This window comes from Enterococcus sp. DIV2371 (assembly GCF_050498525.1).
Taxonomy (GTDB): domain Bacteria; phylum Bacillota; class Bacilli; order Lactobacillales; family Enterococcaceae; genus Enterococcus_B; species Enterococcus_B mangumiae.
Window position 1 is genome coordinate 1,167,672 of sequence record NZ_JBIPAJ010000001.1, and the last position, 115,343, is coordinate 1,283,014.

The following is a 115,343-nucleotide window of genomic DNA, read 5'->3' on the forward strand; positions in this document are numbered from 1 at the left end:
TGTTCATCCGTTTTTACTTCTTCACTGACTGGTTGAGAAGCTGTCTCTACTTTATCGACTTCTTTTGATGGTGCTTCTTTTACTGGCGCTTCGTTAGTAACTGGTGTTGCTACGGGTTGAGCAGTTGGTTGATCTTTTTTCATCCGTTGATCATTCCAGTAAGAAACGATCTCAATCAACAAGTTATCACGGAAACGTTCAAAAACCGTTGATTCACCTGAACGAATACGTTTCAAGACAGCTGTAAAATTATCGTCGATCGGGACATTGATACGTGTGTCTTCATTTGCTTGTCCAGCTAAGCCAATTGTTAGGACATGACGGTTTTTGGGATCAAGCATAACTTGCAATGGTAACCCATAACGACGTAAACTTTCTTCTTCCAATGAGCGGAATAATTGTGTGCGAATTCCATCTAAAGAAGGACGGAATTGTTTTAATAATTTCTGTTTTTGTTTTTTCTTCATAAATACTCTCCTTCATTCATACCCTTTCGATTATAAGAAAAAAATGAGCAAATGAAAAGGTTTATCAAGAAAAAACTTTTATTCCTCCTATAGAAAAGAAAAAAGAACTGGGATTTAATGAAAAATACCAGTTCCAAACGGAGCTGTAAAAAGCATGTTGCCTGATTTGACAGCCCGCTAATAGAGTTATTTTTTGGGCAGTAAGACAAAGGTTACTAATTCAGGTGAATAGATGACCTCGTGTCCTTGCCATTGCATCGTCATCAATGAATGATCCAAGCGCTTTTTTATTTCCGCAAGTTTTTCATCTCTTGACCAGTTTCTAGCTGGAAAATGCTGGATTTTTTCTGGTCGGATCAAAAAGATAAAATCTGGATCAAATGTTTGGGTCACAGTTTTTGGTAAACGATTTAAGCGGTCCACGGGGTTCATAAAATATCACTATCCTTTATCTTTAGAATTGTGCAGTATCTGGATCTTTTGCTTTACCAACGACGCCATCTAATTGGTCGATCGTTTTCATTTCTTCTTCTGTCAGTTCAAAATCAAATAATTCAGTATTTTCTTTGATTCTGCTTGGTGTAACAGATTTAGGTAATGGCAAGAAGCCATGTTGTAATGACCAACGCAATGCTACTTGGGCAATGCTCTTGTTGTGAGTTTCAGCGATTTCTTTCATTTCTGGAACATCGAAGATTTTACCCGTTCCAAGAGGGCTGTAAGCTTCAAGAACGATGTCATGTTTTTGCGCATACTCAACAACAGGTGGTTGTAATTCGCCAGGTGCAAGAAAGACTTGATTGACCATCGGCATGATTTTTGCTGTTTTAGCTAATTCATCCATGTGATGAGGTAAGAAGTTGCTGACACCGATTGCTTTGATTTTACCGGCTTCATATAATTCCTCAAACGCACGCCATGTTTCAGCATTGGCTTCTTGCCAATTCTCACGGAATGAGACTGGATTAGGCCAATGGATCAAGAATAGATCCACGTAGTCTGTTTGTAATTTTGTTAAAGAATCTTCAAATGAGGACATCACTAAATCATAGCTGTGGTTTGAATTCCAAAGCTTAGTTGTCAAGAAAATCTCTTCGCGGGGAATGCCACTTTCTTTGATAGCTTGTCCAACACTTTCTTCATTTTTGTATCCTTGAGCGGTATCAATGTGACGATAACCCGCAGCTAAAGCTTCTTTTACTGAGGAAACAGCAACGTCTCCATCAGGGGTTTGCCAAGTACCGAAACCGACAACAGGGATTTCATAGCCGTTTGATAAACGATAAGTAGATGTTAATGAATTCATACTTTCAGCTCCTTTGATTTTAGTACACTTTAAGTGTAGCTTATTTTCAAAAAAAAGAAATGTATTTTGTTTGTTATATAATTTTTTTTTGCTCGAGCTATTTTGTCTCTGGCATTTTTGGTTGAATTTCCGTAAACTAGAGCAGAAAGGAATGAAACGATGGATATCTATTTAAAAAAAGCAATTTTGCATATTATTGATCGAGAAACAGGTTCCCCTGTATTTTCACAACAAGAATTAGATCTTACGAAAGAGTTTGTCCGTGATTTCCTACAAAAGAAAATCCAAAAAATCTCTTCTGCACAAACGAAAACAGGGCAACTAACGGAAGAAAGTCCTTTTTCACAAAACTTGAAACAATGCCAAGAAAATTTTATTGAAGAAAGCGAAAGGTTAGTGCAGCGGTGGTTTGACATCTATGCGGAAAGTGAGGAAGCCCCTAGTGCGGATGTCTTCGTTGTTTTGTATGAAGTGGATACAGTGATGTATTTAGCTTTATTGAAAGTCAATTATCGGGATGCGTATACTCATTTTGTAGAAGCAGATGAAGCAGGCATAGACAATCGTTTGATTTTGAATCGGGCCATTCTTGGGTCGAAATCGCAGAAAGCAGACGAAGCATTGGCAGTCAATTTATCCGATTTGACTTATGAATTGATCGAAAAGCGCTATGAATTTTCTGGTAAAAAAGAATGGTACTTCTCTGGTAAAGTGATCGAGAGCGTGCCAGCGCCTTCTTTAGAAGATAATGTCAAAGTGATCAAAAAAGTCGCAAAGCAACTTGGCAAAAAATTTGAAGCGGAAGAGTTCGATATCATGGCTGACTTAAAAGAGGCGGTGTATGATACGATCGAAGAAAAAGGGCGACTGGATCATGAACTGATTGCAGAAAAAGTCTTCAAAGAAAATATCACCGCTAAGTTGGCATTCCAAGAAGAAGTCCAAGAGCAAGGATTTATCCCAGAAGCACCACCAGTCAGAGAAGTGCAAGAAATTTCAGAGAAAAAATTTGGTAAACAAAAATTCCGTTTATCTAACGGCATTGAATTGATCGTGCCAGTCGATGTTTATCGTAATCCGGATCTGATTGAATTTGTCAATAATCCTGACGGCACGATCTCAGTGATGATCAAAAACGTTGATGAAGTACTGAATCGTTTATAAAGCTAGCTAGCAGTACAGAACAAAGTGGCTAGGTCCAAGAAAAAAGCCAACACCCACGAAATCTTCAGAATTTTGTGGGTGTTGGCTTTTTTTGTAAGTGAGTGATTGGTAGGCCACCATTTTTTGTTTTAGTGGCGAGTTTTCAATCATTGATCTAATTGATCTAAGGCTTTCTCAGGGACGTCAGGCGCTTTTACTTCTTCCCAACTGATCACGCCTTTACGTGGATTGACGAGTAGTTTTAAATAGGCATCCATCTTCAAAGGTCGTTCTCGTGCTTCTCGTAAAGTGATTGCTTTTTCTTCCCCTTGTGCGTTATATGCACTTTGATCATAGACATATACTGATATGTCCATGCCATCATCCGCTGAATCGACTTCTTTTTCTCCGTTTGTTGTGATTTTTGTATAATAGGTTTCGCCACCATAAAAATAATCATAGGCGATAAAGCTTCCTCCTAAGAAAATTCCTAGTACAACGAATACCCCGATTAGTTTTTTCATCATTTTTTCCACCTCAGATACTAGTTATCAGTTTACTTGGTTGCTCTCTTAATTATGAAGCATCTGACAAATGGGTCAAGTCAAATCATGAATTTTTAAGTGTTTCTTGGCTTCTTCTTCCTGTACTGGAAGAAGAGGTGACAAGTTAGCAACCAGCTAGCTAATTGATGTTCAATCTCTTTAGAGCCGTGTTTTGTGAAAAGTAACGGCTTTTATAGACGAATGATAACACAGAATAAAAGAAAAGGACAATAAGCATTGTTTGCTTTTTTAGCACTTATTTTTGGGGTCTGAATCCTTGGATCGCTTTAGTGTTTTCAGGTCTTTGATTGCTCGAGACAACTTGGTTGACTTTGACCAAGTTTGACGTATAATAGGTTTTGTTCATAACTTACAAAAAGTAAGCTCGACTGGCTTTCGAGTTCGATCGGAAAAAGGTTGTGATGGACGATGAGCTGAAATCATTTGAAAAGTTAGCTTAAACTGATTGATTTGGCGTACCTTACTATTGAGGTGAGAATAATGAGTATATATTCAGTCGGTAAATTCTCCAATCAATCTAAGGATATGCTAAAAAATTTTAATATACGGAGAAAAAAAGAGAATATAACCTCCATGCGTTTTTCGCAAGATTTGAAGTGTAATGATTTGAATGGACATAGAGCGAATATTACCCAAGGAAAGAAGGTGATAAGGGCTAAGAAAATTAGGCTACGTCCGACGAAAGATCAAGAACAACAATTGAGGCAATCAGCTGGTACTGCTCGATGGGTGTTTAATTGGGTGTTGAATATGCAAGAAATGAACCATCGATTTGGTGGGAAATTACTTACTAACAATGCCTTACGAAAGCATGTTACTCAAATGAAAAAGCGCTCAAAGTATGCTTGGTTATCCCAAGTATCAAATAATGTGGCGAAACAGGCAGTCAAAGACGCTTGTGATGCCTACCAAAAATGGTTCAATGGTCTTAGTGGAAAAAGTCGTCTAAAAGTCGATAAGCCACGTTTTAAGTCCAGAAAGAAGACAAAACCTGCTTTTTATAATGACAATGTCAAATTGAAAGTAAAAGCGAAATCCGTTCTACTTGAAAAAATTGGTTGGATAAAAACTAGTGAACAATTGCCAATGAAGACGAAATATATCAATCCACGAATCTCTTACGATGGCAAGTATTGGTATCTTTCTGTTGGCATTGAAAAAAAATGTGACAAACAAAAACTAACTAATGAAGTGCTAGGTATTGATTTAGGAATCAAAAACTTAGCTGTTGTCTCAAATGGCAAAATCTACAAAAATATCAACAAGACAAAGAAAATAAGAAAGATTGAGAAGCGTTTACGTCGGTTACAGCGTAAAGTTTCTCGAAAATACGAGATGAATAAGGAGGGAAACCGATTTGTCAAAACATGTAACATCTATAAATTAGAAAAGAACATTCGGCACATACATCGAAAACTAGCAAATCTTCGTCAGAACCATATTCATCAAACAACGACTGAGATCGTGAAAACCAAACCATCGAAAATCGTTGTTGAAACATTGAATGTAAAGGGCATGATGAAGAACAAGCACTTAGCTAAATCAGTGGCACAACAAAAGTTCTATGAGTTCAAACGTCAACTTCAATACAAATGTGAAGAGTACGGCATTGAATTTGTCGAAGCAGATAGATTCTATCCAAGTTCTAAATTGTGTTACGAATGTGGGCATAGGAAAGTGAACTTAAAACTGAAGGATCGTATTTACCATTGCAATAAATGTAGTTATACGGCGGATAGGGATCATAATGCCAGTCTGAATTTAGCGAGTTACAGTGCTTGATCTACGAGCTTCTAATCAAAAGAAAAACGTAGATATATAGGATTCGTTGTATCCGAATTGACGCCTGTGGAGTGTTAGAACAAACGACAGTAGCGAGCAAGTGGCAAAATCGGACACGCAGAAACAGGAAACAAACATTAATCTGACAACTTGAATAGTTGCTTAGAACTATTTATAGATTTTTGGCAACGGTTTGTTAATTATGGCAAAAGAACATTTTGATAGAAGTAAAGCACATGTAAACATCGGGACCATTGGCCACGTCGACCATGGGAAAACCACATTAACTGCTGCAATCACGACAGTATTAGGGAAAAAAGGCTTAGCAAATCCTCAAGATTATGCAAGCATTGATGCAGCTCCGGAAGAACGTGAACGTGGAATCACGATCAATACGGCACACGTTGAATATGAAACGGATAAACGTCACTATGCGCATATCGATGCACCAGGACATGCGGATTATGTGAAGAACATGATCACAGGTGCCGCTCAAATGGACGGTGCGATCTTAGTCGTTTCTGCGACAGACGGACCAATGCCACAAACACGTGAGCATATCCTTTTGTCTCGTCAAGTCGGTGTGAAATATTTGATTGTTTTCTTAAATAAAGTTGATTTGGTCGATGATGAAGAATTGATCGATCTTGTAGAAATGGAAGTCCGTGAACTATTGAGTGAATATGGTTTCCCTGGTGATGATACACCTGTTATCAAAGGCTCTGCATTGAAAGCATTGCAAGGTGATCCAGACGCAGAAGCAGCAATCAATGAGTTGATGGATACAGTCGATGAATATATCCCAACGCCAGAACGTGATACAGATAAACCATTGCTTTTACCAGTGGAAGATGTCTTTTCAATCACTGGCCGAGGCACCGTCGCATCTGGTCGAATCGACCGTGGAGCTGTTCGTGTGGGGGATGAAGTTGAAATCATCGGAATCAAACCTGAAACACAAAAAGCGGTGGTGACAGGAGTAGAAATGTTCCGTAAAACATTGGATTACGGTGAAGCAGGAGACAACGTAGGAATCTTATTACGTGGTATCCAAAGAGAAGATATTGAACGTGGACAAGTTATCGCAAAACCAGGTTCAATCACACCACATACAAAATTCAAAGCGGAAGTATATGTATTGACGAAAGAAGAAGGCGGACGTCATACACCGTTCTTCAATAACTACCGTCCACAATTTTATTTCCGTACAACAGACGTAACAGGTACTATTTTGTTACCAGAAGGAACAGAAATGGTTATGCCTGGAGACAATGTGACGATCGATGTTGAGTTGATCCATCCTGTGGCAATTGAACAAGGAACCACTTTCTCCATTCGTGAAGGTGGACGTACGGTCGGTTCAGGAATGGTAACAGAAATCGAAGCGTAAGTCGTTTTCATAAAAGCAACAATTAAAAAACTTGGACATAGTATTTGCTCGAATAGTATGTCCGGGGGTTGTAACAGAAGTGTTCAGCTCCAATCAATAAGCGAGAGACCTCTAAAATTTTCGGATTTTTGGGGTTTCCCGCTTTATTTTTTTAAAAGCACAAAACGACTCGTATCAGAGCTGTTGCTTTCCATCGATTTTTCTTGTTTTTACGATGTCTATAAATTTGTTATAATAGATTTATCTGTGTTTCTAAAAAATATGACAAAAAGTGAGGGGGAATTCAATGATTTTAGAAAATAAATTAGGCTTGACCAGTCAAGTTGAGTTAGCAAAAGCTGAAGAAAAAATCAGTAAGCAAAAAAATTATATGATTCTGGAAGAATAGATGAAGTAGCGATTGGAACATTCAAAGGGCTATGCGAAATCCATGACTATTTATTTTCTGAAATCTATGATTTTGCTGGGGAAATTCGCTCAGTAAATATTGCCAAGGGAAATTTTCGATTTGCGCCGGTTATGTATTTGGAACATGCTTTAAGACATATCGATGAAATGCCCCAATCTACTTTTTGAAGAAATCATCAAAAAATATGTAGAGATGAACATTGCTCATCCTTTTCGTGAAGGGAACGGTAGAAGTACGAGAATTTGGTTAGCTATCATTTTGAAATCTGAGATACAGAAAGTGGTTGACTGGAATTTGATTGATAAGTCTGATTATTTATCTGCAATGGAACGTAGTCCGATCAATGACTTAGAAATCAGCTATTTGATCTCTAACGCGTTGACGGATAAAATTTCCGATCGTGAACTTTATATGAAAGGCATCGATGTGAGTTATTTTTATGAAGGTTATTCTGAATATACCATTGATGAGCTTTGATTGAAGATGAAACAAAATAATTTTTATGAATAAAAAGATGCCTGATTTTGCTTTAAAACGACAAAATCAGACATCCTTTTTTATTTACGAAACCATTTTTTTACGCCATTCAATGGCTTTGATTTTTGATCAACAGGTGCATTATCAATGATCAATAAGGTGATCATCACATAAGCGATCCAGCTATCTCTTGAATAAAGTGTATAGCGAGATTTCCAGTTGGTCGCATACTTGTCTTTATATTCTCTCAATCCTTGGAATGAATAAAAGTGAGAACCAAATTCATAAACCAAATAAGCGATTCGTTCTTGGATGAAACTTTTTCTTGAAGTTCCAACATTAGAAAGAGGTGCCATCCCTAAATTGAACCATTGGATATTTTCTTCTTTCATATATTCAAAGAGATGGATGAACAAATAGTCCATGCTGCCAGAAGGGGCAGTATCTGGATCGTAGCGCATCAAATCAATGGTTCCTACTTTATCATTCGTATAAGTCGGCATGATCGAAGCAAAAGCGACTAGTTCATCTTGTTCGTTTTTAACGACCGCAATCGGTGCGCGTTGTAGATAGTCTTCTGAAAAGAATCCTAGTGAAAAGCCTTTTTCTTTACGACTACCTAACCAACGGTCGGAGATTCTTTTTAGCTCAGCCATTTGTTGGGAAGAAAATGGGGGTTGTAATACTTCAAACGTAAAGCCTTCTCGTTCGATACGATTTAGGATCGCGCGAGTTCCTTTCATTTTTTTCCCAGAAGTCGTAAAGTCCGCTAACGATACATGTCCTTCTTCGCCCATTTTGATAAAGTCATAGCCAAATTCATGGAGGATCATGACTAGTTCTTGACTCGTTTCATAAAAGACTGGTAAATAACATAAGCGATCTGTTTCTGCAATAAACGCTTCAATTGCTTCAGGGAAATCTTCTTTTTTACCTGAAGGGTCGCCCATCACTACGCATTTATTGTTATAACTAGCAAATTGCAATAAAACTGTGGCTTCGCCATTTTTTTCATAAGTAAACATTCGTTTATCTTTTAAGAAAATCAATTGACTATCCGAATTACCGCCGTAAGTTTCTAAAATAGTTCGTGCAACCTCTTCATCTAATTCCTGTCCGACCTGCGCTTTTTTCCCTTGGAGATAGTGGACGAACAAAATCATGATAAAGGTAACTGCTAAGATTGCTAGGAAACCTGACAACCAGATTTTTTCTGATGGAAACAGAAAAAATGAAATAAATCGATGATTGCGATGAGGGAAAGTCGGCATATTATACACACCGATCACGATATATAAAACGGTCAAGGCACCGACGATCAATCCATCGATCGTCAGCCATTCCCATGAGTAGATGAATTGATCTCTAAATAATTCATTGCGTGAAGCAATCACGATCCCTAACAGCAACAGTAGGAATATGATCCCAGTCGTGCTTAGATCATTCAATCCAACATAGACCAATGAAATAAGGATCAGCAAAATGGTTGGCCAATACACCCGTTTGACTCTGGCAGCGATCCCTCGTCCCATGATGACAAACAAGAAACCTAGCAAAATGCTTGGGAACTGTACGATAAAATGCAACTTTATTGGATTGAGATGATGCAACCAACGAAACTCAGCAAATGCTTGCGGGATCGTTGCTGAAAGAACCAACATGATGCCAGAAAAGTACATCAAGACGACAAGGATCTTTCGAGCAATCTGTGTCGCCAATTGTTTTGGAATACCAGAGTAACGTTGATCGATCGAAACACCGACATTTTTGAAGAAGAAAATCAATCCAATGAAAAATGGAATAAAGTAGTAGAAGATCCGGTAAAGCAAGATCCAGATCACGACGGTTTCTTTTGGAATGCCTAAAGCCGATAAACCAAAGATCATCATTACATCGAAACTACCGATTTCTCCTGGGATCATAGAGATGATCCCGATAACGGAAGCGGCGATGAATAAAGGAATCGTCTGCCATAAATCGATGGGGATCTCCATCAAATAGCCAACGGCAAGAAATGACCCTAAGACACCCGTCCATTCAAGTAAGGACACAAGTAACAATTGATTTTGGATTTTGAATGAAAGGCCGCCAACGTAGCCTTCTTTTTTGAGCGTCGTAAAAAGAAACACGACTGGGAAGTACAATCCGCCGGCAATCAACCAGATCCAATATTGTTTTAGAAATGGCGCGACAGGTGTGAAAAAGACCATGAAAAAAGAAACTAAACTATAAAGGGATAAACCAGCCATCAAAAACAAAAATACTTTAGATAAAGCTTGCATGACTTTTTTACTGTCTTTTCTTTGACCATATAATTCGGAACGTAACCCGATGCTGACGAAGCCGCCAAATCCCGCAATGTTATTGATCGTGTTGATCATCCAGCTTGTTTCAAATAAGTATAATGGCTTTTGCTTTTGATCGAGTAACTTGTTGAAAATCAAATCATAACCAATCATGGGAAGTATCGAAATCAACCCAATCAAAAACATCACGCCGATTTTCCAAAGAGGGATTGTAGAAAAAGTTTGAGCTAACTGGTCAGCAGATAACAATGTGCTGATCGTCATCAATTCGCGAATAATAATAACTAATACGGAAATCAAAAAAATCGTTTTGATAAGTCTCAAGTGGCTTTTGAACCACTCGATGATTTGCTTGAACAAAAAATCACCTACTGTTTTTCAAATTTATTTTGTCAAGAAGTCTAAAACTTCCTGATTGAAGCGTTCTGGATCTTGACGTGCCAATTGGTGTCCTTGTCCTGAAACGAGGACAAATGAAGCATTAGGCATCGTTTTCGCTAGATAAAGCGAGTGTTTCAGTTTGATCACATCTTTTTTTCCGACAATGATCAGTGCGGGGCAAGCGATATTTTCTAAATCCTGTGTCGTGAGCCCAATATCATGAAGTAATAAATCAATGACTAATAAATGCTGACGCAATTTAGGCTGGAACAACGAGCGCAGCCACACAAAGAAGTAGTGAAAAGCACTGAGTAGTCGAGAAGACCAAAGGACCCCATTCAACAGTGTATTCCCGGAATTCAAAATCAAGCGGTGGACTCTATCGGGATAATTACTTGAAAAAACTAAGGCAAGATTGGCGCCATCGCTAAATCCTAAAATATTTGCTTGGGCGATCTGTTCTACTAGCATCACTGTCAATAGATCATCTGCCATCAAACGAAAATTCAACGTTCCCGCTTGATTAGTTGAATGTCCATGGCCACGACTATCTATGAGATAGATCGTAAAATATTGTTCTAGAACAGGGACTTGCTTTGAAAAAAAATCACCACTTCCGTCATTTCCATGAAGTAGAAACAGGGGAAAGCCATTTCCACTTTTCTCATAATAGATGTCAGTTCCATCTGGCATTTTTGCAAATTTCTTTTCTCTTTTCACATTTATCACCTACTATTTTGGATTATAACGCTCTTTATCTAATTTTAGAAATCGAAACACTATAAAACGAACGATCATTTTCGTAAGATGAGAGTGGAAATAAAACATTCATTTTTTATTAAATTAAATAAGAAAAAACAGATAAAAAATAGCCAAGAATGAAAAGAAATAGTAAGATAAAAAAAGATGTCAAATAGCTAGGTGGGTTTGGATGAAGAAAAAAAGAAAATCAATCTTCCGCATGATCGTAGGTCTATTTGTCTTCACGATTTTGGCAACGATTCTTTTTCTGTTAGGTAGAACGTATCAATCGATCAAGCGTGTCGAAAACTATCAGACAGAAATTTCGACAGCGCTAGAAAAGTATCAAATGCAAGAGCACGAGAATCTAGTGAAGGCAATCATACTGACTGAATCAAGAGGAAAGGGCATCGATTTGATGCAAAGTTCAGAGAGTGCCTATGGCCAAATGGGTGCGATCACGACACAAGCGGGAAGTATTGACCAAGGGGTGAAGTACCTCTCAGAGATGATAGCTGAGGCAGAAGCATTAGGTTGCGACCTTCCGACAGCGATCCAAGCGTACAATTTTGGCAAAGATTATATTGCTTATGTCAAAGAAAGAGGCGGAAAGAATACAGTCAGTCTAGCTGAAGAGTATTCAAGAGATGTGCTGAGTCCGCTTTTAGGAAATCATGATAAAAAAACCTATCGCTATTGGCGAATCCAGTCATTACTTTATAATGGCGGATATTTATACCATAATGGTGGTAATATGTTTTATGCAGATGTAGTCAAGATGAATCAAGAGTTGCTTGAATGGTACGAAAAAATCTTTTAGGCTCTTTGATCGAACGGACTGCAAATGAAAGTATGACAAAAAGTGAAATACAATGAATAGAAAGAAGGAGTGCTTGGACGAGTGGAAGAAAATCAGAAAGTAATAGAGAAAAGAGAGAATACATCGAAAGATTGGGGATTAAGATTCTTCAAAGGGATGTTTATCGGTTCAGGGTTTATCCTGCCAGGAGTCAGTGGCGGTGCTTTAGCAGCAGTATTCGGGATGTACGAACGGTTGATTTCTTTCTTGGCGCACATCACGAGAAACTTTAAAGAAAATTTCTTGTTCTTTTTACCAGTTGGTTTAGGCGGTGTCACTGGTGTATTCTTATTGTCTTTTTTAGTTAGTTTTTTACTAGGTGCCTATGAGACAACGATATTGTGGTTTTTTGTCGGTTGTATCGCCGGAACGGTACCAGCATTGTGGAAAGAATCAGGTAAAAAAGGACGAAATAAAACAGATCTACTCATCATGGTCGTGACATTTATTTTAGGCTATCTTTTCTTATTATATGGCGCACGCCTTTTCGATGGTCAAGTAGAACAAAATGTCTATACTTGGTTGATGGCAGGCGGTTTGATTGGTCTAGGAATGATCGTTCCTGGGTTAAGCCCATCGAATTTTTTAGTCTATATGGGGCTGTACAAAGCCATGGCGGATGGATTTAAGGAAGTGCGTCTAGAAGTCATCATTCCTATTGCGATCGGTGGGATCGTGTGTGTCTTAGGTTTATCTAAAGTGATGGACTTTATTTTCTCGAAAGCTTACAGCAAGTTATTCCATTTTATTCTAGGCATTGTTTTTGCATCAACGATCATGATCATCCCAACAAATTACAGTGGACTTGGGATTTTAGGTATCTTAGCTTGTCCTGTACTATTCGTTGCTGGTGCTGCGTTAGGTTGGTGGATGAGCCGTTTAGAAGAGCAGTACAAGTAAGAGCATAAGAAGCGGAAAAAAGGCGTGTATTTCGTCGCTTTTCAGATAGACGATCAATCAGCTGTAAGATCCACGTATGCTATGGTTAATTTTAAGTCATACATCATATTAGATAGAAAGATAGGAAACAGACATACTGTTTTTGATTTTTCTATCTTTTTTTAAAAGTAAAAAAAACAAGTTGTTTTTAATCGTAGAAACAGCTAGACTAATTGGAGTGATTATTTTTGAAAGTTGGCGTGATATGGATATGAAAGAATTAAAGGGACTTACAGAAAATGAAGTAAGTCAAAGACGTGCCTCTGGTCAGCAAAATGATTACCAAGAGGATGCAACGAAAAGTACGAAACAGATTTTCAGCGATAATATTTTAACGTTATTCAATTTTTTGAACTTAGGAATAGGGCTCTGCTTGTTATTAGTTGGCGCTTATTCAAACATGGCTTACTTAGCAATCATTTTTGTAAATATCTCCATGGGGATCTATCAGGAGATCCATGCGAGAAATCTTGTCCGTCGTTTATCGATTGTTTCTCAAGCTGAAGTAACCGTAATACGTGATGGAAAAGAGCAGAAGATCGCAACAAAAGAACTGGTCTTAGGCGATCTTGTAAAAATCGGTGCGGGAGAACAAATCCCGTCAGACTTACAAGTAGTCAGCGGACGAGCAGAAGCGAACGAAGCCTTATTGACTGGTGAATCTGATTTGATCGTCAAAGAGACAGGGGCGGAATTGCTTTCAGGTAGTTTCCTTACCAGCGGGTCTGTTTTTGCGACCGTGATTCGTGTCGGGGCAGATAATTATGCTGTCCGATTGACTAATGAAGCAAAAACCCACAAAGAGATTCGTTCAGAACTTGTGGAATCAATCAGAAAAGTATCGAAATTTACAAGTTTTGTGATCATTCCTTTAGGGATCATCTTATTCTTGGAAGCTTTGTTCATCCGCAATGCGTCGATCCAATTGTCAGTTGTGGCCTCTGCGGCAGCCTTACTGGGAATGTTGCCAAAAGGATTAGTCTTATTGATCAGTATTGCTTTGACGACTGGTGTCACTAAACTAGCGAAGAAGCGGATCTTAGTACAAGATATGTACTCGATCGAAACCTTGGCACACGTAGATACATTATGTCTTGATAAAACAGGGACGATCACTGAAGGGAAAATGAGCATCCAACGAGTAGAACCATTAAATGAAGCTTATGAAAAGATGATCCCTACGATCATGGGTACGTATCTTGCTGAAAGTAGCGATAACAACGTAACGATGCGTGCGTTAAGAGAGTACTTCGAGATTTCTAATCGCTACGATGTCGGCGAAAAATTAGCTTTTTCATCGGACCGCAAATGGGGAGCGATGGAATTTCCTGAACTAGGTGTCATCTATGTCGGTGCCCCTGAACGATTGGTAGCAGAAGATCAATTGCCAGAAAGTTTAGTTGAAGCACAAGCAAATGGATTTCGTGTCTTGATGTTAGGACTGGCGCCGAATCAAACGTTGTCGTCAGCTGAACCTCAAGGAGTCGAACCAATTGCATTATTTGAAATCGATGACCCAATCCGTAAGAACGCACAAGAAACGTTAGCATACTTGCACGAAGAAGGAGTAGACCTGAAAGTAATTTCTGGAGACAATCCTTTTACAGTGTCTAATATTGCTCGCCGTGCTGGTTTGCCGAATTATCAATCTTATGTCGATCTGTCTGATTTGACAGAAGAAGCAGAAGTAAGAAAAGCAGCGCACCAATACACCGTCTTCGGACGAGTAAGTCCGCTACAAAAGAAATTGTTGGTCAACGAGCTGAAAGCAAGTGGACGAACCGTTGCAATGACAGGTGATGGTGTAAATGACGTATTAGCTTTACGTGAAGCTGACTGTAGTATTGCCATGGCAGAAGGAGACGGAGCGACCCGTCAAATCGCCAATCTTGTCTTGCTTGATTCAGATTTCACGACATTACCTGAAGTGTTATTTGAAGGACGTCGTGTCGTGAATAATGTGACGAAAGTTTCGGGGATCTTCTTTATCAAGACGATCTATTCATTTATCTTATCGATTTTATGTGCAGTAACAGCGATCGGATTTCCGTTTATCCCGATCCAGATCACGTTGATCGATCTTGCGATTGAAGGATATCCATCTTTCTTCTTATCGTTTGAAAATGACAAACGAAAAGTCGATTATCGTTATCTGCCTACTGCGTTGGTCAATGCTTTACCGAATGCGTTGCTTGTCGCTTTCAATACCGTGGCGATCTACTTGATTGGACATAGTCAAGGATGGACGTCTGGAGAAACGACCACACTGATGTATTATTTGTTGATTGGAATCAGCTGTCTAGCAGTTATCAAGGCCTGCTTGCCATTCAATCCATTACGGATCTTTTTGGCAGTGACAACAGTGGTCGGTATCTATGTGGCGGCACTACTTTTCCATCATCTATTAGAAGTCAACCTTGGACTAGGAAGCACTTGGCCTTACTTTATTGGCTTCATGATTTTAAATGTCGCGTTACGTTTGGGCTACTGGAAATTAGGCATTCAAAACAGATTATTGAATAAAGTAAATGCGAATAAAGCACCTCAAATCAAAGTAAAAGAAAATGTCATTTAATCCGGTATCTATCACTTGAAAAAGTATAGGATTATGGTACAATGAAACATGTATAATTGTGTCCTTTAAAATCGCACTGATTTTCGTTAGTGCGATTTTTTACCGGTTATTCTCCTGAAATGTCTTGTCAATGAGTATGAGATATCAACTAATGCAGGGGGTGAGAAGATGGCTCAAAGGATCCCTCAAGAGACCATTGAAACGATTCGTAATCAAACGAATATCGTTGAGGTGATTGGGCAATACGTCCAGTTAAAAAAATCTGGGAAAAATTATTTAGGTCTCTGTCCTTTTCACGAAGAACGCACACCGTCGTTTTCGGTTGCAGAAGATAAGCAGATTTTTCATTGCTTTGGCTGTGGAAAAGGCGGTAATGTCTTTACGTTTCTTCAAGAATTGGAAGGTTTGTCGTTTCCTGAAGCAGTGATCAAGGTAGCGGATCTAGAACAGATCCAGCTCGAAGATCAATGGCGTCAACAAACGCTGACTACTCCAACAGATACAGCAACCGGCAAACTGATTGCGGCCCATGAAAAAGCGGTTGAAGTGTATCATCACATGCTGTTACACACTAAAGTAGGTGAGCCAGCCTTAAACTACTTACTCGAACGTGGCTTGACGATCGAATTGATCGAAGAATTCAACATCGGTTTTTCACCAAATGAACGCTCATTTTTACAGCAAGTATTCCAAAATGAAGCGTACTCTGAGGAAGTGCTCAAACAATCCGGTTTGTTTGTTACGCATGATGATGGTCGGATGTCGGATCGTTTTTATCAGCGGATCATGTTTCCGCTTCGTAATGGACAAGGTCGTACGATCGGTTTTTCTGGTCGTTATTTGCCTGGTGAACATGATACGAAAGATCAACCCAAATATTTGAACAGCCCTGAAACGGAACTGTTCAACAAAAGGCAAGTATTGTTCAACTTAGACAAAGCCCGTAGTGAGATCCGCAAGTCGGGTGAGATCATCTTATTCGAAGGCTTCATGGATGTTATCGCTGCTTGGCAAGCGGGTGTGAAGACTGGTTTGGCCTCCATGGGAACAAGTTTAACAACGCAACAGATCCAACAGATGGAAAAATTAACAAAAGAATTAGTGTTTTGTTATGATGGTGACCGTGCCGGCGTCGAAGCAACCAATCGAGGAATCGAATTGCTGCGTCAAAATAGCCGAATGCAACTGTCCGTTGTGGCGATCCCAGAAAAGCTCGATCCGGATGAATATTTGAGAAAGTACGGGGAAGAGGCTTTTCAAGAATTGGTTTTACATGGACGAGAAACCATTTTTGCTTTTAAATCACGTTATTTGAAGCATGAAAAAAACCTAGAAAATGAAAAAGACAAAATCGAATATCTTGAAGCAGTATTAAGTGAGTTGAGTAAGGTTGTTTCGCCGATTGAGCAAGACATGTATTTGACGCAGTTATCAGCAGAATTTCAGCTGAGTCGTGAAACGATGCAAAAACAAATACGGGATCTGCGACGAAAGAATCAGCCAAGTAAGCAAGAGCCATCGCAACCAGCAGCAGAAGCGCCGGTCGTAAAATCTGGTACAGTCAGACAAAAACGACCATTATCGCAGGTTGAAAAGGCAGAACAGATGCTGTTGTATCGAGCGTTCAAAGAACTTGCTGTGCGTAATCTACTCAAGGAACAAGGCGTTCAATTTATTCATGATACTTACGCAGAGATTTATTTTTTATTTGATGCGTACGTATCTCAAAATGGAGAATTCAAACTTGCGGAGTTTTTAGACTTTTTGCAAGATGAAAATTTAAGGCGGATAGTGGTCGAGATCGAATATATGCGAATGGCTGAAGAAAGTACGCCACGTGAGATCCAAGACTTGCTGAGAGTGATCAGTAAATCGGGCTTAGCTGAAGAAATCATAACGAAAAAACAGATGCAGCAAGAAGCACGACGAACAGGGAACAAGCAGTTAGAATTGGAATTGACGATTGAGATCATTAATTTAACGAAACAGTTAAAACAAGCCGAATAGCTACTTAAAGGGGGCCTTCTTTTATGGCAAATGGAACAGATGTTAAAAAATATGAAGCAGCAGTGGCAGCATTCATTAAAGAAAATAAACCAAAAGGGCAAGTGATTTATGATGATTTATCAAATAAACTTGCGACACCATTCACTTTAAATGCAGATGAAATGGATAAGTTGATCCAAAAAGTGGAGGACGCAGGTATCAGCGTCGTTGACGAAAATGGTGAACCATCGATCCATAGTCTGAAAAGTGCAGAGAAAAAAGCAGAACAAGCAAAAACAGAAGACCTTTCTGCACCGACAGGCGTAAAAATCAATGATCCTGTTCGGATGTACCTCAAAGAAATTGGCCGCGTCTCCCTTTTAACTGCAGAAGAAGAAGTAGCATTAGCATTGAAGATCGAAGAAGGTGACCAAGAAGCAAAACAACGCTTGGCTGAAGCTAACCTTCGTTTAGTCGTAAGTATTGCCAAAAGATATGTTGGTCGTGGTATGCAGTTCTTAGATCTGATCCAAGAAGGTAACATGGGATTGATGAAAGCTGTTGAGAAATTTGACTATCGTAAAGGATTCAAATTTTCAACTTACGCTACTTGGTGGATCCGTCAAGCCATCACACGTGCGATCGCTGACCAAGCTCGTACGATCCGTATCCCGGTGCATATGGTCGAAACAATCAATAAATTGATTCGTATCCAACGTCAGTTACTACAAGACTTAGGAAGAGAACCAACGCCAGAAGAGATCGGTGCTGAAATGGACCTTCCTACAGAAAAAGTACGCGAGATCTTAAAAATCGCTCAAGAGCCTGTTTCATTAGAAACGCCGATCGGTGAAGAGGACGACTCACACTTAGGCGATTTTATCGAGGACCAAGAAGCAACTAGTCCTGCGGAACATGCGGCATATGAATTGTTAAAAGAGCAATTAGAAGATGTTTTAGATACTTTGACTGACCGTGAAGAGAATGTCTTACGTTTGCGTTTTGGCTTAGATGACGGCCGTACACGTACCTTGGAAGAAGTGGGTAAAGTCTTTGGGGTAACTCGTGAACGTATCCGACAAATCGAAGCAAAAGCGTTGAGAAAACTTCGCCATCCATCTCGTTCAAAACAATTAAAAGATTTCTTGGAATAAGCAAGAAATGATTTTTTAGCAAAAAGGCAAACTATTTTGCTTGAATGATCGTAAACCCTCAAAGTAGGAGATCTCTCCGGCTGTTGAGGGTTTGTTTTTTATCGAACGATTCAAATGACTTTCAACAAACGTTCGTTTAAACAGGTTAGTTTATTACATCGGTTATTTATTTTTCGTTGAATAACTTATTTGTTTTTTTATAAAATCCTCATGATATCCTATTGGCGTGTGGGTAAGATTATGGTAGATTTAATGGTAGCGAAAACCTAGTAAAGGAGCCGATCGCTAAGTGATTAAGAAATGTCCAAAATGTGGATCAGAAGAAATCAAAGATCAAACGAAATGTCCAAAATGTGACTTTGAACCACAACAAGATGAACTGACACAATTACCTGAATCAGATGATAATCAATCGTCAGATGAAACATCTGAGGAAGTTTATCCAGACAGTATCGTAAATGATCCAATCGAATGGTCAGAACTAAAAGATCTGCCATTGGAGTCTGTCATGGAATTATTTGACTCAACTGACACGAGCAATGAATCTAAGGATGAACCAACAGATAAAAAAGAAACCACCCATCTTGACGAAAAAAAGGCGGATGCAGACAGCGTTGCTACATCTGAGCAAATCGAAAAAGCCCAACAGAAAAAACGGGTGGCTGAACTAAAAGAGGCAGTGAATAATGAAGAAGAAAATTCCATTTTAGCTGCTTATATCAAAGCACACCGAGAAGATACAACAGAAGAACATGCCAAAGAGCTGCTTCGAATGATCGAAACAGCGGCGGCAACGGGTGAGGATTCAGTCGATATTCGTTTGTCGGAAGACACAAGCGACCAAGTTGTTCCTGAAAAATCTCAAGCGGATGCAACAAAAGAGTTACCAGTAGAAGAAACAACCGAAGAAGAACCAACCGAAGAAGAACCAACAGAAGAAACAATCATTGAAGATAAAGCGGTCGAAGATTCTTCAACAAGTACAGTAGAAAAAGTAGACGTAACGACAAACATAGAAGAAAATGATCCAGTTTCTACGGAAGAACCGACAGAAGAGGAAATTTCTAAGGTTGAAAGTACAGAAGCTGAGTTAACCGATGCGCCGCAAACGATAGAATCTCCTGAAACAACTGAGGCGGTGGAGACACCCGCTGAACAGCCAATAGTGGAGAAACAAGAAGCAAGTAGTGCATCGATCAAAAACGAAGAATCACCAAATGATCGAGGACCAAAGAAATCTAAAAAAGGTCTATATCTGACAAGTGCGGCAGTACTTTTGCTTGGTGCAGGTGGTTGGTTCTATTATGATCATCAGCAAAAAGTCCAAGCAGAAATTGCAGCAGAAACACAACGAAAACAAGATAAAATAGCTGATTTACAATCAGACTTATCTGCGTTTTATCTAGATGATGATGAACAGTTTATTCGTACAAGTATGATCAATCAAGACTTGTCAAAATTAAGAGCTTCATTGAATGAAGTCAAAGACGAAAAAGGCTATGAAGAGCTGGAAAATAACTTTGAAGACATCCAATCAAAGATCAAACAGATCCAAACTGTCAACGAATGGTTTACGACACCTGTGATCGAAGATGACCAATTGATTGCAGAACCAAAACTAAAAGCTGATCAAGCAGTCCAAACAATCGATACAGAAGATACAGCTTTTGGACAATTGATCGACAAAGCAGTCGCTGAAGCAACAGACCAATACCAACAACTACAAACAGCTAAAGAAAAGACTGCGGTTGTTTATGCAGATGGAAAAGTCAAAGATTCAGCGACGAAAGAGCAGTACGATTCTGCAAAAGCCGAAGTTGCGAAAGTGAAAAATGCAGAGTTAGTCAAAGAACTTGTGACTCAACTAGATAAAGTCAATGAAACATTAACGAAAAAAGAAGAAGCGAAAAAGGCTGAAGAAGCGAAGAAAGCAGAAGAAGCCAGAAAAGCAGAAGAAGCAAAACAAGCTGAAGCACAAGAACAAGCCGACGCAGCTGCCCAACAGCAAACGGAGTCAACACAAACGACTCCAGCGACAAACGCAGCAAACCGACCAATCATGGAAACAAGGGCTAGTGACGTGGCAGATGCTTCAAATCCGGCTTGGAATTGGGCGCCTGGAGTCAAAGAACAAGTGATCGCAACTAGCATTGCCCGAGGATATATCGTTGAAGGTGGCTATAGATTAGAGAAAGCTCGCATCGAAAACGGCGAAGGCTACTATAACCTTTATGCGACTTCTACTAAATCATCCTTGATGAATGGCATCGGCGAGAGTGCGTTACCATTTTATATCGTTACGATCAATTGTAAAACTGGCTGGTTTGGCGGCAACGGGAGTAATTAGATCAGTGGTCTGATAGCCTCCAAAACGCATGAATGCTTCTGTTACAACATTAAAAATAGGCCGTAGAATCCAAAATATGAGGATATTTCGGATTTTACGGCTTATTCTGACTGAACATTGTCAACGCAACCTTTTATGGAGAATCTCTATCCATTAAGAAGCCGTTATGTTATGATAGCAAAGAAATGTTGGAATACAGAGGCCTTTTAGAAAAGGAGAAGAAAATGAACGAATTATTAGCAAACGTATTTACCGCAATGGTAATTGACGAAAATGAAAAAAACTATTTTGTCCAAAAAAACGGACAAACTTTCCGATTGAGTAAAGAGGAAGGGGAGCATACGATCGGCGAAGCAGTCGAAGGGTTTGGTTATCAAAACCAAAAACAAGAAAATCGTTTTACAACGGTGATTCCTAAAAGTCGTATCGGACATTATGCCTTTGGAACTGTCACTTCTTCAAGAAAAGATTTAGGTGTCTTTGTTGATATTGGTCTACCAGACAAAGATTTTGTTGTTTCTTTAGACGAATTGCCAACAATGACTGAATTGTGGCCGAAAAAAGGCGATCAATTGATGATTGCTTTACGAGTAGATGCAAAAGACCGCATTTGGGGAAGTCTTGCAGAAGAGAGAATCTTCAAATCACTAAGTAAGCATGGATCGGAAGAACTAAAAAACAAAAATATTTCAGGTACGGCTTATCGTTTAAAACTGACTGGTACGTATTTATTGACGGATGATTTTTATATTGGGTTCATTCATCCTTCCGAACGTTTCCGTGAACCACGTTTAGGTGAGAAACTAGAAGGACGTGTCGTTGGTGCTAGACCGGATGGCGTGTTGAATATTTCGTTGAAACCACGTGCACACGAAACGATCTCTGATGATGCACAAATGATCTTGACGATCTTAGAACGTTCAGCAGATCAACAAATTGCCTTTACGGACAAATCAGACCCAGAAGAAATTCTACGTGCGTTTGGTATTAGTAAAGGTGCGTTTAAGCGAGCTTTAGGTAATTTGTTGAAACAAGGATTGATCAAACAAGAAGATGGTGTGACAAAATTAGCAAAAAAATCTAATTGAGAATGACTTGCATGTTTTTCTCGTCTAGCTTATAATAATTTTAATCTAGAACGGTTGAATGGATATCTTAATTATAATCATTATAAATTGTTGGGGTTGAGAAAATGGGCATGAATACAATGTCAGTAATGAAAAAAACAAAGCAACAGCTACATGAATCAGGGTTTAAATTGACCCCACAACGAGAAGCAACTTTGCTTGTCCTCTTAGAGAATGAAAAAGAACATTTGTCAGCAGAAGAAGTTTTCTTTTTAGTTAAAAAGAAAAACTCAGAAATCGGCTTGGCTACGGTTTATCGAACGTTAGAGATTTTGACAGATCTAAAGATCATCGATAAAGTCAGCTTCAATGATGGCGTGGCACGTTATGATCTGCGAAAAGAAGGGGCGAAGCATTTTCATCATCATCTACTATGCTTAGAATGTGGAACGATCGAGGAAGTGGAAGAAGACTTGCTGAGTGAAGTGGAACAAGTCATCGAGCAACGCTATCACTTTTTTGTCAAAGATCATCGTTTGACCTTTCATGGCATTTGCCAAGAATGCTATAATAAGAAAAAAGAAAGAAAGACCGTCTGAATTGATAGACGGCTTTTTCTTTGAAGTGTCTACCAAAAAATAGACTACCGAAACCAAAGGCTATCTGATATGATAAAGAAGCATGAGGTGAGAATGATGGAAGAAGAAATCAATGAATATCTTCGCTATTTAAGTATCGAACGTGGGTTATCGTTCAATACTCGAAAAAGTTACGAACGAGATTTGAATCAATACTTACGCTATTTGAAAGAACACGAAATAACGTCTTGGCAAAAGATTGATCGGTTTATCGTCATTCAGTATTTAGAAACGTTGCACGAAGAAAATAAAGCTTCCGCAACGATTACACGTATGATCACAAGTTTAAGAAAATTCCATCAATTTTTGCGACAAGAACGATATACAGAACAAGATCCAATGCAACACATCGAGACACCAAAGAAAGCACAAAAATTACCAAATACGTTATCTCTAAAAGAAGTCGAGCGCTTGATTGAAACCCCTGATATAACAAAAAGTTTAGGGATCAGAGATCGCGCGATTTTAGAAGTTATGTATGCGACTGGGATGCGTGTCAGTGAACTAGTCGGGCTGAAGTTAGGTGACTTACATTTATCTTTAGGGCTTGTACAGACTTTAGGAAAAGGAGATAAAGAACGGATCATTCCATTAGGTGATTATGCGATCCAATGGTTAGAACGTTATTTAGATGAAGTCCGACCTTTGCTGGTCAAAAACCCATCCGAAATGCATGTCTTTTTGAATCATCACGGCTCGGGCCTCTCTCGGCAAGGAATATGGAAAAATTTAAAACAACTCGTTCGAGAAGCGGGGATTTTCAAAGAAGTTACGCCCCATACGTTAAGACATAGTTTTGCGACCCATTTATTAGAGAACGGGGCAGATTTGCGTACAGTTCAGGAACTTTTAGGCCATGCAGATATTTCAACGACACAAATCTATACACATATCACGAAAAAAAGAATGACAGATGTCTACAAGCAGCATTTCCCAAGGGCATAGTTATAGGATGGTGAGAAAATGTTAACACATTATCGTAAAGAAAACCGTAAAATCGCGATGGGACTATTAAGCTTTCATAAGAAGTTGAATGCAGAATCAAGTTTACTAAAAGAGATCGATACGTATGAATCTGCTGAAGATCATGAACTTTTTTTCTATACACCTGAAGATTCCACCAATATCCAAGGAATCATTGGCGTGCAGTGGAACGAGAAAGACCAGATGACGATTCATGATATTTCACTGAATCCTTCCTATCGTGGCGAAAATATTGGCTTTCAAATGTTGAATGAATTGCAAGAAAAATACCCAGATGTACTGATCCACCCAACCGATATCACGGAAGCTTATTTAAGCAGATGGATCAATGAAGGAAAGAGTGAATGATGTGACAGAAATCAATATAAAGTTAGATGTCTTTGAAGGTCCATTAGATCTACTCCTTCATTTGATCCAAGATATGTCGATCGATATTTACGATATCCCGATCGCTACGATCACGGAGCAATATATGAACTATATCCATACGATGAAAACACTTGAGTTAGCTGTCGCAGGAGAATATCTTGTAATGGCAGCGACGCTGATGGCGATCAAAAGTAAAACCTTATTGCCAATCCAAGAAGCGTTTAATGACGAAGAAGAATTTTGGGAAGAAGATCCTCGTGAGGAATTAGTCAATCAGCTGTTAGAATACCGTAAATTCAAGTATGCAGCAGAGAAACTCACAGAAAAAGCAGAAGAACGTAGTCTGTATTTCACTAAAGAACCTTCTGCCATCGATGAGTTATTAGGGCAAGAAAAACCATTGAAACGCGGACAAGTGAAAAAAATCGATTTATTCCAGGCGATGCAAAAGATTTTAGAACGAAAGAAATTTGCCCAAAAAGAAGAGAAGACGATTGCGCCCGATGATGCGACGATCGAAGAACGAATGACATTCATCCAACAACGGATCATTTCTTTGAAGAGTGGTTGTTCGTTTGAATCGTTTTTTGAAACACCTTCGCGAAATGAAGTCGTTACGACATTTTTGGCCATTCTAGAGTTGATGAAAAACGGACAGATCGTGGCACAGCAAGAAAAAAATTACGAATCAATCATGCTTTATCCAGCAGTAGGAGATACACAACATGACGAAATTAAGTGAACTTGAAGCAATCCTCTTTATAGTAGGAGAAGAAGGAACAACAATCGAAGAATTAAGTGCCTTGTTGGGCCATACACGAGAAGAAACTGCTGCTTTAGTGGCGGAATTAGCAGCTAGTTATGAAGCAAATGACAATACGGCGTTGCATCTTTTTGAAACAGAAAAACAAATCGTGCTAACGACAAAAAAAGAGTTGGCGCCGATCGTCAAAAGATATGCGCAAGGGACATCGAATACTTTATCCCAGGCAGCTGTTGAAACATTAGCAATCATCGCTTATAAACAGCCGATCACGCGAAGCGAGGTCGAGCTGATTCGTGGCGTTCAAGTTTCTGGAGCGATCCAACGCTTGACGGCGCACCAATTGATCGAAGAAAAAGGTCGGGTCGATGGACCTGGTCGACCGATTTTATACGGGACAACGAATCATTTTTTAGATTATTTTGGGCTAAGATCATTAACCGATCTACCTGATATTCAAGATATCGAACGTTCACTGGAAGAAGACGCACCTCTTGATTTATTTTTCGATGGCGTGCATGAAGGAGAAAATGAATGATGGAAAGATTACAAAAAGTAATTGCTCATGCGGGAATCACCTCTCGCCGTAAAGCTGAAGAATATATTTTAGCTGGTCGAGTGAAAGTAAATGGTCAAGTCGTAAAAGAGCTTGGTGTGAAAGTAGGCAAACACGATACAGTGGAAGTAGACCAAGTGCCGATCTATCAAGAAGAATATGGTTATTATTTACTTTATAAACCAAAAGGCGTCATTTCTGCTGTAGCAGACGACAAAGGCCGTAAAGTAGTGACTGATCTTTTACCAATGGTCAAGGAACGCATCTACCCAGTTGGACGACTAGATTATGATACTTCGGGCATTCTTTTACTAACGAATGATGGCGATTTTGCGCAACGATTGACCCATCCAAAACATGAAGTCGATAAAGTATATGTTGCCAAAGTCAAAGGGATCGCCACTAAATCAGCGTTGAACCCTCTGACAAAAGGGATCAAGATCGAAGGCAAGAAAACTGCACCGGCAAAGTATGCCATTTTATCTGTTGATCCGCATACCAATCATAGCATCGTAGAATTAACGATCCATGAAGGTCGGAACCATCAAGTAAAAAATATGCTGCAAGCTGTTGGGTTACCTGTCCAAAAATTAAAACGTGAAAAATACGGTGAATTGACTTTACAAGGCTTGCGTCCTGGTGAGTATCGTGAGCTGAATAAAAAAGAAATCAGTCAGCTATTGAATCAATCAAAGTAACAACTTACTTTTTGTAAGACTAAATCCCTTGCTTTTTTGTTATGAACTAAGTATAATAAAAAAGTAAACAAAAATTAGATATGGTTCGTCTTCAGGGGCAGGGTGAAATTCCCGACCGGTGGTTATAGTCCACGACCTACTTTTGCGAGTAGCTGAATCGGTGAAATTCCGATACCGACAGTAAAGTCTGGATAAAGAAGATAGAGCTTATTTGGCATCCGTGTGTACAAATGACTCTAACTCTATTTTCCCCTGCGAAAATAGAGTTTTTTTGTTTGTGTTTACCTAGCTAAATAGTTCGCTGAAGAGGAATCCCAACAGGAGGATTTCAACATGAAGAACACCCGAGTACAAAAAATGGTTGCAGTCGCATTATTTGCTGCAATCGGATTGGTTTTGCAATTTTTTTCATTTCCAATCATGCCAGCGTTTAATTTCTTGAAAATCGATTTTAGTGATATCCCAGTATTGATCAGTATGTTTTTATTTGGACCATTCGCAGGGATCGTAACAGCATTTTTACGTTCGCTCTTACATTTGATCACAACCGGTTTTAGTCCGACAAATCTAGTCGGCGATGTAGCTAGTTTCTTTTCAACAACAGTTTTCACTTTACCAATCTACTACATTTTCCAAAGAAACAGAATGAAAAAAGGAAAAAATCAAATTTTGGGAGTAATCGCTGGAACACTTTCATTGACTATTTTCATGAGTATTGCGAACTATTTTGTGATTACACCACTTTATTTACTATTTTGGGGGTTGTCAGCAGATCAAATGTTAAATACAACGATGGCTAATTATATTGCAATCGGTATTGTACCATTCAACCTGATAAAAGGCTTCCTAGTAAGTGTTGCATTCCTAGTCTTACACGCAAAATTACTACCTTGGTTAAGTAGAAAACAACACCAACTAGAAAAACGCCAGAGTATGGCAAAATAAAAAGTAAGAAACTGTTTCAAAGGGAGATTTTTACATCTTAGGGTAGAATATACAAGTAAACTTGAAAGTGGCAGCTGCTACTTTCAAGTTTTTTTTGCTAAAAAAGTTATCAAGTTATTTATAAAGAATATAAACAAGTATATTTTGATACAAAAAATAAGATACATAGGAGAATTTATTGTAGTTATCATCTATTTTCTAAAGTTTTTCTTAATATTTTTATATGAAAAAAAATTCAATAACTGACATTGTGTAAGCGTTTTATAAATCGTGTCTGAGTATTTTTTGGGTTTTTGTATAAAAATGTATTTTATACGTTTTTATGTGAAATCCTTCTCTTTTTGTTTGTTAAATGGACAAGATATAACACCGGACGAAAACGCTACAATTAGTACGAGTAAAGCATTTCAACTATTTTAACAAAGGAGGGGCAAAAAACGAGGGTTTTGAATAAAACTTCTCAAATCTACTAGTTATTATTTTTGTTCTTATCATCTTTTTGATAAAATAACGATGTATTACTGATTTTTTGAAACGAGAAAGGAAGAAGAAAATGGAACAAACAACGAAGAAGAAATTTCAAATGCCTTCAGCGTACTCGGTCTTATTCATTATTATCGCCATCATCGCTGTGCTAACATGGTTCATCCCAGCTGGACATTACAGTGTGGATGAAGCAGGAAGAATTATCGCGGGATCTTATGAAAGAGTCCCACAAAATCCACAAGGACTTTGGGATATCTTTATGGCTCCGGTCAACGGAATGTTAGGTGTGCCAGCTGGTGAATTAACAAAAGAAACCCCTGCGGCAATTCCAATTTCATTCTTTATCTTGATTGTCGGTGGCTTCCTAGGAATCATCAATAAAACCGGCGCTTTAGATGCTGGGATCGCAAGTGTTGTCAAACGCTTCAAAGGAAAAGAAAAAATGTTGATCCCTGTTTTGATGCTATTATTCGCTTTAGGTGGATCAACTTATGGAATGGCAGAAGAAACAATTCCATTTTATGCATTATTGATCCCTGTAATGATGGCAGTTGGTTTTGATACTGTTACAGCGGTCGCTATCGTATTAGTTGGTTCTCAAGTCGGCTGTTTGGCATCGACAGTTAACCCATTTGCAACTGGGGTAGCTTCACAAGCAGTTGGTATTTCAATGGGTGAAGGAATCGGTTTACGTTTCTTCATGTTTGTTGTCTTACTAGCAATCTCGATTATTTACGTTTACCGTTATGCTTCGAAAATAGAAAAAGATCCAACCAAATCTTTAGTCTACGACCAACGTAAAGAAGACATGAAACATTTTGATATTGAAGCAATCAACCGTCAAGAAATGATCACGAAGAAACAAAAACATGTAAATGTTTTGTTCTTCCTTACTTTTGGTATCATGATCATTAGTTTGATTCCATGGACAACATTGAACGAAAACTTCACGATTTTTGAATCATTGACAAACTGGATCACTGGTCTGCCAGTAGTTGGTACTGTATTAGGTAAAAACATGTTGCCTTTAGGTGACTGGTACTTCCCTGAAATCACTATGTTATTCTTAGTGATGTCAATCGTTGTAGCGATCACTTACGGTATGAAAGAATCTGATTTTGTTAAAGAATTTTTAGCAGGAGCTTCAGACTTGATCGGTGTAGCGATCGTTGTAGCTGTTGCTCGTGGTATCCAAGTAGTAATGAATAACGGGTTGATCACTGATACGATCCTACATTGGGGAGAACAAGGATTAAGCTCATTGTCATCAAGCGTCTTCTTGATCCTGACATTTATCTTCTACATCCCTATGTCATTCTTGATCCCATCAACTTCAGGCTTAGCAGCTGCGACAATGGGTATCATGGGACCAATGGGAGAATTTGCTGGTGTTGGTAAAGATCTAGTTATCACTGCATATCAATCAGCATCTGGTTTAGTTAACTTGATTACGCCAACTTCTGCTATCGTAATGGGTGCGATCGCGATCGCTCGCTTTGATATCTCAATCTGGTGGAAATTCACTGGAAAACTGATTGCGATTTTATTCGTTGCAATCTGTGTGATCTTGGGCGTAGCAGCAATGTTCTAATCCTAGACAAATAGCAAAGAAAGTTCTATGATAAATAATGAACAATAGTTATGGTTGGATAAAATGATACGAACACTTTATTCGACCTACACGATGTATCACTTATAGGTAAGCGATTGTCGATAGAAATAAGGCCTTTGAAAAAACGAGTGATCCTGTTGATGAAATGGTGACAGAAACGCTCAGCTCTAAGAAATAAGCGACAAAACCCGAAACTAGATTTTTGGGTTTTTGTCGCTTATTTCCGAAGGAGTGAGCTTTTACACATCTAGGTTTTTGGATAACTGATGTCACAATGATTCAAACAAGAGAGTATCGGAACAAAGCAGTATTTTCTAGCGTCATCTTTTTTAAAATAATGAGGAGGCAAAGTTGATGAAACAATTTGTAACAGAACAACATCATGAACAAGCATTAGAATCATTAAGTGAATTGATCAGAATTCCATCTGTATTAGATGAGTCTGATTCTGGAGAAGGACATCCTTTTGGGAAAAAAGTAGTCGAAGCATTAGATAAAGTGTTGGAAATCAGTGAAGGCTTAGGTTTCAAAACATTTAAAGACCCTGAAGGCTACTATGGTTATGCTGAAGTAGGTTCAGGTGATGAATTATTTGGGATCTTATGCCATATGGACGTAGTTCCTGCGGGCGATGAAAAAAACTGGGAATCTAAACCTTTTGATCCAACAATCAAAGAGGGTTGGTTAGTCGGCCGTGGCTCACAAGATGATAAAGGCCCGTCAATTGCTGCAATGTACGCGGTAAAAGCTTTGATGGATGCTGGAGTAGAATTTAATACACGCATTCGGTTTATCTTCGGAACGGATGAAGAAAATCTTTGGCGTTGTTTAGATAAATACAATGAAAAAGAAGAAGGCATCACTCAAGGTTTTGCACCAGACGCAGAATTTCCACTGATCTATGCAGAAAAAGGTTTACTGCAAGCTTACTTGACAGGTCCTGGCACAAACGAATTCAGTGTCAATGTAGGTGGCGCCCTAAACGTAGTGCCTGATTCAGCACCATATTCAGGTGAAAAATTAGCAGAAGTAAAAGAAGCATTGACGAAACATAACTTCGATTTTGAAGATCATGGTGACTCGATAACTGTTTTAGGAAAAAGTATCCACGCAAAAGATGCAGCTGAAGGTGTCAATGCGATTTCTCGTTTAGCGATTGCTTTAAGTGAAGTCTTTGATTTTGCTCCAATCGCGTTTTTAGGCGAAGTAGTTCAAGAAAATGCGACCGGTGAAAATGTGGTTGGCAAGACTGTCGACGAACAATCCGGTGAATTGACAATGAACTTTGCCAGCTTGGAAATCACACCTGAACAAACAAAAATCGGTGTGGACATGCGTATTCCTGTTACTTTCAAGAAAGATGATCTTGTTGAAAAAATGACAGAAAAAATCAAAGCATACGATTTATCTTATGAAGAATTTGACTTCCTAGATTCATTATATGTTCCTTTAGATAGCGAATTGATCCAAAACTTATTAGGAACATACCGCGAAATCACAGGAGATATGACGGAACCATTTGTTTCTGGTGGAGCAACATTTGCACGTACGATGAACCAATGTGTCGCTTTCGGAGCCATGTTCCCTGATACACCAGACTTCATGCACCAAGCGAATGAACGCTGGGAATTGAGCAGCATGTACAAAGCGATGGAAATCTACGCAGAAGCGGTTTATCGCTTGTGTGGGAAGTAAGCCATTCATTAGTTGAGAAACTAAGAATAGTCATAAAAAGCAGCCACCACTATTTTGAGGGAATTTATCAAAATAGGGCTCTTTGTCAATAAGGACTGATGAGTGCAATCAAGTGAAATCCGGAAGAAGAAGTGAACACTTCTTCTCCGGATTTTCTTCGTTATTTGACGTGAATGACTTGATTCGTCAAAAAGATTCGGATGCGCATGTTCTCAAATGATTTAAAGCCATAAGACACTCGTTTGAGTGTTTTGATGTGGGTGTTTTTTGCTTCAATTTTCCCATTAGAGTAAGGATAAATCAAAGAATGACGAATCCCTTCTTCATAGCTCAGAAGATTTTGTAGTTTTAGCCGAAATTCTTTATCTAATGTTTCTGGTAACTGATGCAAGAGAGTGAAAAATGACTCGTGGTCTTTGTCACGAAAGGCATCCGCTAGTTCATGGAACGCTTGATAGGCGACTTTCAAGGCAGTTGAAGCACTTAATAAACGGTCAAGCACCATGGCTTCTGTCAGGTAAGGATACTTTGGGGCACGAAAGCTACGCCAAGTTTTATATTCTGTGTGGTTGATATTCTTCCGATTTTTGGTGAGTAAGCGCCAATGGCTTTTTAATTTCCTTGGCATTGTCCGATTGCCCGAAGCAATCAGGCGTTTCATTTCACGGACACGAAAATCTTGGAACGCTTGATTCATGTGTTTGACCACATGAAAACGATCAATGACCAGTTTGGCATGAGGAAATACTTTTTTTGTTAGTTGAAAATACGCCGCATTCATATCAGTAACTAAATAGTCGACGTCAGATGGATTCACACATGTCTGGAAATAAGTGGTCAACCGAGACAATTTTCGAGTGGGTAAGATATCAACTAATTGCCCGGTTTCCCCATCGGCACAAATAAAACTCATCTTATCTTCTGAGGATACATGGGAACGAAATTCATCGACCATCAATACTTTGGGCAGGTGGCGCTTGGCTTGTTTTGGTAAATAGGTTTTTAACGACTTCAAAATACGCGTCACCGTTGGAATAGACACCTGGCAATGCTTTGCGATAAAAGATAAGGAGACCTTTTCGGTGAGTAAAGCAATGATTTTCATTTTTACATGCTCGGCAATCGAATGATTTGGCCGAACAAAATAGCTTTGGGCTGTCCAATGGGTATGGCAGTTTCTACAGTGATAACGTTGTTTCTTCAGCCGCATGATTAGCGGTAAATGGTTGAATTGATCGAAACGAATGCAGGTCATTTTCTTGCCATTTTTGACAATGACCGTTTTCCCCTTCGAATCTCTCACGGCAGAGCCACAAGTCAAACAAGCAGAAGTAGGAGGAGCTAACACTGCGTCAATAACTAAAGTATTGGTTTGATGGAACGTTTCGTAAGAAACATCTTGGATGGTTAAATATTTATCTGTTAATCGGAGCATTTTTTTGATAGAATTTTCCATAGAGCATATCGTCCTCTCAGTTGTTTATTTTGTGGTGATTTAATCATACTAGAGAACGATATGTTTTTTAATACCCAAAAAGAAAAAGTGGACTGACGAATCAGAATTGATTCATCAGTCCACTTTATTATAGAGCCCAAAATAGTGGTGGCTTTCTTTAAGAACTAAATATCCATAATTAAGTAACAAGAATAATAGCTATTTCTCATACTTAGAAATTTGTTGGAATGTAGATACTATGATAATATGTATCTACATATTAAATGTATTATAAACAGAAAGGAAAAAGTTAATGGACAAAATTCGTAAATATAAAATCAGAAAATCTGGAAATAGTGATGTAACAACAATACCAAATGAAGTAAAAGAGTATATTGGAGTTAAAACTGGAGAGTCTATTAGTTATATATTTGATACAGATGGAGCAGTAAGGATAGTAAAAGCACAAGAGGAAATTGATATTGATACTATTGTTGACTCTGTGATGAATCAATATGATCAAGCATTGAAAGATTTGGTCGACCTATGATATATTTGACTTCAAATCATATCATAAAGATAAATGCTAAAGTAATTTTAGCATATTCTCAAGGTGAGACAATCGGTATAAAAGATGCTACTGCACTAGATATGGCAATAAATCAACCTGCACAGTCAGTTTTTGGTAAAGATTTGTATCCTACGATATTTGATAAAGCATCTATACTTACAATTAATTTAGCTACAAAGCATCCTTTTCATAATGGAAATAAACGTACAGCATTTGTATCGATGATTACTTTTTTTCAAGCAAATGGATATACAACAAATTTTAGCCAGCAAGAGGCAGTTAAATTCATTTTAGATATTACTACTAGTAAAAAAGAATTTGATGAATTAAAACGAACTGTTTCGACTTACCTAATTCAGTCAGGGAAAGTTACTTCAAAGTAGTCCCCACATCGAATTTCTAGTTGATTGATCATTTTCTAGAGTAAATGAGATGCGGTCATGTACAACAGTGAATACATAAATTGAATCTGATATAACAATGTAGGAAAGCCACCACTATTTTGAGGAACTTTATCAAAATAGTGGTGGCTTTCATTTTGCATTGTTGCTCCTAACGATTCGATCCAATAATAACAACTTGCATAAAATCATTTGCATTTTTTTCGTATTTTATTTAGTGTATAGAAGTACCAAATGAAAGATGATGGATGGAAGGTGATTTTTTGAAAATATTCAAACGAGTCCTGCTGGGATTAGTGATCGTGCTTGGATTAGGTGCTGTAGGAGGGTATTTTTATTGGCAGCAAAGTGTCTACGAACCAACTGCTCAAGCAGAGCAATCGTTCAAGCAAGGAGTAGATAAAGAGGATTATTTATTATTCGAATCACAAAAAACGGAGGAACGGCCAGTCGTGATTTTTTATCCTGGAGCGCTCGTTGAACCAGAAAGTTATAGTATATGGGCAGAGCAATTGGCAGAAAATGGCTACACCGTAGCAATTGCTAAAATGCCTTTTGAATTAGCCATTCTAAGTGGAAATAAAGCGGACAAAATCAGAGAGGATTTCAAAGATCGAGATTTTGTGATTGGCGGACATTCGTTAGGTGGCGTAATGGCGAGTCGTTATGCGAATGCAAACTTGGATGATGAGCAACTAAAAGGTGTTTATTTCATGGCAAGTTATCCAGATGAAAAGGGAACGTTGGCCGAAACAGATTTTCCAGTCATCAGTATTACTGGAAGTGAAGATGAAGTAATGAACCGAGAAGCCGCTGAAGAAGCAAAAGCTTACTTGCCTGAACAAACAGAATTTGTTTCGATTGCCGGCGGAAACCATGGTGGTTTTGGTAGTTATGGTCATCAAAAAGGTGATGGCGAAGCAACGATCAGCAATCAAGACCAACAGACAGCAATTGTGACGACCATGATGAATTGGTTGAACCACATTAAGTGAGAACGATCATGTAAAGTAAATGGATCGAACAAAAGCAGTTACTGCAAAAACAAGACGGTATCCCTAAAAATGGAAAAATAATTTTTAGGGATACCGCCTCATTGATCGAGGTTCTATTCTTTTGTCGCCAATTCGGTTATAAGAAAGGGTCACTGATTTGTCACACCCGCTCATTTAGGAGTTAGTTGAACGAAAAGTATCAATGTTCTTTTTCGAGTAAGATTGCTCGAACCGGACATTTTTGATAAGCTTTGGTTACATTGACTTCTTCTAAAGGCTGAACGAATTGTTGATGTGCTTCTGGCTCTTGTGCAAATAAGACGATTCCTTCTTCGTCATAATCGAAGATATCAGGCGCCTCGATTTGACATAGACCACATGCGATACAACGCTCAGGAACTAATTTACATAATAATGACATATTCACCATCCTAACGTAAGGGGATTACTATGACTGAGTTTATTTTATCTTTATTTTCTTCGAGTGACAAGTTACGCGCAAGCTCACTCTATCAATTATTGACTGGTAAGCGTACATCATCAGTATTGCTTTTTGGTTTTTTCAATGGTTTATTGTTTGCACATGGCTGTTTTCCTTCACTCAAACAAACGGTATTTGATGCGCAAATCCAACAAATGATCGATGAAAGACTTTTGTCACGGGAGGGCAATGAATTACAACTGACAGAAAAAGGCAGACTGCGAGGAAGCAGTAAATCATTGACTGGATTACATTATGATAAGTATGGCCGCACCGCTCAGACGAGCTGGCGTTTACTGAAATTTGCTGTACAAGTAGTATCACATTTATCAGCGAATGAAACCACTTATCTACCAGCTGAGACTGGCCCCTTTTATTCCTATCAAGTCAAGAAATGGCTGAAAGAAACAAAATGTTCCAGAACGGAGTTGATCACTCGATTGCCAAGTGAGCTTTCAACTGTTTTTTCACAGATGACCGAGAAACAAGCAAATTTCTTAGCGAATCAATTTTCTGGCAAAAAGCAAACAGGTTTGCTTGCCTACCAATTGACCACATTGGAAGATGCGGTGGAACAGCAAATTTACCAAGATCAGTGTATTCATGGATTACTAGTAATCATCGAACAGCACAAAGATTTCCTGTTATACGATTTGCTTTCAACCTTGCTTTCCCAAAACTATAATCAAAGCATGCTGACAACAAGAGCATTGATTTTAGCGGGTGATCCAGTCGAAGAAGTGATGACGAAACGAGCTTTGAAGAAAGGGACGATCAACGATCACTTGATCGAATGGGCGATCTTTTTTGACGATTTTCCTTTTGAGCGTCTAATTCATTCAGAGACAAGGAAAGCTTTAGCTTCTTTAGATCGCCCCCTTCTCACACTCAAATATAAAGACCTTGATGTTCAAACGGTCGATTATGGAGAGTTTCGTTTAGCACAAATCGAGAGATTCAAAGGAGGAAGTAAATATGGAGTTAGTTGATCCACTAAAACAATACTTTGGTTTTTCCTCTTTTCGTCCAGGACAAGAAGAAATTATTTCGCCTCTTTTGAATCAAAAAGATGTATTAGCGATCCTACCAACTGGAAACGGCAAAAGTCTATGTTATCAATTGACAGGATATTTACAAGAAGGATTGGTATTGATCGTTTCTCCTTTACTTTCTTTAATGGAAGACCAAGTCGGGCAACTGCAAAAGCGAGGAGAAAAAAGAGTAATTGCATATAACAGTTTACTTAGCAAAAGCGAAAAGAAATATGTCTTAGCCCATTTGTTCGAGTATAAATTTGTTTTTGTTAGTCCAGAGATGTTGAATCAATCTGAATTACTTTATGCATTGAAGCAACAAAAAATTGCTTTATATGTCATCGATGAAGCGCATTGTGTCTCACAGTGGGGGATCGATTTTCGTCCTGAATATCAATCGCTCGGACGAATCGGAAAAGAGTTAGGTTCGCCAACGACTTTAGCCTTGACCGCAACAGCGACTCTTCCGGTACAACAAGAGATTGAAAACATTCTCTTCCAAACAAAACCAGTCGTCGTCAAGCATTCAGTCAACCGAGAAAATATCGCTTTATTTGTCAGCCAAACAGAGGAGAAAGAGCAACAATTACGCCAGTTGATGGCACAAGCTGATGGCGCAATGATCATTTATTGTGCGACCAAAAAAGAAGTCGAACGTCTTTATCAATTGTTTCGTAAGGATTATGCAGTAGGCTACTATCATGGAGGCTTAGATGCTTCACAACGCCGGCAACTCCAACAACAATTCAGTAAAAATCAACTGCGATTTCTATTTGCGACGAATGCATTCGGCATGGGGATCGATAAAGCCGATATTCGATATGTAGTCCATTATGATCTGCCAGATAGTTTGGAAAACTACATGCAAGAGATTGGGCGAGCGGGTAGGGATCAACGTCCAAGTAGCGCTGTATTACTATACAAGCCAGGAGATGAAGGGATTCATTACTTTTTCCAACAACTATCCAAAGAACAACGCCAGATTTTTGAAGAACATCTGTTAGCCGGACAGTCAGATGCGACCCATTTCGATGAGATCCAACAAAAATGGCTTACTGTAGTCAATGAAATGCAAAGCCCTGATGTTTGGCTGCGAGAATTAAAAAAACAAGAGAAAGTCAAAATAAAACAGCTGCAAGAGATGCTTGCCTATATTCACGAAACGGGCTGTAGACGAGAACGACTATTGTCCTATTTCGGTGAAACACTCAAAGACAAACCTAAAAACTGTTGTGACCGAGACGGGGCGTTATTCATTCAAAGTGAGACGAGGCAAACTAGTCCAATTGCAGAAGCAGGAGACTGGCAAACAATTTTACTAAATTTATTTTAAAAAAATGTTGCGAAGTATTTTTTTCGTACAATCAAGTTTATCCTATGGTATAATAACTGGGAAAGAATTTAGGAGGTCAATAAGGTGAGTAGAAAAGATAGACATCAATCATCAGAAAATAACGAAACACAAGAACCATGGGAACAACCAATTTATGATACAGAGGATGAAGCATCTTCAAGAAGTACTCAAAGACAGCAAAAGAAAGGGAACACATTATTCTTATCGCTATTTTTGATTTTGCTTGTTTTATGTATTGCGATTCCAGCAGGAGCTTACTTCTGGATCAGAAATGGGTCGAATAACAGTGCGACAGAAGCTTCTTCTACTGAAACGACTTCATCGATCGTAGAAAGTTCAACTGTCGAATCAACGGTGGAATCAACAACAGTTTCAAGTGAACCAACATCAGAAACACAATCTGTAGCTGGAGAAACAACACCAACAAGTGCTGTGACACCAGAAACAACACCAACTTCAACAGTGCCAGAACCAGAACAAACGACACCAACTACTGTTGCACCAGAAGAAACAACACCAACTTCAACACCAGAAGCAGGTACTGGCGTTTCAGGTTCGACAACAGTCGTTCAAGCTGGTGAAGGTCCTAGACAAGTTGCTGAACGTGCCGGCATCACAGTCGATCAATTGTTCCAATTGAATGGAATCGATCCAAACAACTACATGCTATATCCAGGACAAGAACTAAGAGTCCAATAAGCGAAGCAAAAAGATAATACTGAAGAGTTGTTTTTCCTCAGAGTATCTTCATAAAATGTAATTAAATAAGGAGCAGTGGCTTTAGCCACAGCCCCTTTTTTTTGAGAAAAGGGAGTTATGAAAAATGACACGAATTAGTATTGCAATTGATGGACCTGCCTCTTCAGGCAAAAGTACGGTAGCAAAGATCATCGCCAATGAACTAAACTATATCTATACAGATACAGGAGCGATGTATCGTGCAGTTACCTATTTAGCCATCAAACATCAAGTCGCTTTCTCTGATGAAACAGGATTAGTCGATTTGATCAACCAATACCCTATTTCATTTGAACAACAGGCAGATGGTCAACATGTCCTTGTGGCTGGGCAAGATGTGACTTCAGCGATTCGACAACCAGATGTCACACGAGCGGTCTCTGAAGTTGCTGCACATTCAAATGTACGCAAAGCGTTAGTGAGTATCCAACAAAGGATCGGGGAAGATGGCGGCGTGGTCATGGACGGTCGTGATATTGGCACAGCTGTTTTACCAAAAGCAGAAGTGAAGATTTTCTTAGTAGCTAGTGTAACGGAACGAGCACAAAGACGACACAAGGAAAACCTTGAAAAAAACATTCCGACAGACTTAGAAGAGTTGACAAAAGAAATACAAGCACGCGATGAATACGATTCGACGCGAAAAGTGTCACCGCTGAAGCAAGCAGACGATGCAATACGGATCGATACAACAGGTAAATCGATCCCAGAAGTGGTCCAAGAAATCAAAGAAGTCATCAATCAAAAGGGATATTGTCGTGATTAATGGACAAAAACGTGGGAATACGACCATTTTGGAGGAAAACAAACGAAATCGCTTTATTTTTTTTTAATAATCAATTAAACTAAAAGCAGTACCGTAGTAGGTAACGGCAGAATGTTGGTTAGGAGGACAAGTGTTATGACAGAATTTGAACAAAATCAGACAGAAAACAACCAATCAATGGAAGATGCAATGAATAGCGTTCAAGAAGTGAACGTTGGTGATGTCGTCAAAGGAGAAGTTTTAGTCATTGAAGACAAACAAGCCATCGTTGGAATCGAAGGAACGGGTGTTGAAGGTGTAGTTCCTGCAAAAGAATTATCTACTTTACCAGTCGAAGATATCAACGAAGTGGTAAAGGTTGGCGATACGTTAGATCTAGTCGTGATCAGCACGATCGGAAAAGACAAAGAAAACGGAAGTTACCTTTTATCAAAACGACGTTTAGATGCGAAAAAAGTTTGGGAGGATATCGAAAAAGATTTCCAAGCTGGAAATATCATTGAAGCACCAGTGACAAATGTTGTCAAAGGTGGATTAGTGGTCGATGTCGGTGTTCGTGGATTTGTTCCAGCATCAATGGTAGAAGATCACTTCGTCGCTGATTTTTCTGAATACAAAGGAAAAACAATGACGTTCAAAATCGTTGAGATCGAACCATCAGAAAATCGCTTGATCCTTTCACACAAAGCAGTCGTTGAAACGGAAAAAGAAGCACAGAAAAAAGAATTACTATCAACGATCAAAGAAGACGATGTGATCGAAGGACGCGTTGCTCGTATCACAGATTTTGGTGCGTTTGTTGATTTAGGTGGGATCGATGGCTTAGTACACGTTTCTGAGATCTCTCACGGACATGTTGCTAAACCTGGTGACGTTTTAGCTGTAGGCGATGAAGTGAAAGTAAAAGTTCTTTCAATCAATCCTGAGCAAGGACGTATCTCATTATCGATCAAAGACACATTGCCTGGACCTTGGACAGATATCGAAACAAAAGCTCCAGTAGGCGCTGTACTTGATGGAAAAGTCAAACGACTAACAAGCTTTGGTGCGTTTGTTGAAGTGTTCCCAACAGTTGAAGGACTTGTCCACATTTCACAAATCTCTCATAAACATATCGCAACACCACATGAAGTACTTCATGAAGGTGACGATGTTCAAGTGAAAGTTTTAGAAGTCAATCCAGAAGAACATCGAATTGCTTTAAGTATCAAAGCATTAGAAGAAAAACCTACTTCTGAAAAAGAACCGAAAGAAGTTGAATCGTATGAGTTGCCTGAAGAAAATACAGGATTTACGATGGGCGATATCTTAGGTGAAGCATTAAAAGGGGAAGTAGAAGAAACAGCAACGGATGATTCTGAAAAATAAATGAATGATCGTTCCCGAAGCGCGAATTTTCAGCATCAAGGGAAGTTGTACATGTGCGAAACAAGTGGTCTGGGGATTACGCCCCAGACCATTTTCTTTTTGTAATAAACCACGATCCTGAAAAATACTTGAATGTTCACCGATCTAAGCTTGAAAGTTCGTGAAGTATTCGGTACACTAAGTGAGATTGGAAACATGTGAGGAGGAAAAAATATGGCAAATCCAACAATTGCAATCGTTGGTCGCCCAAACGTCGGTAAGTCGACGATTTTTAACCGTATCGCCGGAGAGCGTATTTCGATTGTCGAAGATACTCCAGGAGTTACTCGTGATCGTATTTATGCTAAAGGGGAATGGTTAGGTCGTGATTTCAGTATTATTGATACTGGTGGGATCGACTTAGGCGATGAACCATTTATGGATCAAATCAAACACCAAGCAGAAATCGCGATCGATGAAGCTGATGTGATCGTTTGTGTCGTTAGTGGACGCGAAGGAATCACCGATGCAGATGAAGTCGTAGCAAAAATTTTATACCGCAGCAACAAACCGGTGATCTTAGCCGTTAACAAAGTCGATAATCCTGAAATGAGAAATGACATCTATGAATTTTATGCACTAGGACTAGGAGACCCTTATCCAGTGTCAGGAAGTCATGGATTAGGTATCGGAGATATCTTAGATGAAGCGGTGAAATTCTTCGATGAAGAAGCCGAAGAAGAAGAGGACGATACCATCAAATTCAGTTTGATCGGCCGCCCAAATGTTGGGAAATCTTCCTTGATCAATGCGATCTTAGGTGAAGATCGCGTGATCGTTTCTGATATCGAAGGCACAACGCGTGATGCGATCGATACGCATTTCGTTTCTGAAGATGGACAAAAATTCATGATGATCGATACAGCCGGTATGCGTAAACGTGGGAAAGTCTATGAAACGACGGAGAAATATAGCGTGATGCGTGCCATGCGTGCGATTGACCGCTCAGACATCGTTTTAATGGTCTTGAACGCAGAAGAAGGCATTCGTGAACAAGACAAACGAGTAGCTGGCTACGCGCACGAAGCAGGCCGTGGTGTGATCATCGTGGTCAACAAGTGGGATCTAGTCAAAAAAGAAACCAACACGATGCGTGACTTTGAGCAAGAGATCCGAGAAGAATTTCGTTATTTAGATTATGCACCGATCATATTTGTTTCAGCTGTGACAAAACAACGATTAGAGCGTTTGCCTGAAATGATCGAAGAAGTCAGCATGAATCAAAACTTACGTGTTTCTTCCGCCGTCTTGAATGATGTGATCATGGACGCTGTGGCGATCAATCCAACACCAACGGATAAAGGAAAACGTTTGAAGATTTTCTATGCTACGCAAGTTGCAGTAAAACCACCAACCTTTGTTGTTTTCGTCAATGAAGAAGAATTGATGCATTTTTCATATGAGCGCTTTTTAGAAAATCAAATCAGAAAAGCATTTACATTTGAAGGAACTTCGATCCGAATCATCCCACGCCGAAGAAAATAGGCATTTTACCATAGTGGACCGTTTTTTTCAAAAAAAATAAGCATATTTTTGTATTACGTTTTTATGACTAAAAAAAGCGGTTAAATAATGCCAAAAACCTTGCTATTAAGCGATTCATATGATATCGTGATAACAGAATATTGAAACTTAATCAATATTTCTTTTAAACTTCTGGACCACTCAGAAAGTTTTTAACTAAATGATGTTCCTATCATATCTCTTGTTGGAGGAGGTGAATCTATCCATGGCAAATAAAGCAGAATTAATCGAAAAAGTTGCTTCAGCTACAGATTTAACTAAAAAAGACGCAACTGCAGCAGTAGACGCTGTATTTTCAACTATTCAAGATGCTTTAGCTAACGGCGAAAAAGTTCAATTAATCGGTTTTGGTAACTTTGAAGTACGCGAACGCGCGGCTCGTAAAGGACGTAACCCACAAACTGGTGAAGAAATCGAAATCCCAGCTAGCAAAGTACCTGCATTTAAACCAGGTAAAGCATTAAAAGATGCTGTTAAATAAGACAGTTGAAAAAAAGCGCTTGTGGCTAAGGCTACAGGCGCTTTATTGTTTATATAAAGGGATAAAAGTAGCAAAAAAGTAGCAGCTCAATATTCTGGCACACCTAATGAATGTATGTACATATAAAAAATAAACGGATTTTTACTAGAAGAATATCTAGATTTTCTTATTCTTTTTTTATTTTACTTACTAATGGTAGAATAAAAGAAAAGGGGAGGACAACATGGAGTTATCCTATCACTACCAAGAAGAACATACAACCATTTTTTATGGCGAGACATTCGTCAGCCAGTTGAAAAAAGAAGCGATCGATCAACCGATTTTATTTTTGACGAACCAACGTTACTATGATCTGTATGCTGAAAAAATGACCCAGTCGTTTCCCAACAAGTTAGCGATTGATTGGTATATTTGTGGCAATACGCAGTGTAATCAGTTATCTGAATTGCATAGTCTCTTATCATTTGCGCGACGGTACCCCGAAAATCAAGCACTTTTAGTGATTGGTTTTGGCAATGAAGGAATTATGGACTTGGCTGGCTTTTTTCAAAAACATACCTATCTTCAGTCCATACTTTGGCTGATTCCCGTTTCGATTCGTTCAATGGCGCGGGCATTGAATCCACAACGTGACATTTTACATGGCCCGAACCAATCGGCGCTTCAAACAACGAACCTTCCAGAACGGATCATTTATGATCGAACGATCAGCGAAAAACAAATTGAAGGAAAGCAAATCGACTTTTTGATTTTTATTTGTTGCGGGCTAGTTTGTGATCATCCATTTCTCCAAAATCTTTACAAAAATTATCCGAATCGCGAAAAATTATTCAATCGTCCCTTTGCTGGTATGCTAGAAGAAATCATCTATTTTTATCAAGAAGATGCTGAACAAATCTCAAATTATGGTAAACTATTTGAGCAAGCTTTTTATCTGACTGAAAATGGGCACTTACTTTCAGCGAGTATGAAAAAATTTCTAGGTATCTTGATGCAGCTTGTCTGGAATTCAGAAATCAAGACACTCTCGTTCCAACTGAAGAATTTTTTCATCTGGTTACAGCATCTAGGCTATCCTATCATGTGGCCTGAAGAAATACCTAAAATGGGCTATCTGGAAAATGTGCTGCTTTTAGCAGAAAAGAGCAAAAAAATTCTCGTTTTGGAAAAAATTGGTATAATAGATGGATATCAGTTGCCAAATGAGCAAGAACTATTGAAAACAATGGCATCCTATGAACGGATCGTCCAAGAGATTAGAGGGATTTAGATGATGACAAATAGTGAAAAAATGCTGCAAGCATTAGCAGACGAAAATTTGACACAAGCAAACGAATATTTGGCAAAGGCACTCCAAGAAGATCCAGCAGATGTCTTACATGAATTAGGTGAAGAATTATTAGCGATCGGTTTTTTAGAAGAAGCAAAAGCAATCTTTGAACACTTGCTAACTGTATCACCTGAAAATGATGAATGGAATATTCCGTTGGCTGAGATTGCCATCGAAGACAATGAGATCGATCAAGCATTTGACTATTTAGAAAAAATCCAGCAAGATAGTGAGTACTATCCACAAGCATTATTAGCAATCGCCGACTTGTATCAAGTAATCGGCATTCCTGAAGTAAGTGAAGCAAAATTAAAAGAAGCAGCCAAGTTATTACCAGAAGAACCATTGATCCAATTTGCCTTAGCTGAACTGTATTTTTCAGTTGATCGCTTCAATGAAGCTTCTGCACTTTACGAAATGTTGCTCGCAAATGGCATCGAGGAAATCTCTAACATTTCCATGCAAGAACGCTTAGGGCAATCATTGAGCATGCAAGGGAATTTTGAAGAAGCAATCCCACCGTTAGAAGCTGCGTTAGCCGAAGAACGGACAGATGATCGCTTGTTCCAATTAGCGTTCACGAATCTTCAATTGAATGAGAACGAAAAAGCAATCAACTATTTACAAGAATTACGTGAATTGAATCCACAGTATCAATCTTTGTATCTCTATCTAGGTCAGGCACTTCAAGAAGAAGAAATGATCGAAGAAGCACAACAAGTCTTAGAAGACGGGATCAAAGAAAATCCCTTCCAAGTGGAGCTTTACCACTTAGCTTCTGAAAATGCGTTTCGTTTACACGACACAGAAAAAGCAGAGCAATTATTGCTTGATGCTTTGAATGTTGGTGACAAGCAAGATGAGACATTGCTGACGTTGAGTAATCTTTACTTGGATCAAGAGCGTTATGAAGATGTTGTTCAAACCGTCAAGCAAATGGAAGAAGTAGCCAATCCATATGCAGAATGGAATCTCGCACATGCCTATAATGAACTCGAAGACTTTGCAGTAGCAGCAGTCCATTATGAACAAGCTGCAAATGAATTAGACCATGAACCAGATTTCTTAAAAGAATATGCCTTGTTCTTACGTGAAGAAGGCCAATTAGCGAAAACACGTGAATTACTGGCAAAATATTTAACTTATGAACCAGGTGATATGGAGGTATTGTCCCTATTAGATGATTTAACAGAGAGGTGATGAAAATGTTGATTGATGTCAAAGAAAAGAAGAATTTCTTAACTTGGATGGTTAACCATGTTTCTTTCAGTCGCAGAGAAGTATTTTGGATTTTGAACTATCTGGCAAATCATGAAGCAATCTTACACAATGTACGTTTTGTTGAAGGAGCAAACCTAACAAGACGTGGTTTACAGATCACCGATCTTTCTTATGAAGGAGAGCCGATGAAGTTATTTTTAGACGGAAAAGAGTTTACTGATACCGATCAGATTTTCCATGAGATCCGTCTGAACTGGAAAAACCCGCTCTACGTCGAATGTCTCTTTGAGAATGCGTGGCAAACGAAAGAATATTTAGCAATCATCGAAGATAATCCGTTAGCCTCGTGGGAAGATGCAATCAGCGAAGAATCAACAGAAATAGTCGAGCATTATTTCCAAGAAAAAGAGCAAGAAGCAAAGCTGAACATGCTCTATCAACAAATCGATCAAGCATTAGAAGAAGGCAACAAAGATGCGTTCTTAGAACTATCAGATGAAGTGAATCGAATGATCCTTCAATCTCCTCAGAAGAGTAAGAGTTGAGGGGGAGGAAAGGTCGAGTTACAGGAATGTATAGCTCTGACAAGTAAGTATCAACATAAAAAACTATAGAATCTATAAACCTAGCACACCTTGCATATACTTTGTAGAGGTGTGCTAGGTTTTATCATGTTTTTTAGATCATTTGAAGGCTTTCGGTTGCGAATTTCCTATAGAAGTATATATCATCAAATTTGTGTCAAAATATCTTTGATTGCTTCGCTAAATTCCTGCGGTTGATCGGTATCTACGAAATGACCGGCATTGCTGATCCAGTAAAGATCTTTGACAGGGGCGTTGATCGTATCAAAGTATTTTTTTGCGATAACGCTTGAAGTCCAATCATCTTTTTCGCCAAGAATATAAAATACAGGTACCTGATAAGTTGTCATATGTGTGATGTCATATTGGTACTCAACTTCTGCGATTAGTTTTGAATCATACTTTGCACCTTTAGGAAATTGAAGGAAATCTTTGAAACCTAAGATGGGGCTTTTTTTGAAAATCGCCATGTAGTCGTTGTAGTAATAGCCATACTTCAGTTGAAGTTCGGATAATACATTGACCCCTTTGGTAAATTCTTCTCTGTTGACAGAAGGAAATGATGAGTCCACAGTATTAAGTTTTTTGATATCTTTTTTACTACCATTTTTTAAAACATTACTTTTTAAAGTTGTATAAAAGTGCTGATCTTGTGCGTTTACATCAGCGACTACGCCATAAGCGATAAATGCCAGTACTTCCTCTGGATATTTTTCTAAGAAGCTTGCGCCTAACATGCTTCCAAAAGAGTGTCCGCATAAGATCACTCTGTCAGTTTTATATTTTCGTTTCAAGTGTCGAACGGTTTCTCGTAGGTCTTCGATCATCAATTTCCATGTGTGGTGCTTGAGTTTTGTTTTACTTTTGATTTGTGTCTTTCCAGAACCGCGCTGATCATAATAAACCACATGACAAAAATTAAGATAAGGCTCGAGATAATAGCTAATATAAGAATTTGGGGCACCAGGTCCACCATGTAGCATCAATAAAACATCTTTGCTTCCTTCTTTTGGATAGTGCAACATGTATTGTGAAAGTCCATTGATGTTTATGTACTCTGTTTGAAAGTTTTTGGTTGTCATTGCTTTTCCTCCGTATCGTCTGCATCCTTCTTTCTTTTGTGAAACGTTTTCAATACTCTGTACAAAAGTTGGTTTATTTGATTTCTAACAAAAAAATGTTGAGAAATCATACACTATAAATATCATGATAGCGGAATTAATTTCATCTGACAAATGATTTTAAAAAGTTAGCACTCAGATAAATCCGAGAAACTGGCAAAAAATTATTCAAGTACAGTACCTAGTTTCGAGGTCTTCCAAATAAAAAGACTTTAAAAAGGTTTTTTAAAATAAGTTAGAATGTTATGAATACTGACATAGTTGACTGTGTGAACGAATTCCAGGTTATATTCTTGGTACCTCGCACGTTAAAGATTTTTATGAGAGTTATCAATGTAGTTCATAAAGCTTTCTCTTCGGATAAAAAAATATGAATCAAATTGAAAGTACTATATGGTACGATCCTGTATAAGGAAGTGCTACTGATTAAAAAGTATAGTGATTTTACCTATTCAAACAGAGTAAATGGTGATGCTGATTGATTTTCACGAGAAGAGGAGATACTGCATAACGTAAAAAAAGTGTATGAATTGTTATTTCATGGTGGGAATGTCAGAGTATGTTCTAGAAAGTAACATACTCCACAATTTTTTGTTGATGTTATTTTAAAAAATATAATCGTGGTTTCTCATCTATTTCATTGACGTATGAAATAGATGAGTTCAATTTAGGCTAATTTTTATATAAAATTAATAAGATTAGCATGATAAAGTTTTAGTCTTTCTAGAATGAAATCCCTTTTCCATATTTATAGTGTTAAGTTAAATATAGTAGCATAAATTCTATCCAAGGAGATTTTTACACATGAAAAATCAAAATGTTCTGTTACAGCCCTTTACACCCTCAGATTTACCCCTATTTGAAAGCTGGTTGGAGCAACCGTTTATTTACAAATGGTTTTGTCCTTCTGGAGAAGCGGATAAACAAGATTGGTTAGATGAAATGGCTGATATTTCAGAAAGTGAACAGATCAATCAATTTGTGATTGTTTTGAATGATCAAAAAATCGGATTTGCGCAATGTATCGATATCTCTACAGTTCCAGATTATGTCGAGGAAGTTTATAGTGATCTAACTGGAACGCTCGTAGAAAATCAAGCTTATGAGTTGAGCTATCTCATCGGGGAAGAATCTTTGTTGGGACAAGGTTTAGGAAAAATGATGATCCAACACTTGGTGGAAGAAGTGAAAAAGAGGGGTGGTCGTCTAGTATTAGCTGACCCTGGAGAAGAGAATACTCCTTCCGTCCGAGTTTTGCTGAGCAATGGTTTTGTTAAATTCAAAGATGGCGATTATCGGAAGGATCTATAGAACGTGAGCAAATGCTCCTGTTTCTACCTTCTACTTTCACGTTTAAAACCAAAATCTACTTTTTCAATAGGAGAGAGAAAAAATGAAAATAAAAGAATATACCTCAGACTACCAAGATCAGCTATTTGAGCTATTCAAAACGGAAGGGGAGGAGTGGGGCTATTGGTTGCCAGAAAATCAAGCAAACTATGTGGAGGCTTTGGAGAAATCCGTCACGTATATCGTAGTAGAAAACGATCAAATTATTGGTTTTGTTAGAACACTCAATGATTTTGTGATTTGGATCGTTGATTTACTCGTTCATAAGGAGCATCGAGGGAGAGCTATTGGCAAACAATTGATGACCTACGTCTGTGAACAGTTTCCTAATAAAGAGGTCTATGTTTCGGGAGCGAATGATGCACTTCCTTATTATAAGAAATTAGGCTATGAACCAGAAGGTGTCGTTTATCAGGTCAAAGCGGAGGGAAATAATGGCTAATTCATATGGGAAACTATCCGCAGAGGTATATGAAATCGATAAAGATATTGATCGACCATACAGTGATGTTGATTATTATTATGAACGATTAAAAGATGTCCGAGGAAAAATCTTGGAGCCGGCAGCTGGAAATGGTCGGATTTTGATTCCATTGTTGGAAAAAGGTTTGGACATTGAAGGGTTTGATTTTTCAGAGTACATGTTGGCTTTATTAAAAGAAAACTGTCGCAAAAAAGGACTTGACCCTAAAATCTATCAATTAGATATGACTAATTTCTCACTGGATCAAATCTATGAAGCTGTGATTGTTCCTATTGGTTCTTTTTTGCTGTTGGATGAATTAGAGAAAGCCATGGCTGCATTAACGTGCTTCTACAAACATCTTGAAAATAATGGTAGGCTGATCTTGGATATTTTTCTACCGGAGAGCTTTGAAAAAGGTTTTGTTGGTGAAAGAATCTTTACGAATGCGCAAAATGATCTGATTACGTTAGAAGAAAAATTAGTAAAGGTTGATCCAATCAAACAAGTGATAACTTACCACAATCGTTATGAAAAGTATCAGGAAGACAAGATGACTGAATCAGAGCTTGAGATCTTTCCTTTGAAATGGTATGGGGTAGAAGAGTTTCGCTTGCTTTTGGAGAAAGTCGGTTTCAAAGATATTGTGGTTTCAGCAGACCATCACTTCCGAGAATATCCGCAAAATAATTCTCAGACAATCACGTTTGAAGCTACGAAAATCATAGAATAAGCTTCGCATGAATAACGAAAAAAGCTACTATCTTAATGGTCAAGATAGTAGCTTTTCTGTTTGATATAAAAATATTATTAGTCTCATATGCAACTTTTGATCAGAAAATAAAAGCTATAGGGTTTAATTCATCATTTTTTTAAACCGCTTTGTCTGGGGCTTGAGATACGTAAAACCTTCTCCTTCGACTTCATGAACATTCAAGACCGAAAGAAAGGCATGTTCATCTATTTCATTGATGATACGTTTCACTTCGTTCAATTCTCGTGAACTAACGACCATATAGATCATTTTTTTGTCGATACCTGAAAAACCGCCTTCTCCATGTAAAAATGTGACGCCTCGTTGTAGTCCAGTCATCAACAATGGTGCGATTTCTTCGCTTTTATTTGAGACAACCAAAATCCCTTTTGCAGAATAACCGCCGTCAAGAATCGAGTCGATCACGCGGCTAAAAACGTAGGAAACGATCAAGGTATACATCATGCGTTTCAAGTCGATATAAGTTAATGAAGCAAGTAACACCATGACGTCCAAAGCCAGAAGAGAACGTCCCATGGAGATCCCGTGATTTTTTTCGAGGATGCGAGCGATGATATCACTTCCTCCAGTTGTACCACCCATGCGATAGACGATCCCACTGCCGATACCGGCAATCAGCCCGGCAAGTAAGGAGACGATCAGTAAGTCATGTTCTAAGTTGATTTGTAAAGGAATCCTTTGCCAAATCCATAAAAAGACAGAGAGCGAAACAGTACCTAAGACAGTATAGGCGAGTGCGCGTCTGCCTAAGATTTTTCCGCCTAGTAGAATCAAAGGGATATTGATCACCAAAGTAGAATAAGCCGGGTCGATATGAAAAAGAGCACGTAAAATCAATGTGATACCTGAAACTCCGCCTTCTGCTAGATTATTGGCGATGTTTAAATACACTAGTCCAAAAGCATAAATGCTTGTTCCTAAAATAATAAAAAAAACTTCTTTCATCGTTTTCAATGATGTCATCGAATCCCCACTTTCTACTATTTGATATGATTGATCGTGCAACAAGCGACCTTTGACATGAAACGTTCGATCGGGAAATTGGTCTTTTTTATTTTAAATAGAAAGACTAAGTTCGCTTGGCACTAAGAATTTATTAAGTATACCTAACATAATGTAGCACGTATTCTTTGTTTTCACAATTGCACTTCTTGGGGTTTTGCTGTAAAGTTTTTTAGGAAGAGAGGATTGGAGGATTCTTAATGAATGAAGAGCGTTCACTAAAAAGTATGCAGCAAGAAGTCGATGCATACATCCAGCAATTCAAGGTTGGGTACTTTTCGCCATTGGCTCAGATGGCACGGTTAACTGAAGAAGTAGGAGAGTTGGCACGAGAAGTCAACCACTCATATGGAGAAAAGAGCAAAAAAGCGACAGAGCCTAGTAACTCAGTTGCAGAAGAATTAGGCGATGTTTTATTTGTAACAATGATCATGGCGAATTCATTAGATATTGATTTGACAACAGTATTTGAAAAAAATATGGCGAAGTTCAATCAAAGAGACCACCATCGGTTTGCTCGAAAAGATGACGAACAAACTGAAGATAGAAGGAGTAAAAATGAGACTAAGTGAATTACCGATCGAATACCAAAAAGCGATCCCAGTATTAAAAAAAATAGAAGCTGCTGGATTTGAAGCGTACTTTGTGGGTGGCAGTGTGCGTGATACTTTATTAGGTCAAAAAATCCACGACGTCGATATTGCGACGAGTGCTTTTCCAGAAGAAATCAAGCAACTGTTCCCCAAAACGATCGATATCGGGATCGAACATGGCACGGTCCTTGTCTTGCATGAAGAGGAACAGTATGAGATCACGACGTTTCGTACAGAATCAACGTATCAAGATTATCGACGTCCGGATAGCGTTTCATTTGTTCGTACATTAGAAGAGGATCTGAAACGGCGAGATTTTACGATCAATGCGTTTGCGCTGAAAGAGGATGGGGAGATCATTGATTTATTCGATGGCTTAGCTGATTTGGAAAATCAGGTATTACGAGCTGTTGGCCGACCTTTTGAGCGATTCCACGAAGATGCATTACGCATGATGCGTGGCCTTCGTTTTGTTAGTCAATTAGGATTCAAGTTGGAAGCGGAAACCGCCAAGGCGATTGAAGATAATCATGCCTTGTTGGAAAAAATTTCTGTTGAACGAATGAATGTTGAATTTATCAAAATGCTTTTGGGGAATTTTCGGATGAACGGATTGACAGCTTTTGTTGAAACGAAATGTTACATCTATTGTCCGCAATTGAAGGAAGATGGCGAAGGATTATTACGGTTTGCTGATTTACCGTCTGTGCCATTAAAAAAAGAAAGCCAAGCATGGGCGTTACTGCTTAATCAAATCGGTCGTTCAGAGCAAGAGGTAGCACCGTTCTTGAAAGCATGGAAATGTTCAAACCAAATGATCCGTGAGGTACAGCGTTTGGTCAAGGGATTGACGAAACGATTAGAACGGCCTTTGACGCCTTTAGAGATCTATCATCTTGGCAAAGAAGCATCGCTTGATGTGGAAGAATTGATGATCTACTTTGACCAAACACCGGATACAACAACTGTCATCGATAGCTATGAAGCGCTACCGATCAAGTCACTGAGTGAGTTAGCGATCGATGGAAAAGTCCTATTAGCTGCAAGTGAGAAAAAACCAGGGAAATGGGTCAGTGAGGCTTTAGGACTTGCGGAATCAGCTGTGGTGAATAATCAGGTAAAAAATGAAGAGGCTGATTTACTGGCTTACCTGAAAGAGCAACAAGTCTAGTGATTATTTGTTGAGTAAGAGGGGACATGGAAGTTATCTATAGAAGCATCTTTCTTTTATTCAAGATGTTTCCCATGCCCTCCTTTTCTTTTAGATGAGGATTGTTATCAAAAAAGCATGCAGAAAAGCAAACATGAGAGATGACCACTCTTGTTGTTTTATGCTAAACTAGTAATGGAACAGAATATAATGCGTCAAAAAAGGAGATTTTTTTAATGAGCAAAGAAATGACAGCGCTAAAATTTTATTTCCGTAACGGCGAAACATGGACAATCAATCGTCGTCATATCGGCGACCTTTGGATCAAACAAATCACAACAAGTTTTGGCCGTATCAATGGGAGCGAATTTATCGAGATCCATCCATGTGCAGGCTTTAAAATCGAGATTTTCCATGAAGGCGATTCAGTAGCTACTCATGATATCAATCTAGGTGGTTTGGAAATGGGTATGTTCAATCGCGCATTGAAATATGAAGATATCGAACGTATGGAAATCTTGTATCGCAATGGTACACCTGACCTTGTATACTTCCCTTACTTGGACAAAGGAACAGAGGGATTAGATAACCAATACCAATCAACAAAAATCAGTGAAAAAACTGGTAACCTATATATTGTGATCAACCCGGAACAACGTGTTGACGATGTTTACGGTGAGTATTTCGAATAGGATCGCTCATCAATAAAAATAGCACGTACAAAACTTTTGAATAGGTTTTGTACGTGCTTTTCTTCTATTTTTTTAAAATTACAATTGATATTTTATGGTGATTAGACTAGAATGAGCTTCTGGAATCAAAACCAATAAGTAATCGTAAAGGTAGGAAGTTTTTAGTTGCATTCTAAAAACATTTTGCTATAATTGGTGCAGTTTGAATATAGGAGATCTTGAAAATGAGAGAAAGTTTTGAAGAACAAAAAAAACGGTTGGTAGATCATTATGGTTCTTTTTCAATGGAAGATCGTCGTCAAATCTTGTGTAAATTACGTAAAAGAAATATTTTGATGTATCGTCAATTGGAACGTTTGAAACATGACTTGTTACGCTTGGAGTCTAAACGTGTGCAATGTGAATTAGATGGACGAGTGACTCAAGCTGAAGTTGTAGAAAGTAAAATTTTAAAGAAAAAAGAGCAATATTTGAAAGTTCTTGCACAAAATAAAAAATAAAGGGGATCAAGCATGGAATTTGCAGAGTTAGTGATTGTCTTTGCAGTCACGATCACGCTATCCAATATAGCAAGTCGTATCTTGCCGATGATCCCTGCACCACTGATCCAAATATTTCTTGGCGTGGTCTTAGGATTGACCGAATGGGGTGAATCCATTAATTTTGAACCCGAGTTATTTTTAGTGATGATTATCGCCCCCTTACTTTTTAGAGAAGGAGAAAAAGCAGATATCGCTTCGATCTTGAAAAATTTCGATACGATATTATTTCTAGCTTTTGGTAGCGTGATCTTGACTTTGATTGGCGTTGGAGCAACGTTGTCCTTTCTGTTACCAAGTATTCCTTTAGCCGCTTGTTTTGCTTTTGGTGCGGCGTTAGGTCCGACAGATGCGGTCGCAGTCAGTTCGCTTTCTACGCGCGTGAACATTCCGAAAAAAGCGATGCATATTTTAGAAGGTGAAGGGTTACTGAATGATGCTTCTGGTGTAACAGCCTTCCAATTTGCTTTAGCTGCTTTGATCACGGGATCGTTTTCTGCGGTAAATGCAGGCGTGACATTGATCTTATCAAGTATTGGCGGGGCAGTTGTCGGCTTTTTACTTGTATGGGTGAAAAGAAAGATCATTGGTTTGATCGAGAAGGCTTCTGCACGCGACGTGACTGGTTACTTATTGATTGAATTGTTGTTACCTTTCTTAGCGTATGTTTTAGCCGAAGTCTTTCATGTTTCAGGAATTATTGCAGCAGTGGTTGCAGGGGTATTGCAAGCCTCAGGATTTAAAAAAATATCGGTGTTTGATGCGGAGTTATCAACGTTGTCGAATAGTACCTGGACAACGATCGCCTTCACATTGAATGCGCTGGTATTTATCTTTTTAGGAATCGAACTAACACAAGTCTTTACGCCAGTTTGGGGAGATGGCTTATATCCGAATCACTTGTTGTTGATGATCATCTTATTGATCTCGATCATGTTGTTCGTCATTCGCTTTGTTTCGATCAGTTTGTTTTACATGTTCAAAGGCGGCTTTAAAAGCTTCAAAAAACAATTGAATGAAGTCTTGATTTTAACTTTTGGCGGGGTAAAAGGAACAGTCAGTTTAGCAACTATTTTCATTTTGCCATTCACGATCAATCAAATGGCATTTAATCAACGTTCATTACTCTTGTTTTTAACTGCGGGAGTTATTTTAGTGACATTGATCATTGGAATCATCGTGTTGCCAATGTTGACTGAAACAGAAGAAGCAGCAACGACTGACTTAAAAGCATTGATGATCTTAGAAGAAGTCATTGAAACATTACGTGTCGAAAAAGAAGCGGAAGAACCAGGATCAAAAGAATATTTAGCGATAGAAGCAGTGATCGAGACCTATCAGGAAAGAATCAGTGAACTTTATTTATCTGATTTAAGTGGGGACGAGAAACAAGAAGTACAAGAAATCCAAGCATTGATTTTATCCATTGAACGAGATGGGTTGGATGAACGTTATCGTTCTGGTAAGCTGTCTTCCAATGGTTATCGTTTTTATTCAAGATTTCTTGCAAATTTCGAGCATTCGATCACGAGCCAAATATTGTCGTTCATTGGTTTTTGGTTCATTGTTGTACGCAGATTGATGCGTATCGTTCTTCATCCTAAGATGTTTTGGCAAAGACGTCAAACCGATCGGCAAACGATGATCTCAGAAAAAGATATTCAAGAAATCCGAGAGACGTATCAAAAGAATACACAATTGATCATCGAAAGTTTAGAGAATCTTACGGACGTGTACGATGATACGATGATTGGGTTCTTTATCGAACAAAGAAAAGCTCAAGGCATTCGGATGATGAGTGGCAACTTGATTTCCACTTGGATGATCCAACAAGATCGGTTATTTACGAAAAAACTATTAAGAGGCTATTATTTAGAAAGAAAAGTGATTGATGAATATGAAGTAGCAGAAACGATCACGACTTTTTCTGCGAATGAGTACAGAAGAAATATCAATCTGTTGGAGTCTTATACCATGAATCAGCCAACAGAACGTTTTTCATTCCGATTTGCTTTTCAAGCGAAAGCCAAAAAACTTCAATTAAAACAAGATCAAGAGAGGAAGCTGTGACAAAACACAGCGCCTCTTTTTTTGCTGAAAATGTGACAGAAAAAAGGTTGAACTGGGCGCTTCTGTAATCTAGTTTATTCGGTTTTAAATAGGGAGAGAGGACGAATGTCTCCGACTAAATCAAAAAATAGAATAATCGAAAAAAAAATTATCTTTTATCCAATTGATTTATGTTACAATATCCAAGATAAGGGGGAGTACTGGTGAAAGAGCTAAAAATAACTGACCTCAAAAAAACATATGGAGAAAAAGAGTTATTCAATCAGATTTCCTTTTTGATCCATGAACATGATCGTATTGGTTTGATTGGCACCAACGGAACTGGTAAAACAAGTCTTTTGAATATTATTGCTGGACTTGACAGTGGAGATGGTGATCAACAGACTGTTTTTTATCCAAATGATTACCGTATCGGATATTTGTCGCAAACCGACTCTTTTTCAGAAGATGATACGGTCCTACAAGCTGTTTTTCAGGGCAATAGCCCGTTGATCCAAACCGTTCGACTCTATGAGGAAGCGTTGATTGCATTAGCTGAAAATGGTGATGATGAAGCAGTCCAAAGACGATACGCATTGGCAGAAGAGCGAATGAATAAAGACGATGCTTGGACAACGGATACGAATGCCAAGATCATTTTACAAAAATTAGGGATCAACCAATTAGAAAAGAAGATCGGAGAGCTTTCGGGTGGGCAAAAAAAGCGTGTCAGCTTAGCACAAGTCTTGATCGATGAACCGGATCTTTTGTTACTTGATGAGCCGACGAACCACTTAGATTATGCAGCAATCGAATGGTTGGAATCGTATTTGAAACAATATCGTGGGGCCTTATTGATGGTGACCCATGATCGTTATTTCTTAGATCGTGTGACAAATCGGATCTTTGAACTTGCCTTTGGAAATCTTTATGAATACAAAGGCAATTATGAAGCCTACCTTATAGAAAAAGCCGAGCGAGATCGTGTCGAAGTTGAACAAGAAGAAAAGCGTAAACGGTTATATAAGCAAGAGCTTTCTTGGATGCGTGCGGGTGTACAAGCTCGTGGCACGAAACAGCAAGCACGTATCAATCGCTTTGAAGACTTAAAAGAGAACTTATATCAAGTCAATCATGACACAGATATTGAATTAAATATCGCCACACAGCGTTTAGGGAAAAAAGTGATCGAAATCAAGGATGGTTCCTATTCGATCGAGGGAAAACCATTGCTCCAACACTTAGATTTATTGATCCAATCGCGCGAACGGTTAGGGATCACTGGAGAAAACGGCGCAGGGAAATCGACGCTGTTGAATATCTTAGCAGGAAAATTAGCTTTAGATAGTGGCAGCTATTCGATCGGTGAAACGGTGCGATTAGCCTACTATACGCAAGAAAATGAGAAGATGTCTCCAGATAAACGGATGATTGCTTATTTACAAGAAGCGGCAGAAGAAGTCCAAACAGCTGATGGGACGCAAATTGGTGTCGCTGAACTATTGGAGCGCTTCTTGTTCCCTAGATTCATGCACGGAACATTGATCCGGAAGCTATCAGGTGGAGAAAAACGCCGCTTGTATTTACTCAAATTATTGATCCAGCAACCGAATGTTTTGTTGCTAGATGAACCGACAAATGATTTGGACATTGCCACCTTGACGATTTTGGAAGATTATTTCCGCACGTTCCCAGGGGCAGTCATCACTGTTTCCCATGACCGTTATTTCTTGGATAAGGTAGTTGATAAACTACTAGTCTTTCAAGGGAATGGCAAACAAGAGCTTTACTATGGCGACATGTCGAGCTACTTAGTCAAACGTAAAGAAGACCAACAAGCGCAACCGGAAAAAGTCAAAGTGAAGATCGAAGAAAAAAAATCTGAGCCAAAGAAAAAACTTTCTTATATGGAACAAAAAGAATGGGCAACGATCGAAGATGATATTGCAGAACTAGAAAATCGTTTGGATGAATTACAAGAAGAAATGAACCATCAATGTGATGATTTCACACGTTTGCAAGAGTTACAAAAAGAAGTGACCAAAACTGAGGAAATGCTGGAAGAAAAAATGTCACGTTGGGAATATTTAAGTGAATGGGCAGATAATTAGGAGGGCATAAGATGGAGCAAGCATATCTTGAACTAGGTGAAAAGTTGTTATCTGAAGGACATGTAAAAGGTGATCGTACGGGGACTGGAACATTGAGTTTATTTGGTTATCAAATGCGGTTTGACCTTCAAAAGGGCTTCCCTTTATTAACGACAAAGCGTGTTCCTTTTGGCTTGATCAAAAGTGAACTGTTATGGTTTTTAAAAGGAGATACGAATATCCGCTATCTTTTACAAAATAATAACCATATCTGGGATGAATGGGCATTTGAGCGCTATATCAAAAGCGAGGACTATCAAGGGCCGGACATGACAGATTTTGGTCATCGCAGTTTGTCTGATCCAGAATTCAATAAAGTGTATCAGGAAGAAAGCAAGAAGTTTTGTGAAAAAATCGTCGAAGATGAAGATTTTGCAGCGAAATATGGTGATCTTGGTCATATTTACGGGTATCAATGGCGCCATTGGGAAACGAAAGAAGGCAGTTTCATCGATCAAATCAAAGAAGTGATCGAAGCAATCAAGAAAACACCTGATTCAAGAAGATTGATCGTTTCAGCTTGGAATCCAGAAGATGTGCCAACGATGGCTTTACCGCCTTGTCACACGATGTTCCAGTTTTATGTGAATGACAACAAATTGAGCTGTCAATTGTACCAACGCAGTGGTGATGTATTTTTAGGTGTGCCGTTCAATATTGCTAGCTATGCTTTACTGACACATCTGATTGCGCATGAAACTGGGTTAGAAGTCGGTGAATTTATCCATACTTTAGGCGATGCTCATCTTTATTCAAATCATGTAGAACAAATGAAAGAGCAATTATCTCGAGAAGTTCGTTCGTTTCCGACACTTATATTGAATACAGAAAAGGATTCTGTGTTCGATTTTGAAATGGATGATATCAAAGTTGAAGGATATGAGCCGCATCCTTCAATCAAGGCACCTATCGCGGTCTAAGAAAGGATGAGAAGATGTTCGCTGCAATCTGGGCACAGGATGAAAATGGTCTGATTGGAAAAGAAGACAAACTTCCATGGCATTTGCCGAATGATTTAAAATTTTTTAAGCAAATGACCGAAGCGAATGTATTGATCATGGGACGAAAAACATTTATGGGGATGGGCGGTAGACCATTACCCAATCGTAAAACGATTGTTTTGACTAGGGACCGTGAATTTACAGCTGAGGGCGTACAAGTGATGCATGATGTCAATGAAGTATTAGCGTATGAAAAAGAAGCAGATGGGATTTTATTCGTTGCTGGAGGATCAGCAATCTATGAAGAATTCTTACCATACTGCACGATTTTATATCGGACAGTGATCCATCATTCTTTCGAAGGAGATACGTATTTTCCTGCCGTTGACTGGGAAGCTTGGTCATTGATCAACATCAGTCCGGGAGAAATCGACGAAAAAAATAGTTATGCGCATCAGTTCGAGACGTATAAACGAAAAGAAGAACACGCAGCTGAAGAGATGTAGCATCTCCTCGCATTTATCGATATAAGCGGCAGCAACCGAGAAAGATTTTCATTCATCTAGGTTGCTGCCGCTTTTTTCATTCGACTAAAAAGAAGGTGGATTTTTGGTTTCGCACGGTTATTTCTCACAGCTGCCTACTTCTGTCACAACCTTATCGAATTTGATGAAAAAACAGAAGTTCTTTGGTATACTGGAAGAGGACCTGCCTGAAAAATGCTAGGCACTTTGTGAAAGAAAGAGTGTGAAATAATGACAAACGTAAAAATAGTAACAGATTCTTCTTGTACAATGGAAAAAGCAGTACGAGATCATTTGAACATCCATGTTATGCCATTATCAATAATGATCGATGGTGTTGTATATCCTGATGACGATCAATTAGGCGGAGAGAAATTTATGGAAATGATGGCGAAGTCAAAGGCATTGCCTAAAACAAGCCAACCGCCGATCGGAGAATTTATCTCAACTTATGACGAATTAGGTCAAGACGGGAGTGAAGTGATCTCTATCCATATGACTAAAGGTCTAAGTGGAACGGTTGAAGCAGCAAGACAAGCGAGCAACTTAACAAAAACAAAAGTAACAGTCATCGATAGTGACACGACAGACCAAGGATTATCATTCCAAGTGATCCGCGCGGCTGAAATGGCAAAAGAAGGAAAGTCAGCGGAAGAGATTCTTGCTGAAATCGAGAAGATCAAAAATAATACAAAGCTTTATATCGGTATTTCTACATTGGATAACTTGGTGAAAGGTGGACGTATCAGTCGTGCAACTGGGTTATTATCAAGTATGTTGAATATTCGTGTCGTAATGAATTTTGCTCATTCAGAGTTGATTCCTGTGACAAAAGGTCGTGGGAAAAAGACTTTCGACAAGTGGTTCGAAAGCTTGAAAAAAGAACTGAAGGCTTTGCCAAACGTTCGCCAAATCGGTATCTCTCATGCAGGAGCAAAAGAGCTTGCACGTGAATTCGAAGAGGGATTGAAAGAATTGTTCCCCGATATGGATATCCCCGTATTGCATACAAATCCAGTGATTGCTACCCATACAGGGGAAAATGCTTTCGCAATCATGTATTACGTTGATTGATGGAAGGTAAAAAAGCATAAAGGGACAGATCATTAAAAGACAGACAATTTTGTTTTTTAATGATCTGTATTTTCTAATTTGTCCGAGCGATAACAGTATATGAAAAGGAAGAGGCAACTGAAAGATTTAACAGACTGCGCTTCCTTTGGCAAATGAGAAACAAGCTCTTTCTTTTTTCAGAAAAGGGCTATTTTTTTAATCGAATTTTTGGTAATATAAGTAACAATCATGGTCTAGAGGTGAAAGAATGAAACGAAACAATCAACGATTGATGATCGTTTTGATTCCTTTATTGACCGCAGTTTTTCTGTTTGTCGGACTATCTTTGAGTGTGCCCAAAGCTCAGCCTTTGTTAAAGCCGGCAGCATCGGTGACTTCTGAATCGAATCAAAAAGACAAGCTACACTATGTCGCTATCGGCGATTCGTTGACAGAAGGCGTAGGTGACCAAACGAAACAAGGTGGTTTTGTTCCGTTAGTCGCAAATGATATCAAAGACAGATATGGTTTGACAGCCATTGAAATTGAAAACTACGGGGTAAATGGAGAACGAAGCGATCAAATTTTAAAAAGACTGAAAAAAAATGAAGAGATAAAAAGCAATATCGAAACAGCAGACATCATTACTTTGACTGTTGGTGGGAATGATTTAATGAAAGTGATCCAAAACAATCTTTTTGGTATCAGTATTGACTCATTCGATAAACCAATCAAGAAGTATCAAGAAAATGTCAAAGAAATCATTGAAGAGATCCGTTCATTGAATAAACAAGTACCGATCTATATTTTAGGGATCTACAATCCTTTTTATTTGAATTTCCCTGAGATCACGGACATGCAAACGATCGTGGATAATTGGAATGAAGGAACACAACAAGTAGTAGATGAGTCCGCGAATAGCTATTTTATCCCCATCAATGATTTACTGTATCAAGGGTTGAATCAAGAGGTTGGTATCACGGAAGCTTCGGATCAGACAACTTCAAGTGATAGCTCTAGCGGGACCAGAAATAATGTATTATATGAGGAAGATCATTTTCATCCTAATAACTTAGGTTATCAATTGATGGCTAATGCCGTAAGAGATCAATTGATCGAAACGCATGAAAAATGGCTGGTCAAGGGAGGAAACACGGATGGATAAACGAAGTGCGACAGGTGAAACACCAAAAAAGCGTAACCATTGGAAATACGCATTTTTGATCTTATTAGGCGTTATTATCGGTTCAACGATATTTTTAGGTACACGGATCTTTGCCAATCGCGAACCTGATTTGCCAGAAGTGCCAGCGATCACGGAAAGACAAGGCGATCCAGTATTAACAATCAATACACAAAAAGAAAAAGTCAATCAACTTATCAGCTTTTTCTTGACCGATTTTCAAGAAGGGCAAGATATCAAGTACAAATTTTATTTAGAAAATGAAGCATTACTTAATGGAACATTTGAAGTGTTAGGATTTCCGATTGATTTTTACTTGTATTTTGATCCTTATGTAATGGAAAATGGCAATGTTCAGTTAAAAGCAAAAAGCTTATCGATCGGTACGTTGAATTTACCGATCAGAGATGTGATGAATATGATCAAACGAAATTACAAACTACCTGAATGGATCGAGATCAATACGGAAGACTTAACGATCATGTTGCGCTTAGACCAATTCCGTATGCAAAACGGAATGTATATCAAAGCGGATAAAATCGACTTAGTGAATGATGATATCCGATTTAGTTTGTATTTACCAAAAGATTCCTCAACGACAGAAGAAACAACTGAATCAAGTACCAATTAAGCGAGATCTTTATTTTAAAGGAGGAATCATCATGGAACGAGCAATATTTGCAGGAGGTTGTTTTTGGTGTATGATCCAACCTTTTGATACATTACCTGGCATCCATACGATCATGTCTGGGTACACTGGAGGGAATGTGCCAAATCCAACATACGAACAAGTGAAAGCTAAAACAACAGGACACACCGAAGCAGTTGAGATCTTGTATGATCCAGCATTGATCTCATACGAAGAATTGCTTGAACTTTATTGGCAACAAACAGATCCGACAGATGCGTTTGGTCAATTTGAAGACCGTGGCGACAATTATCGCCCTGTGATTTTTTATACCACAGAAGAACAACGACAAAAAGCTGAACAAAGCAAGCAACAACTTGCTGAAAGTGGTCGTTTTATTGACCCGATCGTGACAACGATCGAACCAGCTGAGACGTTTTATTTAGCAGAAGAAGAACATCAAGATTACTACAAAAAAAATCCAGAAAATTTTGAGCGTAATCATGCACGTCGGGCGGCATTTATTGCTGCCAACTGGGAGGGGAACGAATGAATCGTAGCTTCTATCACTATCTGATGACTCTTCGTGGCGGAAAACCGACGGATGCACTATCGACTTTTGCGACAGAAGCGGGCAAGGACATCCAGTTTCCCAAACACAGTACAAGTTATGAAGAAATCTCTGATTATTTAGAAATGAATGTTGACTATTTACCCTCTATGGATATCTTTGATACCGCTTGGGATCATTATTTAGAAAATAACCATCCTGCTTAGTAGCTGAACATACGAACTAAGCGATCAAATGGATGTGGTGAGGCAGACAAGTCCTGCTTTGGAAACCAATTTGGCTCGATCAAAACATTGGAAAAAAGATATTTTGATCGAGCCCAAACATTTCCATAAATGGGGGCTTTTGTCTGTCTTTTTTTATACTAGTTTGTGAATGGCTATTGAACCATTCGCTTTTTCTGTATTTATTTTATATAATACTACTAATAGGTTTAGATTTTACGAGGGATGGATTGATTAGCTTTGACAAAAAAGCAACGTTATATTGACCGTTTTTGGTTATTTTTCAAATTTTTACTTTGTTCCATAGTGATTGCCTTTATTTTGCGTGGATTTATTCTGATCCCAGTACCAGTGGAAGGAAACTCAATGGAGAATGTCCTTAAACAAGGAGACATGGTTGTCATGGAAAAGTTTTCAGAAATCCGACGATTTGATGTTGTTGTTTTCCAACTAGCTGATGGAACGATCTATATCAAAAGGGTCATTGGTCTACCCGGAGAAACGATTAGTTATGAGAACGATCAACTAAAAATCGATGGACAACCAATCGAAGAACCCTATTTAAGCAAAAACATCCGCTCAGATCATGAGAGCGCGCCTTACACCACGGATTTCACATTGGAAGAATTGACAGGTTACACTGAATTATCAGAAGATAGCTATTTCGTTCTAGGAGACAACCGTCGAGTCTCAAAAGACAGCCGTTCATTTGGAACAATCGCACGAGAGGATATTTTAGGCAAAGCCAGATTTGTTTATTATCCATTACATGAAATCAAATGGATCAGATAAAAAATGCCGATAGTCATCTTATTGGAATCCAATGAACTAGATAGGGTCTATCGTTTCGGAAAATAAGGCGAAACCATAAAAAGTTGAAAGATGTGATTTTACTGGTTTTCGCCTTATTATAGAAAAATTTTTTTTATAATAAAAAAATCTGTCCTTATTGGGCGTATTTTTTTCTAAATGAAAAAGTAATTATTGTGTGTTAGAAAACATTCAAGAACATCAGATACAAAAGGCAAGTTAATCTCAAGCTCGTATAATAAACGGAAGAGGAGGTTTGCTATGGTGAGAAACGAGGGGGAATCCGGCTACACTTTTATTAAAGGCGAGACTTCTGTTGGGAATATAAAGCATCGTGAAGAGATTGTTTTTGTGATTGAAATTGTAAATCCTATTGAAGAAGATGGGGAAATTAGCACTGAGACAGTAAAATTTGTTTCTCTAAATCCACTGAACAAGATAAGTAGATATATTTATGAAAGAACGATATTAGTGATGATTGATATATTTATTGACGAAGTTTTTTTTGACAGAATTTATATGACAAATGATATTTCTAGAAGAAATTTTGAAGATAAGATTACTGGATTTATTAATAAAAGAAGAGAAATATTTAAATAACTATTTACATTTTAAACGATATTTTTTATAATCTTTTTGTAAGCGTATTCAATAACTTTGAGGAGGTTTTTTATGCGGAGATTATGGTTTTTAAATTCTTTTTTTATTGTTGTTTTAGGTTTAGTAATGCTTGGAGAAAATAAAAGTTATGCAGCGGATATTGAAGATGATAATGCTATTTATTCAGCTCCACTTGTAAAAACGGTTTTAAGCGATGGTAGTATTGAGAACGTTGAATTTTCTTATAGCGGTACTGATGATAAAGGAATTGTATGGTTTTCAGGGACTATTCCAGGTACATATGTAAAGTTGACAGTTGTAGAATCGGTTGGGAATGAACGTGCACTTGTTCCTCTTTTGTTTCATCTTGGCTATCAAGTTGTAAATAGGAATGTTCATATGATTGCACGAGCAGACTCACCTCCAGGAACAAATGCGCAATATTATCGTTTGATCGGAAGTCATTATTCAAGTTTGCCATCACTAAGAAGTTATGACTCAAGAACCAACGGAACTGGTTCAATTACTTGTGGTGGTCGAGATATGGGGACTCATCGAGCTGGCAATCATTTCATCGATACTGAAGGAACAGCGTATGGCTTTAACTTGTTAGGGACTGGGAAATTTTATGCTAGTACTAATATAACTGTCAGGTAAGATAGTTTTAGTTTAATGGATTAGTTATAGTAAACTTACATATGCGAACAGTTGTAAATTCTGAATAATAAGTCTTTCAATAACGATAGTACAATAATCATTAATTTTATGATTATTGTACTATCGTTTTTAATTTAACGTAAAATAAAAGTTTTAAAAATAGGCTCTTCGACAAGTAGTGTTGGTGAGTTCAAATTGAAAGAATTTCATCGTGAATCAATCTAAGCAGAAAGAAGCTTAGATTGATTCTTTTTTGTATTGGATTGGTCTTGAAAAACTAATCCTTGAATCAAGTAAATTCGGTCACGAAAATGGAGAAAGTTACGGTAACCATAAGCAACGCGTTTGATCACCTTGATTTTATTGTTTGTCCCTTCTAACGCCCCGTTACTATAGGGTGTTTGAAAGGCATTCGCGATGCCTGTTCTATATTTATTGAAGAAAGTGAGCTTCTTACGAAACCACTCAGGAAGTTGTGTATCTAAGGTGTTCACCACTTCGAAAAAGTAGTTCGTATCCTTTTGTTTATAATGATAAAGAAGGAGTTGGCAGGTGTCATAAGCCAGCTTCAAGGTGGAATCATAGCTTAGTAGTTCATCGACAATCGCTTTTTCAGTCATTGGTCGCTTAAAGGAATAATCATAACGGTAATGAGAGCTATTTAATAGATAAGAATCCTTTAGAAGCAACTTCCAGAAACGTTTGAATCGTTTGTACTTCAGGCGATCGATCTTGCGATACGTGTTCATGATTTGAATCCGTAAATGGTTCAATGACCGGTGGATATGTTGGATAATATGAAAGCGATCCGTGATAATTTGTGCATGGGGAAAAATACTTTTCGCTAATTCAAAATAAGGAGCGTTCATATCCATGACGATATATTGGACATTTTCTCTTGCTTGACGGGTGTAGCGAGAGAAATAGGTACGTAAATAAGCAAGTTTACGACTTTCAAGAAGACCTAGAATCTGATTGGTTTGGCCATCCATGAAGATAAAGCTCATTTTCCCAACACAAGATTTCATCGCTTTAAATTCATCAAAGCAAAGAACAGAAGGCAAGTAGTCAAAGCAGACTTTCACGTTCTTCACGGCTACTTTCATGATGCGTAAAATCGTTACATCCGATACGAAGTACCGGATGGCAATGTCTTTTCTACTAGAGTTGATCGCTAATTCTGCCATGATTTTTCGTTTCAAGTTGACAGAAATCGAACAATTTCGATCGACTAAAGAAGTTTCAGCGGAGAAAGTTGCGCCACACTCTTTACATAGAAAGCGAGTTTTTTTAAGACTTAAGACAGTTTTGTTTGAACGAATCGGCAGTAATTGAATCGTGGTTTGGTGAGTACCATACTTAATTACTTGTCCTTCGTTTTTAATCCCACATCTTGTACAGCAAGAGGGAGTGTAATCTAAGCGACCATGAATCACATGGGAGGTAATCCCTCCTTCTTTCTTTTCAGAAAGCCAATCTGTAGGGAAAATGATATTTTCATCTGTTAAACCGAGTAATTTTTTAGTATGATAGTCCATGGAGATATCCTTTCTTGATGAGTTGGTTTTGGTCGACTTAATTCTATCAATTTGGATATCTCTTTTACTATCTTTTTTTACAAAAAATAGTGTTAGCAGAAAACAAAATTGTTTTCCACCAACACTAGATATTATAGAACCTAAAAATAAAAGTCAATTATGAGTTAAAAAAAATGACTAAAAAAATATTCAGTTCCTTTATTATATTACCCGAATAGAATCGAACCAAAGAAAGGTAGATTCCTAAAGATAAAATAGATGAATATCAAAAAAGAGCCTAGTTTTGTCGATATAATGAATGATCCACAAAAAGTTAGACTAAAAAAATCTAATTTTTTGAACCGCTATATACATCAAAATAAGGCTCTTCTTCTGTTTTACATATTCATCCACATTGGTTCCAACGTGTTTCCATCGGGATCTTGGACTTCGAGGGAGAACATTTCTTCCTCAGGCATCCCCATATCAACTGTATGGTAGCTACCACCATTTTCTTTTGCGATTTCACCAAAACGTTTGACTTCAGCGGCATTAGCTAAGCTAAAAGCAATCAGTGCGCCACTTGTTTTCTTTGTATCTGCGATATCTTTATCTTTCAAGAATTTTTTGTAAAAGTCATGTGTCAAGAGCATGATCCAAAATGTGTCATTCCAAACCATTGCACTAGCATCCTCAGTTGAAAATTCTTTGTTTTGCTTGAATCCTAGTTTAGTGTAAAATTCGACTGATCGACTAACATCATGTACAGGGAAATTGACAAAAACCATTGTGTCCATTTGATACAGCTCCTTTCAATTTTCCTCTATCATGCGCCGATAAGTAAGCGTTGTCAAAAGATTCAGCTTGGGGAAGAGACTCTTTTCTTACTGGACATATCCAGAAAAAACATAATCAACTGTGCTGTAAAATTCGTAGTAGAATCTTGAATTTCGGTCCGTCATATTTAGGCTACTAGTGATTGTAGAACCAGAGGAAACAAAGTGTGTTTTTAAGACCGCATGGTTCACTGAGTTTCTCATTCGAATTTCCAATGTTCCACGACCTTGGTTATGGAAGTAATAATTATACGTATTCTTACCTAAGATATTGTAGTTAGAATAAAGGTAATATCCGCCACTATAAGTGCCAGACATCGTATTTCTACCTGATGACGCGACATTCCAATTGGCTGTTGGTAAACTGGTACCTCTTGTAAGCGCAGGAGTCAAATTGTACAACATGACCTCCGTTTGCATTTCGACGTTTTCTGGTGGACTCACTAATTCATTGGCAGAAACAGAGGGGCCTATCATTGATCCGTAAAAAAATAAAAGAGGCATTAGTGTTAAGAATAGTTTTCTCATAAATTCTCCTTGATGTTATTTTTTGGTAAACGTTTACTACTAAATGATAAGCGTCAAACTGCTAGATTTCAACCAGAAAAACCTTATTTTAACGTGTGTCACAGATTGTGGCATCCGATTTTTTCGAAAGATCATACTAGACACTAGAAATATCTTTCAAGTTTTTTTATTAAATGGTTAAATGTTAGATAGAGTGAAGGAGGAGATGAAATGGAGTTTGGAAAAATCTTAAAAGAAAAAAGAAAACAGTTAGGGATCACTCAAGAAGATTTGGCAAAAAAATTGAATGTCAGTCGATCAGCGATCTCAAATTGGGAAATAGGTAGAAACTATCCAGATATACATACCTTAGTAGAAATATCGGCACTTTTAGCTGTTTCTTTAGATGAACTACTAGAGAATACAGATGCGATTGAGGAAGCAGTAGAATCGGAGCTGAAACAGAAACGACGACTGAAGAAAATGGTGGTCGGCATATCAACTTGTTTTGCGATCTTTTTGGCAATGGGGATTTTGTATTTTATGACGAATCAACCCAAAATCGAATGGGCTCAAGCAAAGACGACTACATCTGGTGAAGTGGTGCTTTTCAACAAAAAAGATATTAAAGAGATCAATCTATCAGATAAAAAATTATCGATCGTCTTTGATTTACCGGATGAAAATCACTATGCAGGTTACTACGTAGATGGTAGTGAGCAATTGGGAGAAGTCAACTTGGATATTTATAAAATGCAAAATTCTGAGATCAGCAAGCATGGAGTCGATCACGACGGTCTTGTTGAGATCGACCTTAGCAATTTTACAAGAGTAAAAAAAGTCAATATCAATCATGCACAATAGAAAAAATATCAAGTACTAGTGAAAAAATTTAGTTAGAAAAGCAAGCTTCGTGAAGTGATCGCTGATTCAATCACTGCACGAAACTTGCTTTTTTAGATTATGCAGAGTTTTTTGGTCGATGTCAGGATAGGATCATTTTGTGCTTATTTCCTCATAACGCTGAATGACTGCCAGTTTTGCTTCTTCCAAAACTTTCTCATCACGAACTTCAAAGGAACGGCCAGGGATCAGAACCAAAAGGTATCCTGCTTGAGGGTAAATGGTGCAAAGTATTTTACCATGTTTGCGGTATTTGATATTCCAACCTCGCCAAATATTTTTGTCCATTCTACAGTTTGAGTAAGCATACTTGGGTTTGATCTTATATCCTTCAGTCAGGTACTCATTTAGTTTCGAAAAAAGCTCGGGATCGGTAAATTCCTTGATTTCAGCTTCTGTAGGTTGAGTTTCTTTATCAAAGTTTTCGTAATTAAGCATATACTTTCTCCTTTTTTTATTTATTAAGTAGAGAGATCTTCAGAAATTAACTCAGTCGTTGCATAGAAGAGTCAGCTTCTTTCGTTTTAATGTAAACGATTTCTTAAAATGATTATAACAAATGAGAGATCATTTGAAAAACCATCGTCCATTCGCATGTTTTTCAAATATATAGGGGAATCAATATGGTAAACTGATTAAAAGAGCTGAAAGTGAGGATTCAGATGATCGAAAAGAAACCAAAAGGACGTGACGGTGTAGTTATCCAAGAAGAGCATGTGATTCGTCCAAAAAAAGTTTGGTCAGAGGATGTTCAAAAGTTTTTAAGGTATCTGAGAGAAAAAGGTGTAGATTATGTCCCAGAACCGTATGGCTATGATGAACAAGGAAATGAAGTGGTTTCTTATCTGGCTGGTGAGGTCTATGACTATCCGTTACCACCACAACTGTTGACGGATGCTGCTATTTGTTCCGCAGGGCGATTGCTAAGAAATTTTCACGATCAAAATCAAGCCTATCTTGCTTTTTTGAGCGGGGAAGAAAAATGGATGCTCCAGTCATTCGGGGAGCCTGAGGTGATGTGCCATAATGACTTTGCTCCATATAATGTGACAACAGAAAATGGTCTAGCCATTGGTATCATTGATTTTGACACAATAGCTCCCGGGTCAAGAATTTGGGATGTGAGCTATGGTGCCTATCGTTGGGTACCTTTGGAGTCGGCACAAGAAACCCTGATCACGGACGAAGCTTGTCTTCGGTTGAAAAAATTTATTGAAGCTTATGGCCTTCATGAATCTGCCTATCCAGACTTGATTCCTACGATGGTCAAACGCCTCGCTTATATGATTGCGTTCATTACTTATGCAGCCGAAAGTGGCGAAGCAAATTTTCAAACAAATATTCAAGATGGGCATACAAAAAAATATGAACAAGATATTCATTGGTTGCTAGAAAATGAGGAAAAGATTTTAAAAGAGTTACAAAGAAAATAAAAGATGAACTTGCTTGAAGAAGCATACTCGAGTAACCAGGCGACATCCACGAATATTGGTGGGTGCCGCCTGGTTGAAGTCGTTTAGAAATCACGTTCATTTAAATCGAATATTTTTCAATTGCTCTTTATCTAGTTTTCTGAATTTGGAAGGACAGTAACCCATGTTTTTGGAAAAAGTTTTTGAAAACAAAAACTCATCTTTGTAGCCAATCCTGTGCGCGATTTCTTTGATGGTTGCATCAGAATCGAGTAGTAGATCGACAGAGACTCTCATTCTGTGGTTAGTGATTATTTTTTTAGGGCTCGAATGAAATTTAGACATACATAATTTGTACAATTGGCTATAACTTATATTAAAATGTTCAGCGATGTTTAGCGGGGAAATATTGTCCATATAATGATTATTTATGTAATCAACAATATTAACCTCAGTAGGTCTATTTGTGTTTAAAGAAGGTAGTAAAAAAGTCTTTTTGATCCGGTACAAAAAATCATATAAAGCGGCTGTATTTCGAAGCTCTTTTAAAGACTCAGATTCATCGATCTGTTCTCTGTTATCTTGTATGATCTCTAGCATGATTTTTTTTATATTGCTCGTCATATCATCAGTTAAGGTTGCGGTATGCTTATTTACGAGTGTTGTTTCGTCTAGAAAATCGAAAATTTTTTCTCCTTGAACACCTAACCAAATCAGTGTCCATGGCTGTGCTTTATCTGTATAATATCTCACTTTTTGTCCTTGGAAAAAAAAGAAAACATTATTTTTTTTTAGTTCATAATGTTGTCCATCTACTTCTAAGAAACCTTTGCCAGATAAGACATAATGAAATATCCATTTTTGCTGAACAGTATACCTGCGAACAGTAGAGTTTGCTTGGTAAGATTCATATCCGCATTGAGAGAGCGAAATAGGGGTTGCAATTGATTGACTATGGTACCAAAAATCTTCCATTACTTCCATCCTTTAAATTATCATTTGTGAAGAAAATTCCATGTTTTAAGTATAAAATATCATGTTCAAAAGTTCAATTCGAATGTATACTCTTTTCGTGGATAGCGCTTCCAACATGTTTTTTTATATTTTTGAAAGTGGTGAATAGAGTGAGTAGTAAAATAATGGATGGGATTCAGAATAAAATTTTACCCATTGCGACTAAAATTGGTAACCAACGATTTTTAGTTGCGCTTAGAGATTCTTTTATAGGAACGATGCCTGTAGTAATGACAGGTTCGATTGCTATACTGATCAATGCATTTTTAGTTGACATTCCTAGTCAATTCAATTTAGAAAATATCACAGCGATGTTCCAATGGTGGGTGGATATCAATAGTTTAGTTTTTAAAGGAAGTATCTCAGTTGTTGCTTTACTCTTTATTTATTGTTTAGGTGTAAATATTGCGAAAATATACAATATCGATACATTATCTTCTGGTTTAGTTGCTTTATCGGCCTTTATTATTTCGATTGGAAATTCTATGACTTCAACTTATAGTCTAACGAATACTGGGAATGCTGATCTTTCAAGTCTATTTAAAGGAATCGATGGCATAACAGTAACAGGAAATAACTTGAATGTGACGATCACAGGGTTACTGCCTGGTGCGCAAATCAATTCAAATGGATACTTTACAGCGATAATCGTAGGTTTTCTTTCTTCGATTGTTTTCTGTAAATTAATGGGGAAAAATTGGACGATAAAATTACCAGAGACAGTTCCTCCTGCGATTGCCAAACCTTTTTTATCGATCATTCCGGCTCTTGTTTCTTTATATGTAGTTGGTGTTATCACTTATTTCTTCAGCCAAATCACTGGCTCGTTACTGATCGATTGGATCTATAGAGTGTTACAAACGCCATTGTTAGGTTTATCGCAAAGCTTCTTTGCTGTAGTGTTAGTCGCTGTATTGACGCAATTTTTCTGGTTTTTTGGTATTCACGGTGGAAATGTGATGGCACCGATCATGGAGGGCGTGTTTGGCGTCGCTTTGCTAGCTAACTTAGAAGCTTTCCAAAACAATGAACCAATTCCATATGTTTGGACAAGTGCTTCATATGGTTCATATGTTTGGTATGCGACGTTAGGTTTGTTGATCGCTATTTTTTGGTTCTCAAAAAATGGTCATTACAAAGAAGTGGCTAAGTTAGGCGTTGCTCCATGTCTGTTCAATATTGGGGAACCAGTGATGTATGGACTACCTACAGTATTGAATCCACTTTTGTTTATTCCTTTCATTCTTTGTCCAGCTGTAATGTCTAGTGTGGCATATTTAGCAACTGATCTAGGCTGGGTTTCTCCAGTGACACAGAATGTCACGTGGGTCATGCCCCCTGTTTTATATGGCTTCTTTTCAACCGGTTTTGATTGGCGAGCCATTGTCTTATCACTTGTAAACTTAACTTTAGCTACTCTGATCTATTTACCATTTGTCAAAATGGCGGATAAGGAAGCGGTATAATTTTAGTTGCTTGATAAATAAACAAATCACCCAAGTGAAAAAGTAACTTTTTAAATTAAAAAATGGAAATTTTGACCAGAAAGAAGTAAATATGCAAATGTTTGAGATACAAGAAGAGTTTTTATTAGATGGAAAACCAGTAAAATTGATCAGTGGAGCGATCCATTATTTTCGAATGACACCGGCACAGTGGGAAGACAGTTTATACAATTTGAAAGCTCTCGGTGCGAACACGGTAGAAACCTATATTCCTTGGAATTTACATGAACCGATCGAAGGGGTCTATGATTTTGAGGGAATGAAAGATATCGTTGCTTTTGTGTCATTGGCACAAGAACTGGGCTTGATGGTCATCCTACGTCCATCCGTCTACATTTGTGCCGAATGGGAATTCGGTGGGTTACCAGCATGGCTCTTGAAAGAAAAAGGACGATTACGCTCGACTGATCCACATTTCATGGCAAAAGTACGCACCTATTTCAGTGTACTTTTGCCCAAATTAGTACCTCTACAGGTGACTCATGGTGGACCAGTCATCATGATGCAAGTCGAAAATGAGTACGGTTCTTATGGGATGGAAAAAGAATACTTGCGCCAAACTAAGCAATTGATGGAAGAGTTTGGGATCGATGTTCCGTTATTTACCTCAGACGGGGCATGGGAAGAAGCATTGGATGCGGGTACATTGATTGAAGAGGATGTATTCGTGACTGGAAATTTTGGGAGTCATTCCAAAGAAAATGTTGCAGTGATGAAAGCATTTATGGCAAAGCATGAGAAAAATTGGCCAATAATGTGCATGGAATACTGGGACGGCTGGTTCAATCGTTGGGGCGAACCGATCATCAAGCGTGACGGGCAAGAGCTAGCGAATGAAGTCAAAGAGATGTTGACGTTAGGTTCTTTGAATCTTTATATGTTTCATGGAGGAACTAACTTTGGTTTTTACAATGGTTGTTCCGCTCGTGGGGTTCTTGATTTGCCGCAAATAACAAGTTATGACTATGATGCTTTATTGACCGAAGCTGGTGAGCCAACTGAGAAATATTTCCATGTGCAAAGAGCGATTAAAGAAGTCTGTCCTGAAGTATGGCAAGCTGAGCCTCGCAAGAAGGTTTTCGGTACATTAGGAAATTATCCAGTGACCAACAGTGTATCGTTACTCGCAATCAAAGATCAGATCATGACACCACAAGAGACGATATATCCATTAACGATGGAAGAAGCAGGTACTGGCTATGGCTACATACTTTATTCAGCCAGTATCAAAAACTATCATCATGAAAACAAATTAAAAGTCGTTGACGCCGGTGATCGTTTGCATATTTTCGTTGACGGCAGGCTACAAGCAATCCAATATCAAGAAACGCTCGGCGAAGAAATAATGATCAATGATATGCCGGAGACAGAGTGGATTGAACTGGACGTTTTAGTGGAAAACTTAGGTCGGGTAAACTATGGCTTCAAATTAAATAGTCCTACGCAAGCAAAGGGCATACGTGGTGGAATCATGCACGACATCCATTTCCATCAAGGATATTTGCAATATGCGTTGACGTTGTCCGAAGAGCAACTACAAAAAATCGATTACACAGCAAATAAAAATGCCACACAACCTTCTTTTTATCAGGTTGAATTCGCGTTGGAAACCCTTAGTGATACTTTTATCGATTGTAGTGATTATGGTAAAGGTGTAGTGATCGTCAATGGCATCAATCTAGGACGGTACTGGCAAAATGGCCCGATCCATTCTTTGTACTGCCCAAAAGAATTTTTGAAAAAAGGATCAAACGAAATCGTGATTTTTGAAACCGATGGGGTAGAGATCAAGGAACTTATCTTTTGTGAGCAACCAATGATCAGCAAAAAGTAAATTTGAACGTTAGGGTTTCAACTAGGGAATGTGTCCTTCTCCTTTTGACTTTATCGAGGCTATGGAGTGGATAACACCAACTAACTCTTATATATTTGGATGGAAAGACGTTTAAAAAAAGATATATGACATTGCTGGAAACACGTAGACAAGAAACTACGTGTTTTTTCTTTTTTAAAAGTTCTAGTCCTTAAAACATAGCTGCGCTTAGAACGTAGTATAGTTGATTCTACGGATTACTTGAGGATGAATCGTGGGAATGGTCAAACGATCAGGGGGAAGCTTGCTGCATGAAGGGAAAGATGGCAGATATTCACTATTTAACTGATTTATGGTAAAATGCGAAAGATACTTGGTTATAAGAGATTGTTCAGGGATAATCTTTTTATTTTATGGAAAAGATAAGTTATCCATCGTTCTCCCCAGTTACACGTTACTTGGATTTATGGGAAAAACGCTCTTAAAACCTTGATATGAAAGGAGTGGCCTTAAAGAAATGACTATCCAATGGTTCCCAGGGCATATGGCGAAAGCCAGACGTGAAGTTTCAGAAAAAATGAAGTATGTCGATATCGTTTTTGAACTAGTCGATGCACGCTTGCCTTTATCTTCACGTAATCCAATGCTAGACCAGATCATTCAACAAAAACCAAGACTTGTTCTGTTGAACAAAGCAGATTTAGCCGATCCACAACAAACAAAATTATGGCAACAATATTTTAGAAAACAAGGACATCAAGCCTTAGCAATCACTGCACAGGAAAGTAAAGGAATCAAGGCGTTGATTCCTGCTGCAAAAGAAGCACTGAAAGAAAAGCGGGAAAGAGATGCAGCTCGTGGGATCAAACCTCGAGCGATCCGCGCGATGGTCTTAGGTATCCCCAATGTAGGGAAATCGACCTTGATGAATCGATTAGTTGGTAAAAAAATCGCGCAGACAGGAAATAAACCTGGTGTAACGAAAGGGCAACAATGGCTTCGTTTAGGTAGTGAATTAGAACTCTTGGATACACCGGGAATTTTATGGCCTAAGTTTGAAGATGAGGAAATCGGGAAGAAATTAGCATTGACTGGCGCGATCAAAGATCAATTGGTCCACCTTGATGATCTAGCGATTTACGGTTTAGATTTCTTTGCCCGTTATTACCCAAATAAAATCAGTGAACGTTATGGATTGTCACCAGAAGAAGAGCAACAAATCGCACCTGAACTTTTGATGACGATCACGCAACGTAGAGGGTATCGAGATGATTATGACCGTGGGAGCGAGCTAGTGGTCTTTGATATTCGCCAAGGAAAACTAGGCCGCTATACTTTGGATCGCTGTGAGGAAATGGAAGAGACTACGCATGAGTGAATCCATCCAAAGCATCAAAGAAAGACTGAAACAAATCACAACCTTAGATGATCCAGTGGTCACTCAACTAAGATTGGATGAGCGAAAAGGTGTGCAGCAAGCGTTGCTCTCTTTTGAAAAGCGCTTGGCAAAAGAAGCACTGATCCGAGAAAAATATGAAACGATGTCTTTCTATGAAAAAGAAGGGTACGCACAAGGGCATCAACTGATTGCTGGCATCGATGAAGTCGGCAGAGGTCCGTTAGCTGGTCCTGTTGTCTCCGCAGCAGTTATTTTACCTAACGATGTTTCAATCTATGGTTTGAATGATTCAAAGCAACTTTCGGAGAAAAAGCGGGAAGAATTGTACGAGCAGATCCAAGAAAAAGCTCTCTCGATCGGTATCGGTGTGATCGATGAACAGACGATCGATCGTGTCAATATTTACGAAGCAAGTAAATTAGCGATGTGTGAAGCGGTGAAACAATTGACCCCTCAACCTACGTATTTATTGATCGATGCAATGACGTTAGATTTACCGATTGCACAAAATAAACTGATCAAAGGGGATGCTCGCTCGATCTCGATCGCAGCTGCAAGTATTATTGCGAAAGTCTATCGTGATCGATTGATGAAGGAATATGAGGAACAATACCCTGGCTACGGTTTTGCGAAAAATGCAGGTTACGGTACCAAAGAGCATCTCTTAGGATTAGCGCAACACGGTATTACACCGATCCATCGTAAAAGCTTTGCACCAGTCAAACAATATTTATCATAAACAATGCGCCGCTTTTCACGTATCTTATTAAAAAGATTAGAAAAGGTGGCGCTTTATGATTTTTCACAATGAGTTTATTACGAAATTAGCACTGGTCAAAGGTCTGAGCGGACCACAAAAATGGCTTGTGATCCAGCATCTATTGGTGGAGAAGAAAGCGTGGCTTTCGATCGATGAAATACTGACAGTCGTTCGTTTCCATCGTTCAAAAGAGCAATTTTATGAAAATTGGCAGCAGATCAACGATACGTGGCGGCAAGTAATAAGAGGGAACCCGTACATAACTTTTCTTGATCCGATTTACCCTCCCCAACTGCTTCACTTGGCAAATCCTCCGATCATCTTGTTTTACCAAGGAGACCTTTCGTTGTTGCAACGAAAAATGATTGCTGTTGTTGGGGGTAGAGAAACTTCTGGGTACGCGAAAAAAATAGTTGAAGAAGTTCTTGCCCCTGTGATCGATCAACACTATGTGATCGTTAGCGGTTGTGCAAAAGGCGTGGATACTTATGCGCATCAAGTAACGATGCGTCGATCAGGTAGGACGATCGCAGTGATCGGTACCGGGATCAACCAGAGTTATCCGAAAGAAAACCAACAACTGCAACGAGAGATTGCGCGTAATCATCTTTTATTGAGTGAGTTTCTACCAGATGCGCGTCCTCAAAAATTTCATTTCCCAATGAGAAACCGACTGATTGCTGCTTTGTCACAAGGGATTTGCGTGATTGAGGCAAGAGCAAAAAGCGGATCGCTGATTACCGCAGAGCAAGGGTTAGAGATCGGACGACCAATTTTTTCTATCCCTGGGAATATTTTGACAGGACAATCGACTGGCTGTCACCAATTGATCCAAGATGGAGCAATATGTACATTTTCGGGCCAAGATATCCTGAATGAATTGGAATCATAACGATTGATTTATTATTGCTTTCCTTGACAAACGTTTTCTGAATGGATATGATAAGCTACGATTTGTAAAAAGTCCTTGTGGCATATATATAGTAGGAACCCGAAAATGGAAAGGAGTCCATTCAGGAATGGCATATAAATATTTAGTGATCGTAGAATCACCTGCAAAAGCCAAGACGATTGAAAAATATCTTGGCCGTAATTATAAAGTAATGGCTAGTGTAGGACATATTCGTGACTTACCTAAGAGTAAGATGGGGATCGATTTTGAAAATAATTATGAACCGCATTATATCTCGATTCGAGGTAAAGGCGATGTGATAAAGAGTCTCAAAGCAGCGGCAAAAAAAGCACAAAAAGTTTACCTCGCAAGTGACCCGGATAGAGAAGGGGAAGCAATTGCTTGGCATTTGGCCTATTTATTAGGCTTGGATCTAAACGATAAGAATCGGGTTGTCTTCAATGAAATCACCAAGGATGCAGTCAAGGCGGCATTTAAAGAGCCACGTTCGATCGATGTGGATCTTGTTGATGCGCAACAAGCACGTCGAACGCTTGACCGTATCGTTGGTTATTCGATTAGTCCGATCTTATGGCGTAAAGTGAAGAAAGGATTGAGTGCTGGTCGGGTCCAATCGATCGCATTGAAGATCATCATTGAACGCGAAAAAGAAATCCGTGATTTCACACCGGAAGAGTATTGGAGTATTGACGGAAACTTTAAGAAAGAACGCAAGAAATTCAAAGCGAACTTTTGGGGAGTTGACGGGAAAAAGAAAAAACTTTCTGATGCTGAAACTGTAAAAGAAGTGACTGACCGTATCACTGGCAAAGAGTTTGCTGTGACAAAAGTTGAAAAGAAAGAACGCAAGCGAAACCCAGCGAATCCTTTTACGACAAGTAGCCTGCAACAAGAAGCGGCACGTAAACTGAATTTCAGAACACGTAAAACGATGATGGTCGCGCAACAGTTGTATGAAGGAATCTCACTCGGGAAGCAAGGAACGATCGGGTTGATCACTTATATGCGTACCGATTCCACACGGATCGCTGACACTGCAAAAGCGGAAGCCGCAACATTTATCGAAGAAACTTATGGGAAAGAATTCTCGAGTCATTCAGAACGTAAAGCAGCAAATTCTAAAGGCGCACAAGATGCCCATGAAGCGGTCCGTCCGACAAGTGCATTGCGTACACCTGATGACTTGAAACAATACTTGGATAAAGACCAATTAAAATTGTATACGTTGATCTGGTCACGTTTTGTTGCCAGTCAAATGACACCAGCTGTCTTAGATACGATGAAAGTGACGTTGGAACAAAATGATGTCAGATTCATTGCGAACGGCTCAAAAATCAAGTTCAAAGGATTTATGCAAGTCTACGTTGAAGGTCGCGACGATGGGAAAGAAGACAAAGAAAATATTTTACCAGAGTTAGCAGAAGGCGATACAGTGCAATCGGTCGATATCGAACCGAAACAACATTTCACTCAACCGCCTGCTCGCTATAGCGAAGCGACATTGATCCGTGCGTTGGAAGAAAATGGGGTAGGTCGTCCATCGACTTATGCGCCAACATTAGATACGATTCAACGACGTTACTATGTGAAATTGACACAAAAACGTTTTGAACCGACTGAATTAGGAGAAATCGTCAATTCGTTGATCTGCGAATTCTTCCCGCAAATCGTGGATATCCATTTCACAGCTGAAATGGAAGATGACTTGGATAAAGTCGAAGAAGGAAAAGAAGAGTGGATCGAAGTCGTCGATCGTTTTTATAAACCATTTGAAAAAGAATTATCGAATGCCGAAGAAAAAATCGAGAAAATCCAGATCAAAGATGAACCAGCTGGCTTTGATTGTGATTTGTGTGGGCATCCTATGGTGATAAAATTAGGGAAGTATGGTAAATTCTATGCATGTAGTAATTTTCCGGATTGCCGTAATACCAAACCGATCGTTAAAGAGATCGGAGTCACTTGTCCAGTTTGTCATGAAGGACAAGTCATCGAACGTAAATCCAAGAAAAATCGTCTTTTCTATGGCTGTTCTCGCTTCCCTGAATGTGAATTCACGTCATGGGAAAAACCAATCGGCAGAAATTGTCCGAAATGTGATCATTATCTAGTCGAGAAAAAAGTCAAAGGCGGTAAACAAGTCGTTTGTACGAATGGTGATTACGAAGAAGATGTGCAAAAATAAAGAAATGAGAAGAGGTTTTTAGTTGGAAAACGTGAATGTTGTAGGTGCAGGCCTAGCAGGAAGCGAAGCAGCATGGCAAATCGCTCAAGCAGGTGTACCTGTGAAGTTATATGAAATGAGACCAGTGAAAAAGACAGAAGCCCATCATACAGATAATTTTGCTGAATTAGTCTGTTCAAATTCTTTAAGAGGGAATAGTCTGGCGAACGCAGTTGGCTTATTAAAAGAAGAAATGCGTCGCTTAGATTCAGTGATCATCCATTCAGCCGATGAAACAGCAGTTCCTGCGGGTGGTGCGTTAGCGGTTGACCGTGATTCATTTTCTGAAACGATCACTCGTAAGGTCAAAGAGCATCCTTTAGTCACAGTAGTGAATGAAGAGATCACTGAGATTCCAGAGGGGATCACAGTAGTTGCTACAGGACCTTTGACTTCTCATCCTTTAGCAGAAAGCATCAAAGCATTTAATGGCTCAGACGGTTTTTATTTCTATGATGCTGCTGCACCGATCGTCGATAAAGCAACGATCGACATGGACAAAGTATATTTAAAATCACGTTATGACAAAGGGGAAGCTGCTTACTTGAACTGTCCAATGACAGAAGAAGAATTCAAAGCTTTCCATGACGCGTTAGTGAATGCTGAAGTCGCAGAATTGAAATCCTTCGAAAAAGAAAAATATTTTGAAGGCTGTATGCCAATCGAAGTAATGGCGCAACGCGGCTTTAAGACAATGTTGTTTGGTCCAATGAAACCAGTTGGCTTGGAAGATCCAAAAACAGGCAAAAGACCTTACGCAGTCATCCAGCTAAGACAAGACAATGCGGCCGCTTCTCTTTACAATATCGTAGGTTTCCAAACCCATTTGAAATGGGGCGAACAAAAGCGTGTATTCCGTATGATCCCAGGTTTAGAGAATGCAGAGTTCGTACGCTACGGTGTAATGCACCGAAATAGTTTCATGAACTCACCAGAGCTATTGAAACCGACCTACCAATCAACAAAGCGTGAGGATCTGTTTTTCGCAGGACAAATGACCGGTGTAGAAGGTTATGTTGAAAGTGCGGCAAGTGGCTTACTTGCAGGAATCAATGCTGCTCGTCTAGCCAAAGGACTGGAACCTGTCGTTTTACCGCAGGAAACAGCGATGGGAAGTATGGCGTACTACATTACCCATGCAGAAGGCAAACATTTCCAACCAATGAATGCAAACTATGGATTGTTCCCAGAATTGCCTGAACGTATCCGTGATAAGAAGTCTCGTTACGAAGCAATTGCCGAACGTGCCTTAGCAGCCAATGAAAAAGTGAAGCAAGGATTATTGAATGAGGAATTTGCTTCTCGTTAAACGGATGTTATGTAATAAGTCGAAGTTTCTCTGAATGGTGTTCACCATTTATGAGTGCTTCGGCTTATTTCTCGGCAGTCCTCTTGAATTGAGTCACTCTTTAAGATAACTAAGGTTTTTTAATGCGGTTTTTAGTTTCCTCAGCCCTTATTTGTCAAGTAAATTGGCTAAATTGTGAACAAACTTAGAAATATTGATTAAATTCTGACAATTTGTTTGTTTTTTCTCTAGGGCTATGCTAAATTTATTTTGGGATCAAAAGGTAGGTGTAAAAAGAATGAAATCAACTTTGCAAGAAGATTTTTTGCGTTATTTAATTATTGAGCGTGGTTATTCAGAAAAAACAAAATCAGCCTATGAAGAAGATATCAACGATTTTCAGCGATTCTTAGCGGAATCGGGCGAATCTGATCTGCTGAAAGTAAGCTATTTGGACGTGAGAGTGTATTTGAGCTATCTGTCAGATAAATCATACAGTCGAAATTCAGTCAGTCGAAAAATCGCAAGTTTACGTTCCTTTTATCAATACCTTCTGCGTGAAGAAAAAATTGCAGAAAACCCATTTTCGTATGTTCACTTAAAGAAAAAAAATGTCAAACTACCGCGTTTTTTTTATGAGAATGAGATGCAAAGTTTATTTGAAAGTGTCACTGGGGATAGTCCTCTAGCACTTAGAGATCGAGCGTTACTTGAAGTTCTCTACGGATCAGGTATCCGATTGAGTGAATGTAGCCAATTGACGATGTCTGCCATCGACTTTGGGACAGAGGTGATGTTGATCCATGGAAAAGGAAATAAAGAACGTTATGCGCCGTTGGGTTCATTTGCGCAAGATGCTTTGCAAGAGTATTTTGCCAAGGGACGCAGCTTCTTAATGACGAAATACCATAAGTCACATGACCATGTCTTTGTAAATCATCATGGAGAACCGATCACACCTACTGGTATTGAATATGTATTAAACCAAATCATCAAAAAAAGTAGTTTGGATAGCGATATCCATCCTCACATGCTACGTCATACTTTTGCGACGCACCTATTGAACAACGGTGCGGATATGCGTACGGTGCAAGAACTTTTAGGTCATGCGAATTTATCCACGACCCAAATCTATGCGCATGTCACAAAAGAAAGTTTACAAAAAAATTATCGCTCGTTCCATCCACGAGCGTGACCACATTTTTAGGAGGAAACAACTATGGTAGAATCACAGTTTCATTCAACAACCATTTGTGCAGTTGAAAAAAACGGTAAATTCGCGATGGCTGGCGATGGCCAAGTCACAATGGGCGAATCAGTCGTCATGAAAGGCAGTGCTAGAAAAGTACGTCGTATCTACAATGGAGAAGTAGTTGTCGGCTTTGCTGGAAGTGTTGCCGACGCGTTTACTTTAGAAGAAAAATTTGAAGGCAAACTCAATGAATATAACGGAAATTTGCAAAGAGCAGCCGTTGAATTAGCCCAAGAATGGCGCACACAACAATCGATGCAAAAATTAGAAGCGATGCTGATCGTGATGAACGATAAAGAAATGTTGCTTGTTTCAGGTACAGGTGAAGTCATCACACCGGATGATGGCATCTTAGCCATCGGTTCTGGTGGAAACTTTGCTTTAGCTGCCGCACGAGCAATGAAGAACTATGCTCAAAATGACATGAGTGCAAAAGAAATTGCTGAAAATGCGCTGAATATTGCCGCAGATATCTGTGTCTTTACAAATCACAACATTATTGTGGAAGAATTATAGAGGTGAAGGATATGTATGAATTAAAACAAACACCAAAACAAATCGTCAGTGAGTTAGATCAATATATCATTGGCCAACAAGCAGCAAAAAAATCAGTGGCAGTTGCCCTTAGAAATCGTTATCGCCGTCTGCAATTAGACGAAAAAATGCAACAAGACATCACACCAAAAAACATGTTGATGATCGGACCAACTGGGGTTGGTAAAACAGAGATCGCGCGTCGTTTGGCGAAGATCGTCAATGCGCCTTTTGTCAAAGTTGAAGCAACGAAGTTTACGGAAGTTGGATATGTAGGACGTGACGTTGAGTCAATGGTTCGTGATCTTGTCGAAAATGCGATCCAAATCGTTGAAAAAAGTCAATATAGCCGCGTTCGCCCGCAAGCGAAGAAAAATGCGGAAAAACAATTAGTGAAAATTCTTGTACCTGGCATCAAAAAAGAGCAAAAACAATCAAACAACCAATTTGAACAAATGATGAATATGTTCAACGCTTCGCAACAACCGGCAGAAACGCAAGAAGAAGTGACCGAAGAGATTCGAGTGAATCGTCGCACAGTGTTAGAGCAATTGCAAAAAGGCTTGCTTGACAACCGAGAAGTGACGATCGAAGTACAAGATCAAAAGAAACCTGCACCAATGATGAACAATGGACTGGAACAAATGGGGATCGATTTGAACGAAACACTAGGCGCTTTGACACCTAAGAAAAAAATCGAACGTACAGTGACAGTCAAAGAAGCATTGGAGTTATTGATCAAAGAAGAGTCTGCCAAATTAGTCAATGATGCGGATATCCACAGCGAAGCAATCAAATTGGCTGAATCAAGCGGAATTATCTTCATTGATGAAATCGATAAGATCACCTCTAAATCCCAACAATCTGGGGAAGTATCAAGAGAAGGTGTGCAAAGAGATATCTTGCCGATCGTAGAAGGATCACAAGTCAATACGAAATACGGCGCATTACAAACAGACCATATTCTGTTTATCGCTTCAGGAGCGTTCCACTTGTCAAAACCAAGTGACTTGATTCCTGAATTACAAGGTCGATTCCCGATCCGTGTTGAGTTAGATGATTTAACAGCTGAGGATTTTGTCAAGATCTTGACTGAACCAAACAATGCATTAGTCAAACAATATATTGCGTTGATCGGTACCGAAAATGTAACTGTTACGTTTACGAAAGAAGCCATCGAACGCATTGCTCAGATTGCTTATGATGTGAACCGTGATACAGACAATATCGGCGCACGTCGTTTGCACACGATTTTAGAGAAATTGTTGGAAGACTTGTTGTTTGAAGCACCAGAAATGCAAATGGGAGAAATCACCATTACAGAAGCCTATGTCGATGATAAATTAGGATCAATTGCGGCGAATGAAGACTTGAGTCGCTATATATTATAAAATCGGAGGAAAAAAATGACGGATTTGTTGACGAACACTCGAAAGATAAACAAATTATTGCAACAAAAAAATACGTTTGATATGCAGGCGGATTTACCTTACGATAAAATGGCGGTCACTTTAGGTGCTGTTTTAGATAGCAATACGTATATCATTGGCAGTGAAGGGGTTCTACTTGGTTACAATGAACGACACGATGTGAATAATGATCGTGTGAAGACAATGTTTGTACAAAAACAATTTCCTGATGCGTACACGGAAACGGTCGATTTGATCACAAAAACAGAAGCAAATATCCCAATTACAAGTGATATGACGGCATTTCCTTTTGAAAGCCGTGAAAAATATCCTTTTGGCTTAACGACAGTTGTGCCGATCTTTGGTGCCGGTGAACGATTGGGAACCATTATTTTAGCAAGAATGGAGCAAGCATTTACCGATGAAGACCTTGTGTTAGCAGAATATGGCGCAACGGTAGTAGGGATGCAGATCCTTTATCAAAAATCACGAGATATCGAAGCAGATGTCCGTAGTACGACTGCTGTCCAAATGGCGATCAATACGTTATCATACAGCGAATTGAAAGCAGTACAAGCCATTTTTGATGCGTTAGAAGGCAACGAAGGACGTTTGACTGCCTCAAATATTGCAGATAAGATCGGCATCACTCGCTCGGTGATCGTGAATGCCTTACGTAAACTTGAATCAGCTGGTATCATTGAATCTCGTTCACTAGGCATGAAAGGGACGTATTTAAAAGTATTGAATGCTCGGTTTAAAGACGAGCTAACGAAGCATAGTTATTAAATGGAAACTTTCTCAGACATTTACTGCTTGACGCAGTAAATGTCTGAGAAAAGATGGAGGATGACGATGACTGTTATAATTCAAAATGATCAGCTGATTGCTGAGATTTCGGAACATGGAGCAGAATTGATCAGTTTGAAATCGAAAGAACATGATCTGGAATATATATGGCAAGGCGATCCTAAGTACTGGGGAAGACATGCCCCCGTTCTTTTTCCTATCGTTGGACGTTTGAAAAACGATCAGTATACGTATCAAGGAAAAACGTATTCGATGGGACAACACGGTTTTGCTCGTGACATGGATTTTGAAGTTGCTGAACACGACAAAGAACGTGCGAAGTTCGTACTGAAAAGTACCCCTGAAACAAAAGAAAACTATCCGTTTGATTTTGAACTAGTATTAGTTTATGAACTAGGCGGAGATGGGATCACTGTTCATTACCAAGTTGAAAACATTGGGGAAGAAGAGATGTATTTCTCCATTGGCGGTCATCCGGCATTCAATGTGCCATTAGAAGAAGGGTTGACGTTTGAAGACTTTTATTTGGCTTTTTCTCCTAGAAAATCACGTTTACGTTTACCATTATCTGGACCATTCATCGATATGGAACAAAAAACGATTGGTCAAACGAATACGAATCTTGCATTGATGCGTGATCTGTTTGATCAAGATGCGTTAGTATTTGAAACAAGAGGCTTGAATGCGTATAGTATCCGTAGTGAAAAATCAAGTCACAGTGTCACACTGAGCTACAAAGATATGCCTTATGTCGGCATTTGGTCGCCGTATCCAAAAGAAGCGCCATTTGTCTGCATCGAGCCTTGGTTCGGGATTGCTGACACCGTCAACAGTACTGGTCAGTTGATCGAAAAAGCGGGAATCAATCAATTGGGTGCGCACGAATTATTCAAGACGAAATATTCGATCACTGTGAAATAACCTAAGCTCCAGAAAACCTTTCGCTTTCAGTTAGTTCGACAATAAAAAATGCCTTCTGAACAAATGAGTCGCTAGTTGGCGCTCAAATGTGTTAGAAGGCATTGTTTTTCATTGATCGAAAGCGATCATTTCTTTTTACTGCTATTCAAACCGAATGGGATCCGGCTTTCTGTTTTATTCTTGATTCGTTTGATGTTGTCTTTATGACGGTAAAAAATAAAAGCGGAGACACCACAAGCAATGAGTGTCAAAAGTAAATTTGGTTCTGGCAAGATCGCTGGCGCAACGTACGGCAAAAAGATCGTGGATAAAGTGATCAAGACCGCGCTGATCATACTCGTTAAGCTCACCATACTTGTACAATATAAACTGATCACAAAGATCGCAGACGAGTAAATAAAGAAGAGTGGATTGAAGCCTAACAACATACCGGCACTTGTCGCTACCGCTTTGCCACCTTTGAACTTTGCGAAGATCGGAAATGTATGTCCTAAGATCGCGCATACCCCAAACCATAGTGGATTGACGGAAGTAACATGGAAAATGACTGGTAAAGCAGTGGCTAAAGTTCCTTTTAAAATGTCCATGAACAATACAACTGTTCCAGCAGTTTTTCCTAAAACACGGAAAGTATTCGTCGTGCCCATATTCCCACTACCATGTTCGCGGATGTCTTTTTTAAAAAAGATTTTACCAACCCATACTCCGGATGGAATGGAACCCAAAAGATATGCTACAATAAACAATAAGATTATTTTCATTTTTTAACCTCTTTCAAGTTGAAACTAATGTATATTTTAGCATGAAAGAATGCTTCAAACAATCGAAAAAAATTGAACGATCGAAAGGAGTCATCCATATGTCATTTAAAAATCCAGAACAAGCAACCATCTTTCGCTATCTCCAAGAAGCAAAAACGATCGCAGTCGTTGGTTTAAGTAATAAGCCTGAACGGACAAGTTATCAAATCGCGCAATTATTACAAGAACATGGCTATCGTATCATTCCAGTCAATCCTGTTTTAGCAGGTGAAGAAGTGCTTGGTGAACCTGTTGTGGCGCAACTGACGGATATCAATGAACCGATCGATATCGTGGATATTTTCCGTCGTAGTGAGTTTTTACCGGAAGTGGCAGCCGATTTCTTGAAAACAAATGCGAAGGTCTTCTGGGCACAGCTAGGTATTGAAAATGAAGAAGCTGCTGAAATGCTCCAAGCTGCTGGAAGAAATGACATCGTCATGGATCGCTGCATCAAGATCGAGCTAGCGAAGATGGAGCAATAAACACGAGAAGTATCGGGAGAGCACATTCAGATACGCAATAAAGTAACTTCTCGGAAACCTGTTAACTAAGTATGAGAAGAACGCATGTTGACCGATTGTTGATTTTTAAAAAAGAGTAAGGGATCGTTGCCATCGGTCTAGTTGATAGAAAAGGATGAAAAAGCGGGAGAGTTGGTTGTTTCTTGTAATTCTGACCTTCCCTCTTTTTTTTTGAGGACTTTTCTAGTATGATAAGCGTGGTGCGGTTATCCCGCAAGTATTATTGAAGGAGCGTTTGCCTTGGCAAAGAAAATTAAAAATGAATACAATGATGCCTCGATCCAAGTTCTTGAAGGATTAGAAGCAGTAAGAAAACGACCAGGGATGTATATCGGGTCGACTGATAGCCGAGGCTTGCATCATTTAGTCTATGAAATCGTTGATAATGCCGTAGATGAAGCTTTATCAGGCTACGGGAATGAAATCGCTGTAACGATCCACGAAGACAACAGTGTGACTGTTACAGATAGTGGTCGTGGAATGCCAGTTGGAATGCACGCTTCAGGGATTCCAACGGTTGAAGTCATCTTCACTGTATTGCATGCTGGCGGTAAGTTTGGCCAAGGAGGATATAAAACCTCTGGTGGGCTGCATGGTGTCGGTGCTAGTGTCGTCAATGCGTTGTCTAAATGGTTAACGGTGACGATCGTTCGTGATGGCATCGAATACCAACAAACATTCAAGCAAGGTGGAAAACCAGACGGAACATTGAAAAAAATCGGTAAAACGAAAAAAGCTAATGGCACGTCTGTTCATTTCTTACCAGATGATAGTATCTTCTCAACCACTAAATTCTCTTATGATACCTTGTCTGAACGTTTAAGAGAATCAGCGTTTCTGTTGAAAGGTGTAAAAATCACATTAACCGATCTAAGAGGCGATGAAAAGGTTCAAGAAGTCTTTCATTACGAAGAAGGAATCAAAGAATTTGTTGCGTATCTAAATGAAGAAAAAGATACGTTGACTCCAGTGGTCTATTTCTCTGGCGAAAAAGAAGGCATCGAAGTCGAAGTGGCTTATCAATATAACGACGGTTATTCTGAAAATGTACTATCGTTTGTCAACAACGTTCGAACGAAAGATGGCGGTACGCATGAAGTCGGTATGAAAACAGCGATGACCAAAGCATACAATGAATATGCGCGAAAAGTCGGCTTGTTGAAAGAAAGAGATAAGAACTTAGAAGGTAGTGACTTCCGAGAAGGTCTTGCAACAGTCTTGTCGATCCGTGTACCTGAACATTTGCTTCAGTTTGAAGGGCAAACAAAAGAAAAATTGGGGACACCGATTGCTCGCTCAGTTGTTGATAATGTCATGAGCGAGCAAATGGGCTTCTATTTGCAGGAAAACAGCGAGATGAGTCAGATGTTGGTCCGCAAGGCAATCAAAGCCAGAGAAGCACGTGAAGCGGCTCGTAAGGCGAGAGAAGAAAGCCGTAACGGCAAAAAACGGAAAAAAGGCGAATCTTTGCTTTCTGGAAAATTGACACCAGCACAATCGAGAAATCCCAAGAAAAATGAATTGTATCTTGTCGAAGGAGATTCAGCTGGTGGTTCAGCCAAACAAGGAAGAGATCGGAAATTCCAAGCGATCTTACCACTTCGAGGAAAAGTCATCAATACCGAAAAAGCTAAGATGCAAGACATTTTGAAAAATGAAGAAATCAATACGATGATCTATACGATCGGTGCGGGCGTTGGCCCTGAATTTTCGATTGAAGATTGCAACTATGACAAAATCATCATCATGACCGATGCGGATACCGATGGTGCCCATATCCAAGTCTTATTGCTGACATTTTTCTATCGCTATATGAAACCTTTGATCGAAGCAGGCAAAGTTTACATTGCATTACCTCCTTTGTATAAAGTGTCAAAAGGCCAAGGGAAAAAACAAGTGATTGAATATGCTTGGACGGATGATGAATTAGCGGCAGTGATCAAAAATATCGGTAAAGGATACATGTTGCAACGGTATAAAGGTCTTGGTGAAATGAATGCCGAACAATTATGGGAAACAACAATGGACCCAGCGACTCGGACATTGATCCGTGTTAGGATCGACGATGCCGCACAAGCAGAGCGACGAGTAACAACGCTGATGGGCGATAAAGTCGAACCACGTCGTAAATGGATCGAAAACCATGTGCAATTCAGCTTAGAAGAAGAACGCAGCATTTTAGACAAAAAAGAAGAAACGGATACTTCCTCTTCAGTCTCTAATGAATTGCTAGATGAAGAACGCATAGAAGAAAACCAAAATGAACAATCAGTTGATGTAGAATAGGAGGTCACCTAATGGAAGAACGTCAAGAAATCCAAGAGTTAACGTTAGAAGAAGTGATGGGTGACCGCTTCGGACGTTACTCGAAATATATCATCCAAGAACGTGCGTTGCCCGATATCCGAGATGGCTTGAAGCCTGTTCAACGCCGTATTTTATTTGCGATGAACAAGGACGGCAATACGTTTGACAAAGGATTCCGTAAATCAGCGAAATCTGTTGGGAATATCATGGGTAATTACCACCCTCATGGAGATAGTAGTATCTATGATGCAATGGTTCGTATGAGTCAAGATTGGAAGCTGCGAGAAGTACTTGTGGAGATGCACGGCAACAACGGAAGTATGGATGGTGATCCACCAGCGGCCATGCGTTATACAGAAGCACGTTTATCGCAGCTCAGTGGTGAGATGCTCGCTGATATCGAAAAGAATACGGTCGATCTTGTTTGGAACTTTGATGATACTGAAAAAGAACCGACCGTATTACCAGCAAGATATCCCAACCTGTTAGTCAATGGCTCAACGGGGATTTCTGCGGGATATGCGACTGAGATCCCAACGCATAACCTTGCTGAAGTCATCGATGGGACGGTCTATATGATCGACCATCCACAAGCCAGCTTAGACAAATTGATGGAATTCATTCCTGGGCCTGATTTTCCAACAGGAGGTATTTTGCAAGGAAAAGATGAAATCAAGAAAGCTTATGAAACCGGTCGTGGCAAAGTCATCTTACGCTCAAAGACCTCGATCGAATCAATCAAAGGAAACAAACAACAGATCGTGATCACTGAGATCCCTTATGAAGTGAACAAGGCAACACTTGTCAAAAAAATGGATGAGATCCGCTTGAATAAAAAAATCGATGGGATCGCAGAAGTTCGTGACGAAAGTGATCGTACGGGTCTACAGATCGTTGTTGAATTGAAAAAAGACGCAAATGCCCAAGGGATCTTGAATTATTTATTCAAGAATACCGAATTGCAGATCAACTATAACTTCAATATGGTCGCAATCGACCACATGACGCCTCATCAAGTCGGCTTGAAAGATATTTTAAGTAGTTACATCGAGCATCGTAAACAAGTGATCACTAAGCGTAGTCAATTTGACCTAGAAAAAGCTCAAAAAAGACAACATATCGTCGAAGGTCTGATGAAAGCTTTATCGATTTTAGATGAAGTGATCGCAACGATCCGTGAAAGTAAAGATAAAAAAGACGCAAAACTTAATTTGGTCCAAATGTTCCAGTTTACAGAAGAACAAGCGGAAGCCATCGTTACTTTACAACTGTACCGTTTAACGAATACAGACATCACAGAGTTGCGTCGTGAATCGCAAGAATTGATCGCTCTGATCACGGAATTGAATAAAATTCTTTCAAATGATAAAGAGCTGTTTTCTGTCATGAAAAAAGAACTTCGTGAAGTCAAGAAGAAATACGCTTCCTCTCGTTTGACGATGATCGAAGAGGAAATCGAAGAAATCAAGATCGACACACAAGTACTGGTTGCGCAAGAAGATGTCATCGTCAGTGTGACGCGTGAGGGGTATGTGAAACGGACGAGTCTCCGTTCTTATAGTGCCTCAAAACCAGAAGAAATCGGAATGCGTGAAGGAGACTATCTGCTATATGCAGGTGAACTGAACACCTTGGATCACGTTTTGTTAGTCACGAATAAAGCCAATGTGATCTATCGTCCCGTCCATGAACTGCCAGATTTGAAATGGAAAGATGCTGGGGAGCATATCTCTCAAACGATTTTGAATCTTGCGGTCGATGAATCGATTTTAGCAGTCTTCCCATATCAGAAGATCGATTCTGAAAAAACATTTGTATTCATCAGTAAAAATGGCTTGATCAAACAGACACGGATGACCGATTTTGAACCATGGCGTACGTATAAGAGCCGTCCGTTGAGTGGGATGAAGTTAAAAGCTGGGGAAGATGAATTAGTAGCTGTCTATCTTGAGAAAGAACAGACTGATCGAGATGTTTTCTTAGTTACACATCAAGGCATGGGCCTACGTTACCCATTGACGGAAGTACCTGTTGTTGGCACAAAAGCCGCAGGTGTCAAATCGATCAACTTGAAAGAAGAAGATTATGTCGTCAATGGCTTACTCGTCTTGGCAGAAGGCGATACGCCAATCGTCATCATTAGTCAGCGAGGTGCTGTAAAACGCATGCTTGCGCAAGAAATCAGTCAGACTTCTCGTGCCAAACGAGGCGTAGCTGTTTTACGAGAACTGAAGAAACAACCACATCGAGTCGTTTATATGTCTGAAGGACACGCGAAAACGATCACTATGATCAATCAAAAAGGACAAGAAACTACGATCGATCCGACGGACTATCCGATCGGAGGCCGTACATCTAATGGCTCTTTTGTCATCGACGAGAAAAAAGGTGGAGAAGTGCAGATGGTCATCGATTCACCAATGATCGAGATTGAGGATTAACTGTTACAGTTTCGGGCTATTCTTTTTATATTAAAAGAAAATTAATACTTGCACAAACAAAATATGAATAGATTCACAAGCTGTAAATGTTGATTTAACAACTTTAATAACTAATATTATTTTATATATACTTTATTTGTTACTAAAAAAACAAGAAAACCCTTGCATTGGGAGCAACATGTGTTATACTTATCACGTAAAAACTGTTACATAAAACAGAAACGGGAGGTCCATACGATGGAACAATGGAATGGATTTAAAGGAACGAAGTGGAAAGAAGGCGTGGATACACGCGATTTTATCCAAAACAACTATACAGAATACCGCGGTGATGATAGCTTTTTAGAAAAACCGACTGAAGCAACTGACAACTTGTGGGAAAAATTACAAAAATTGAATGATATCCAATTTGAACGCAACGGTGTTTACGATATGGATACAGATGTCGTGTCAACAATCACTTCTCACGAAGCTGGCTACTTAGACAAAGACTTAGAACAAGTCGTAGGTCTACAAACAGAAACACCATTAAAACAAGCCTTCATGCCATTTGGCGGTATCAACATGGCAAACCATGCGTTGACAAGTAATGGCTATGAGCCAAAAGAAGAGTTGACACATATTTTCACAGACTGGAGAAAAACACATAACCAAGGTGTGTTCGATGCTTATACAGCAGAAATGCGTGCTGCACGTAAAAACAAGATCATCACTGGACTTCCTGACGCATACGGACGTGGCCGAATCATCGGTGACTATCGTCGTATCGCATTGTACGGAATCGATTATTTAATGGCTCAAAAGAAAAAAGACCATGACAATACTGGCTACCATACAATGAGCGAAGAAGTGATCCGTCTTCGTGAAGAAATCTCAGAACAATATCGTGCATTGGCTCAAATGAAAGAAATGGCTGCAAAATATGGCTATGATATTTCAAAACCAGCTGCAAATGCGAAAGAAGCTGTTCAATGGTTATACTTTGGTTACCTAGCAGCAATCAAATCTCAAAACGGAGCAGCAATGTCTATCGGACGTATCTCTGCTTTCTTAGATATCTACATCCAACGCGACTTAGATAACGGCGTGATCACTGAAAGAGAAGCACAAGAATTGATCGACCATCTTGTGATGAAATTACGTATGGTGAAATTTGCACGTACGCCTGAATACAATCAATTGTTCTCTGGTTTCCCGATCTGGGCGACATTATCAATTGCTGGTATGGGCTTAGACGGACGTTCATTAGTAACGAAAAATGATTTCCGTATGTTGCATACATTAACAAACATGGGACCTTCACCAGAACCAAACTTGACTGTTTTATATTCAGAAAACTTACCTGAAGGATTCAGAACGTATGCAAGTAAAATTGCGATCGAAAGTTCTTCGATCCAATTTGAAAATGATAACTTACTTCGCGAACAATGGGGTTCAGATGACTGTGCGATCGCATGTTGTGTATCTGGAACTGTTGTTGGTAAAGATATGCAATTCTTCGGAGCACGCGCAAACTTAGCGAAAGCATTGTTATACGCGATCAACGGTGGTGTTGATGAGATGACAGGAGCGCAAGTAGGTCCTGAATATCGTCCAATCACAAGCGACACATTAGACTTTGAAGAAGTGAAACACAACTTCATGAATATCATGGATTGGTTAGCTGAGCTTTATGTAAATACGCTAAACATCATCCACTATATGCACGACAAATATTCTTATGAAGCTGCACAATTAGCTGTAATGGATACTGACTTGAAACGTACATTTGCGACAGGTATTGCAGGGATCTCTCACGCAGCAGATAGCTTGTCTGCAATCAAATATGCACAAGTAAAACCAATCCGTAATGAACAAGGGATCACAGTTGACTTTGAAGTGACTGGCGACTTCCCTAAATATGGAAATGACGATGACCGTGCAGATGAAATCGCTGAATGGGTATTAGAATACTTCATGGGCCAAATCAAACGTCACAAAACTTACCGTAATTCAACTCCGACAACTTCATTATTGACGATCACGTCAAACGTTGTTTACGGAAAAAATACAGGTAATACACCAGATGGACGTGAAGCTGGTAAACCGTTGGCACCTGGTGCAAACCCAAGTTACCAAGCAGAACAAAATGGTTTGCTTGCAAGCTTGAATTCAACAGCGAAATTCAATTATGCACATGCTAGAGATGGAATCTCTAACACACAAACGATCAATCCTTCTGGGTTAGGGAAAGACGAAGAAACAAGAATCGACAACTTACGTAACGTATTAGATGGTTACTTCTCAAGAGGCGCATACCACTTGAACGTGAACGTATTCAGTAACGACTTGTTACGTGATGCAATGGAAAACCCAATGAAATATCCAAACTTAACGATCCGTGTTTCTGGATATGCCGTTAAATTCCGTGACTTGACAAGAGAACAACAATTAGATGTATTGATGAGAACGTCACACGACAGAATGTAAGACAACCAACGTAGTGTAAAAGGAAAGACAAAAGTTCCGCATGAGCTTTTGTCTTCCTTTTTTACAAAGAGGTTGTGATTGAAAAACATTGTCCGTGGCTCGAGACGAAAGAAATTAAAGAAAAGAAGTGATTAAGATGGAAGAACAAACAATAGGCTATGTCCATTCGATTGAAACATTTGGGTCTGTAGATGGACCAGGCGTTCGCTTTGTCGTCTTCATGCAAGGTTGTCGGATGCGTTGTGAATTTTGCCATAATCCAGACACTTGGAATATCGGTGGAGGAAAAGAATATACCGCAGAGGCGATTTTAGATCAAGCAGAGCGCTATCGTTCTTATTGGGGTAAGCAAGGAGGGATCACGATCAGTGGTGGTGAACCTTTATTGCAGATCGATTTCCTGATCGAATTATTCCAAAAAGCGCAAGAACGTGGCATCCATACAACGATCGATACGTGTGGGAAACCATTTTCGTATGATGAGCCTTTCTTTTCTCGTTTTGAAGAGTTGATGAACTATACGGACTTACTGTTATTTGACATCAAACATATTGATAATGAAGCACACAAGAAATTGACTCACTGGGGCAATGAAAATATTCTGGAAATGGCTCAGTATCTTTCAGATATCAAAAAACCAGTCTGGATCCGTCATGTCTTAGTCCCTGAACGTAGTGACTATGATGAATATTTGATTCGCCTAGATGCGTTCATCAAAACACTTGAGAATGTCGATCGAGTGGAAATCCTTCCTTATCATACAATGGGTAGATACAAATGGGAGACTCTTGGTTTGACGTATCCACTTGAAGGGATCGAACCACCGACAAAAGAGCGAGTTGAAAATGCGAAACGTCTTCTTCATATAGAAGATTACACAAAATATTTAACTAGATAGACGTTAACGGAAGGAAGATAAGTATTGCTTCTTTCCGTTTTTTTGCTATTATTGAATAGGAGAAAAGAAAAAGGAGCGAGTCAAATGTCAAAAGTTTTAGTTTTTGGTCATCAAAATCCTGATACAGATGCAATTGGAGCAGCGATTGCATTTTCATATTTGCAAAATCAATTAGGAGTAAATGCGGAGCCTGTTGCTTTAGGCACACCAAGTGAAGAAACACAATTTGCACTAGATTACTTCAAATTAGATGCACCACGTGTGATCTCATCAATCAAAGAAGAACAAGCAGATGTGATGCTAGTGGATCATAATGAATTCCAACAAAGCGTAGCTGACATTGCGGAAGCAACGATCTTAGCAGTAGTTGACCACCATCGTATCGCAAACTTTGAAACAGCAAATCCATTGTACTATCGTGCTGAACCAGTTGGTTGCACAAGTACTATTATTTTAAAACTATTCAAAGAAAACCAAATTGAGATCCCTAAAGAAATCGCTGGAATCATGTTATCTGCAATCATCTCAGATACTTTATTGTTCAAATCACCAACATCAACAGAAGAAGATCAATTGGCTGCAAAAGAACTAGTTGAGATCTCGGGTGTGGATTTAGAAGCATACGGCTTGGAGATGCTAAAAGCAGGGACAAACCTTAGCGATAAAGCAGCCGAAGTATTACTTGACCTAGATGCAAAAAGTTTTCCAATGGCGAGCTCAAGCGTGCGCATCGCTCAAGTCAATACAGTTGATTTAAACGAAGTGATGGACCGTCAAGCAGAGCTTGAAGCAGCGATGAACGCTGAGATTGCTAAAAACGGTTATGATCTTTTCGTCCTTGTAGTAACGGACATCTTGAACAGCAATTCAGAATTATTGATTGCCGGTGAAAGAAAAGCAGAAGTTGAACAAGCATTTAATGTGAAGTTAGAAAACAATCGCGCATTTTTACAAGGGGTCGTTTCACGTAAAAAACAAGTGGTCCCTCAATTGACAGAAGTTTTCAATTAAGCGACGAGATTGAAAGAAGTGGGAGTGTGACCAGTTGACTGGAACCTCTCACTTTTTTATTTAAACGTCCACATAGAAAGCAGGTAAATCGATGCAATATTTTCATTCTCAAGATGATCGGCGGAAACTGATCGCACAGCCACTATTTCAACCAATGATCGACTATCTGATCAGTCAAGGCACACAAGATATCATCTTGCGACAACTAAAAAAAGAATTTCGCCAGAAAAAAATGGAACATTTTCTTGACCAAATGATCGACAACGGCTTGATCATTCGAGAGAATCGGCGTTATCGCTGTGCCTTTCCAGTGTATGATCAAAAAGATTTTCGAGAGGAAATCGCTCAGTTAACCCAAGAATTGATGCAAGAATTGCTGAAGCAGCCAGAAAGTCAAAGAGCGCTCTTTTTGGCAGAAGAGATCTGGCATTTCTGTCGTGAGACTGAAACAGATTATTTTTATGCGACCGCCTTTTCAGTTCCAACGATCGAACGATTAGAAGCAGGCAATGAAAATTACCGATTTGTAACGCTCCAACAAGAGAACGAAGTTTCTTTGCCAACTTATTTCCATCTTCAAAAACAGCAGACGACATTACCTGAAGAGTTCCAGGCGTTGGGGCAGTTGATCGGCGATGTGAACGAAGCATATTTTTTTGATCAAGTAGAAGTGATCATCGAACGGGTTTGTGAAAACAAATACAAAAAACGCCGTGAGTCTATTTTTTTAGATGCGTTATTATTAGCAAATGTCTTGGCTCACAATGAGCAGTATCACTTACTGCTGCCGGTAGTCGAGAATAAGAAAGATTCATTGTTGGAAGAGCGACCATTGACTCAAACGAATGTGGAACGTGCCTTTATCAAAGAACAAGCGTTGGTTGCGCTGATGAAGGAGCTAGAAGTAAAATCTTATTCTTACATCAAAAAAATGATTTAAAAAAATCACTGTTCTCCCTATTTGGATGAACAGTGATTTTTTAGTCATGCTGTTTTGCGAAAGTGCCACATCATATAAGCTAAATTACCGATAAACAAGATATCTAGTATATTACTAGTGATTTGAATATTTGCAGAATTGATCGATGGTGCAAATGCCAAGATGAACAATGCAATGATACTATAGCAAAAACAGAAAAAAGTACTCATTTGGATAAGCATCGGCATCCTTAATTGCTTAGTGATCAATGAAAAAATAAAGAAAGTGAATATCGTCAAAATCACCACTAAACCATTGATGATGAAGAAAAATAGTGAATCTTGATTGAACGTATACAACATAGCTGTTAAGAGATTCAGTGATTTCAGTATGACGAAAATGATGTTCACTTCATTAAATGTATTCATTTTTTTCTTTGCAAAGTAGGCCGTGAAGCATAACGAGAAAATGAGACCACATAAGGTAGACAAAATCAAGAATGTTGGATTGTCGCTCGATTGGTTAAGCTCAGAATGGTCTAGTAGTAACCAGCCAAATGAGTTGCAAGGTATGCTGGATGTCTTGAAATAAGCGTAAAAGAAAAAAAGCAAGGCACTCAAAAAGGCAAAAACAGATCCCCAATGTAAATAGGTCGTTGTTTTTTGTTGTATTTGCATAAGGACTCCCATAAATTTAATGATATACATTATAATAACAAAATGATGAGGAATTGTCGACATTTTTTAATAAAACAAATAAATAAACGATGATTTGATGAAAGGGCTTCATCAGATCATCATTTACTTCACATTTATTTATTTTACATTGCTTCGGCGTTTGCGCACTTTTTTTGTCCAGAACCCACCAGAAATATATTTTGGTTCATAAGAGATAATAAAAGCCCGCTCTTCCACTTCTTTGATCAATCGGTAAAGTTCGCGCTCACTTTTACGTGGAGAAAGAATCTCTAATACTAAACGCTCACCTTCAAGTCCTGTCGCAGAAGTTTGTGTCACACCAAAGCCATTTTCTCTAAGAATGATCGGTAAGTTCTTATCTTCAGACGTATTCGCTGGCAAGATCGTTGTTACCATGATATAGCCTAGTGCTAATTTATCTTCGATGGCGATCCCGACACTGATACCCACAGCATAGCCTAGTGCGTAAACGAATAAGTTCAAAGGGTTATCTAAGCGGTCTAAGACCAGCGACAAACCAACGATGTAAATAATGATCTCAACCATACTAACTAAAGGTGCGATATAACGATAGCCTTTCATGGTCAGCATAAAGCGTAATGTATTTAATGTGATGTAAGCGAAATTGATGAAAAAGATCATCGCTAACATTTTTAGATCGAACATGATAAGAACTCCTTTCTGATTTCTCTATACTCATCATATCAGAAATAATTCAATTGAAGAAAAGAATAAACGTTTATTACTTTAAAAAAATGATAAAATGATTATAATAGAATTATAAAGAGAGTCAGGTGAGCGCGATGAAGCGAATGAACAAGGTCGTTGGAGTCAGTCATATATGTAGTATTTTTCTTAGTATGTATTTAGGCAACAATGCAATCCAACAACCAGTCGAAGCGAATGCTTTGTTATTCCCAATCTCATTGACAGACGGGGTAATACTAAGTATTTTTCTATTCTTAATGGTATTTATTGGAAATATCTTTGGCAGTTTTGCTAGTTTTTTTAAAATGTCTATTTACCCAGTACTATCAATAGGGTTAGGGATCACAGGGGTATTCGCCATGCTATTCTTTGTAAAAAGAATGGATGTTTACACAACTACATTTGGACTATTATGTCTTGTACAAGTGATGTTAGGTTTATGGCTGTCATTACGTTCAGCCAATCTTATGAAAATCAGGTGAATCGATCAGTGAATCCAATTATTTTGAAACGAACAATAAAAAATATCCCAGTCTTAGAAGTGGTCCAAAAAGAGTTGAAGTCAGAAAAAATCCCAGTAGTGATCTATTATCATGGCTGGCAGACGAGTAAGGAACTTGTGTTGACGCAAGGAAGAAAAATGGCAAAAAAAGGAATGAGAGTCTTACTCCCCGATGCCATGAATCATGGAGAACGGAAGCAACCGGTGTCAAAAATCCCTTCCTTTACTTTTTGGAGTAGTATTTACGGGAATCTATTTGAATTCGATACATTGATCGAACATTTAAGAAAACGTGAACTTCTTTCAGACAAATTGGCAGTGGGTGGTGTATCGATGGGTGGCATGACCACATGTGCCTTATTGGCAAAGCATCCTGAGATCACTGGCGGTATCTGCTTGATGGGATCACCAGCACCACTTGAATATGGTAAAGAAATCTCACGTAGAGCGCAAGAATACCACTACAAGTTGCCAGATGATTACTTCGACTTGATTTCATGGGTCAATCATTACGATCTATCGATGCACCCAGAAAAATTAGCCGGACGTCCCTTGTTTTTCTGGCATGGCGAAAAAGATGAGAAAATCCCTTATCAGCAAGTAGCTAAATTTGTAGAAAAAAATAAGGATGAGTCTTACGGCAAGGGCATCGTCTTTCGTGCCTCTTCGGAGAAACGTCATATGGTAGAAGTCCCATTGATGGAAGAAGCCGCAGAGTTTTTGGATGGGATGATGTAGCGTTTCAGCAGCTAAGATGACTGGAAGATTTTTACATGAAGAAGATAAACTATTGTATTTATAGATGCTAAAAACAAAGAGATACCAAGAAAACCAACTTTTTGATTTTTCTTGGTATCTACATATTTAGTTCTAGAAAAGTCATTATGAATGGCTTTTTTTTGTTTTCAATATAATAAGATAGGAAATGCCTAAAAAAAGACAACTATAAGCAAGCATTGCTAGTATTGATACTATTGGAATGGAGCCTTTATTGATATAGCCAACGGCCAACTCTCTAAAGTGATACGTAGGTGTCATTTTAGAAATTGACTGTAACCAAGAAGGAAATTGTTCAGTGGGGAACCATAGACCTCCTAATAAAGCCAAACCTAAGAACAAGATGTTTGCGCAAACGGAAGCAGTTTTTTCTTCTTTAAAATTACTTAGAATTGTCCCAAGGGTCAAGAAAGCAAGAGCACCAAATAATAGTAATAGAGATGAAACAATCCACTCTATAATGGACAACTTAACCCCTCTAAATAAATATCCCGTTAGAAAAACTAATGAGATAGCTAAAATAAAAAGGATAATCATTTTAATGATTTTCACTAAATAAACCTCATATTCACGAATAGGTAAACGGTTGATCAAGGATCTCCAACCATTTTTTTGTCTTCGATTATTTCAAACGGAAAAGTAAAAAGGGAAAAGCTTGTCAAACTAAAGGTAGTCATAGACATAAGGTATTCTCTCATGAATACTATTTGTATTTCTTCTGTAGGCATCTGTATCATCGCAGTAAATATAATGTAAAAAACTACAGGCATACCAACGCTCATAATAAGATATTTTTTATTTCTAGTCAGCCGTATCATTTCTATTTTTAGAAGATTACTCATTGGCGTCTTCCTTTCTGATTGAATCGATTCCGTTGAAAATAGAATTTAGTAAAGACGTATTCATTAGTTCGATATCATCTAAAGGGAAATCGATAGTAATTAAATCTTTGATGATAGATACTGTTTGATCAAATGAGAAATGTAATTCTACCAAGGATTTTTTTTCATTTAAGAATATATCGTGTTTCTGGATAACCTTTTTTAGCTTATGCTGGTATCGTTGATAGCTTTGTAATTCCATCATCAATATTTTTTTTCGTTCCATTATTCTTAGCCTGTAAGGCGTATCATCCGCGATAATTTTTCCTCTATCTAATAAAAGCACCCTATCCGCACAATAGTCAACTTCTTCGATATAATGTGTCGTGAAAAGAATAGTCGTTTTGTTTGCCTTCAAGCGCTGTATGATATCCCAAAATCTTTTGCGAGTGAGTGTATCCATACCGGCAGTTGGTTCATCAATAATCAATAACTTAGGTTGATTGATTATTGATAAACAGAAGTCAAGAATTCGTTGTTGGCCACCTGAGAGCGTATTTGCGAATTGTTTCAATTGTTCTTCTGTAAAACCTAATACATCATTTATCTTATCAACAGACAGAGGATTGGTGGAAAAGCTTGATACAAACTGGAGTAACTCAGAAACTTTTAAATCATCGGGAAAACTTGTTTTTTGAGGGAGGTAACCAATTTCGCTTTTTGAATATCTATTTTCAATAGAACCACTATTCATTGTATAATTTCCTAAAATAATCTTTATAAGTGTACTTTTTCCTGCACCATTTTTACCTAGAAGAGCAATACATTCATTTTCTTTGATAATTACATTTATATTGTCGAGAATAATTTTTTTTGAAAGTACTTTTTGCAATTGTTCTATAACAATTACTTCAGACATAATGTTCCTCCTTAGATGATAAAATTTAAAGGGTTTATAAAGTATGAGAGTAGATGTTTTTTTTCGAAAGCATTAAAGATGGGTAATCAAATTGAAAGATTGAATTTATTGGAAGACCTAAATTTTCAAAAGTTAACTTGAAATGGCAACACTTATTTTGACAAAAATTATAAATTGTAGTTGCTTGATTACTCTTTTGATCCGATAGCCCTTGATAACGAGCCTCCATGGGTAATCTAATATTCTGATGGGAAAGGGGGGGAGCGTATCTTAATGAATCATGTAATCGTAGATAGTTACACCAATGAACATAGACAAAATGTTGGATCTCCAACTGATATAGGATATCCTTCTTTACTTATGCAATACTCAATTTAAAAAAAGCTTGCAAGAATCTGTTCAATCGTTTGAGTGTCAATTTCTTTTCCTCAATCTGTATAAAATACTGAACGTAAATAATCCGGATAAAGGCTTGTTTCACAGTTCCTTCAATTCTTTCTGTTCAGGAGTAATGTTGTCCTTTTCAGAGAAAGACCAGATATTTTAGTTTGTCTCAACCGCTTGTTGATTAAACAATTATGTAAAGGTGCGACTTTCAAGTCTTGACGTGAAAACATCAATAAGCGTGTTTTTAATCTATACAACTTAATTTTTCTGTCTAGTCTAGTATAGCCTATCCATTCAATTAGGTCATAGTAATTTTAAAATAAATCCGACTATTTATAAAAATATGTGGGAATATTTATAATATTGAGGGGATTTCGCTAAAAAGCTTCAACATCCTTTATAAACTTGTCTGTTTTAAGTATTGCAATGAAATACTTAAGCGGTTTATACGTTCGGTGGTATTTCTTTATAATAAAATTAGACAACTAAAATCATTTTTTATTTTTCTCCCGATTCTTTGCTATAATGACTATAGTTATGTATTTAGGCATGGAAGGGGAGATTTTATGCCAACGTTAGCAGATGTAGCTAAACGAGCAAATGTCTCAAAAATGACAGTTTCTCGGGTGATCAATCATCCAGAACAAGTGACGGATGAACTAAAAGAATTAGTTTTTACAGCGATGGCTGAGCTTGATTATCGCCCAAATATTGCAGCAAAAGCCTTAGTTTCAAACCGTTCGCAAATCATCAAGTTGTTTATTCTTGAAGAAATCGATACGACAGAACCTTATTATATGAATTTACTCATGGGAATTGCTAAAAGAATTGGAAAAGAACATTATTCCTTGCAATTAGTGACCAATGATGCGTTTGATGTCGGGTCTTGTGATGGCTACATCATTACAGGGGTGCGTGAAAGAGATTTTGATTGGATCAATCGCTTGGAAAAGCCAGTCGTCTTATTTGGTGAGAATCGCATGGGCTACGATTATGTCGATAGCGACAATCAATATGGAACTGCTAAAGCGACCCAATATGCTTTAGAAGTTGGTTACCAAACAGTCGTGTATATTGGTATCGATGAAGCAGAGCCTTTTGAATTATCTAGAGAAGCGGGTTATTTAAAGGTAATGGAAGAAGCTGGCTTAACACCGAGAATGTTACGTTTTGATAATCATTCGACCACACCAGAAAAATATATCACCGAGCATTGGGATGAATTTACAGATAAGACTTGTTTTGTTTGTAGCTCTGATCGCTTGGCACTAGGCATCGTTCGTGGTATCACGCAAGTCGGCGGGCAATTACCAGAACAATTTGGAGTGATTGGTTTTGATGGCGTATTTCTTGATCAAATCAGTTCGCCCAAGCTGACGACCGTCAAGCAAGACATTATTCGGATGGGTGAAGTTTGCGGAGAAATGCTACTGAAAAAAATTAGCGAAAAAGGAGCGAGTCAAGGCTATCGCCATTTTTTCCCCGAGTTGATCATTCGTGAAACGACAAGAAAGCGATAAGCGACTAACGCTTAGCTATAGAAAATACAAGATTTATGCTATTATAAGAGAAAGTCCACTTATAAAGGATGGTTTACATGACAGAAATCAAACGAAAACATTTTCGCTTCCCTGCCTATGATGATCACATCGGCGTGAAGCTGAAAAATGAAAATAGACGCGTATTGTTCGACGGTCAAGATGATCTGATGACAGATACGAGCGACAAGCCATTGTTTGAACAAATCAATGAATTTCATTTTGAGGATTACTCAAAAAAAGAAAAAAACAGTCATGCGACAGTCAATGTTCGACATGCTTCGACACAAAAAGAAAATCTAGCCAAACATAAACAAAATTTGCCAGATTACAGACAAAGCAATACGACGAAAACAAAACGAAACAGTCAGACGAGTTTCGGTTATGCTCGTCGGAACAGCACGTCAGAGCAAAGACCACCACAAGAGAAAAAGTCTTCATCGCGAAGCGTATTCAATAGCTCTGTAAGAGAACGGTCTTATTTTGTACCTAAATATGTGCCAGCTTCAATCATTCCTGATCAGAAGAAAAATAAAATCTCTGAAGAAGAACTGATTGCTTCGATCAAAAAAGAAAAGAATGCGTATCTTCTATTTGAAGCAGAAAACACCCCATATGATGGAAAACAAAGCGTAACAATGGACGAAAAGAAACATCCAAGTAAAAAAAATCATGGGGTACTAGATCGTTCATTGGAAGGCTTGATCAATGAACAAGGCGATTCTTTGAACGGAAATGGCTATTTCAACTAAGAATCAATCAATTACGAAAAAAAGTTGATTCCTTCAACGATTCAGTCAAATGAAAAACAGGCAAGGCTTGTGCTAAATTGTTTGAATGTTGGAGTGAAACAGCTTTTTTGTCGATCGATCAGATAACTTGAACGGAAAGAAGGCGAAAGATGATGGCTGTTCCCTCATCAATGAAAAGATTTGGTTTTACTCGTGACACACCTTACCCACGATTGGTTGAAGAAGAAATCGTGACGCCAGAACCTGGCGAACGTGACTTGTTGATTGAAGTCGTTGCTCTCTCAATCAACCCTGTAGATACAAAGCGAAGAGAAATTGTTAAAGCAGAAACCTTTACAGTCTTAGGTTATGATAGCGTGGGTTATGTACGAAAAGTAGGCACAGCTGTGACAGATTTTGAAGAGAACGATCGTGTCTATTATGCCGGTACGACGCAACGCGGAGGCAGTCAGCAAGAGTATCAGTTAGTTGATGCGCGCATCGTTGCGAAAGCACCACAGAATCTGACGGACGAAGAAGTCGCTGCGATCCCGCTCACTGCATTGACTGCGTATGAATTGCTGTTTGAAAAATTCCATCTGATTCCGCAAAAAGGAGCAAATGAAGGCAAAGAATTATTGGTGATCAACGGAGGCGGTGGCGTCGGTTCGATCATGACACAGTTAGCAAAATGGGCAGGTATGAAAGTCTATGCTACCGCTAGCCCGCAAAACTTTGAATGGCTGGAAAAAAATGGCGTAGATGTTCCTTTAGATTACCATCATTCTCTCTATGACCAATTAGCAGAAGTTGGGGGCGAAGGTGTGGATCATGTTGCTGTACTCTATGATATCGAACCTTATTTATCAGAAATAAAAAAAATCATTCAACCACTCGGGCATATCGGGATGATCGTCAATACAAAAGAAAAAATCGATCTAAATGGCTTTAAAAATGATTCGATCAGCTTCCATTGGGAGTATGTGTTTACAAAAACGGATCATGACAAAGAAATCGCCACACAAGGAGCGATTTTAAAGAAATTGGCGCAACTCTTTGAAGCGAACCAGCTCCATAGTCATGTCACAACGGTTTACTCAAAGGGCATCACCAGAGCTTCACTTGAACAAGCGATGGCGGCAGTTAGTAAAGGAAGCCAACAAGGAAAATTAGTAGTCTCTGGTGGATTCCCAAAGGCGGCTCACTGATTCAACAAAACAACTGACAAGAAAAAAAGAGCTACATCCTTAAATAGTCATACTATTTAAAGGAGGTAGCTCTTATTGTATGAAAATGGCTTAATCTAAGTAAGGTTCTTCCATAGGTTCTAATGGATTCACTGTTGCTGTTGTAGATGTGATTTTTTTGAAAGGATTTGAGATTCTGAGATACTTCACTTTATTCAATGTATAAGATAAAATTGAACAGCTTAAAAGAGTATACGCAAAATGTGTGAAATCCAAATACAGCAAAGAGACAATTAAAATACCAAAAGTGATAATAAATAGGCTTTTCCCGATATTTACATGGTAGTATTTTTCAATCGCTTGATAAATGATATCTGTTCCGCCTGTACTTCCTCCAAAACGAAAGACTAACCCGCAACCGATCCCCGAAAGAACCCCTGTCATTAGGCTATTCACAAGCAAGTTTCCGACAGCAAAATGAACGTTTAGATTTTCCCATACATGTAAAAAGAAGACCAAAGAAAACGTTCCGACTATCGTTCGAATAAATGAGTGTTTTCCAAAAATAAATAAGGAAACCAACAATAAAGGTAAATTTATGATCAGCGAGGTGATAGAGGGCGCAAAGCCAAATAAATGATTTAGTAAAAGAGCAATACCTGTAACACCACCGTCAGCTAATTTTGAAGGGAGATTGATTCCAGTGACTGCCAATCCGTAAAGAGCTGCCCCTAAAATAATTCCGCATAAGTCTAATAAAAATTTGAACTGTTTCATCTCTAACCTCTTTTCTTTTTGAAAATTTTCAGCAATCTTTATATTACACTGAACAACTCTATTTATTCAATAGGAAAATGGAAAAAAATATACATAAAGAAGTATATTTTATTTCCTTCAAGATTTTCTCAGTGAAAACTGGAAAAATACTTCGTAAACATCCCATCGTCCTTTATTTTGAAAAGCAAAAAAAGCGTGCATGAGAAGTGGAAGAGTAAAAAAGAAGCATTTCTATATAAAAAACATCGATTATCTTATGAATTTTAACGATTATGATGTCAAAACAACCGATTTTTACTTTTTTGGTCACGGACACTCAAGATAAAGTATAATATTTATTGAACAAGCCAGTAAACAAGTATCTCCCCCACGAGATTTTAAACGTTACTGGCTGTTTTTTTTTTGCTCAAAAAGAAAACTTCTACTTTACAAAGGGAACGATTGTTCGTATAATGAAAGTGCGAACAATCGTTCGGTATAAAATCTTAGAGGTGATCGAATATGCAATCAATGAGACGTTTAGGTGCAATGTTGTTGATTTTATTTTTTGGTATTATTATAGGTAATTATGGGTTACAAACAGCATTGTTGATTTTTCTGCCTTCATTTGTACTGTGGTTTGTAATGTGGGATGAAAAAAAGTATCGACAAACCGAACGAAAACGCAGATATGAAGAAAATTTCTATCAGCAGGGAACACCCTATCATTTCAAATAACTCAATAGAAAACGCCACTTGCAATCGGTTCTCACCAACGACTCGATTGCAAGTTTTTTTTAAAACAACTTAGTTGGGAATTTGCTTGGCTATGTTTATACTTAAAGGAGAACGGAAAGGAAGGTCATATGAATACGTTTATCGAAACGCTCAGTGAGAGAAAAGAAGAGTTACTTGCAGCTACATTCCAGCACTTATCTATATCATTGATTGCCTTACTGATCGCCGCAGTGATTGCGATCCCATTGGCTATTTGGGCTGTAAGTCACAAACGAATGGCAGAATTTTTATTACAAGTCACAAGTGTACTGCAAACCATTCCCTCACTTGCACTTTTAGGATTATTGATCCCATTTGTGGGGATCGGGACATTACCGGCATTGATTGCTTTGATCTTATACGCGTTATTACCCATCTTTCAAAGTACCTATATTGGCTTAGCAGAGATTGATCCGTCAATTGAAGAAGCCGCAGTTGCCTTTGGGATGTCGCGTTTCAGAAGACTGATCAAAGTAGAGTTACCCATTGCACTCCCTGTAATCATCTCAGGAATTCGAACGGCTTTAGTGTTGATCATTGGGACGGCAACATTAGCTGCATTGATCGGTGCTGGTGGACTAGGAACGTTTATCTTACTAGGGATCGATCGGAATACACCGGTCTTGACCTTGATCGGGGCGATCAGCTCTGCGCTATTAGCAATCATTTTCAGTAGTTTGATCCGTTTACTACAACATCTGCGACCACGTTATACAATGCTTGTATTAGGGTTGATCTTGACTGTAGTTGCCGGGGCATCCATTTATCAGACCAGCTTCTTTAAGCAAGAAAAAATCACGATTGCTGGTAAACTTGGTGCTGAACCAGATATCTTGATCCAAATGTACAAAGGATTGATTGAAGAAGAAACCGACGCGGAAGTCGAGTTAAAACCTAATTTTGGGAAAACGAGTTTCTTATTCAGTGCTTTAGAAAATCAACAAATCGATATCTACCCCGAATTTACAGGAACAGTATTGGAGAGTTTAGTTCAAGTTCCCGATACATTGAGGGAGAAAAAATTAACAAAAGAGGAAACCTATCAAGAAGCCAATAAATTGTTGAGTGAACAGTTCTCAATGACACTATTAAAACCAATGGCTTACCAAAACACCTATGCACTTGCTGTGAAACGCGACTTTGCAGAAGAAAATCAGTTGCGTACGATCTCTGATCTAGCTAAAATTGAAAATCAAATCAGAGCAGGTTTCACTTTAGAGTTTATTGATCGTGCAGATGGCTATAAAGGAATACAAGAGCTTTACCAATTGGACTTCCCTAGCGTTCAAAGTATGGAGCCGAGTTTACGCTATCAAGCAATAAATAATGGTGACGTGAACGTCGTTGATGCTTATTCGACCGACAGTGAATTAAAGCAATATGATCTAATCGTTCTGGAAGATGATCGCGGCTTATTCCCAACCTATCAAGGGGCACCATTGATGAATGAAGATTTTGCAAATGAACATCCGGAAGTTGTGACTGCTTTAGAGAAGCTTAGTGGCAAAATCACCGAAGAACAGATGCAAACAATGAATTATCAAGTAAACGTCGAGAAAAAACAACCTGCTGAAGTCGCACGACAATTTCTAGTTGACCAAGGATTGGTGAAGGAGGGAAATAATTGACCGAGCTGATTGAATTTAAAAATGTACAAAAAAACTTTGGTGACAAGTACGCCATTAGGCAATTAGATCTTTCAATCGAAGAAGGAGAGATCTTTGTGTTGGTCGGACCTTCTGGAAGCGGAAAGACGACTTCGCTAAAAATGATCAATGGACTTTCTTTACCAAGTAACGGAGAGGTGTTTTTCAAAGGTAAATCTTTGAAAAACTATAATTTGCAAAAAATGCGTTGGCAAATGGGGTATGTGTTGCAACAAATCGCATTGTTCCCAACCATGACAGTGAAACAAAACATCGAAGTGATTCCTGAGATGTTAGGCTGGGAAAAACAGAAACGTTCTGAAACGTCGGATGAGTTACTAGCGAAAGTTGGCTTAGATCCAGAGAACTATCGTGATCGAATGCCGCAAGAATTATCAGGAGGAGAACAACAACGTGTCGGGATCGTCCGAGCATTGGCTGCTAATCCTGAGGTGATTTTGATGGATGAACCGTTCAGTGCGCTTGATCCACTTTCCCGAGCTTCGTTGCAAGAGCTAGTTCTTTCGCTTCATAAAGAATTAGGGACCACCATTGTTTTTGTCACACATAATATGGAAGAAGCCATAAAATTAGGCGACCGAATCGCCGTAATGAAAGAAGGGGAATTGATCCAATGCGATACACCAGATCGATTATTATTACACCCTGAGAATGATTTTGTTCGTAGCTTCTTTGAGGAATCGATCCAAGACAAAGCTCAGACAGTTGAACAAGTCATTTTAGCCGGTTTTTTTGAAAAGGAAATCACTGAACAACAAAGAGCGGTAGAACTTGATACACCTTTACAGCAATTGTTTGCTCAATTGGAAGAAGTAGAAAAAGTCAGCGTATATAAACAAGAGACACCGATTGGAGAAATCTCCAGAAAAAATGTATTTGCATTTTTAAGTGGGAAAAAAGGTTGATTCGTTTGAATATTTCTAGGAGAAAGTGACATTTTCCATCCATATGACTATCACCAGATGAGAAAAAAATCCACTAAAGTTATTTAAATCACCTTTAGAATAACAAAATAAATAAATGATCGAGTAAACGTTCAAACAAGAGGAACTTTTACTCGATCTTTTTTTATGACGGACATTATTTAATAAAATATTAAAAATATCTCATGTTATCTTCATTTTTCTGTAGACATAAGGCGATTTATAATCTAAAATTATGATTAAGTAAGAGTATATATTTTTTTTAATAAACCTGTTTGAGTAGTAAGTTGCAGATTGATTTAAATTTTAATATCATAAAAAAATGCAAAAAAACACAGATGGGGTGTTATTTTTTTGTTTATAACTGTGCTTTTTTATTAGATTTGGGGGAGTAAAATGAAAGGAATATTAAATAAACAAAGTACAAGGCAATTAGCTTTACTAGAATTGTTGTGGGAGAATGAATGGTTAACAGTATCAGAAATCGTCCAGGTCATCGGGGGAGTGGAGAAGACGATACGAACGGATATCAAACATTTGAATGAAATCATCAAGCCGCTTAACATTGAAACTTCTTTTAAACATGGTGTTTTCTTAGATAAAACACTGGGCGTGTCAAAGACACATCTTTATTCTTTATTTTTACAAAACTGCATCGAATGCCAGATCATCGAAGAAATTTTTATTCATCCGAATCTGACTAAAGGCGAGTTATGCGATCGGCTATTTATTTCAGAAACACAGTTGAATCGATTACTGACAAAGCTAAATTCAGTATTAGATAAATTTTCAATACAAATCAGCCATGAGTTGAAAATCGAAGGTTTAGAGATTAATATTCGCAAATTGTTTGCCAGCCTGATGTATGAAAAATATCTTTCAGCAGAAAAATTACTTGTAAAAGAAGAATTCGAGTTGATTGATCGTTTGATCCAACGTTTTTATGAAGAAAACGCAGCAATCATTGAAATGAATGATCAACATCATTTTCTGTTGAATAAAATCCATTTAAAAGTACTAGCTGCATTATACCGTTGTCGGCAGGGAAAATTTATAGAGAAGAAAGCAACTGTGTTCAACTATCAAACCATTTTGGATGATGATGGATTGAAACGAAAATGTCAAGCATGCTTTGAGGTAGAATTGAACGAAGACATATTATATAACTTATTTGCAAATTATTGCGAACCTTTCAAAGTGACAAAAACCTGTCATCAGTTAGGTATCGAACAATCATCATTACATAATCAAATGGAACAACTGATCAAAGATTTATCACAACGATTTAACATTGAGTGTGGCCATATCGATACTTTGATCGGTGATATTTTATGGAGTAGTTTTCGAATCATTGGGCCAACTTTTATTTTGAACAATGTGATTGAAGAATTTGTCTTAGAATTAATGAGTGAAAATCAAACGATCATGTTTGAATTAAAAGAAAGTTTTGCAGCAATCTATGAAAATCTTGAGCTCAAATCTTTTGACAAGAAAAATATGGTGTATCAATCGATATACAGTTTAGTGACTCAGTGGTCTGATTTTCGTATCGAGATGAAAAAAACGCATAGAATCAAAGCAGCATTGATCTTGGATGTTCCAATCGGTCATTTGCGCATGTTGAAAGAAGAAATCGAAATGCATTTTAGAAGTGCTTATTCGGTTGACATCTTATCGCCATTCGATCAATTCAGTCAAGCGAAGTTGGAAAAATACGACTGTGTATTAACGGATATTTTTACGATTCGCGGAGCAATCGAGCAATCAAGGGTCATTGGCATCCCACATTATTTCGATAATGAATTCATCAACAAATTACATACTTTTATTATAAAGAGAAAAGAAAGTATCCAGTTATTTAGGAAAGAACTAGTGATTTAAAATATACTTAAAAATCCAATTTATTAGATATGCCATAAACTGGCATATCTTTTCTTGTTTTTTAGCAATCGTAAGAGGTCAAAAGGGAGGTATTCACGAATTCTGGTGTTCAATATGTAGGAGTAGTCTGTCTTTTTATTAACTATACCATTTTTTAAATGATAGAATTATTGACATTGATAAAACAAATTTTCATGACTTTTAGCGTTATTTTACCAAGCAGTCGGTAGAATGAGATTATTTTTAGAGAAATCACTATGTTAAAAATGATGTAGACGTTCAATATTTTTTGTTTGGAGAGGTGGAAAAGAAATGAGAGAAATCTTAGATGGACGTTTAAAACGTCAGTTGAAGATTTTGGAAATATTATGGGAAACTCAGTGGGTGACGACAGCCGAATTAGCTGAAATGATCGAAAGCTCAGAGAAGACGACAAGAAACGATCTTTCACAAATAAACGAGATGATCGAACCTCTGACGATTGAAACCTCCTTTAGATCAGGAGTATTGCTAAAGAAAAATTTGACAACACCGAAAGCGTTCATATATTCAAAAATATTAAGTAAAAGTTTAGAATATACATTACTTGAAACGTTGTTTTTCAGGAAAGTAAGTTCAAAAGATGACCTAAGTGATAGTTTATATATATCGGAAACACAGGTATCACGAATCATCAATCGAATCAATCAAGTAATCAGTAAGTATGATTTTAAAATCAATAATCACCTTGAAATCGTCGGGAATGAAGGGAATATCAGAGACTTTTTCTCTGCCTTCTTTGCAGAAAAATATAATTTACCTGAGAATATGATGGAAACAAAAGATATCTCATTGATCACTGATATCATCGAAGTTTTTGTGAAAGAGAATACGATTTGGGCATTAGTCAATAATGACAATCATTTATTTTTAGGAAATATGAAATTCCACTTATTTATCTGTTTTATCCAATTAAAGCAAGGGTACAATTTGCTTTCATGGAACGTACCTTTTATTTTTCAACATTTCGCCAACGAAACAGAACTATTAGGCCGAATCAATAAAAATTTCGCTGTTCATTTAAAAGAGGAAGATCTTCAACAACTATTCTACGAGTTTTATCAACCGATCCATCCGACTTTACGTTTACAATATCTAAATGTTGAAGTTGATGCAGTGGATCAAAAAAATAAAATTAATAAAGTTATTGGCTATTTAGAAAAACAGTTCGGGGTCGTTTGTGAGAATCGAGATCAATTGACTCATGATATTTATTGGACAACGATGAATACAGTAAAGCCAACCTATATTTTACATAATAAGAAAAAAGAATTTTACCTAAACGTAAAAAGAGATAGTTCGACACTTGTCAAAGATTTAGAAGACCGTTTTTTTGAGATCTACCAATCACTAGGACCGTCATTTCACATTTACATCGATGAAATGATCCATCAATCCGTCTTTAAATTATTGACATCATGGTCAGATCTATGGATCCAAGTACGTAAACAAAAGGTGAAACTTCATGTCGCACTACTGTTAGATAGTTCTTATGATCATATGCGTATGCTCAAAGAAGAAATCCAGTTTTACTTTAGACATAATATTGATATTGAGATTTTAAATCCTGCGACAAAAATACAAAATGGCTATTTACAAAAATTTGATTGTGTCCTGACAGACATCTATTCAAATGATTTTTTTGAAGTGCCTACTCTTGGAATATCTAACTACTTAGATGAAGCAATCATCAACAAATTGGTGGATTATTATCATATCAAAGTGGATGAACTTGCAGAGATATAAGACGGTTTGAAAAAACGGCTACATCCTTAATAAGGGACATTCTATTAAAATTTGCATTTCATGACACAACTATTTCTCAAATAGGGAAATATTGAGAAAAGTTCGGACTGGTTGGTTAAAATAATATGTTATTAAATTTAGCGAAGGTTCTTAGAAATACAAGAATGCTATTTTAACGCTGTTATATGTGGTTAAATAGTTGATAATAGCAATTGTATTTTATATTTATCTGCAGTAAAAATAACTGCATATTCTTATTTTATTTACCAAACTAACGGTAAAACTTGGTTTTAAAAGTGCTAGTTTTTTAAGGATAATTGTTTTGTGGGAAACGTGTCGTTTACATAGGAGGTGAAGGGTAAGATAAAAAAAATGATGTACTACATGGTAGGTGCGTTGCTGTTATGTGTTATGAGTCCAACGATCTATCATGCTCAACAATCAGAAATACAAACGGTTCATGTCAAAGCAACGATCGGCGATTTAGGAAATAGTTCCGAAAATCAAGACGACACAGGGCAGGATACCCAAAATGGAGAACAAAAAAAGGAACAACAAGCTACAGTTCCAGTGTCAAGTAAAAGTAAAGGTTCTTCCTCTAAATTCCCACAAACTGGTGAACATTTGACCAATGGAATTGCCTTGATCGGTTTATTGCTTACTCTTTTTTCGATAGGATCGTTTTATACGTTCAATCAAAAGGAAGATCGACTACAAAAAATTAATTGAAATAATGTTTATTATTTCTGCAAGGAGAGAAACATAATATGAAAAAGCTAAGTACTTTAGCGATCGTATCAACTATCTTATTGAGTGGTTTAGGACTTGGATCTTTAAATGCTGCTGCTGCTGATTTGGGCTGGATCCCTGGACAACCTGACAATACACCTGGTCAGACGATCAAAGGTGACGATAAAGCAGACGTTCAAGTTTCAGGTTGGATCGGTGAGTGGGATCCAGTTGATCCGGAAGATAAACGCTATATCGATATCACGGTTCCTACGACTGTAAGATATGCGAATTCGATGGCAGATGACGGCACGCCTCAACCAGAAATCGTTTCGCCGTTATATTCAATGACAAATAATTCAACTTCACATAGAGTAATGATCGAAGTAGATAGTTTTGCGGAGACAAGCTCAACTGGTATCACTCAAGACTTGTTCTTTACACCACTAAATGAAGCGGCAGTTCGCTTGCAAAGTGCTTCTGGACAATTCTTGAATACTCGTACTTATTTAACAACAATCGGAACAGGACAAACAAAAGCTTTAAGATTTGAAGGGGCGATCACTAGTCCATTCCAGCAAAACGTGATCGTGACACCTGCATATACGATGTCATTCCATTTCACTGCATTAGCTAACTAAGTTCAGAAATATTGAGAAGTATCCATTACCTAATTTTTTAGAAAAGGATCTAAATAAATATACTTTTCAACTAGAAATTGAGAAAGGAGGTTGAGAGAAATGGCACATAGTAATATTAAAAACAACAATCGTAGTAAAAAGAAGAGAACATATATCTTATTTTCCTTGCTTATCTTCAGTTTGATTGCAGGGATTGGCGGATACCTTTATTTTAATCAATCTCCTCCTCAAGTAGTGGTAGGATTGCCAGATTTAGATGATAACCTGACAAGATTGAGTAATGAAGATATTTTAAAAGCGATGCAAGATCAAGTGGATAAAGACAAAATGCGTATCCTCTTGAAGCATGATATAGAAATCGATGCACAAGGAAAAGCGAGTGTCGATGTACGTAATAACGGACAGAACGCATTCAATATCCAAGTAGAGTATTATTTAGTCTCAAACAATAAAATATTGTACAAATCAGGATTGATTCCACCAAACAATCGAATAGACTCTATCCCTTTTGAGAATCTACCTGATGAGGGCAGCCATGATGTCAGAATCTTATACAATATTTATAACGAACAACAATTGGTCAATACAACGACGATTGACGGTACGATTACCATTAGTTGATGGTCATCAAATAAAGAAATCTTATACAAAAAAACAGGAAGGATCGGAAAATAGATTATCTATTTTCGGTCCTTCCTGTTTTTATTTTAGCTCATTATTAAGTGATAAAATCACTCGTTCTTAGTACCAACCGTTAGCTAACCAGAAAGCTTTTGCTGCGTCCCAAGAGCCATAACGAGAGGCAACATATTGTTCTGCAACTCTTTCTTGGTTGGCAGCTGAGTAGTCACCATTCAAGTAAGAAGAGTCTAATTGGTAACGGCCGATGTAGCGTCCGTTTGTTGCTGTGTAAGAACCGCTAGATTCTTTTTGTGCGATCCATTCTTTCGCATCGTTTGTACCAGTCGAAACTGCCACTTCAGCAGCAGGAGCTTGTTCAACTACTGGAGTTTGTTCCACTACAGGTGTTTCCACAACTGGAGTAGTTTCTTGAACAGGAGCAGCAGGAGCTTGAGTAGCTACAGGAGCTGTTTTTTGTTCGCCAGTAGGAATTGTTAGTTCTTGACCTGAAAAGATCAGGTGAATGTTTGAGATTGAGTTTGCTTCGGCAATTGTTTGGATCAAGGAGTTGTCACCAACGTATTTTTGAGAAATCGTTGATAAAGTATCACCTGATTGAACAGTGTAGGCTTCGTCTGCATGTGCAGAAGTACCCATAAATAAAGCAGCGCCGGCAGCCAAAGTTGTTCCAAAAAGAATTGTTTTAAGTGATTTCATGAAAGATCTCCTTCGTGTTTTAAAAAGTTATTTGATTAGCTGTTTCGCTAACGAGTAATACTTTAACATGATGCAACATTTCATAGGTGATAGAAACGTAACAGTTTATGACAAAACTACCTTTTTTGTAATAATTAACGAAACATATGTAATT

The 115,343-nt window shown here is 38.4% G+C and carries 108 protein-coding genes, 2 pseudogenes and 1 riboswitch; of the genes and pseudogenes, 87 read left to right on the forward strand and 23 right to left on the reverse strand.

The window, feature by feature from the left end; translation table 11 throughout:
- Window positions 1-92: 92 nt before the first annotated feature.
- The 3 genes and pseudogenes from IGL24_RS05485 to IGL24_RS05495 all read right to left on the reverse strand — a co-directional run.
- A pseudogene (locus tag IGL24_RS05485) lies at window positions 93-467 on the reverse strand (hypothetical protein); the annotation flags it as partial.
- A 186-nt stretch (window positions 468-653) separates the two neighbouring features.
- Window positions 654-899 (reverse strand): hypothetical protein, encoded by a 246-nt coding sequence (locus IGL24_RS05490; protein ID WP_206858824.1) that lies wholly within the window; start codon window positions 897-899, stop codon window positions 654-656.
- A gap of 22 nt (window positions 900-921) precedes the next feature.
- Window positions 922-1,773: an aldo/keto reductase gene (locus IGL24_RS05495; RefSeq protein WP_206858825.1), complete on the reverse strand. Its 852-nt coding sequence runs from the start codon at window positions 1,771-1,773 to the stop codon at window positions 922-924.
- A 159-nt stretch (window positions 1,774-1,932) separates the two neighbouring features.
- Here IGL24_RS05495 and IGL24_RS05500 point away from each other — a divergent pair, with 159 nt between their 5' ends.
- Entirely contained in the window at window positions 1,933-2,937 is a 1,005-nt protein-coding gene (locus IGL24_RS05500) for a nucleoid-associated protein (RefSeq protein ID WP_206858826.1), read from the forward strand.
- 146 nt (window positions 2,938-3,083) lie between these two features.
- Here the strand turns inward: IGL24_RS05500 and IGL24_RS05505 are convergent, their stop codons facing one another.
- Window positions 3,084-3,440 carry a YxeA family protein gene (locus tag IGL24_RS05505; RefSeq protein WP_207115416.1) on the reverse strand — a complete coding sequence of 119 codons (357 nt, stop codon included), beginning with the start codon at window positions 3,438-3,440 and terminating at the stop codon, window positions 3,084-3,086.
- A 633-nt stretch (window positions 3,441-4,073) separates the two neighbouring features.
- Between IGL24_RS05505 and IGL24_RS05510 the strand changes: the two genes are divergently transcribed.
- From IGL24_RS05510 to fic, 3 genes and pseudogenes are all read left to right on the forward strand, one after another.
- Complete coding sequence (locus IGL24_RS05510) at window positions 4,074-5,264, forward strand: RNA-guided endonuclease InsQ/TnpB family protein (RefSeq protein ID WP_429968408.1); 1,191 nt, start codon at window positions 4,074-4,076, stop codon at window positions 5,262-5,264.
- A gap of 202 nt (window positions 5,265-5,466) precedes the next feature.
- Complete coding sequence (gene tuf / locus IGL24_RS05515) at window positions 5,467-6,654, forward strand: elongation factor Tu (RefSeq protein WP_206858827.1); 1,188 nt, start codon at window positions 5,467-5,469, stop codon at window positions 6,652-6,654.
- A gap of 286 nt (window positions 6,655-6,940) precedes the next feature.
- Window positions 6,941-7,540, forward strand: a pseudogene (gene fic / locus IGL24_RS05520) (protein adenylyltransferase Fic).
- 80 nt (window positions 7,541-7,620) lie between these two features.
- On the opposite strand, the gene mprF reads toward fic, so the two are convergent.
- Window positions 7,621-10,206 carry a bifunctional lysylphosphatidylglycerol flippase/synthetase MprF gene (mprF, locus tag IGL24_RS05525; protein WP_207116057.1) on the reverse strand — a complete coding sequence of 862 codons (2,586 nt, stop codon included), beginning with the start codon at window positions 10,204-10,206 and terminating at the stop codon, window positions 7,621-7,623.
- Window positions 10,207-10,230: 24 nt separating this feature from the next.
- Window positions 10,231-10,947, reverse strand: coding sequence for an alpha/beta fold hydrolase (locus IGL24_RS05530; protein WP_206858830.1), 717 nt, complete (start codon window positions 10,945-10,947; stop codon window positions 10,231-10,233).
- A gap of 211 nt (window positions 10,948-11,158) precedes the next feature.
- On the opposite strand from IGL24_RS05530, the gene IGL24_RS05535 reads away from it, so the two are divergent.
- The 16 genes from IGL24_RS05535 to IGL24_RS05610 all read left to right on the forward strand — a co-directional run bounded on the left by IGL24_RS05535 (window position 11,159) and on the right by IGL24_RS05610 (window position 30,641).
- Entirely contained in the window at window positions 11,159-11,788 is a 630-nt protein-coding gene (locus IGL24_RS05535; protein WP_206858832.1) for a lysozyme family protein, read from the forward strand.
- A gap of 81 nt (window positions 11,789-11,869) precedes the next feature.
- Window positions 11,870-12,727, forward strand: a complete 858-nt coding sequence (locus IGL24_RS05540) for an undecaprenyl phosphate translocase family protein (protein WP_207699941.1) — start codon at window positions 11,870-11,872, stop codon at window positions 12,725-12,727.
- A gap of 244 nt (window positions 12,728-12,971) precedes the next feature.
- Window positions 12,972-15,341: a cation-translocating P-type ATPase gene (locus IGL24_RS05545; protein WP_207699946.1), complete on the forward strand. Its 2,370-nt coding sequence runs from the start codon at window positions 12,972-12,974 to the stop codon at window positions 15,339-15,341.
- 168 nt (window positions 15,342-15,509) lie between these two features.
- Window positions 15,510-17,348, forward strand: coding sequence for a DNA primase (gene dnaG, locus IGL24_RS05550; protein ID WP_206858836.1), 1,839 nt, complete (start codon window positions 15,510-15,512; stop codon window positions 17,346-17,348).
- A gap of 23 nt (window positions 17,349-17,371) precedes the next feature.
- Window positions 17,372-18,481 carry an RNA polymerase sigma factor RpoD gene (gene rpoD, locus IGL24_RS05555; protein ID WP_010735787.1) on the forward strand — a complete coding sequence of 370 codons (1,110 nt, stop codon included), beginning with the start codon at window positions 17,372-17,374 and terminating at the stop codon, window positions 18,479-18,481.
- A gap of 289 nt (window positions 18,482-18,770) precedes the next feature.
- Entirely contained in the window at window positions 18,771-20,828 is a 2,058-nt protein-coding gene (locus IGL24_RS05560) for a cell division site-positioning protein MapZ family protein (RefSeq protein WP_207699942.1), read from the forward strand.
- 224 nt (window positions 20,829-21,052) lie between these two features.
- The gene (locus IGL24_RS05565; RefSeq protein ID WP_206858838.1) at window positions 21,053-21,916 is read left to right on the forward strand and encodes a CvfB family protein; all 864 of its coding nucleotides are present in this window, start codon (window positions 21,053-21,055) and stop codon (window positions 21,914-21,916) included.
- A 104-nt stretch (window positions 21,917-22,020) separates the two neighbouring features.
- Window positions 22,021-22,494 (forward strand): Fur family transcriptional regulator, encoded by a 474-nt coding sequence (locus IGL24_RS05570; RefSeq protein WP_206858839.1) that lies wholly within the window; start codon window positions 22,021-22,023, stop codon window positions 22,492-22,494.
- A gap of 96 nt (window positions 22,495-22,590) precedes the next feature.
- A complete protein-coding gene (xerD, locus tag IGL24_RS05575) occupies window positions 22,591-23,478 on the forward strand; it encodes a site-specific tyrosine recombinase XerD (RefSeq protein ID WP_207699943.1) in 888 nt (295 codons plus the stop codon).
- 18 nt (window positions 23,479-23,496) lie between these two features.
- On the forward strand, window positions 23,497-23,865 hold the full coding sequence (locus IGL24_RS05580) for a GNAT family N-acetyltransferase (RefSeq protein ID WP_206858841.1): 369 nt from the start codon (window positions 23,497-23,499) through the stop codon (window positions 23,863-23,865).
- Complete coding sequence (locus IGL24_RS05585) at window positions 23,858-24,628, forward strand: segregation/condensation protein A (protein WP_339093323.1); 771 nt, start codon at window positions 23,858-23,860, stop codon at window positions 24,626-24,628. The genes IGL24_RS05580 and IGL24_RS05585 overlap by 8 nt, the downstream gene beginning before the upstream one ends.
- The gene (scpB, locus tag IGL24_RS05590) at window positions 24,612-25,187 is read left to right on the forward strand and encodes an SMC-Scp complex subunit ScpB (RefSeq protein WP_206858852.1); all 576 of its coding nucleotides are present in this window, start codon (window positions 24,612-24,614) and stop codon (window positions 25,185-25,187) included. Before IGL24_RS05585 ends, scpB begins: the two co-directional genes overlap by 17 nt.
- The gene (locus tag IGL24_RS05595; RefSeq protein ID WP_206858859.1) at window positions 25,187-25,903 is read left to right on the forward strand and encodes a pseudouridine synthase; all 717 of its coding nucleotides are present in this window, start codon (window positions 25,187-25,189) and stop codon (window positions 25,901-25,903) included. Before scpB ends, IGL24_RS05595 begins: the two co-directional genes overlap by 1 nt.
- An 83-nt stretch (window positions 25,904-25,986) precedes the next feature.
- A riboswitch (FMN riboswitch) is annotated at window positions 25,987-26,109 on the forward strand.
- 127 nt (window positions 26,110-26,236) lie between these two features.
- Entirely contained in the window at window positions 26,237-26,848 is a 612-nt protein-coding gene (locus IGL24_RS05600) for an ECF transporter S component (protein WP_207699944.1), read from the forward strand.
- 553 nt (window positions 26,849-27,401) lie between these two features.
- Window positions 27,402-28,925, forward strand: a complete 1,524-nt coding sequence (locus IGL24_RS05605; protein WP_206859341.1) for a YfcC family protein — start codon at window positions 27,402-27,404, stop codon at window positions 28,923-28,925.
- A 375-nt stretch (window positions 28,926-29,300) separates the two neighbouring features.
- Window positions 29,301-30,641 carry a M20 family metallopeptidase gene (locus IGL24_RS05610; protein ID WP_207700424.1) on the forward strand — a complete coding sequence of 447 codons (1,341 nt, stop codon included), beginning with the start codon at window positions 29,301-29,303 and terminating at the stop codon, window positions 30,639-30,641.
- Window positions 30,642-30,801: 160 nt separating this feature from the next.
- On the opposite strand, the gene IGL24_RS05615 is transcribed toward IGL24_RS05610, so the two are convergent.
- The gene (locus IGL24_RS05615; protein WP_207115953.1) at window positions 30,802-32,097 is read right to left on the reverse strand and encodes an ISL3 family transposase; all 1,296 of its coding nucleotides are present in this window, start codon (window positions 32,095-32,097) and stop codon (window positions 30,802-30,804) included.
- 292 nt (window positions 32,098-32,389) lie between these two features.
- Between IGL24_RS05615 and IGL24_RS05620 the strand changes: the two genes are divergently transcribed.
- The 3 genes from IGL24_RS05620 (at window position 32,390) to IGL24_RS05630 (ending at window position 34,043) form a co-directional block, all read left to right on the forward strand.
- Window positions 32,390-32,626, forward strand: coding sequence for an AbrB/MazE/SpoVT family DNA-binding domain-containing protein (locus IGL24_RS05620; RefSeq protein WP_104775664.1), 237 nt, complete (start codon window positions 32,390-32,392; stop codon window positions 32,624-32,626).
- Window positions 32,623-33,030 (forward strand): type II toxin-antitoxin system death-on-curing family toxin, encoded by a 408-nt coding sequence (locus IGL24_RS05625; protein WP_207700371.1) that lies wholly within the window; start codon window positions 32,623-32,625, stop codon window positions 33,028-33,030. The genes IGL24_RS05620 and IGL24_RS05625 overlap by 4 nt, the downstream gene beginning before the upstream one ends.
- 281 nt (window positions 33,031-33,311) lie before the next feature.
- Entirely contained in the window at window positions 33,312-34,043 is a 732-nt protein-coding gene (locus tag IGL24_RS05630) for an alpha/beta hydrolase (protein ID WP_207115931.1), read from the forward strand.
- A gap of 199 nt (window positions 34,044-34,242) precedes the next feature.
- Here IGL24_RS05630 and IGL24_RS05635 read toward each other — a convergent pair whose 3' ends face one another.
- Window positions 34,243-34,464, reverse strand: a complete 222-nt coding sequence (locus IGL24_RS05635; RefSeq protein WP_207115930.1) for a ferredoxin — start codon at window positions 34,462-34,464, stop codon at window positions 34,243-34,245.
- Between the two features lie 29 nt (window positions 34,465-34,493).
- Here IGL24_RS05635 and IGL24_RS05640 point away from each other — a divergent pair, with 29 nt between their 5' ends.
- The 10 genes from IGL24_RS05640 (at window position 34,494) to IGL24_RS05685 (ending at window position 44,924) form a co-directional block, all read left to right on the forward strand.
- The gene (locus tag IGL24_RS05640; RefSeq protein WP_206859334.1) at window positions 34,494-35,513 is read left to right on the forward strand and encodes a helix-turn-helix domain-containing protein; all 1,020 of its coding nucleotides are present in this window, start codon (window positions 34,494-34,496) and stop codon (window positions 35,511-35,513) included.
- Window positions 35,500-36,891, forward strand: coding sequence for a RecQ family ATP-dependent DNA helicase (locus IGL24_RS05645; protein WP_429968409.1), 1,392 nt, complete (start codon window positions 35,500-35,502; stop codon window positions 36,889-36,891). Before IGL24_RS05640 ends, IGL24_RS05645 begins: the two co-directional genes overlap by 14 nt.
- Window positions 36,892-36,975: 84 nt before the next feature.
- The gene (locus IGL24_RS05650) at window positions 36,976-37,611 is read left to right on the forward strand and encodes an SAG1386/EF1546 family surface-associated protein (RefSeq protein ID WP_206859330.1); all 636 of its coding nucleotides are present in this window, start codon (window positions 36,976-36,978) and stop codon (window positions 37,609-37,611) included.
- A gap of 124 nt (window positions 37,612-37,735) precedes the next feature.
- Entirely contained in the window at window positions 37,736-38,416 is a 681-nt protein-coding gene (gene cmk, locus IGL24_RS05655) for a (d)CMP kinase (RefSeq protein WP_206859325.1), read from the forward strand.
- Between the two features lie 135 nt (window positions 38,417-38,551).
- Window positions 38,552-39,784: a 30S ribosomal protein S1 gene (rpsA, locus tag IGL24_RS05660; protein WP_206859322.1), complete on the forward strand. Its 1,233-nt coding sequence runs from the start codon at window positions 38,552-38,554 to the stop codon at window positions 39,782-39,784.
- Between the two features lie 213 nt (window positions 39,785-39,997).
- Entirely contained in the window at window positions 39,998-41,308 is a 1,311-nt protein-coding gene (der, locus tag IGL24_RS05665; RefSeq protein ID WP_206859321.1) for a ribosome biogenesis GTPase Der, read from the forward strand.
- A 244-nt stretch (window positions 41,309-41,552) separates the two neighbouring features.
- Entirely contained in the window at window positions 41,553-41,828 is a 276-nt protein-coding gene (locus tag IGL24_RS05670) for an HU family DNA-binding protein (protein ID WP_002290178.1), read from the forward strand.
- A gap of 223 nt (window positions 41,829-42,051) precedes the next feature.
- A complete protein-coding gene (locus tag IGL24_RS05675; RefSeq protein WP_207700369.1) occupies window positions 42,052-43,098 on the forward strand; it encodes a hypothetical protein in 1,047 nt (348 codons plus the stop codon).
- Window positions 43,099-44,358 carry a tetratricopeptide repeat protein gene (locus tag IGL24_RS05680; RefSeq protein ID WP_207700368.1) on the forward strand — a complete coding sequence of 420 codons (1,260 nt, stop codon included), beginning with the start codon at window positions 43,099-43,101 and terminating at the stop codon, window positions 44,356-44,358.
- A 5-nt stretch (window positions 44,359-44,363) separates the two neighbouring features.
- Window positions 44,364-44,924, forward strand: coding sequence for a YpiB family protein (locus IGL24_RS05685; protein ID WP_206859315.1), 561 nt, complete (start codon window positions 44,364-44,366; stop codon window positions 44,922-44,924).
- 185 nt (window positions 44,925-45,109) lie between these two features.
- Here IGL24_RS05685 and IGL24_RS05690 read toward each other — a convergent pair whose 3' ends face one another.
- Entirely contained in the window at window positions 45,110-46,045 is a 936-nt protein-coding gene (locus IGL24_RS05690) for an alpha/beta fold hydrolase (protein ID WP_207700367.1), read from the reverse strand.
- Window positions 46,046-46,888: 843 nt separating this feature from the next.
- Here IGL24_RS05690 and IGL24_RS05695 point away from each other — a divergent pair.
- From IGL24_RS05695 to IGL24_RS05705, 3 genes are all read left to right on the forward strand, one after another.
- Window positions 46,889-47,395, forward strand: a complete 507-nt coding sequence (locus tag IGL24_RS05695; protein ID WP_207700366.1) for a GNAT family N-acetyltransferase — start codon at window positions 46,889-46,891, stop codon at window positions 47,393-47,395.
- Between the two features lie 82 nt (window positions 47,396-47,477).
- Window positions 47,478-47,876 carry a GNAT family N-acetyltransferase gene (locus IGL24_RS05700; protein WP_207700365.1) on the forward strand — a complete coding sequence of 133 codons (399 nt, stop codon included), beginning with the start codon at window positions 47,478-47,480 and terminating at the stop codon, window positions 47,874-47,876.
- Window positions 47,869-48,630, forward strand: coding sequence for a class I SAM-dependent DNA methyltransferase (locus IGL24_RS05705; RefSeq protein ID WP_207700364.1), 762 nt, complete (start codon window positions 47,869-47,871; stop codon window positions 48,628-48,630). Before IGL24_RS05700 ends, IGL24_RS05705 begins: the two co-directional genes overlap by 8 nt.
- Window positions 48,631-48,753: 123 nt before the next feature.
- Here IGL24_RS05705 and IGL24_RS05710 read toward each other — a convergent pair whose 3' ends face one another.
- Window positions 48,754-49,635: a YitT family protein gene (locus IGL24_RS05710; protein WP_207700363.1), complete on the reverse strand. Its 882-nt coding sequence runs from the start codon at window positions 49,633-49,635 to the stop codon at window positions 48,754-48,756.
- Window positions 49,636-49,874: 239 nt separating this feature from the next.
- On the opposite strand from IGL24_RS05710, the gene IGL24_RS05715 reads away from it, so the two are divergent.
- The 16 genes from IGL24_RS05715 to IGL24_RS05790 all read left to right on the forward strand — a co-directional run bounded on the left by IGL24_RS05715 (window position 49,875) and on the right by IGL24_RS05790 (window position 64,038).
- Window positions 49,875-50,246, forward strand: a complete 372-nt coding sequence (locus tag IGL24_RS05715) for a nucleotide pyrophosphohydrolase (protein WP_206857571.1) — start codon at window positions 49,875-49,877, stop codon at window positions 50,244-50,246.
- Window positions 50,233-51,438, forward strand: a complete 1,206-nt coding sequence (locus IGL24_RS05720) for a CCA tRNA nucleotidyltransferase (RefSeq protein ID WP_207700362.1) — start codon at window positions 50,233-50,235, stop codon at window positions 51,436-51,438. The genes IGL24_RS05715 and IGL24_RS05720 overlap by 14 nt, the downstream gene beginning before the upstream one ends.
- 215 nt (window positions 51,439-51,653) lie before the next feature.
- Window positions 51,654-52,109 (forward strand): hypothetical protein, encoded by a 456-nt coding sequence (locus IGL24_RS05725; RefSeq protein ID WP_010735761.1) that lies wholly within the window; start codon window positions 51,654-51,656, stop codon window positions 52,107-52,109.
- 224 nt (window positions 52,110-52,333) lie between these two features.
- Window positions 52,334-52,609 carry a hypothetical protein gene (locus tag IGL24_RS05730; protein ID WP_206857568.1) on the forward strand — a complete coding sequence of 92 codons (276 nt, stop codon included), beginning with the start codon at window positions 52,334-52,336 and terminating at the stop codon, window positions 52,607-52,609.
- A 12-nt stretch (window positions 52,610-52,621) separates the two neighbouring features.
- A complete protein-coding gene (locus IGL24_RS05735; RefSeq protein ID WP_207700361.1) occupies window positions 52,622-54,718 on the forward strand; it encodes a cation:proton antiporter in 2,097 nt (698 codons plus the stop codon).
- Window positions 54,719-54,921: 203 nt separating this feature from the next.
- A complete protein-coding gene (locus tag IGL24_RS05740; protein ID WP_347564946.1) occupies window positions 54,922-56,808 on the forward strand; it encodes an ABC-F family ATP-binding cassette domain-containing protein in 1,887 nt (628 codons plus the stop codon).
- Window positions 56,809-56,819: 11 nt separating this feature from the next.
- Window positions 56,820-57,767, forward strand: a complete 948-nt coding sequence (locus IGL24_RS05745) for a thymidylate synthase (protein WP_207700360.1) — start codon at window positions 56,820-56,822, stop codon at window positions 57,765-57,767.
- A 14-nt stretch (window positions 57,768-57,781) separates the two neighbouring features.
- Window positions 57,782-58,294 (forward strand): dihydrofolate reductase, encoded by a 513-nt coding sequence (locus IGL24_RS05750; RefSeq protein WP_206857555.1) that lies wholly within the window; start codon window positions 57,782-57,784, stop codon window positions 58,292-58,294.
- Window positions 58,295-58,543: 249 nt separating this feature from the next.
- On the forward strand, window positions 58,544-59,386 hold the full coding sequence (locus tag IGL24_RS05755) for a DegV family protein (RefSeq protein WP_206857552.1): 843 nt from the start codon (window positions 58,544-58,546) through the stop codon (window positions 59,384-59,386).
- A gap of 247 nt (window positions 59,387-59,633) precedes the next feature.
- Complete coding sequence (locus IGL24_RS05760; RefSeq protein ID WP_207115915.1) at window positions 59,634-60,530, forward strand: SGNH/GDSL hydrolase family protein; 897 nt, start codon at window positions 59,634-59,636, stop codon at window positions 60,528-60,530.
- Window positions 60,523-61,179 (forward strand): YpmS family protein, encoded by a 657-nt coding sequence (locus tag IGL24_RS05765; protein WP_207115914.1) that lies wholly within the window; start codon window positions 60,523-60,525, stop codon window positions 61,177-61,179. The genes IGL24_RS05760 and IGL24_RS05765 overlap by 8 nt, the downstream gene beginning before the upstream one ends.
- A gap of 31 nt (window positions 61,180-61,210) precedes the next feature.
- A complete protein-coding gene (msrA, locus tag IGL24_RS05770) occupies window positions 61,211-61,729 on the forward strand; it encodes a peptide-methionine (S)-S-oxide reductase MsrA (protein ID WP_206857547.1) in 519 nt (172 codons plus the stop codon).
- On the forward strand, window positions 61,726-61,953 hold the full coding sequence (locus IGL24_RS05775; RefSeq protein WP_206857545.1) for a YozE family protein: 228 nt from the start codon (window positions 61,726-61,728) through the stop codon (window positions 61,951-61,953). The genes msrA and IGL24_RS05775 overlap by 4 nt, the downstream gene beginning before the upstream one ends.
- 258 nt (window positions 61,954-62,211) lie before the next feature.
- Window positions 62,212-62,763 (forward strand): signal peptidase I, encoded by a 552-nt coding sequence (gene lepB, locus IGL24_RS05780; protein WP_206857543.1) that lies wholly within the window; start codon window positions 62,212-62,214, stop codon window positions 62,761-62,763.
- 279 nt (window positions 62,764-63,042) lie between these two features.
- Window positions 63,043-63,381 carry a hypothetical protein gene (locus tag IGL24_RS05785; RefSeq protein ID WP_207115912.1) on the forward strand — a complete coding sequence of 113 codons (339 nt, stop codon included), beginning with the start codon at window positions 63,043-63,045 and terminating at the stop codon, window positions 63,379-63,381.
- A 72-nt stretch (window positions 63,382-63,453) separates the two neighbouring features.
- A complete protein-coding gene (locus tag IGL24_RS05790; RefSeq protein ID WP_207115911.1) occupies window positions 63,454-64,038 on the forward strand; it encodes a hypothetical protein in 585 nt (194 codons plus the stop codon).
- 221 nt (window positions 64,039-64,259) lie between these two features.
- Here IGL24_RS05790 and IGL24_RS05795 read toward each other — a convergent pair whose 3' ends face one another.
- The 3 genes from IGL24_RS05795 to IGL24_RS05805 all read right to left on the reverse strand — a co-directional run bounded on the left by IGL24_RS05795 (window position 64,260) and on the right by IGL24_RS05805 (window position 66,919).
- On the reverse strand, window positions 64,260-65,576 hold the full coding sequence (locus tag IGL24_RS05795; RefSeq protein WP_429966297.1) for an ISL3 family transposase: 1,317 nt from the start codon (window positions 65,574-65,576) through the stop codon (window positions 64,260-64,262).
- A gap of 377 nt (window positions 65,577-65,953) precedes the next feature.
- A complete protein-coding gene (locus IGL24_RS05800) occupies window positions 65,954-66,352 on the reverse strand; it encodes a VOC family protein (protein WP_207115682.1) in 399 nt (132 codons plus the stop codon).
- A gap of 87 nt (window positions 66,353-66,439) precedes the next feature.
- Complete coding sequence (locus IGL24_RS05805) at window positions 66,440-66,919, reverse strand: hypothetical protein (RefSeq protein ID WP_207115681.1); 480 nt, start codon at window positions 66,917-66,919, stop codon at window positions 66,440-66,442.
- 210 nt (window positions 66,920-67,129) lie between these two features.
- Here IGL24_RS05805 and IGL24_RS05810 point away from each other — a divergent pair, with 210 nt between their 5' ends.
- Window positions 67,130-67,762 carry a helix-turn-helix domain-containing protein gene (locus tag IGL24_RS05810; protein WP_207115680.1) on the forward strand — a complete coding sequence of 211 codons (633 nt, stop codon included), beginning with the start codon at window positions 67,130-67,132 and terminating at the stop codon, window positions 67,760-67,762.
- Between the two features lie 132 nt (window positions 67,763-67,894).
- On the opposite strand, the gene IGL24_RS05815 is transcribed toward IGL24_RS05810, so the two are convergent.
- Window positions 67,895-68,239, reverse strand: coding sequence for a DUF3788 family protein (locus tag IGL24_RS05815; RefSeq protein WP_206857526.1), 345 nt, complete (start codon window positions 68,237-68,239; stop codon window positions 67,895-67,897).
- A 224-nt stretch (window positions 68,240-68,463) separates the two neighbouring features.
- Here IGL24_RS05815 and IGL24_RS05820 point away from each other — a divergent pair, with 224 nt between their 5' ends.
- Window positions 68,464-69,234 (forward strand): aminoglycoside phosphotransferase family protein, encoded by a 771-nt coding sequence (locus IGL24_RS05820; protein ID WP_206857524.1) that lies wholly within the window; start codon window positions 68,464-68,466, stop codon window positions 69,232-69,234.
- A gap of 96 nt (window positions 69,235-69,330) precedes the next feature.
- On the opposite strand, the gene IGL24_RS05825 is transcribed toward IGL24_RS05820, so the two are convergent.
- Window positions 69,331-70,188 (reverse strand): AraC family transcriptional regulator, encoded by an 858-nt coding sequence (locus IGL24_RS05825; RefSeq protein ID WP_206857515.1) that lies wholly within the window; start codon window positions 70,186-70,188, stop codon window positions 69,331-69,333.
- 164 nt (window positions 70,189-70,352) lie between these two features.
- Here IGL24_RS05825 and IGL24_RS05830 point away from each other — a divergent pair, with 164 nt between their 5' ends.
- The 12 genes from IGL24_RS05830 (at window position 70,353) to IGL24_RS05885 (ending at window position 85,055) form a co-directional block, all read left to right on the forward strand.
- Window positions 70,353-71,693 carry a PTS sugar transporter subunit IIC gene (locus IGL24_RS05830; protein ID WP_207699971.1) on the forward strand — a complete coding sequence of 447 codons (1,341 nt, stop codon included), beginning with the start codon at window positions 70,353-70,355 and terminating at the stop codon, window positions 71,691-71,693.
- A gap of 91 nt (window positions 71,694-71,784) precedes the next feature.
- Window positions 71,785-73,566 (forward strand): glycoside hydrolase family 35 protein, encoded by a 1,782-nt coding sequence (locus tag IGL24_RS05835; RefSeq protein ID WP_207699961.1) that lies wholly within the window; start codon window positions 71,785-71,787, stop codon window positions 73,564-73,566.
- A 496-nt stretch (window positions 73,567-74,062) separates the two neighbouring features.
- Entirely contained in the window at window positions 74,063-74,923 is an 861-nt protein-coding gene (gene ylqF, locus IGL24_RS05840; protein ID WP_206857504.1) for a ribosome biogenesis GTPase YlqF, read from the forward strand.
- The gene (locus IGL24_RS05845) at window positions 74,916-75,683 is read left to right on the forward strand and encodes a ribonuclease HII (RefSeq protein ID WP_206857502.1); all 768 of its coding nucleotides are present in this window, start codon (window positions 74,916-74,918) and stop codon (window positions 75,681-75,683) included. The genes ylqF and IGL24_RS05845 overlap by 8 nt, the downstream gene beginning before the upstream one ends.
- A 55-nt stretch (window positions 75,684-75,738) precedes the next feature.
- Window positions 75,739-76,596, forward strand: a complete 858-nt coding sequence (gene dprA / locus IGL24_RS05850; protein ID WP_206857500.1) for a DNA-processing protein DprA — start codon at window positions 75,739-75,741, stop codon at window positions 76,594-76,596.
- A gap of 127 nt (window positions 76,597-76,723) precedes the next feature.
- Window positions 76,724-78,802 carry a type I DNA topoisomerase gene (topA, locus tag IGL24_RS05855; RefSeq protein WP_207115677.1) on the forward strand — a complete coding sequence of 693 codons (2,079 nt, stop codon included), beginning with the start codon at window positions 76,724-76,726 and terminating at the stop codon, window positions 78,800-78,802.
- Window positions 78,803-78,824: 22 nt separating this feature from the next.
- A complete protein-coding gene (trmFO, locus tag IGL24_RS05860; protein WP_207699962.1) occupies window positions 78,825-80,150 on the forward strand; it encodes an FADH(2)-oxidizing methylenetetrahydrofolate--tRNA-(uracil(54)-C(5))-methyltransferase TrmFO in 1,326 nt (441 codons plus the stop codon).
- A gap of 235 nt (window positions 80,151-80,385) precedes the next feature.
- Complete coding sequence (gene xerC, locus IGL24_RS05865) at window positions 80,386-81,324, forward strand: tyrosine recombinase XerC (RefSeq protein ID WP_206857475.1); 939 nt, start codon at window positions 80,386-80,388, stop codon at window positions 81,322-81,324.
- Window positions 81,325-81,348: 24 nt separating this feature from the next.
- On the forward strand, window positions 81,349-81,897 hold the full coding sequence (hslV, locus tag IGL24_RS05870) for an HslVU peptidase proteolytic subunit (RefSeq protein ID WP_206857465.1): 549 nt from the start codon (window positions 81,349-81,351) through the stop codon (window positions 81,895-81,897).
- A gap of 11 nt (window positions 81,898-81,908) precedes the next feature.
- Window positions 81,909-83,306, forward strand: coding sequence for an ATP-dependent protease ATPase subunit HslU (gene hslU / locus IGL24_RS05875; RefSeq protein ID WP_206857458.1), 1,398 nt, complete (start codon window positions 81,909-81,911; stop codon window positions 83,304-83,306).
- A gap of 15 nt (window positions 83,307-83,321) precedes the next feature.
- The gene (gene codY, locus IGL24_RS05880) at window positions 83,322-84,113 is read left to right on the forward strand and encodes a GTP-sensing pleiotropic transcriptional regulator CodY (RefSeq protein ID WP_206857456.1); all 792 of its coding nucleotides are present in this window, start codon (window positions 83,322-83,324) and stop codon (window positions 84,111-84,113) included.
- A 66-nt stretch (window positions 84,114-84,179) separates the two neighbouring features.
- Window positions 84,180-85,055 (forward strand): aldose 1-epimerase family protein, encoded by an 876-nt coding sequence (locus tag IGL24_RS05885; RefSeq protein ID WP_206857454.1) that lies wholly within the window; start codon window positions 84,180-84,182, stop codon window positions 85,053-85,055.
- Between the two features lie 125 nt (window positions 85,056-85,180).
- Here IGL24_RS05885 and plsY read toward each other — a convergent pair whose 3' ends face one another.
- Window positions 85,181-85,816 (reverse strand): glycerol-3-phosphate 1-O-acyltransferase PlsY, encoded by a 636-nt coding sequence (plsY, locus tag IGL24_RS05890; protein WP_206857453.1) that lies wholly within the window; start codon window positions 85,814-85,816, stop codon window positions 85,181-85,183.
- A 98-nt stretch (window positions 85,817-85,914) separates the two neighbouring features.
- Here plsY and IGL24_RS05895 point away from each other — a divergent pair, with 98 nt between their 5' ends.
- The 7 genes from IGL24_RS05895 (at window position 85,915) to IGL24_RS05925 (ending at window position 96,445) form a co-directional block, all read left to right on the forward strand.
- Window positions 85,915-86,340, forward strand: a complete 426-nt coding sequence (locus IGL24_RS05895) for a CoA-binding protein (RefSeq protein WP_207699963.1) — start codon at window positions 85,915-85,917, stop codon at window positions 86,338-86,340.
- Window positions 86,341-86,619: 279 nt separating this feature from the next.
- On the forward strand, window positions 86,620-88,665 hold the full coding sequence (gene parE / locus IGL24_RS05900) for a DNA topoisomerase IV subunit B (protein WP_206857451.1): 2,046 nt from the start codon (window positions 86,620-86,622) through the stop codon (window positions 88,663-88,665).
- A gap of 11 nt (window positions 88,666-88,676) precedes the next feature.
- On the forward strand, window positions 88,677-91,127 hold the full coding sequence (parC, locus tag IGL24_RS05905; RefSeq protein WP_207699964.1) for a DNA topoisomerase IV subunit A: 2,451 nt from the start codon (window positions 88,677-88,679) through the stop codon (window positions 91,125-91,127).
- A 237-nt stretch (window positions 91,128-91,364) separates the two neighbouring features.
- Window positions 91,365-93,596 (forward strand): formate C-acetyltransferase, encoded by a 2,232-nt coding sequence (gene pflB, locus IGL24_RS05910; RefSeq protein ID WP_206857446.1) that lies wholly within the window; start codon window positions 91,365-91,367, stop codon window positions 93,594-93,596.
- Window positions 93,597-93,732: 136 nt separating this feature from the next.
- On the forward strand, window positions 93,733-94,494 hold the full coding sequence (gene pflA / locus IGL24_RS05915) for a pyruvate formate-lyase-activating protein (RefSeq protein ID WP_207699965.1): 762 nt from the start codon (window positions 93,733-93,735) through the stop codon (window positions 94,492-94,494).
- An 84-nt stretch (window positions 94,495-94,578) separates the two neighbouring features.
- Entirely contained in the window at window positions 94,579-95,505 is a 927-nt protein-coding gene (locus tag IGL24_RS05920) for a manganese-dependent inorganic pyrophosphatase (protein ID WP_207699966.1), read from the forward strand.
- A 91-nt stretch (window positions 95,506-95,596) separates the two neighbouring features.
- Window positions 95,597-96,445 (forward strand): DUF1803 domain-containing protein, encoded by an 849-nt coding sequence (locus IGL24_RS05925; protein ID WP_207699967.1) that lies wholly within the window; start codon window positions 95,597-95,599, stop codon window positions 96,443-96,445.
- Window positions 96,446-96,489: 44 nt separating this feature from the next.
- Here the strand turns inward: IGL24_RS05925 and IGL24_RS05930 are convergent, their stop codons facing one another.
- A complete protein-coding gene (locus IGL24_RS05930; RefSeq protein WP_429968410.1) occupies window positions 96,490-96,852 on the reverse strand; it encodes a hypothetical protein in 363 nt (120 codons plus the stop codon).
- A 40-nt stretch (window positions 96,853-96,892) separates the two neighbouring features.
- Here IGL24_RS05930 and IGL24_RS05935 point away from each other — a divergent pair, with 40 nt between their 5' ends.
- Window positions 96,893-97,015: a hypothetical protein gene (locus IGL24_RS05935; RefSeq protein WP_429968411.1), complete on the forward strand. Its 123-nt coding sequence runs from the start codon at window positions 96,893-96,895 to the stop codon at window positions 97,013-97,015.
- A gap of 224 nt (window positions 97,016-97,239) precedes the next feature.
- Here the strand turns inward: IGL24_RS05935 and IGL24_RS05940 are convergent, their stop codons facing one another.
- Complete coding sequence (locus IGL24_RS05940) at window positions 97,240-97,788, reverse strand: DUF2179 domain-containing protein (RefSeq protein ID WP_207699969.1); 549 nt, start codon at window positions 97,786-97,788, stop codon at window positions 97,240-97,242.
- A 137-nt stretch (window positions 97,789-97,925) separates the two neighbouring features.
- Here IGL24_RS05940 and IGL24_RS05945 point away from each other — a divergent pair, with 137 nt between their 5' ends.
- Window positions 97,926-98,312, forward strand: a complete 387-nt coding sequence (locus IGL24_RS05945; RefSeq protein ID WP_206857434.1) for a hypothetical protein — start codon at window positions 97,926-97,928, stop codon at window positions 98,310-98,312.
- A gap of 8 nt (window positions 98,313-98,320) precedes the next feature.
- On the forward strand, window positions 98,321-99,070 hold the full coding sequence (locus IGL24_RS05950; RefSeq protein WP_207115670.1) for an alpha/beta fold hydrolase: 750 nt from the start codon (window positions 98,321-98,323) through the stop codon (window positions 99,068-99,070).
- A gap of 144 nt (window positions 99,071-99,214) precedes the next feature.
- Here the strand turns inward: IGL24_RS05950 and IGL24_RS05955 are convergent, their stop codons facing one another.
- The 3 genes from IGL24_RS05955 to IGL24_RS05965 are packed head-to-tail and all read right to left on the reverse strand — an operon-like array spanning window position 99,215 to window position 100,849.
- Window positions 99,215-99,661: an ABC transporter permease gene (locus tag IGL24_RS05955; protein WP_347564933.1), complete on the reverse strand. Its 447-nt coding sequence runs from the start codon at window positions 99,659-99,661 to the stop codon at window positions 99,215-99,217.
- Window positions 99,662-99,699: 38 nt separating this feature from the next.
- The gene (locus tag IGL24_RS05960) at window positions 99,700-99,951 is read right to left on the reverse strand and encodes a hypothetical protein (protein WP_242699763.1); all 252 of its coding nucleotides are present in this window, start codon (window positions 99,949-99,951) and stop codon (window positions 99,700-99,702) included.
- Window positions 99,944-100,849 carry an ABC transporter ATP-binding protein gene (locus IGL24_RS05965; protein WP_429966298.1) on the reverse strand — a complete coding sequence of 302 codons (906 nt, stop codon included), beginning with the start codon at window positions 100,847-100,849 and terminating at the stop codon, window positions 99,944-99,946. The genes IGL24_RS05960 and IGL24_RS05965 overlap by 8 nt, the downstream gene beginning before the upstream one ends.
- 953 nt (window positions 100,850-101,802) lie before the next feature.
- Between IGL24_RS05965 and IGL24_RS05970 the strand changes: the two genes are divergently transcribed.
- The 3 genes from IGL24_RS05970 to IGL24_RS05980 all read left to right on the forward strand — a co-directional run bounded on the left by IGL24_RS05970 (window position 101,803) and on the right by IGL24_RS05980 (window position 104,713).
- Entirely contained in the window at window positions 101,803-102,756 is a 954-nt protein-coding gene (locus IGL24_RS05970; RefSeq protein WP_207700335.1) for a LacI family DNA-binding transcriptional regulator, read from the forward strand.
- Between the two features lie 77 nt (window positions 102,757-102,833).
- Window positions 102,834-103,526: a hypothetical protein gene (locus IGL24_RS05975; RefSeq protein ID WP_207700334.1), complete on the forward strand. Its 693-nt coding sequence runs from the start codon at window positions 102,834-102,836 to the stop codon at window positions 103,524-103,526.
- 170 nt (window positions 103,527-103,696) lie between these two features.
- On the forward strand, window positions 103,697-104,713 hold the full coding sequence (locus IGL24_RS05980) for a zinc-binding alcohol dehydrogenase family protein (protein ID WP_429968412.1): 1,017 nt from the start codon (window positions 103,697-103,699) through the stop codon (window positions 104,711-104,713).
- A gap of 90 nt (window positions 104,714-104,803) precedes the next feature.
- Here IGL24_RS05980 and IGL24_RS05985 read toward each other — a convergent pair whose 3' ends face one another.
- The gene (locus IGL24_RS05985) at window positions 104,804-105,469 is read right to left on the reverse strand and encodes a YitT family protein (protein ID WP_207700332.1); all 666 of its coding nucleotides are present in this window, start codon (window positions 105,467-105,469) and stop codon (window positions 104,804-104,806) included.
- 501 nt (window positions 105,470-105,970) lie between these two features.
- Here IGL24_RS05985 and IGL24_RS05990 point away from each other — a divergent pair.
- The 8 genes from IGL24_RS05990 (at window position 105,971) to IGL24_RS06025 (ending at window position 114,472) form a co-directional block, all read left to right on the forward strand.
- Window positions 105,971-106,186 carry a hypothetical protein gene (locus tag IGL24_RS05990; RefSeq protein ID WP_207700331.1) on the forward strand — a complete coding sequence of 72 codons (216 nt, stop codon included), beginning with the start codon at window positions 105,971-105,973 and terminating at the stop codon, window positions 106,184-106,186.
- Between the two features lie 128 nt (window positions 106,187-106,314).
- Entirely contained in the window at window positions 106,315-107,853 is a 1,539-nt protein-coding gene (locus IGL24_RS05995; protein ID WP_207115666.1) for an ABC transporter permease/substrate-binding protein, read from the forward strand.
- Window positions 107,850-108,797 (forward strand): ABC transporter ATP-binding protein, encoded by a 948-nt coding sequence (locus IGL24_RS06000; RefSeq protein WP_207700330.1) that lies wholly within the window; start codon window positions 107,850-107,852, stop codon window positions 108,795-108,797. The genes IGL24_RS05995 and IGL24_RS06000 overlap by 4 nt, the downstream gene beginning before the upstream one ends.
- Before the next feature lie 414 nt (window positions 108,798-109,211).
- A complete protein-coding gene (locus IGL24_RS06005) occupies window positions 109,212-110,696 on the forward strand; it encodes a helix-turn-helix domain-containing protein (protein WP_207700453.1) in 1,485 nt (494 codons plus the stop codon).
- Between the two features lie 312 nt (window positions 110,697-111,008).
- The gene (locus tag IGL24_RS06010) at window positions 111,009-112,481 is read left to right on the forward strand and encodes a helix-turn-helix domain-containing protein (RefSeq protein ID WP_207700454.1); all 1,473 of its coding nucleotides are present in this window, start codon (window positions 111,009-111,011) and stop codon (window positions 112,479-112,481) included.
- A 375-nt stretch (window positions 112,482-112,856) separates the two neighbouring features.
- Window positions 112,857-113,210 (forward strand): LPXTG cell wall anchor domain-containing protein, encoded by a 354-nt coding sequence (locus tag IGL24_RS06015; protein WP_207700462.1) that lies wholly within the window; start codon window positions 112,857-112,859, stop codon window positions 113,208-113,210.
- 38 nt (window positions 113,211-113,248) lie between these two features.
- Entirely contained in the window at window positions 113,249-113,851 is a 603-nt protein-coding gene (locus tag IGL24_RS06020; protein ID WP_207700461.1) for a hypothetical protein, read from the forward strand.
- A 99-nt stretch (window positions 113,852-113,950) separates the two neighbouring features.
- The gene (locus IGL24_RS06025; RefSeq protein WP_206857404.1) at window positions 113,951-114,472 is read left to right on the forward strand and encodes a hypothetical protein; all 522 of its coding nucleotides are present in this window, start codon (window positions 113,951-113,953) and stop codon (window positions 114,470-114,472) included.
- A gap of 120 nt (window positions 114,473-114,592) precedes the next feature.
- Here IGL24_RS06025 and IGL24_RS06030 read toward each other — a convergent pair whose 3' ends face one another.
- Window positions 114,593-115,189 (reverse strand): LysM peptidoglycan-binding domain-containing protein, encoded by a 597-nt coding sequence (locus IGL24_RS06030; RefSeq protein WP_429966299.1) that lies wholly within the window; start codon window positions 115,187-115,189, stop codon window positions 114,593-114,595.
- Window positions 115,190-115,343: the final 154 nt, after the last annotated feature.

Bases quoted from the DNA above. Each gene is read 5' to 3' on its own strand.
- IGL24_RS05690 (WP_207700367.1), bottom strand. From the start codon at position 46,045: ATGACAACCAAAAACTTTCAAACAGAGTACATAAACATCAATGGACTT.
- IGL24_RS05760 (WP_207115915.1), top strand. From the start codon at position 59,634: ATGAAACGAAACAATCAACGATTGATGATCGTTTTGATTCCTTTATTG.
- IGL24_RS05600 (WP_207699944.1), top strand. From the start codon at position 26,237: ATGAAGAACACCCGAGTACAAAAAATGGTTGCAGTCGCATTATTTGCT.
- IGL24_RS05720 (WP_207700362.1), top strand. From the start codon at position 50,233: ATGAGACTAAGTGAATTACCGATCGAATACCAAAAAGCGATCCCAGTA.
- IGL24_RS05940 (WP_207699969.1), bottom strand. From the start codon at position 97,788: ATGTTCGATCTAAAAATGTTAGCGATGATCTTTTTCATCAATTTCGCT.
- IGL24_RS05490 (WP_206858824.1), bottom strand. From the start codon at position 899: ATGAACCCCGTGGACCGCTTAAATCGTTTACCAAAAACTGTGACCCAA.
- IGL24_RS05980 (WP_429968412.1), top strand. From the start codon at position 103,697: ATGAAAAGATTTGGTTTTACTCGTGACACACCTTACCCACGATTGGTT.
- xerD (WP_207699943.1), top strand. From the start codon at position 22,591: ATGGAAGAAGAAATCAATGAATATCTTCGCTATTTAAGTATCGAACGT.
- IGL24_RS05785 (WP_207115912.1), top strand. From the start codon at position 63,043: ATGGTGAGAAACGAGGGGGAATCCGGCTACACTTTTATTAAAGGCGAG.
- IGL24_RS05815 (WP_206857526.1), bottom strand. From the start codon at position 68,239: ATGCTTAATTACGAAAACTTTGATAAAGAAACTCAACCTACAGAAGCT.
- IGL24_RS05885 (WP_206857454.1), top strand. From the start codon at position 84,180: ATGACTGTTATAATTCAAAATGATCAGCTGATTGCTGAGATTTCGGAA.
- IGL24_RS05640 (WP_206859334.1), top strand. From the start codon at position 34,494: ATGACTGAGTTTATTTTATCTTTATTTTCTTCGAGTGACAAGTTACGC.
- IGL24_RS05700 (WP_207700365.1), top strand. From the start codon at position 47,478: ATGAAAATAAAAGAATATACCTCAGACTACCAAGATCAGCTATTTGAG.
- IGL24_RS05735 (WP_207700361.1), top strand. From the start codon at position 52,622: ATGGAATTTGCAGAGTTAGTGATTGTCTTTGCAGTCACGATCACGCTA.
- IGL24_RS05820 (WP_206857524.1), top strand. From the start codon at position 68,464: ATGATCGAAAAGAAACCAAAAGGACGTGACGGTGTAGTTATCCAAGAA.
- IGL24_RS05620 (WP_104775664.1), top strand. From the start codon at position 32,390: ATGGACAAAATTCGTAAATATAAAATCAGAAAATCTGGAAATAGTGAT.
- IGL24_RS05675 (WP_207700369.1), top strand. From the start codon at position 42,052: ATGGAGTTATCCTATCACTACCAAGAAGAACATACAACCATTTTTTAT.
- IGL24_RS05730 (WP_206857568.1), top strand. From the start codon at position 52,334: ATGAGAGAAAGTTTTGAAGAACAAAAAAAACGGTTGGTAGATCATTAT.
- IGL24_RS05685 (WP_206859315.1), top strand. From the start codon at position 44,364: ATGTTGATTGATGTCAAAGAAAAGAAGAATTTCTTAACTTGGATGGTT.
- IGL24_RS05790 (WP_207115911.1), top strand. From the start codon at position 63,454: ATGCGGAGATTATGGTTTTTAAATTCTTTTTTTATTGTTGTTTTAGGT.
- IGL24_RS05830 (WP_207699971.1), top strand. From the start codon at position 70,353: ATGGATGGGATTCAGAATAAAATTTTACCCATTGCGACTAAAATTGGT.
- IGL24_RS05670 (WP_002290178.1), top strand. From the start codon at position 41,553: ATGGCAAATAAAGCAGAATTAATCGAAAAAGTTGCTTCAGCTACAGAT.
- hslU (WP_206857458.1), top strand. From the start codon at position 81,909: ATGTATGAATTAAAACAAACACCAAAACAAATCGTCAGTGAGTTAGAT.
- IGL24_RS05825 (WP_206857515.1), bottom strand. From the start codon at position 70,188: ATGGAAGATTTTTGGTACCATAGTCAATCAATTGCAACCCCTATTTCG.
- IGL24_RS05960 (WP_242699763.1), bottom strand. From the start codon at position 99,951: ATGAGTAATCTTCTAAAAATAGAAATGATACGGCTGACTAGAAATAAA.
- IGL24_RS05765 (WP_207115914.1), top strand. From the start codon at position 60,523: ATGGATAAACGAAGTGCGACAGGTGAAACACCAAAAAAGCGTAACCAT.
- IGL24_RS05615 (WP_207115953.1), bottom strand. From the start codon at position 32,097: ATGGAAAATTCTATCAAAAAAATGCTCCGATTAACAGATAAATATTTA.
- IGL24_RS05625 (WP_207700371.1), top strand. From the start codon at position 32,623: ATGATATATTTGACTTCAAATCATATCATAAAGATAAATGCTAAAGTA.
- IGL24_RS05925 (WP_207699967.1), top strand. From the start codon at position 95,597: ATGCAATATTTTCATTCTCAAGATGATCGGCGGAAACTGATCGCACAG.
- IGL24_RS05985 (WP_207700332.1), bottom strand. From the start codon at position 105,469: ATGAAACAGTTCAAATTTTTATTAGACTTATGCGGAATTATTTTAGGG.
- IGL24_RS05895 (WP_207699963.1), top strand. From the start codon at position 85,915: ATGTCATTTAAAAATCCAGAACAAGCAACCATCTTTCGCTATCTCCAA.
- IGL24_RS05745 (WP_207700360.1), top strand. From the start codon at position 56,820: ATGGAGCAAGCATATCTTGAACTAGGTGAAAAGTTGTTATCTGAAGGA.
- cmk (WP_206859325.1), top strand. From the start codon at position 37,736: ATGACACGAATTAGTATTGCAATTGATGGACCTGCCTCTTCAGGCAAA.
- IGL24_RS05545 (WP_207699946.1), top strand. From the start codon at position 12,972: ATGGATATGAAAGAATTAAAGGGACTTACAGAAAATGAAGTAAGTCAA.
- IGL24_RS06020 (WP_207700461.1), top strand. From the start codon at position 113,249: ATGAAAAAGCTAAGTACTTTAGCGATCGTATCAACTATCTTATTGAGT.
- codY (WP_206857456.1), top strand. From the start codon at position 83,322: ATGACGGATTTGTTGACGAACACTCGAAAGATAAACAAATTATTGCAA.
- IGL24_RS05505 (WP_207115416.1), bottom strand. From the start codon at position 3,440: ATGAAAAAACTAATCGGGGTATTCGTTGTACTAGGAATTTTCTTAGGA.
- IGL24_RS05725 (WP_010735761.1), top strand. From the start codon at position 51,654: ATGAGCAAAGAAATGACAGCGCTAAAATTTTATTTCCGTAACGGCGAA.
- IGL24_RS05680 (WP_207700368.1), top strand. From the start codon at position 43,099: ATGATGACAAATAGTGAAAAAATGCTGCAAGCATTAGCAGACGAAAAT.
- rpsA (WP_206859322.1), top strand. From the start codon at position 38,552: ATGACAGAATTTGAACAAAATCAGACAGAAAACAACCAATCAATGGAA.
- xerC (WP_206857475.1), top strand. From the start codon at position 80,386: ATGCTAAATTTATTTTGGGATCAAAAGGTAGGTGTAAAAAGAATGAAA.
- hslV (WP_206857465.1), top strand. From the start codon at position 81,349: ATGGTAGAATCACAGTTTCATTCAACAACCATTTGTGCAGTTGAAAAA.
- IGL24_RS05705 (WP_207700364.1), top strand. From the start codon at position 47,869: ATGGCTAATTCATATGGGAAACTATCCGCAGAGGTATATGAAATCGAT.
- IGL24_RS05775 (WP_206857545.1), top strand. From the start codon at position 61,726: ATGAATCGTAGCTTCTATCACTATCTGATGACTCTTCGTGGCGGAAAA.
- IGL24_RS05580 (WP_206858841.1), top strand. From the start codon at position 23,497: ATGTTAACACATTATCGTAAAGAAAACCGTAAAATCGCGATGGGACTA.
- der (WP_206859321.1), top strand. From the start codon at position 39,998: ATGGCAAATCCAACAATTGCAATCGTTGGTCGCCCAAACGTCGGTAAG.
- rpoD (WP_010735787.1), top strand. From the start codon at position 17,372: ATGGCAAATGGAACAGATGTTAAAAAATATGAAGCAGCAGTGGCAGCA.
- plsY (WP_206857453.1), bottom strand. From the start codon at position 85,816: ATGAAAATAATCTTATTGTTTATTGTAGCATATCTTTTGGGTTCCATT.
- IGL24_RS05565 (WP_206858838.1), top strand. From the start codon at position 21,053: ATGAACGAATTATTAGCAAACGTATTTACCGCAATGGTAATTGACGAA.
- IGL24_RS05930 (WP_429968410.1), bottom strand. From the start codon at position 96,852: ATGAATACATTTAATGAAGTGAACATCATTTTCGTCATACTGAAATCA.
- IGL24_RS05750 (WP_206857555.1), top strand. From the start codon at position 57,782: ATGTTCGCTGCAATCTGGGCACAGGATGAAAATGGTCTGATTGGAAAA.
- pflB (WP_206857446.1), top strand. From the start codon at position 91,365: ATGGAACAATGGAATGGATTTAAAGGAACGAAGTGGAAAGAAGGCGTG.
- IGL24_RS05810 (WP_207115680.1), top strand. From the start codon at position 67,130: ATGGAGTTTGGAAAAATCTTAAAAGAAAAAAGAAAACAGTTAGGGATC.
- IGL24_RS05535 (WP_206858832.1), top strand. From the start codon at position 11,159: ATGAAGAAAAAAAGAAAATCAATCTTCCGCATGATCGTAGGTCTATTT.
- scpB (WP_206858852.1), top strand. From the start codon at position 24,612: ATGACGAAATTAAGTGAACTTGAAGCAATCCTCTTTATAGTAGGAGAA.
- IGL24_RS06025 (WP_206857404.1), top strand. From the start codon at position 113,951: ATGGCACATAGTAATATTAAAAACAACAATCGTAGTAAAAAGAAGAGA.
- IGL24_RS05935 (WP_429968411.1), top strand. From the start codon at position 96,893: ATGAGACCACATAAGGTAGACAAAATCAAGAATGTTGGATTGTCGCTC.
- IGL24_RS05995 (WP_207115666.1), top strand. From the start codon at position 106,315: ATGAATACGTTTATCGAAACGCTCAGTGAGAGAAAAGAAGAGTTACTT.
- IGL24_RS06030 (WP_429966299.1), bottom strand. From the start codon at position 115,189: ATGAAATCACTTAAAACAATTCTTTTTGGAACAACTTTGGCTGCCGGC.
- IGL24_RS05795 (WP_429966297.1), bottom strand. From the start codon at position 65,576: ATGGACTATCATACTAAAAAATTACTCGGTTTAACAGATGAAAATATC.
- IGL24_RS05570 (WP_206858839.1), top strand. From the start codon at position 22,021: ATGGGCATGAATACAATGTCAGTAATGAAAAAAACAAAGCAACAGCTA.
- IGL24_RS06015 (WP_207700462.1), top strand. From the start codon at position 112,857: ATGTACTACATGGTAGGTGCGTTGCTGTTATGTGTTATGAGTCCAACG.
- IGL24_RS05710 (WP_207700363.1), bottom strand. From the start codon at position 49,635: ATGACATCATTGAAAACGATGAAAGAAGTTTTTTTTATTATTTTAGGA.
- IGL24_RS05970 (WP_207700335.1), top strand. From the start codon at position 101,803: ATGCCAACGTTAGCAGATGTAGCTAAACGAGCAAATGTCTCAAAAATG.
- IGL24_RS05755 (WP_206857552.1), top strand. From the start codon at position 58,544: ATGACAAACGTAAAAATAGTAACAGATTCTTCTTGTACAATGGAAAAA.
- dnaG (WP_206858836.1), top strand. From the start codon at position 15,510: ATGGCTCAAAGGATCCCTCAAGAGACCATTGAAACGATTCGTAATCAA.
- IGL24_RS05610 (WP_207700424.1), top strand. From the start codon at position 29,301: ATGAAACAATTTGTAACAGAACAACATCATGAACAAGCATTAGAATCA.
- IGL24_RS05495 (WP_206858825.1), bottom strand. From the start codon at position 1,773: ATGAATTCATTAACATCTACTTATCGTTTATCAAACGGCTATGAAATC.
- IGL24_RS06005 (WP_207700453.1), top strand. From the start codon at position 109,212: ATGAAAGGAATATTAAATAAACAAAGTACAAGGCAATTAGCTTTACTA.
- IGL24_RS06010 (WP_207700454.1), top strand. From the start codon at position 111,009: ATGAGAGAAATCTTAGATGGACGTTTAAAACGTCAGTTGAAGATTTTG.
- IGL24_RS05800 (WP_207115682.1), bottom strand. From the start codon at position 66,352: ATGGACACAATGGTTTTTGTCAATTTCCCTGTACATGATGTTAGTCGA.
- IGL24_RS05990 (WP_207700331.1), top strand. From the start codon at position 105,971: ATGCAATCAATGAGACGTTTAGGTGCAATGTTGTTGATTTTATTTTTT.
- IGL24_RS05845 (WP_206857502.1), top strand. From the start codon at position 74,916: ATGAGTGAATCCATCCAAAGCATCAAAGAAAGACTGAAACAAATCACA.
- IGL24_RS05635 (WP_207115930.1), bottom strand. From the start codon at position 34,464: ATGTCATTATTATGTAAATTAGTTCCTGAGCGTTGTATCGCATGTGGT.
- parC (WP_207699964.1), top strand. From the start codon at position 88,677: ATGGAAGAACGTCAAGAAATCCAAGAGTTAACGTTAGAAGAAGTGATG.
- IGL24_RS05695 (WP_207700366.1), top strand. From the start codon at position 46,889: ATGAAAAATCAAAATGTTCTGTTACAGCCCTTTACACCCTCAGATTTA.
- pflA (WP_207699965.1), top strand. From the start codon at position 93,733: ATGGAAGAACAAACAATAGGCTATGTCCATTCGATTGAAACATTTGGG.
- dprA (WP_206857500.1), top strand. From the start codon at position 75,739: ATGATTTTTCACAATGAGTTTATTACGAAATTAGCACTGGTCAAAGGT.
- IGL24_RS05500 (WP_206858826.1), top strand. From the start codon at position 1,933: ATGGATATCTATTTAAAAAAAGCAATTTTGCATATTATTGATCGAGAA.
- topA (WP_207115677.1), top strand. From the start codon at position 76,724: ATGGCATATAAATATTTAGTGATCGTAGAATCACCTGCAAAAGCCAAG.
- ylqF (WP_206857504.1), top strand. From the start codon at position 74,063: ATGACTATCCAATGGTTCCCAGGGCATATGGCGAAAGCCAGACGTGAA.
- IGL24_RS05835 (WP_207699961.1), top strand. From the start codon at position 71,785: ATGCAAATGTTTGAGATACAAGAAGAGTTTTTATTAGATGGAAAACCA.
- msrA (WP_206857547.1), top strand. From the start codon at position 61,211: ATGGAACGAGCAATATTTGCAGGAGGTTGTTTTTGGTGTATGATCCAA.
- IGL24_RS05965 (WP_429966298.1), bottom strand. From the start codon at position 100,849: ATGTCTGAAGTAATTGTTATAGAACAATTGCAAAAAGTACTTTCAAAA.
- IGL24_RS05805 (WP_207115681.1), bottom strand. From the start codon at position 66,919: ATGAGAAAACTATTCTTAACACTAATGCCTCTTTTATTTTTTTACGGA.
- IGL24_RS05605 (WP_206859341.1), top strand. From the start codon at position 27,402: ATGGAACAAACAACGAAGAAGAAATTTCAAATGCCTTCAGCGTACTCG.
- IGL24_RS05920 (WP_207699966.1), top strand. From the start codon at position 94,579: ATGTCAAAAGTTTTAGTTTTTGGTCATCAAAATCCTGATACAGATGCA.
- IGL24_RS05945 (WP_206857434.1), top strand. From the start codon at position 97,926: ATGAAGCGAATGAACAAGGTCGTTGGAGTCAGTCATATATGTAGTATT.
- tuf (WP_206858827.1), top strand. From the start codon at position 5,467: ATGGCAAAAGAACATTTTGATAGAAGTAAAGCACATGTAAACATCGGG.
- IGL24_RS05595 (WP_206858859.1), top strand. From the start codon at position 25,187: ATGGAAAGATTACAAAAAGTAATTGCTCATGCGGGAATCACCTCTCGC.
- IGL24_RS05645 (WP_429968409.1), top strand. From the start codon at position 35,500: ATGGAGTTAGTTGATCCACTAAAACAATACTTTGGTTTTTCCTCTTTT.
- IGL24_RS05975 (WP_207700334.1), top strand. From the start codon at position 102,834: ATGACAGAAATCAAACGAAAACATTTTCGCTTCCCTGCCTATGATGAT.
- IGL24_RS05715 (WP_206857571.1), top strand. From the start codon at position 49,875: ATGAATGAAGAGCGTTCACTAAAAAGTATGCAGCAAGAAGTCGATGCA.